Origin of the sequence: Paucihalobacter ruber (assembly GCF_006494535.1) — a bacterium.
GTDB classification, from domain to species: domain Bacteria; phylum Bacteroidota; class Bacteroidia; order Flavobacteriales; family Flavobacteriaceae; genus Paucihalobacter; species Paucihalobacter ruber.
This window is the reverse complement of the sequence record NZ_VHIQ01000004.1, coordinates 353283-446661: the sequence shown is the minus strand read 5'-3', so window position 1 is coordinate 446661 and position 93379 is coordinate 353283. Positions and strand designations below refer to the sequence as shown.

Sequence of the window (93379 nt, the reverse complement as noted above, 5' to 3'; positions counted from 1 at the left end):
TTTAGTAGTAAAAGAGCGGGGATTATCAATGTTGTCGAAGTTTAATACTTCACCGTGTATAGTAACCTTATTCCGCTCTTTTGTTCTTTCTGATTAAGTACTAAAATTAATGAATTGTAAACTTAAGACATGTATAATTTATGGCTAGTTATCGCCTACTTACGAAAATCCTAGCGGATTTTCTATCTAGTTTTTATTTGCTAAATCGGGTGCCGAGACACGCAACAAACCATAGCCAATCTCTTTAGGATCAATAAAATCATCAACAATGAAATATATTTTAACCATATCTATTCTACTTACCATTTTTAGTTGCAATCAAAAAAATGGTGATCAAGGCATTGATGACGCAGCGTTTTATATGCCGGCCGAATGGGAAACTCACGATGCTATTTGGCTAGGCTGGAGAGAAAGAAAAAACACACAATTTCATCAGGGGATTGCTGAGTTAATAAAGACGCTTACACCTACAGTAAAAGTTAAAATTGCTGTATCATCAGATAGCCTGTTACAGGTGGCAAAGAAATATCTGAGTCTTCAAAAGGTCGATAGTAGCAGACTAGAATTTCACGTTATACCAGGGGATCAATATTGGATTCGTGACTATGGTGCAGCATTTTTAGTCAATAAAAAAGGTGAATTAGGTGTTGCAGATTTTGGCTTTGATCAATATGGCCTTCCCGAATTTTTGCGATTAATGCATGCGGGTAATGTTGATAGCATTCGCAAATACTCAGCACTAAGAATTAACCCTAAAACAGCTATGGTTGACAGTCTAATGGCAAAAGTTGAAAATGCTGTTATAAAAAAAACGAGTATTGTACATGAGGGAGGCAATATCGAAGTGAATGGGAAAGGAACTCTCATTATATGTGAAAGTGCTGTATTCAATAGAAATCCCAATCGTACTAAAGAAGAAATTGAAAAGGAGTTTGAGAGGGTTCTTGGAGTCTCAAATATCATTTGGCTCAAACAAAGCTTAGCAGATGATCCAAATGGTTTTTATAGAAGGATTGTTGACAATTATGTCGGTGGAGGTGTGCAACATTCAGACGAATTTGTGCGATTTTCAGATCCCAGCACGATTCTATTGGCTTGGGTTGACGAAGATGAAAAGGATTTAAATCCTATAAATGCAATAAACTATGAAAGAATGAGTGAGAATCTTAGGATTCTTGAAAGTTCTACCGATCAGGATGGCAAGCCATTTACCATTGTAAAGGTCCCATTGCCAGAACTTATCACTGAGAAAATTATAGCTACAGAAAATATAGACTTTTCTGAGAATTCACTTGATTTAGCTCCTAGTTGGTTTATTCCGTCTGAAAGACCGCAAGAAGGAGACACATTATTGAGAATACCTGCAGCAAGTTATATGAACTATCTGGTCACTAATGGCTTGGTAATTCTACCAACATATACTAGAATGGGCACCTCTGAAAAAAGAGAGAAAGAGGTCGAACAGATTTTTAAAAAGCAATTCCCTAGTCGTAAAATCGTATTTCTTGACTTCATGCCTCAGAATTGGGACGGAGGTGGAATACATTGCTCTACGCAACAACAGCCAAAAACTGATGCTAACAAAAAATAAACGCCATTAAAACAGGCGTTTATTCAGACCGTTAGCACACATTTGAAAAACAAAATGATACACCTAATAGTTGGAAATACAGGTTCTGGAAAAACGACATACTCAACCGAATTGAAAAGAAAATCAAACGGAATTATTTTTTCAATTGACAAGTGGAATAAGACATTATTCCTTGCCGACAAAAAAGCTGATGACGGTTTGGAATGGTTTTTAGAAAGAATAGATCGGGCTGAAAAAATGATAATGGAACTAGTAACGCAGTTGGAAAATTCAAAAACTGACTCAATTCTGGACTTGGGATTATCAAAATTCGAGCATAGGGAAAAATTTAGAAAATTTGCCCATGAGAACGGATTTGAACTGAAAACTCATTTATTGGATATCTCAAAAGAAACCAGATTTCAAAGAGTAATGAAAAGGAATGATGAAAAAGGTGCTACTTTCGAATTTGAAGTAAGTAAAGAAAATTTTGATTTTATGGAAAATTGGTTCGAAAAACCAACTGAAAAAGAAATGATTAGCGGAATAATTATTACGGAATAAAAACGTTTTGCAACAAATAACTGAATTAAAAAGCAAACTTAAGATGTATAGCACCCTGCGGGATGCCACGTCACCATACAAGCACCCTTGACCAACTAATGACCGGCCATAAAATTCTATAGAAAAAAAAGTATTCTATCCAACAAAAATACGTTGCCTTCTAGGTTGGAATTGTTAACAATAGCTAACTTTAAAGCCTTTCTATTTACCGTGTCTTAACATTTTGGCAACGCTATATGATTGATTTCTTATGCTGCATTATTTATTTTTACCCAAAAGGTGTTGCCCTATGAAATATTTTAAATTTCTGCTGTTGTTACCCTTATTAATGGCTTTTCAATGCGGTGATGATTTAGAAATTATTGATGATAGTTTAAATGAAACCGGATTACTGGGTCGCTGGGAAATTAATAGTGAAGTGATGAATGGTAATATAATGGACTTGTTGCCAAAATGCTGCAAATTAATTGAATTTAGAACGGATGAGAACGAGGATGATCTAATAGGCATGTACGTCTATACAGAAGATACAAATAATGTTTATAGCGGTATTTTCACTGTAGATTTAAATTCAGACACCATTGTATTTGAACCATCCAATAACCAGATATTTACTTATGGTTTTTTGATGAATAATAACTTTACAGAACTCACTTTCAACTTCACCGATAATGGGGTGAGTTTTCAACAAACTTGGGTTAAAAGAGATTAAACTCATTGTTGTGAGCTAAAAGCAGACTAGCCTATGATGAGACCGTTTGTCGTTGTTTTATAACATTTTTGGCTTTTGTGTTATGTGGTGCTTTACAAGTTTGATAAGGTGGGTTATAACTTCAATATTTTTTTATTTAAAAATTTAAAGCAGGTAGAAGAGGTATTAATCCCTTGATTTATTTTGTAGATTTGTTATAATCAATTGTGCGATGGCTATTATAACTATTCTCAGAATCCAATTCCTTTTCTTTTAAAATGACAGCCATCAAAATAGCGCGCAATTCGGTTTCAAACTTTAACTTAATCAACTTTTTTTTAGCCTTTATCTGGTTTAGTCAGATTACAGGGCAGCCCATGCGTGACTATGATAAGGATATGCAACAAAAACATGCTGATCTCAAAGGATATGATCCACAATACAGGGTGAATTATTTTGAAAATATCATTATTAAAAGCTTTATTACAACCAACGAATCCAACTTTCAGTTTAGGTCTTTAACCAATAATGAGGTTATTGATTTGATACCTGCGGGTCAATATTTGTTAGGTCTGTCTCTTGATTATAAGTGGATTGCCATTGAAGCGTCTTTTTCGCCCGATTTTTTACAGAGTAATGTGGTACAAAACTCATCAGCTACATCGTACAGCGTTAGTTTAAACTTTTTTTATTCAGACCAATGGCGTCAGGAATTAAGACTGTTATACAATCAAGGTTTTGTCAACCGAAATCGTGACAGCAACAGCTTAATTATAGACCAAAATTTACTCAATAGTACTACTTTAACCATGCTACAAGGCAGTACGTTTTACATCGCTAACAACAATTTTTCATACAGAGCACATTATGCACAAACCGAGCGGCAACTTACAAGTGCCGGTAGTTTTATTCCCACTTTAAGATACGCTTACAGTGTTGTAAATCCGAATCTTCCGCCACAATCAACGGGCACTGCTACCGATTTTGAGAGCGTAGATATAACGGCACAACTGGGCTATTTACACACCTTTGTTACCTCACAAAAGTGGTATCTCACCTTAGGAGTATTTGCCGGTTTGGGATATAATCACGCGGCATACGAAATTACTAATGGAAATGATTTAACCTTTAACAATACCATTTTTGCTGTAGAACCGGAGTTTGGAATGGGGTATAACGATTACCGCTGGTTTTTTGGTATTTCGGGTAACTGGAGAAATTTTAACCATACCAACAACGAGGCCGGTCAGTTTAGTAGGCAACAAGCTTATTTTTTAATGCATTTGGGTTACAGATTTAATGATAACAAACCCATGAGGCAGTTTTTTGGATGGTTTGAGGAACATTTGGGGTTTTAGATTAAATATTGAACTGTTACCAAAGGAATTTACCAAACATATATTTTTAAGAATTTGCACTTAGCTTTAATAAGTTGTTTTATTATATTTGAAACTAATTCAGCATATTGAATATCAACGGACAAATGATTTTAGGCATCTCTTAGGTTGACGGTCTGGATTTGGTGTTTGAACGAACATAGTATTTTCATCAACCTACGAGCTATCTCTTTATTTTGACACCATTTAATAACAAAATATCACGACCTTTTCTATTATATTTCCCTTTTATAAAAAGTTTTTTAAAAATGAATTTAAAAAAACAATTTAAACGGCTGTTCTTTTTAAGTGTTTGTTTATTCTGCACAGATATCTCAGCTCAAAGCGATAGCACCTGGCAACAAAGACCCGGTATCAACATATCAGGTTTTACAGATATCTTTTATGTATACGACTTTAATCAACCACAAGGCACCAACAGACAAGACTTTTTATTTAACCATAATAGACATAACGAATTTAATGTTAATCTGGCTTTTGTAAAATTTGTTGTTGATCACTCAAAATACAGAGCCAATTTTGCCTTGCAAACGGGCACCTATGCCAATGATAATTATATTGCTGAACCGGGACTTTTAAAAAACATTTTTGAAGCTAATATTGGCATTTCATTGAATAAATCGAATAATTTATGGTTAGACGTAGGGGTATTGCCATCGCATATTGGCTTTGAAAGTGCTGTATCTATAGATAATTTAACTTTAACACGTTCGCTCTTAGCCGAAAACTCACCTTACTTTTTAACGGGTGCCAAACTAACTTATAATCCTAATAAGAAATGGGAAATAGCCTTACTACTGCTAAACGGATGGCAACGCATTCAACGTTTAGAAGGTAATTCGCACCTATCATTTGGGACTCAACTAACCTATAATGCAAACGATGAAATAACACTTAATTGGAGCACATTTTTTGGAACAGATGATCCTGATATTACTAGAAGACTACGTTACTTTAACAATTTATATGGACAATTTGAACTGTCTGATAGATGGCAATTAATTGCCGGTTTTGATATTGGAGCCCAACAAAGTTCAAAAGGAAGCTCAGATTATGATCTGTGGTTAAGTCCGGTTCTAATAACACAGTACAGCATTAACCAAAACTGGAAAACCGCAGTAAGAGCAGAATACTACCGAGATCAAACAGGAGTTATTATTCCAACAAGTACACCAAACGGTTTTCAAACAACAGGAGTTTCTTTTAATTTAGATTATGTACCCCATCAAAACATTATTTGTAGACTGGAAGGACGATGGTTAAACAGTAAGGACCCAATTTTTGAAACTTCAGGTACTAACACTCATAACAATTTTATTATTGGTTCTTCTATTGCCATTAGATTTTCGGAACAAATTGGTAAACATTAATCTTTAAGCGATTATTTTGAAAGCACTTCACAAAAAAACTATTTTTGTTAAATGAATCACCGCTTAAAAATTTTATACAAAATTGCATTTTGGGCAAGTTTAATAGGTGTTCTTGCCTTTATTTTTGACTTTGGGTTTTCAAAAGCCACTTTGGTTCAGCAAGTTGTAGATGGTTTTTATTTTATTGTGATTGCCTTAGGTTTGGCGTCTACTTTTGCAAGGTATTTTGAAAATATAACATTATTTAAGAGAAAAGTAGCAGTATTTGATATGCTTTCGGTTGCCTATACGCTTTACATTTTTTATATGTATCTATTTGTAGGAGAGGCGTTTAAAACCGATTTAATTTTAGAAAATCCGCTTTGGGTTATTTTAGCCGTAGTATTGACATTTGTTAGAGAATTTTCAGTACAAAAGCTCAACTTAAACAGGACCTACTTTAATCCGGCGCAAATATTTATACTCAGTTTTTTAACCATTATATTTTTGGGTTCATTATTATTGTTGTTACCAAAAGCAACTCATGATGGCATTAGTTATATAGACGCTTTATTTACATCAACCAGTGCTGTATGTGTTACAGGCTTAATTGTGGTTGATACCGGCACTTATTTTACAACATTTGGCCAATCTATCATCTTATTTTTAATACAAATTGGCGGATTGGGAATTTTAACTTTTGCCAGTTATTTTAGTTATTTTTTTAAAGGTGGCAGCACTTACGAAAATCAGTTAACCTTAAGCGAAATGACTAATTCGCAAAAATTAGGTGATGTATTTAGTACCCTAAAAAACATTATCGTTATTACTGCTATGGTTGAACTTACCGCAGCAGTATTTATTTATTTTTCGCTTGATAAATCCTTAATCAGCAATTTTACAGATAAGTTATACTTCTCGGTATTTCATGCCATATCTGCCTTTTGTAACGCAGGTTTTTCAACGCTAAGCAATAGTATTTACGAAACAGGATTTAGATTTAATTATGCCTTACAACTCACTATAATTGCCACGTTCATCATTGGTGGTTTGGGATTTCCAATTGTGGTGAATTTAATCAACTATATTAAACATAAAATCACTAATATTTTTCGTTTTAATTCAAAAGTAAGAATCCATAAACCCTGGGTACTAAACATTAACAGTCGTATTACGTTGGTAACTACTTTAAGCCTTACAGCAGTTGCTTTTGTTTTGTTTTTAGTGTTTGAATACAACAACACTTTAGCCGAACATTCGTTTTTCGGGAAGCTGGTAAACGCTTTATTTGGTGCCGCAACACCAAGAACGGCAGGTTTTAACTCGGTTGATATGAACGCACTTGCCTTTCCAACCATTATGTTTACCTTTTTGTTAATGTGGATTGGCGCCTCGCCGGCATCAACCGGTGGCGGTATTAAAACCAGCACTTTTGCCATAGCTACGCTTAACATTTTAAGTTTGGCAAAAGGCAAACAGCGAATTGAAGTTTTTAGAAGAGAAATTGCCGATATTTCGGTAAAAAGAGCTTTTGCTACCATATCTTTATCACTTATAGTGATTGGAACCGGTATTGTTCTCATCACTATTTCAGATCCGGAAAAAGGTTTGTTAAATATTGCTTTTGAATGTTTTTCGGCTTACAGTACGGTAGGATTAAGTTTAGGTATTACAGGCGACTTAAGCGACATGGGTAAATTAATTGTTACGGCTGTTATGTTTATTGGCAGAGTAAGTATGCTGTCGATTATTGTAGCCGTTTTTAGAAAGGTAAAACATATAAATTATCGCTATCCAAGCGAAGAAATCACTATCAACTAACTATCAACAGATGCAACATCCATTATTAATTTTAATCTCACAACATAATGATTTAAAGTGTGTTGCATATGATATCAAATAACAAAAAATAAAACGGTATGAAATACATTATTATAGGTTTGGGTAATTTTGGCGCTTCTTTAGCCGAAAAACTAACATCACAGGGTAATGAGGTTATTGGAATTGACAATAGAATGATTAAGGTAGATGCGTTTAAAGAAAAAATTTCGCATACCATTTGTATGGATGCTACCGACGAATTTACCGTCTCAGGACTGCCGTTAAAAGAAACCGATGTGGTAATTATTGCCATAGGTGAAGATCAGGGCGCTAACATCATGACCACAGCTATCTTTAAAAATTTAGAAGTAAAACGATTGATTAGTCGCGCCATAGATCCACTACACGAAAAGGTACTAAAAGCTATAGGGGTTGATGAAATAGTGCATCCTGAAGAAGAAACTGCCGAACGCTGGGCTAAAAAACTTTGTTTAACTCATGTTGTTGATTCGTTTGAAATAAGCGATGATTTTAGTATTCTTGAAATCAACATTCCCGATAAATATGCGGGTAAAACCATAAGAGAGCTACAGCTAAGAAGAAAATTCAACGTTTTAGCGCTCACTACTATTAGAAAAGAAGAAGTGAACAGTATTGTAGGCAAAACCAGAAACGAAAATAAAGTACAAGGTGTAGCATCACCCGATACCATTTTAGAAAAGGATGATATTCTAGTAATTTATGGTTCTAATAAAGATTTGAGAAACTTTACTAATCATTAAACTGTAAAAGATAATATTAACGGCATGAAGAAATCATTTTCATATCTTATCAATGCCACTCCTAACTAATCGTGAAATTTTGATTTTTAAAGTGATTTTAAATTTAATTACTGATATTAAAATTAGAAGTGGAAATCTCAATTATCGATAAATCTCAATGACTAGTATGCTGCCGATCATACAAATGAATATTAAATATTATCAGTATTAAATAATCGTTAAGCCGCGCAACCTTTTGCGTTTGTTGATATCTTTAAAGAAAATACAACTCATGAAAAAATGCATCATTCAATTAATATTACTGTCACCTTTTTTAATGGCCTTTCAGTGCGACGAAGAAGAAGAAAGTCAATTGTTTTTCAGTTCTTACAAAGCAACAATAAGCGCACAGTCTAATTTTTCGACCGGTGAAACCATATGGATAGAAGGCAGAATTTCAGCCCAGGCTTTTGATACCGCCGTTAACGATTCGGTTTTTGCTGAGCAACCTGAGCCCGATGAGTTCTCTGTATACAAATTGATGACTCCAAATGCACTTTCCAATGCCAAGGATGCTGTTGGTGAATTTGAAATTATTACAGAACGCGGTGAGTTTTTGATGGCACTACCGTGCGAGAATGCTTTATTAAGAATTTGGCCAGAATTGGATGAAGATAACCAATTTTATAGTTACCGAATTGGATTAAAAACAAATGAACCCGGCGATTATGTGTTGAGCTGGCGTAAAGGTTTTATTCAGAACACCAACCGACATACATTTATTATCGACAATTACCCCATAGAAAATCATCCCAATCAAATAGGATTTAATACTTGTGGCAGTGTATCCTGGCGATTTTTAAACGACTCCGAAAGAGAATATTATTTTACCGTTGAATAACTAAGGTTTATTTTATAGATTTATGGAAGTTTTGCGTTAAATTATACATTTAATATGCAATCATCCATAAAAACACTACAAATCATTCATTTAGCACTTGTTGCAGGTGTTACTATGGCTTATATTATTGTAGGCAGGCTACATACCTTAAATTTTTTAAAATTACCTGAGATGAACAATACCGCTTTGTTGCTAATGCTGGGTGCAGCGGCAGCGGTATTACTTTCGCATGTATTGTACAAGCAGCAACTAAGGCAAATCTCTAAAACTGCTTCATTTCAAGAACAATTCAACGTTTATCAAACAGCCACAATCATGCGTCTATCTGTTCTTGAAGGCGTAGCATTTTTAATCTTGTTTCTGCAAAAAGACCTTTTGATTGTTGGACTAATACTCATTGTATATATGTTATTGTTAAGACCTTCGGAAGTACGCATGAAAAACGATTTAGAGAACAATCGTTTTATTTAATACTATATCGGTCACAATTAGTTTATTTCTTTGTAGTTTTCGTTTACAACCAAACAACTCATTAAATTGGGTCAACCTTTCTTATATAGTATTTAATAAATAGCATTTACCTTCAAAACCTAGTTCTTTTTATTGCCTGAATAGGATATAAGATGGTTATATAGTTGGTTTTATGATAAGAATCAGTACCATAGTTGTAAAAAAATAGTATTTTTAAGGAGCTGTTTATGACAATGCGATAGATTTTTTGCTTTAAAACAGCATTATATTATGGTTTTAAGCCCCGAAACATCATAGAAATAAAGTAGTTTCATTTAAAAATTAAATCACATGTCGGCTGAAATTGTATTATTACTGGTTGGAGTAGTGCTACTACTGGTGGCTATAGGGGATAGTATCAAAATTAATGGTGCGAACCTTGGTCTTATGAATTTTAAATTCAGAATTATACTCGGTGTTATTGGTGTAATGTTAGTGATTTTTGGTGGATACTACTTTGGGTTGGTAAATCTGCAATCTCAAATTGAGCAAGTTTCTAAGGGAAACATTAAAGAAATTAAAGGTGAGGTTGAAACCGTTGAAATTATTTCGCCACTTGCCAACGACGCAGTAAAATGTCGAATTTTAACCATGGGTGTTTATCCTGAAGGACATGATAAAGATATTTGGGTGGTTTTAAAACCATCAGACGGGAAGTATTATCCGCAATCAGATGACACCAATACCTCTTATAAAAGAAACGGTGAGTGGCAGGTTATTACAAGATTTGGAGGCGATAAAGACGAAGCATACGACATTATTGTATACGAAACTGATACCCAAGCTTCTCAATATTTTTCTACAACTATTGAAATCTGGAAGAAGGCCCTCAACTTTCCCGGTCTAGAAATAGAAGAACTGCCCAGCGGTGCTATTGAAGTAGATAGAATTACCGTATCATTGGCAGATAATTGCAGAGGTGTTTTTTAAATTTTAATTCTTGGATGTTTGTTGGTTTTGGTTATTGAAATCCGGTTATTAACTGGATTATCTTAACCTAAAATTTTGTATCTTAGTTCTATCAACCAAACTTTTAACTAATGAATGCCAAGCGTACAGTTTTTATAACCGGTATTACCGGTAATCAGGGTGGTGCCGTTGCTCAGCAACTTTTAGAAAAGGGTTATCGAATAATAGGTTTAACCCGGAACACCAAATCAGATAAAGCCAAAACATTACAAAAGCATGGTATAACGTTAATAGAAGGCGATTTAACCACGCCAAAAACCTATCAAGGAGCTATTGCACAAACAGACACTGTTTTCTTTGTGCAAGCCTTAAAAGACAAACCAACCGAAGTTAAGGAAGCCATTCAATTTTTAAACACTTTAAAAGACACCGGTATTGAACATTTAGTTTATTCGTCGGTTCTTGGTGCCAATCTCAATACCGGTATTCCGCATTTTGAAAGTAAAAATGAAATAGAGCAACATATTAAAGCTGCCGGAATTGAATATACTATTTTGAGACCTGCTTCTTTTTATGAAAATTATCTCTATCCTCAAGTTTACAATGGTATTAAAAAGGGAAAATTTGTATCGCCACTCAACAAACATTGTAAGCAACAAATGATAGGTGTGGCCCATATTGGTAGTATTGGCTCTCAAGTAATTGATAACCATCAGAAATATCAAAATAAAACAATAGAAATTGCAACAGATGAATACGATATGTTAGCCTTGGCTGAAGTTTTTTCTGAAGTATTACAAAAACCCGTAAAGTATCAAAAACTTCCCGGATTGTTTACGCAACTATTTATGGGTAGCCAACTATACAAAATGTTTAAATACATGAACCAACATGAGTTTTGCGAGGTTAAAAATATTCAAGGCGTTAGAGAAGAGTTTAATATTCAATCAAATTTTCATGATTGGGTAGTAAAATATTTTAAAGATTGAATTTGAGAAAACGTCGTTAGTTACTCTAGTTCATAAATCTCATTCAGCTTTGGAATAACCACCTCGTAACTAAAGGTGCTTTCAATCTTAACTCTAAAAGCTTCAAGTGCTGACGATTCGCCATGAATAAGGAACACTTTCTTTGGTTTATTTTCGAGTTGGCTCATCCATTGCAGTAATTCCTTTTGGTCGGCATGTGCCGAAAGACTATCAATATGGGCAATTTTTGCCTTTACAGGGATGTATTTGCCAAATATTTTTAACTCGTGAGTGCCTTCCAGTAAAGCGCGACCGCGTGTACCTTCAGCCTGATACCCCACAAGTAAAACGGTGGTATTATCCATATCTAATTTTTGTTGCAAATAGGTGAGTACACGACCGCCGGTTACCATTCCGCTACCGGCAATGACTACCTTGGGCTGCGGATTATCAATAGTTTTCCATGTGTCGCGATAAGAGGTGATGATATTAAAGTGATTGCACATGGCTTTAAAGGTGGCTTCGTCTATATTATGCCAGTTGGGATACTGCTTAAATAGTTTAAGCACATCGTGCCCCATAGGACTATCGATAAATATTGGAATATCGGGTATTTCGTTGCGTTTAAATAACTGCCAGAACAAATACATTAAAGACTGTAAACGTTCAACAGCAAAGCTGGGAATAATTAAAATGCCACGATTATAAATGGTTTGATTGACGTGGTGTTTCAAAATTTCTTTTAAATCTTCTTTAGGATGTAATTTGTTTCCGTAGGTACTTTCAATGAATAGATAATCTGCTTTTTCAGGCTGTTGCGGATTAGACAAGAGTAAATCGTCTTTTCTACCAATATCACCTGAAAACACCAGGGTTTTATCGGCAACCATAATTTCAACAAAAGTGGCACCTAAAATGTGTCCGTTGTATTGCATTCTAAAGCTCATATTATTGTTGAGCTCATTCCACTCGTTAACCGCAACATGTTTAAAGTATTTTATAGTATTTTCGGCATCTTTTATTGTGTAAAGTGGTAAGGCAGGATGGTGCTTGCTGTACTGTTCTTTGTTGGCTTTTTCAGCCTCTTCTTCATGAATTTTAGCACTGTCTAGCAAAATAATTTCGGCAATAGACAAAGTGGGCAGCGAACCTATAATATTACCGGTAAAACCTTGTTTAACCAGTCTCGGTAAATAACCAACGTGGTCTAAATGGCCATGGGTAAGAATCACATTTTGAATTTTGTTGACGTTAACGGGCAAGTCTTGCCAGTTGAGCAATCTTAATTCTTTTAATCCTTGAAACATGCCACAGTCAATCATAACCTGATCTTCACCATAACTCAATAAAAATTTAGAGCCTGTAACTTCGCCGGCGGCACCAAAAAATTGAACTGAAAGTTTAGGTTTACTTAACATGACACAGTGCTTTAATTTCGTTAAGAATTTTTGTTTTGCGCACTTCAGACACTCCTAAATGATCCAAATAAAATTTGTCTCCGAGTAATTGCTTACAGAGCACCATATTTCGGCTTAACAAAAATTGTTTTTCCCTTTGGGTAAGTAGTGTTGAAACAGTTATGGGATATAGGTCCATTTGATCTATCAGGTCTTTTAAAGCTTGTCCGGCAGGAAAATCCCAACTCATCAAATTTAAACCTTCGCATTTGGCGTAAGCTTCAGCATCTTTGGTAAAACGGGCATTGGTAACAATTAAGGCCGGTTGTAAATCGCCTTCATCTGTATTCCATTTAAAATTAACGTCTTGGTAACGCGATTGAATGTAAAGCGGAATTTTAACATCACAACTACCTCCTTGCTCGCTTTTAAACTTGCATTCAATAAGCGTTGTTTTGTTGTTTTTTTTGGCTACAACATCAATTTCATGTGTTACACATTTCCCATCAATAAACTTGCTGACTTCACAGGTGTAGCCACTGTGCTTTAAAATTTCACTAACATATTGTTCAAACGGAAAACCGGTAGGACCCAATTCAAAAATGGCCTTTTTAAGTTTGTATTTTGAGGCAAAATGGCTTTTTTTCTTTTTTAGTAAAGCAAAAGCACGGTTGTAAATCTCTTTGGTGGTAATACCTTCGTATAATTCGGATGCTACTAAGGTTGCTACGTTTTCTATGGTTGTTTCATCAGCCCCCGAACGGCGTAAAGAAGCTTTTAAATGATCTTTTGAAAATAATTCCCTCTCACCCGAGTACTTTGTGATATTGATGTGCTTTTTGCTCATTATTTAGATTATTCGTGTAAAACCAAAACAGGTACACGCGTGTAAAATGTAATTTGTTTGATTAATGGTCTGCTTAAAATACTACCAAAAAAAGCGTGTTTTTTATTTAAAAATGTGACCATATCGCTCTCTCTGCTTTCAATAAAACAATTAATTCCGCTTAAAACATCTAAATTGTGAAGCGCCTTAAAACTGAACAATTGCTGAGGCAAGAGTCTTTTTAACCGGTTTAAAACTTCATTTTGCGCATTGCTTAAAACATAGGTTGTATTTTTAAAAACATGTAAAATCTTAAGGTGTGATTGGTGGGTTAAAACAATTTCGTTTAAAACCTTGAGGTTTGTTTCAGTGAAATTAGAACTAAGTTTTGTTGGGAAAACAATTTCCTTTGGCGGCACTAAAAGCGTGCTTTGCGGCACCACCATAACAGGACAGTGCCTAACCTTTTCCATTACATTCACTGCCACACTGCCAAATGCCGCTTTACCGGTATCTGAAATGCCTTGTGTGCCCATTACAATTAATTCTATTTGATTGGTTTGACTGTAATCCTGAATAACTTCTATGGGTTCTCCACAAATAGCGGCTATTTGAATTTTATGAGGTTTAAAACCCTGCAATCTGATGGTAATTTTATCGGCCAATTTGCTAAGCTCTTGCTCAGATTCCAGTTTAGCGTTCTCATAATCTTCATCTCCGGGTTCAGGATACATCAGCACACTTAAACCATCTGCAATACTAAAGGCATTGAGCAGATGAATTTCGCAATGACTGTGCCTATAAATTTCTAAGGCATAACACAGCGCATGCCAGGCATTTCTTGAAAAATCGGTTGGTATCAATATTTTAGTTACCATTTCTGTGGGTTTTATTATTTGGCGTAAGACGGAATTACCATTAAAGGTATTTCGAGATGTAATCCCATTTTGTTAACAAACGGTCTAAAAAACAGATTTTCGAAAAACGATTTTTTATTGTTGATTAACACCAATAAATCTATATGTTGTTCTTTAATAAATTTATTGATGGCATTCTCAAGACTGTCGTCACTTACATCGTGAAACTTAAAATTGGTATCTCCTAAAAGCGTTTCTAATTTGTTTTTATTTTGAAGGTTTTTGTAACTTAATTCATACCCATGAGAGACATGTAAAACGTTCAAATTTGAATTATTAGGTTTTACTACATCAACAATTGGTTGAATGTGCTTTTCTTCAAAATTAATATAGAAATCTGAAGGGAATAGCACATTTTTAGGGCTTTCAGCCTTATATTTTTCTGATACGGCGATTAACGGACATTTAATATGGTTCAACACATGAACGGTGTTGGTACCAAACAAAACTTCGGTTGCGCCGGTTGCACCTTTTGTGCCCATTACAATGTAGTCTATTTTTAGTTTCTCCATCTGGTCCTTAATTTCACTAATTAAGGTATTAAAAGAGACAATGGTTTCAACCTCGTGTTGACTGTTTGGATAATTTTCTACCAGCTTTTTGCGGGTTTCTTCCATATCCTTTTCGGCTGTTTCTCTTACAATATTGCTAATTTCAATATCGTTGGGATTGAGCATTACAAACTCTGTGTGATATATAATGGGTGTGTAAGTATGCAACAAATAAAATGTGCAGGTCTCATTTTTAAACAACTGGGCGGCATATGAAATGGCATTCCAGGCGTTTTTTGAAAAATCGGTGGGTAAAAGTATACGTTTCATTGTGATGAGCTTTTAAGTTAAACATTAATCTCTGCGAATATTTTGTAAAGTTAAAAGTGGTATTTTACTTTGAAGTGCCACGGCATCGACGGTTGAGTTAAATAGTATTTCTTCAAGATAGGTGTCACGACTGTTCACCATTACCAGCATATCGGCTTCGGTTTTATCGCAATAATCTTTGATACCTCCATGAATATTTGTTGACACAACATGCTTAAAATGAATGGTGTTTTTGCAAAGGGCATCCTCCATGAACTGTCTGTTTACCTCTTGTCTTAATGATAGTGTTGGAGTTTTGGCTACGTATATCATATCAATATTGGCGCGATAGGGAACCGCCAGATCACAAAGTAATTTTAGCTCTCTTCGTTTATAAGGAATAAGATAATTGGTAGCAAATACTATTTGTTTGGGTTGAATGTATTCAAAACCATCAGGAATTGCCAAAACAGGAGCAGCAACATAACGCATCACCTTTAAGGTATTACTGCCTAGTATGGCACTTTTACTGTCGGTTTTGCCCTTGGTTCCCATAACAATAATATCTGCATTAATAGTATCGGTGAGAATATCAATAGCGTCAACAATACTATGCTGACTGGCAACCGGATGGTAAGAATGACGTGGATTGGGCCAAATATCATAAACTTCTTTTATGAGATTATCCAACGACTGTATGGTGCGTTTTCTGATATTTTCGCTAACATCAGAAAGGTCGTCTGAGCGTTGATCTTCGGCATCTTTATAAATTTCATCTTCAAAAGCATGTAAAAAATAAACTTCGGCCTTATCGTATTTAAACAGCTCAAGCGCATATTTAATAGCATTCAAGGCGTTATCTGAAAAATCGGTAGGAATGATAATCTTTCTCATAATGATGTTTTTTAACTATTAAACAGGAACTATAATATATGCCATATTCAGCAGGAATAAACCTGTCAAAAACAATAACATATAAACAAGTTGCACAAATTTGATATTGAGTCTTATAAGTGTATCAACAGCTTGTTTTGGCAGAATAAACAATGCCAAGCCAATAAAAAGCGCTATCCAGCCAAAAGCCGTAATGATATACGTCCAGTTAGCAACCCATTCATTATACAACAAAATATTGATCAAACCAATTATAATGGCCAAAAACGACACGATAAATCTGAAGCGTTCGTTCTTTAAATCGTTAAAAATTTGCTTAATTCTGGCAGGTCTTAAAGTGAGAATTAAGAAAAATATGATAAGGTACCAACCCCAAAATTTTGTTAGAATAGTAATGGCTTCCATGGTTTGTGTTTTTAAGTTTAATTTACTGCTATGAAATTACTATTAATGCATTGCAATTACTATGATTCTCCTCATATTTTAAGGTGTAAATACTGACTAAAATCATACCAGTTTCATAATGATTTTACTACTTTTATAAAGATAAACAATTAAAAATTAAAACATTTAAGTCATGACCGCACATCAATCATTAAGTACCCAGGCTTATCAACACATTGGATATTTGTTTTATGCTGTTGCAGCTGTGGATAAAACAATTGACGATAAGGAAGTTAAAACCTTAAAAGGATTAGTTAAAGAACATTGGGTAAATATTGATAGTACCAGCGACGTTTTTGGCAGTGATGCAGCATACCAAATTGAAATTGTTTTTGATTGGCTGGAAGAAGCCGATTGGAAAAGTGATACCTGCTTCTCTAAATTTGAAGGCTATTATAAAAATCATTCATCTTTATTCACAGAAGACATAAAATCTCTCATTATAAAAACGGCGTTGGCCATTGCCGAAAGTTACGCCGGTAAAAATAAATCTGAGCTAATAATTTTGGCTAAAATTGAAGCTTTGCTAAAAACAAAATAAAAACATACGCCTTTTGGTTTGTTTGATTGCATTAGGCTGTTTACCTTTGGGTTTCATCAAACAACCTAAATAATTATGCCTACAGGATTGGTACTATCGGGTGGTGGCATGCGTGGTGCCGCCCACATAGGTGTTATTAAAGCCCTTGAGGAACATGATATAAAAATCAACGAGGTATCCGGTGTAAGTGCCGGTGCCATTGTTGGCTCCTTATTTGCCGGCGGTATGAAGTGGAAAGATATTCTCAGGTTTTTTAAATCGGTTAATGTTACAGATTATAAAAAATTTGCCTTTGGAAAACCGGGATTTATAAACACTGATAAATATTTTAAAACTCTTCAAGGTATTTTTCCTGATGACGATTTTGGCGCTCTTAAAATTCCGCTTTACATCAATGCCACCAATATTATATCGGGCGAAAATAAAACATTTAGCAGTGGCAAGCTTATTAAGCCAATTCTTGCATCGGCCGCATTTCCAGGGGTTTACACGCCTGTTGAGATAGACGGCAATCACTATGTTGATGGTGGTGTTTTAAACAATTTTCCCGTTGAAGTATTAAAAGAAAATAACGACAAAATTATTGGAGTTTATGTGAACCCATTTGGAGACTTAGACATAAAAAAACTCAAATACTCCTACAGTGTTCTAGAGCGAGCTTACAGAATTAAATCGGCCAAAGAAGATATTGCCAAATTTCAAGATTGCGACCTTGTGGTATGTCCCGACCAGTTAAATAATTTTGGAATTTTCGATAGTAGCAAGGTCGATAAAATCTTTGAATTTGGTTATGCAAAAGCACAAGAATTACTTACCAAAGACCTACTTAAACAACTAAAAAGTTAATGATTATAATGACATCTATTCGATGATTTTTTAAATTGAAATCAGGCTTCAAACCTCGATTAATATTATTATTTTTACCGTAGAATAAAATACCTTAAAACCTAAATGTTTCACGAAAGTCAGTCGGTATTCCAAACCTTATTTGAATCTGTATCTGAAGGTGTAATTGTAGTAGATACCTCACAAAAAATTGTAGCCACTAACCAATCTGCGAATGTTATGTTTGGTTATATTACAGGTGAATTAATCGGCAGCGCTTTATCAGTTTTAATTCCGCAGGAATACCACAGTTCACACCGCGCCCATGTAGAAGATTTTTTAGATAAAGATGAAAAGCGAAGAATGGGTGTTGGGCGTGATATTTTTGGATTACATAAAAATGGTTCTAAATTTCCTGTTGAAGCAGGGCTTAATCCGTTTAACTTTGACGGTGAACATTACGTCATGGCCATAGTCATTGATATTACCCTTAGGAAAGAACAAGAAGAAAAAATACTGGAACTCAATGTCCATTTAGAAGAAAAAGTACAACAAAGAACACAGGCATTAAGTGCTTCGGTGTCTCAATTAAAAGAACTCAATCACGCTTTAGAGGAAGAAAACATTAAGCGCATTAAAGCCGAAAACAAAACCAAGGCGGCACTTAAAAAAGAGAAAGAACTCAACGAACTTAAAACACGTTTTTTATCTCTAGTGTCACATGAATTTAAAACGCCATTAAGCGGTATTTTGACCAGCACCATGCTTTTGGCTAAATACAAATTGACCGAGCAACAGGAAAAGCGCGACAAACATTTAAAAACAATTACTAATAAAGTGCACTATTTGAATAATATTTTAAACGATTTTCTATCCATCGAAAAATTCGAAACCGGCAACATTCAATATAAATGCAGCGACTTTTTAATCAGCAAAGTAGTTAATGAGGTGGTCTATAATGCCAATATGCTTTTGAAAGAAGGTCAGGTAATAAACTATCCCGAAGATATTGAAGATCTTACCTTGTATCAAGACGAAAAAATTATTGAGCTGGCTCTGTCGAATCTTATCAATAATGCCATTAAATACTCAGGAGAAAATCAATCAATTGATATCGTTATAAAACAAGACAAATCAATAACATCATTTACAATCATTGACCACGGTATTGGAATTCCGGAATCTGAACAAAAAAATATTTTTAACCGCTATTTTAGAGCCGAGAATGCCTTGAATGTTCAAGGTACCGGAATTGGGTTGAACATCGTAAAAAGTCATATAGAAAATTTAGGAGGTACAATAGCCTTTGAAAGTGTAGAAGAAATAGGTTCGACCTTTACTTTTACAGTGCCTAACGAATTTAAAAATTTAAACTAAATTTGTAACTACCACTACTAACTTAAAAACTTGTTTAAAATTGAAAACCATACTTTTAATAGAAGACGATCCTGTTTTAAGAGAAAATACGGCCGAGCTCATTGAACTTTCGGGTTATCATACCATCACCGCATCTAATGGCAAAATAGGAGTAGAGCAAGCATTAAAAACACATCCGGATTTAATTGTATGCGACATTATGATGCCCGAAATGGACGGTTATACGGTGATTGAAACATTATCAAAAAATCCCTCTACCAAAGGCATTCCGTTTATATTTTTATCAGCCAAAACCGAAAGACAAGACATTAGAAAAGGCATGAATTTGGGTGCCGACGATTATATTACCAAACCCTTTACCGAAGACGAGTTATTAAGTGCCATAGAAAGCCGATTGGCTAAAATTGCGATTATATCTGAAGGAAGTTCTCGCTTTATAAGTTCTAACGGCAAAGAAGAAAGTAAGTTGAGGGATTTGAATGATTTGAAGAACTTTTTTGATGATAATGGTGAAGAATTTAAATTCAAAAAAGGTGATATTATCTTTGAGGAAGGTCAAAATTCAAATTACATATACTTGATTAGAAGCGGCACAGTTAAGGCACACAGTTTAGACGAGCATGGCAAGGAGCTCATCACTTCCATATACCGCGAAGACGACCTATTTGGTTATACCACCTTTAACAGTAATATGCCCTATCAAAATTTTGCAACGGCTCTTGACGATTCTGAATTGGTTGGTATTACCAGAAATGAGCTTACAAAAATTTTAAATGACAACCACGATGTAGCCATGGACATGCTCGATTTACTTTCGGCAGATTTATCGGGAGCCAGGGCGCAATTATTAGAGATGGCCTATAGTTCGGTTAACAAAAAGACCGCTGCTACTATTTTAAAATTTGCTGAAAAACTCAATAAAAAAACCAGTGAGGCAATCAAAATTTCCCGTAACGATTTGGCAAGTGTAGCCGGAATTGCAACCGAGACACTTATTAGGACTTTATCGGGTTTTAAGAAGGACGGTATCATTGAAATTGAGGGTAGAAACATCAAAATACTTGATTTAGAGCGCTTACAAAGTATTGAATAAAAAATTCTCTTTCTGATATATATCATTTTTTGAAGCTGTAACTCTCTATATTTTTGTTTTTAATAAAGATATAGATGAAGACAATTCTGCTTCCCACCGATTTCTCAAATAACTCTTGGAATGCCATTAGGTATGCCATCGAGTTTTTTAAGGACACCGAATGTACCTTTTATTTGTTACATGTAAATCGTGTGAGTGATTTGGTAGCAATTGACAGACCTTACATTATCGACCAAAATGTTATTGAAGAAACCTTTACAAAACCTGCTATTGTAAGATTAAAAAAATTAATTTCAAAAATTAACACACTACCAATTAATAAAAAACATAAATTCTTTACCATTACAGATCATAACTTGTTCATTGAATCTATCAGGCAAAATATTACCGAACTCAATGCCGATTTTATAGTGATGGGCACAAAAGGTGCGGAAGGCTTTAAAAAAATAATTGTAGGTAGTAACACGGCCGATGTGATTACTAAAGTTAAATGTACAACCCTGGCGGTTCCGGAAAATGCCAATTATAAAAAACCCCGTGAGATTGCATTTCCAACAGATTTCTCAATGTCGCATCCTGATGAAACCTTAGGTGTTTTAAAGGATGTATTAAAGAATCATAATGCAGCCATAAGGTTTTTACACATCAGTAAACGAAAAGAAGCTAACCTAAACGAAGAGCAAGAAAGAAATAAGAATGCTTTAGAAAATTACTTCAAAGAATTTGAGCATAGTTTTCACTTCTTAAAAAGTGACAGAATTGAAGATGCCGTGCAGTGTTTTGCCGATAGTAGAGACGTGGACTTAATTGTAATGGTTGCCAAAAACCAAAACTACTTTCAAAGAATCATTTTCAGACCTAAAGTTGAAACCATCAGTTACCACACCGATATACCGTTTTTAGTAATACACGAGTAGCGTAGTATTATATCAAATCTTTCACTAAATCGTACTTTAAATCCAGTAAGTTATTTACCACCAAATCTGCTAAGCTGTAGTCTTGATTTTTTGAATGTTTACTATTGTAGCCTGCGCAGTAAATTCCGGCTTTTTTAGCAGCTATAATACCGTTGGTAGAATCTTCAATCACCATGCATTGCTCAATGCCATAACCCGATGAAGCGGCAGCATTGATAAATATTTCAGGATGTGGTTTAGAAGATTTCAATTCGGCACCACTGTGTTTAGCAATAAAAAACTTGTCTAATTTAAATCGGTTAAAAACACGGTCAATAGTACTTCTTGAGGCTGAAGAGGCTAAAACCATAGTGATATCGTGGTGGTAATAGTCTTCAATAATCTCAAAAACACCATCCAGTAACTTCAGACTCGGATCGTGATCAAACAAATAGTTAAAATGATCCCTTTTACTCAATTCCAATTTAACAGGATCTTCGTTTAAATTAAAATGATCAATAATTCTGGTGCAAATATTTTTGGTAGATTGTCCTGTAAAAGATTCGTATAATTCATCTGAAACGTCTAATCCAAATTCATCAAACATTAAATGATAGGCTTTATAATGCAGCGGCTCGGTATCCACAATAACACCATCCATATCAAATAAAACTGCTTTTAACATAGTATTTTTTTTCAGGTGCAAAGATTGTAAATAAATATTACGAATACACGAATTACTAAATAGATATTAAATATTAGATATTAGAAGTAAAAAATACGATGTTTGGCTTTTCTGCCAAAATTAAAATCTGTGTAAATCGGTGTTATCTGTGAGAAAATAGAATAGCTTTTAATGTCTTTCCTGACTCAATTTTTCACATATCAACACCACTTTCTTATTATCAAAAATGGTAGTAAAAAACAGATAGCGCTCACCACCATCTTCAATTTTAAATTTTTCCCTAAGGCTTTTAACATCAATTGGAAAATTTCGAGTGGTAATATTGGCTTTGTTGATATGAAGCGATTTGAGTGTAGATTTAGAAAATGGTACTACTTGATTTATTTTGAAAACACGCCCCGGAAATTCAACCAAATTATTTGAGGTATACAAATGCGTATGTTGATCAAGTTTTTCAACACCCAATTTAACGGCTATACTTTTAAAAGCACCAGATTTCATAATGGCGGCATTAGGCTCATATAAATAGGTGAGTGGCTCAGAGTAAGATAGCTCTAACTGATTTTCGTCGTGTAGATTAAACTCAAAATATTCGGTATAATTAGATTTGATGTTTGCGGTTATAACTTTAACGATGTTATTGTTATTTTTGGATATTAACCAAAGTAATTCTTTAACTTCATTATCAACTGCAACCGCATGAATTTGCATCACATGCTTTAATTCTTTTAGAGCTAAATTAATATCTAACAGCGGTGAAGTTTTTATAAGAATTGTAGGAGCGTAATTCAATAAAATGTCTAAATTTTCAGGTATATCAGGTTCGCAATCTTTGAGCATAAAAACTTTTCCCTTTAGGTTGTGACGTCGAGAAGGATCGGCATAAATACAATCAAAGTTTTTATCCTGAGATTTTATGTATTTAATGCCATCACTACAAATAGTCTTAATATTGGTTTTATTGAGTACATTAAAATTGTGTGCTGCTATTTCGTGTAAATCCTGATTGATTTCGCAATGCGCTACAGATTTGAAATTATTGGAGAAATAATAGCTATCAACTCCAAAACCACCGGTAATATCAATTAAACTATCACCCGAAACCAGTTGAGCTTTATAGTTTGCGGTGATTTCAGAAGATGTTTGTTCAATATTTAATTTATTGGGGTAGTAAATGTTTTCTGTTTGAAACCAAGTTGGCAATTTCTGCTGTGCCTTGCTTTTAGAAACTATTTGTTCTAATAATTGCGCTATCGGAACTTCAGGAAAAGGCGAACCTTTTAATGCCACTTCCGCATGGTTTTTTGCTAAATTTTTATAGATATAATCTTGTACGGCCGTATTTAAAATTAAACGGTTCAAACTCACTCTACGTTTCTGGTAAGTTTTTGAACAACAGTATAATCAGATAGAAACTCTTTAAGCACAACTTTAAGTGCAGTATAAGAAGGTACAGCAATAATCATCCCTAAAATCCCAAACAATAATCCGCCAATAATAATAATTAAAAATATTTCTAATGGGTGAGACTTTACACTCTTCGAAAAGATAAACGGTTGACTGAAAAAATTATCTACCAATTGGGCAATGATAAAACCAATAAATACTTTAATGGTAGTAGGTAAAATAACTTCCTGAAAGTTTTCACCTAAATTACTGCTCATGCTGAGTAACACAAGAAGTATGGCACTTATTATTGGTCCTACATAAGGAATAAGATTTAGTAAGGCGCATAAAAAGGCAATCACCACCGCGTTGTTGATACCAAAAATTAGTAGGACAACCGTATAAATAATGAACAAGATGGTAATTTGAAGCAACAAACCATTAAAATAACGTGATAATAAACCTTTAATTTTAAGAATTGAGGTTCTTGTACCAATCGTCTTCGAATCAGGCACAAAGGTTAGTAAGCCATTTTCAAACAACTTACTGTCTTTCAAAAAGAAAAATGAAATAAACAAGACCGAAAACAAACCAACACTAAAACTGCCCAAACCCGAAATAAATCCGTTTAACAATTCTGGGATAACGGCAATATTAACCTTAGACAGTAACCCTGATTCTTTAAAAGATTCACTTAAATCTATGTTTCGCAGATTAAAATAATTGAGTGCTTCGTTATAAAGGGTAGATACGTTTTGCTCAAGTTTGTTGATATCTAATAGCGCCAGATTTTCGCTTTGTTTTATAACTAACGGAATAAACAAACTCACCAATCCTAATACAAAACCTAATAAAATAGCCATTGTAAGCACAGCAGCGATTGTTTTTTTAAACTTTAGCCTTTGTTCAAGAAATATCACAATGGGTCTGCCAATTAAGGAAACAACTGCTGCTATTAAAATATAAGCAATAACAGATCTTATTAAGTACAACGCATATAATGCCAATACAATTGCCAGAATAATAGCAACAGCTTTTACAATCCCTTTGGCTATGGTGTTAGAATTCATGGCATAAATATATCATTCTTTTAGCAATGCAAAAACTAGTCTTAATAATTTTACCGTTTTTCAGATAATTGATTGGTGATTTCGTATAGAGCTACTGTTGCCGCCTGTACCACACTCATACTGCTGTTGTGTCCATACATATCAATATGCAAAATATTATCAGACCACTCTAAAACCGCATCGCTAACACCAAAATTTTCAGAGCCGATTACAATAGCAATAGGCTTTTCAATCGATAACTTTAAATCTTTTAACGGTTTACTACTTTTGGTGATTTCAATACTAATAATCTGAAAATTGTTGGCTTTTAAAGATTTTACAACATCTAATGCATTTGGTTGTACTTGAAAATCCACATACCTCTCGGTGGAACGCGATGTCTTAGTTATACGTTTTCCTAATGGAACACACTCGCCACATAAAATAAGCTTTTCTACCCCAAATGCATCTGACAGTCTTAGCAAACTGCCAATATTGGGTGCTTTAATAACCCCATCACAAACCAAAACTATTGGAAAAGTTTGTTTTTTAAATTTAGATTGCTGGTGTGTAAGCTGCATAATTAACTTCCAAACACATATTCAATAATATTGGCGCCTATTTTTAGAGCTTTTTCGCGTACATCGGGCGGATCGTTGTGTACTTCTGGGTCTTCCCAGCCGTCACCTAAATCGGCTTCTGTAGTAAATAACAATATTAGTCTGCCTTCATGAAAAACACCCATTGCCTTTGGTGGTAAACCATCGTGCTCATGTATTTTTGGGAGTCCATTAGGAAAGCTAAAAGTTTGATTATAAACAGGGTGATTTACAGGGAGCTCAACAAGCTGGTTATTAGGGAATAATTTGTCCAGTTCTTTTAAAACATAGGGCGCCATGCCGTAGTTATCGTCGATGTGCAGAAATCCGCCTGAGATTAAATAATTTCTAAGATTTTCAAGATCATCATCATTAAAAAACACGTTGCCGTGACCGGTCATGTGAATAAATGGGTATTGAAATATATCAATACTATTGGGTTCAACAACTTCAACTTTTGTTTCGAGCGCTGTATTGATATTTTGATTGCAAAACTTAACCAAATTAGGTAAAGCAGTAGGATTGCTATACCAATCGCCACCGCCTCTGTATTTTAAAACAGCAATTTGCTGGGCATTTAACTCTGAATGTAGCGCAATTAGAAATATTACAACGCAAAAATATTTCAAGATTTTATCTGATATCACCATGTTAATCGTCATTCATTAAAACCAGTGTGTGGCATGCAACCACTGCCGCAGTTTCTGTTCTCAATCGGGTTGACCCCAAAGATATTGGTATATAATCGTTATTTAAAGCCATTTCAATTTCTTTAACAGAAAAATCGCCTTCCGGACCAATTAAAACGGTGGCATCTTTGCCAACATTATAAACAGATTTTAATGACTGTTTTTGGGTCGGCTCACAGTGTGCAATAAACTGCTGGTGTGAACTACTATTAGTGAGAAAATCTGATAATTGACAAACAGGATTTAAAACCGGCAAATGAAACTGCAGTGATTGCTTCATGGCAGCGATTAATATTTTTTCAAATCTTTCGGTTTTTACAATGCGTCGTTCGCTATTATCACAAATAACAGGTGTGATGCTGCTAACGCCAATTTCGGTGGCCTTTTCTAAAAACCACTCAAATCTATCGTTCATTTTTGTAGGCGCTACCGCCAAATGTATGCTGTATGATTTTGGCTCGAAATATTCAGCAGATACAATTATAGCCGTACTATTTTTGCTGTGATTATTTGTTATTTCGGCCTGAAATAACCACCCAAGTCCATTGGTGATTTGAATAATATCTCCGGATTTTTTACGTAACACTTTTGAAAGGTGTAAACTTTCTTCTTTCGAAAAACTAAAGTTTTTAGTGTTGTTATTAATTTCCGAATTGTAAAATAATTGCATTATCTAACAGATTGCGTGTGTTTTAAAACTTTTATTTCTTCTATAAGTTTTGGTTGGTGGGTTTGTAAAATTACGTAATACCAATTGCGCTCGGGGATGTCGACGCTATAAATGTCGTTTGTTTGATTATCGATTAATACTTTTTCCTCAAATTCCTTCGTCAAATCGCCATGTGTTACCCATCCCAAATCACCACCGCGTTTGGCATTTTGGTCCATAGAATATTGCCCGGCCAAATCTGCAAAAGGTATACCGGCTTTATATTGTGCTATAATCATACGGCGTTTGTTGTCTATTTCAGGCTTTGAAAGCGATGTGCCGTCTAAAAAAATGTAACTCAACCTGTAGTAAGGAATTTTATAACGGTCAATTATTTTATAGGTGGTTTTTTCAATATTGTTCTCATAAACTTTCTTACCAAATAACGGCCTGTCAAATAATTCTCTTGACAGTGAAGTATTGTGTTTTTCTTTGTTGAAGGTAACAATGGCAGCGTTGCCGTAAGTTTTAGTAAAACTTTCTGCCCGATCCAAGGAGTTTATTGAATCAATTTCAGTTTCAACATTATCTTGTGAGTAGGTTACAAGGTTGAAAGCAAAAATGAAGATTAAAAGGTATTTCATTTGGTTTTAGTTTTGGGTTCAGGTACAAAACAACAAAAATATTACGGTAAAAATTATCAAAAATTGAAGGTGTTATTAACAAGGCAATTAACAAACAATATTACAATTTAAGTCGGGCAGAAGCTGTAATTTCTTGATTTGTAAAGTCGTTATTTAAATACTTTAAATAGCCCACAATACCAATCATAGCGGCATTATCGGTGGTATATTCAAATTTTGGCAAGTAGGTTATCCAACCATACTTTTTTTCTGAATTAAGCAAAGCGGTTCTTATCCCTGAATTGGCCGAAACACCACCGCCAATCGCAATTTGGGTGATGCCGGTTTGTTTAACGGCGAGTTTTAACTTATCTAATAAAATTTCAACAATAGTATGTTGTATGGAAGCACAGATATCGTTGAGATGCTGCTCTATAAAATTTGGATTGTTTTTGGTTTCTTTTTGAATAAAATATAAAATGGCTGTTTTTAGTCCGGAGAAACTAAAATTAAGTCCTTCCACTTTTGGTTTGCTAAACTTAAAAGCCTTGGGATTTCCCAGTTTAGCCAATTGATCAATTTGCGGTCCGGCCGGATAACCCAAGCCTAATATCTTTCCGCTTTTATCAAACGCTTCACCTACGGCATCGTCAATGGTTTCACCTAATATTTGTAAATCAAAATAAGAATTAACCTGCACAATTTGGGTATGACCACCAGAAATAGTCAAAGCTAAAAACGGAAATACAGGCTTTTTGGCAGAAGCATCTTCTATAAAATGCGCTAAAATATGCGCTTGCATGTGGTTGACTTCAATAAGCGGAATTTTAAGCCCTATTGAAAGACTTTTAGCAAATGAGGTGCCCACTAACAAAGATCCCATCAATCCGGGTCCGCGTGTAAAAGCAATGGCGTTTAAATCTTTTTTAGAAATCCCTGCTTTTTTAATGGCTTGATCTACAACCGGAACTATGTTTTGCTGGTGTGCCCGAGAAGCAAGTTCGGGTACTACACCACCATATTGCGCATGAACTTCTTGACCGGCAATAATATTGCTTAAAACATTGTTGTTACAAAGCACGGCAGCGGCGGTATCATCGCAAGAAGACTCTATTGCCAGTATGTAAATATTTTCTGTTGTCATTAATGTTGATTGGGCATAATAATTGTTACTTTTGAATTTAGATGAAAATCAAGTACCAACGCTTAAAACGCTTGCAAAGTTACACATTCAAAATAACTAATAAATAGCTAATCATCATTAAAAAAGCATTTAAAATATTATATAAGCTGGTGGCAATTATTTTGCTGATGTTTATTATTTTAATGCTTATACTAGCAATACCGGCAGTTCAAAATAGTTTGGGTAGCTATGCCACCAAAAAGCTTAACGAAGAGTTTGGCACCAATATAAACATCGAAAAAATTGGTTTGCGTTACAATGGTGATGTAAGGTTAAAGCAGATTTACATTGAAGATTTTAAACAAGACACCCTTATATATATCAAAGACTTAAAGACATCGATTGTAAGTTTTAAAAATTTATATAACGGAAAACTAAACTTTGGAGATATTGAGGTAGAAGAACTTCAATTTAACGTAGTTACTTACCTTAACGAAACAGATACTAATTTAGATGTTTTTGTAGCCTCGTTTGATACCGATGAGCCCAAAACTGAGCCCAGCAATTTTTTAATGTCGTCCAGTGATATATCCATCAATAAAAGCAGCTTTAAGCTTTTAGATTACAATAAAGAAACGGTTGATATTTTAAATCTTAATAACTTAAATATTAACGCCACCAATTTTTTAATCTCAGGGCCCGATGTCAAAACACGCATAAACCAGCTGAGTTTTGACAGCAAACGGGGTGTATCGGTTAATCAAATGTCTACCAATTTTGAATATGGTTTAGACCATATGGATTTTAAAGATTTAAAGATTAGGTCTAACAATTCCAATATAAACGGGCAGTTGCGCTTTGACTACGAGCGGGAAGATTTGCAATATTTTGAAGACAAGGTGTTAATTACTGCAAAATTCCAAAATTCCAGTATTAGGTTAGATGAATTAAATAAGTTTTACAACGAATTTGGAACCGGTCATCAAGCCGAGATAGCAATGGATTTATCAGGCACACTTAATAAACTCAAAATTGACAACCTTAATTATGCTTCCAGCTCCAATACAGTTATTGATGGCGACCTCATGCTTACCAACTTGTTTACAGATAACAGCAATGATTTTTCGTTAGATGCTTATTTTAGAACCCTATCTTCTAATTACAAGGATTTAACAACCATATTCCCGGAGCTTTTAGGCAAAACTATTCCAACTTTATTTAATAAATTAGGAAGGTTTTCAATTACAGGACCGGCTTTTATAACTGCTAATACTATTGAAACCAACAATACTATTGTAACAGATATTGGGAACATAAAATCTCGGCTTAAACTAACCCGAGTTGACGATATAGATAACGCTCAATATAAGGGTAATTTACAATTCGAAAATTTTGATTTGGGTGTTTTATTTGACGATAAAAATTTTGGAACGACCTCTTTTAATTTAGATCTTGAAGGTAAGAGTTTTAAGATGGACAAACTTCAAACTAACCTAACCGGATTTGTTTATAATCTTAATTATAATGACTATAATTATAAAGACATTTTCATATCGGGAGCTCTTAAGAATAAAATATACAATGGTATTTTAAAAATAAACGACGATAATATTAAGTTTCACTTCGATGGGCTAGCCGATGTGTCAAGTGAAATAAAATCTTTCGACTTTAATGCCGATGTAAGTTATGCCAATCTAAAGGCATTGAACTTTGTAAAACAAGACTCTATCGGTATTTTTAAAGGTAAAGTGATGGTAAGTGCCAGTGGTTCATCGGTTGATGACGCCCGAGGAACCATCAGTGTTTTTGAAACAAACTATATTAATGAAAACGACCAGTTCTATTTTGATGATTTTTCTATTACATCAGTTTTCGAACAAAATCAGAGAACAGTCACCGTAAATTCGCCCGATATCATTGAAGGTACCATGATTGGAGATTTTAAATTTGCCGATATTCCTAAGCTAACCCAAAATGCCTTAGGCTCTATTTTTACCAACTATAAACCTTACAAAATAGAAAACGAACAGTATATTGATTTTGATTTTATTATTCACAATAAAATCATCAATGTATTTTTAAACGACTTAAGATTTAGCGAAAAGACCAATATTAAAGGGCGAATTGAAACTGATGCCACCCAATTTAAACTGCTATTTAAAGCGCCGTTTATAGGTTATACAAAAGATTTTAACGCTGAGAATATTTCACTTAACATCAACAATTCCAATCCGGTATACAACACCTATATTAAAATGGATTCGTTGAGCACTAAATTTTATAACGTTTCAGATTTTAATCTTATCAATGTAACGTCTAAGGATACCTTATACATCAGATCAGAGTTTAAAGGTGGTGTTAACAACGCCGACGAATACACTATGAATTTATACTACACGATAGATGAAGACAATAATTTTGTTGTTGGCTTTAAAAAATCTGATGTGAGGTTTAAAAATTTCGATTGGCAAATCAACGTTAATAACGAACCATCAAACAAAGTGATTTTTGATAAAAAACTTAAAAATTTTCATATCAATCAGCTTATTGTTAATCACGAAAATGAACAAATGTCTCTTTACGGTCGATTGCGGGATTCAACCTATAAAGATTTATCGCTCAGCTTTAACGAAATAAGTCTAAACAAAATAACACCAAGTATTGATAGTCTATCTTTAAGCGGTGATGTTAATGGATACCTGCGATTATTGCAGCAAGATGGTGTTTATCTACCAACCTCAGATTTGCTAATTAGCAATCTTGAAGTTAACGATTTAAGATTGGGCAATTTAGGCGCTTTAATCACAGGAGATGATTCTTTAACCAAATATACCGTTGACGTTTTATTACAAAACGACAATGTTAAATCTTTAGAAGCCATTGGTGAAATTAACTTTGGTAAAAACAATAAAAACATAGACTTAGATGTAAGTTTTGATGAGTTTTTGATTGATCCGCTTAACCCTTTGGGCGAAGGTATTTTAAACGATATAAGGGGTTTGGTATCAGGAGAGGTCAAAGTGAGTGGTAGCCTTGAAAAACCTGATTTAAACGGTGAGTTGTATATGGATAGAACCGGACTTAGAATTCCTTACCTTAACGTTGATTACGGCTTCGATTTTGATTCAAAAGTTATTCTTGAAGGTCAGGATTTTATTTTTGACAATGTTGCCTTGACTGATACAAAATTCTTTTCAAGAGGCAGATTAAATGGTGTTATTAGTCATGACAATTTTTCTGATTGGAAACTGAATTTACAAATTGATGCCGACAGGCTATTGGTGCTCGACACGCAGGAAACAGAGGAATCTCTTTATTACGGCACAGCGTATATGACTGGTAATGCTTCCATTTCAGGCCCAACAGACGAGTTGGTAATATCTGTAAATGGCAAAACGGCTAGAGGTACGGTATTTAACATTCCACTTAACGATATCAATTCATTTGGAGACAACACTTACATCAAGTTTTTAACAAAAGAAGAGAAAAACGCCAGAATTTTAGGAGAAGTAAAAGAAGACGTTTTAGTAAAAGGACTAGAACTTAAATTTGATTTGGATGTAGATGAAAATGCCTTGATAGAAATTGTTATAGATAAGGAATCTGGCAGTACCATTAAAGGTAGAGGATCAGGAAACTTACTTTTTGAAATTAATACTACCGGTAAATTTAAAATGTTTGGTGACTTTTCTGTATATCAGGGAATATACAATTTTAGATACGGCGCCGTTGTTCAAAAAGAATTTACGGTACAGCCCGGTGGTACCATTCTTTGGGACGGCGAACCTCTGGATGCCAGAATAGACTTAAAAGCCATTTATAAAACCGATACCAATCCATCTATTTTATTGGATAATCCTACCAGTCAGAGTATTCCCGTAAATTTGGAAATTAATCTGTCAGGGCGACTTGAACAACCCGAGCCGGAATTTGATTTTTCGTTTCCAAACGCCAGTTCTATATTAAAATCAGAATTGGAATACAGATTATCATCAAAAGAAGAACGCGATAAACAGGCGTTATACCTTTTAGCAACCGGAGGGTTTGCCCAAGGTGTTAACGACTTTAATTTTACCGGTACCATTGCCGAAAGATTAAATGGTATTATTAGCTCATTGTTAGGAAATCAAGACGGTACATTTAATATAGGATTGAACTATCAAATGGGAGCAGATCGACCCGATTTTCAAACAGACGACAGATTTGGTGTAACGCTTCAAACAAAAATATCAGATAAAATTTACCTCGACGGACAGTTAGGTGTGCCAATTGGAGGCGCTTCAGAAACGGTGATTGCCGGAGATGTTCAAATTGATTTTTTACTCAATGATGATGGCACATTAAAAGCTCGAGTTTTTAATCGTCAGAACGAAATTAGAAACTTTGGAGAAGACATAGGTTATACTCAGGGAATAGGTATTTCGTATAACGTAGAATTCAATACTTTTAAAGAATTAATTCAACGTATTTTGAAAGGAGAGTTTAACAGTCAAAAATCTCAAAACGAACCTCAAACCTCAAAGAAAAAAGCTGAGAATTTACCTGATTTTATAAATCTCAAAAAGGCTGAAACCGCCAAAAAAGGTAAATAAGTATAGAATTCTCTATCAATATCATTAATAGTTATTAACGAAAACGATTGAATAATTTATTCAACCGAAATAAATGATTAAAGTCAACATTTTCTAATCATTGTTTATTAATTTTACTAAGTTTTAAAGAAAATCAATGACAAAAAATATAAAAAAAATAGGGGTAATGACCTCCGGTGGAGATTCTCCGGGTATGAATGCCGCTGTAAGAGCAGTAGTAAGAGCATGTGTGTATCACAATGTTGAATGTTACGGTATTTATAGAGGTTTTCAAGGAATGATAGAAGGTGAGTTTGAGCTAATGAGTGCTCGCAGCGTCAAGGGTATTATCAATAAAGGTGGTACCATTTTAAAATCTGCCCGATCAAAAGAATTCATGACTTATGAAGGTAGAAAAAAGGCATACGAAGAACTTAAAAAGAATGACATAGATGCTATAGTTGTAATTGGTGGAGATGGTAGTTTTACCGGTGCTATGATATTCAGCGATGAGTTTAACTTTCCGGTTATGGGAATTCCGGGCACTATTGATAACGATATTTTCGGCACATCGCATACTTTAGGCTATGATACTGCTTGTAATACAGTTGTTGAAGTAATCGACAAGATTAGAGATACGGCTAGTTCTCATGACAGACTATTCTTTATTGAGGTGATGGGTCGTGATGCGGGTCATATTGCGCTAAATGTTGGTGTTGGTGCCGGTGCCGAGGAAATATTAATACCAGAAGAAGATTTAGGTCTTGACAGATTGTTAGAGTCGCTCAGAAGAAGTAAGCGCTCCGGAAAAACTTCCAGTATTGTTATTGTAGCCGAAGGTGATAAAATTGGTAAGAATGTTTTTGAACTTAAAGATTACGTAGAAGAAAATCTCGGTGAATACGAAGTACGCGTTTCTGTTTTAGGACATATGCAGCGTGGCGGTTCACCTTCTTGCTTCGATAGAGTTTTGGCCAGTAGAATGGGTGTAAAAGCCGTTGAAAGTTTACTGGAAGGCAAAAACAAATTCATGGTTGGCCTCCTTAGCGACCAGATGGCACTTACGCCTTTGGAAAAAGCAATAAAGGGTCAATCAAAAATAGATTTAGAATTATTGAGAGTATCAGATATTCTCACAGTATAAAGTTGAATTATTAATTAAAATTAGAAATATGTCAAATTTAAAATTAGGAATAAACGGTTTCGGTAGAATAGGTAGACTCGTTTTTAGAGTAGCTATGGAACGTAATGATGTTGAAATTGTTGGAGTTAACGATTTATTAGATCCAGATCATTTAGCTTATTTGTTAAAGTATGATTCTGTTCATGGGAAATTTAATGGTACTGTTGAAGTAAAAGATGGTCATTTAGTTGTAAATGGAAAAACCATTAGAGTTACTGCCGAGCGTGACCCGAAAAATTTAAAATGGAACGAAGTTGGTGCCGATGTAGTAGCTGAATGTACCGGTATTTTTACTACACTCGAAACAGCTCAATACCATATTGATGCAGGTGCAAAAAAAGTAGTAATTTCTGCTCCAAGTAAAGATGCACCTATGTTTGTAATGGGCGTTAACCATAAAGAAGCTAAAGCATCTCAAACAATTGTTTCAAACGCCTCTTGTACTACCAACTGCTTAGCGCCTGTTGCTAAAGTACTTAATGATAACTTTGGTATAGAAGAAGCGTTAATGACAACTGTACATGCTACAACGGCTACACAATTAACAGTTGATGGTCCGTCAAGAAAAGATTTTAGAGGCGGTAGAAGTGCCTTGTTAAATATTATTCCTGCTTCAACCGGTGCTGCAAAAGCAGTTGGAAAAGTAATTCCCAGTCTTAATGGAAAATTAACTGGCATGGCGTTTAGAGTGCCTACAGCCAACGTTTCTGTGGTTGATTTAACAGTTCGCTTACAAAAAGACACCAGTTTAGACGAAATTAAAAATGCTTTTAAAGTTGCTTCTGAAGGCGAAATGAAAGGTGTTTTAGGCTATACAGACGAACTTGTGGTATCTCAGGATTTTATGAGCGACCCAAGAACCAGTATTTTTGATGCTGATGCAGCCATCGAGTTAAATTCGAAGTTCTTTAAAGTGGTTTCTTGGTACGACAATGAGTTTGGTTTCTCTAATAAAATGGTAGACTTAGCTCAACACATCAATTCACTATAATCATTAATTTATATCTTACAATTCCGTAACGCCTCTAAGCGTTACGGAATTTTATTAACAACGCTATGATTTTAATTACAGATAGCGGTTCTACCAAGTGCGATTGGATTGCAATGGATTTACACGGCAAACAAACACTTGAGAAAATTAGAACCAAAGGATTAAATCCCGCCATTTTAAGCGAAAAAAAATTACATAAAATTATTTCTTCAAGTGATGAGCTTTTGGAAGTTGCCAATCAGGTAACACATGTGTATTTCTACGGTGCCGGATGTGGTACTGAAAAACCAAGACTTTCTTTAAAAGGCGTACTTGAAAATATTTTTCCAAATGCGTTAGTAGATGTGCAAGAAGATACTATGGCAGCCGTAAGAGCTTGTCAAAACTCGCCCGATGAAGCAGCGGTTGTTTGTATTATGGGTACCGGTAGTAACTGCAGCTATTTTGACGGTAACAAACTTCATCAACGAGTTGTAAGCTTAGGCTACACATTAATGGACGAAGCCAGCGGTAATTATTATGGCAAACAATTGATAAGAGACTATTACTTCAATAAAATGCCTGAGTCTATTAAAATTTCCTTTGAGCATAAATACAATTTAGAGGCCGATTTTATTAAGTATAACTTGTACAAACAGCCAAATCCAAATGCATACCTTGCCAGTTTTGCAGAATTTATGTTTTTAAATAAAGATTCGCATTACATCAGCAACCTTATCAAATCGGGATTTAGATTATTTACAGAGCATATGATACTTCAATTTAAAGAAGAATTGAAATCTTGTCCGGTTCATTTTGCCGGCTCTATTGCTTATTTTTCGCAAGATGAAATTAAAGAAGTTGCTAAAGAATACAACTTTAAAGTAGGGAATTTTATTAGAAGACCTATTGAAGGTTTGGTGCGGTATCATAGCAGTCAATTAACATAATGGAAATTGCTCTAATAGCCCACGACGGTAAAAAGGCAGAAATGGTTCAGTTTCTAAATGAACACCGCCAAATTCTGGAACAAAAGCGCATTACCCTTATTGCCACAGGTACTACCGGTCAAAAAGTAAAAGCTGCCGGTTATGACGTATTGTCTTTATTATCAGGACCCAGAGGTGGTGATGCTCAAATAGCAGCCAGAGTAGCCGAGGGCATTTGTAATATGGTGTTATTCTTTAGAGATCCTTTAGATAGGCATCCTCATGAACCCGATATTTTGATGTTAATGAGATTATGCGATGTGCACAATGTGCCTTTAGCAACCAATCCGGCAAGTGCTGCTTTATTGATTAAAGCTATTTAGCTAAAAATGTTATTCTCTTGTTCTGCTACTCTAATAAAAGTGGTTCGTTTGGTGAGTTCTTTTAGTCTTAAGGCACCAACATATGTGCAGGTACTTCTTAATCCGCCTAAAATATCTTGTATGGTCCTATCTATGGGCCCTTTGTACGGAACATCTACAGTTTTACCTTCGCTTGCGCGATAGTTGGCAACTCCTCCGGCATGTTTTTCCATAGCTGTTGCCGAGCTCATTCCGTAGAATTGTTTAAATTTTTCACCGTTCTTTTCAATTAAATTGCCACCGCTTTCGTCATGTCCAGCCAACATTCCGCCTAACATTACAAAATCTGCACCTGCACCAAAAGCCTTGGCTACATCTCCCGGTGAAGCACAGCCGCCATCACTTATGATTTGTCCGCCCAAACCATGAGCGGCATCGGCGCATTCAATAATTGCTGAAAGTTGCGGATAACCAACACCTGTTTTAACGCGTGTGGTACAAACACTTCCCGGACCAATTCCAACTTTCACAATATCGGCTCCAGACAAGATCAGCTCTTCGGTCATTTCGCCTGTAACCACATTGCCTGCAATAATTGTTTTATCTGGAAAATTTTTCCTGATTTTTCTAACGAAATCCACAAAATGCTGGGAGTAACCATTAGCGACATCAATGCATATAAATTTTAAATTTTCATTTAAAGACATGATGCTCTTTAGATGTTTGATGTCATTTTTACCCGTGCCGGTACTCACAGCAATAAAGTCAGTAATATTATCAGGAGCTGTTTTCAAAAACTGCTGCCATTGCTCAATACTGTAATGTTTGTGAATTGCTGTAAAAAGTTGCTGTTGACTCAGCGCCATTGCCATTTCAAAAGTTCCTACGGTATCCATGTTGGCTGCCATTACTGGAATACCAGTCCATTTATGCTTACTATTAAAAAAACTAAATGTTCTTTCGAGATTTACCTGAGACCTACTTTTAAGGGTAGAGCGTTTTGGACGAATCATTACGTCTTTAAAACCTAATTTCAAGTCGTTTTCTATACGCATCTCTTGATCAGTAATTTAAAATTTAATAGCTATCGCACTTATTTCAACGTTTACATACTTAGGAAGATTGGCCACTTGCACTGTTTCTCTTGCGGGTGCCGTAGTTTCATTAAAATATTGGCCATATACTTGATTTATGTTTGAAAACATTTCCATATCACTTATAAAAATACTCACTTTAACAACATTTTCAAAATTCATATCAGCGGCAGCTAAAACAGCTTTTAAATTTTCCATAACTTGTTTTGTTTCAGCCTCAATAGTTTGTGTTACCAAATCACCGGTTTCCGGATTAATGGCAATTTGACCGGAAGTATAAAGTGTATTGTTAACTAATACTGCTTGATTGTAAGGTCCAATTGGAGCAGGTGCCTGTTTGGTATTAATAATTTGTTTCATATTTTTAATAATTATTAGAATCTAACGTCCGGCTGTCTTCGCTGGTCGTATTTTAAATCTTTTAGGATGTTGGATTTGATACCTATAAAGAAATTCCAAGAAGTTCTGGTACCAATAGGAATCCAAGAGAAATTCATTCGCCAACTTAATAAATCTCTTTCAAATCGAACTTGTGTAAATGTAAATCCTTCATTTAAAAAGTCATAACCGGATGATAAACCAACGGTCCAACGTGGTGTTAAATCAATATCACCCGAAAACATTAAAGAATGTGAGGCAATTTGGTCTTCTCGTCGGTTGTTGTTATAATTAACAGCATACGCCAGTCTTAAAGACCAGGGCATGGCATAATTATAAAATTCGTTTTTCTCTTTTTCACCTTCGTTGTCCTCGTTGTTAAGCCTTCTATCCGCAAAATCCTGTGGTAATCCAAAAAGATCGTCATCTCGTCCGCCACTTCTTAAGTTTTCTTCAATAGCTCTTTCATCTTCAGGTTTTTCAATCCCGGTAAAATCTTTACTCGATAGCGTGTAACTCATGTTTATATTGGCCGAGGTTAATCTAAACAAGCTACCACCGTTGTTAACATTAAAAGTATTGATGCGCACATTATTTTTATCTAAGGCGTAAGGATCCAAAACCATCCCAAAGTTAATATTCATTTTCTTCTTTAGAACCTGCAAACCACCGGTAAGTCTAACGGGCGCTAAATTGAGCGAATCGGCTGCTAAATCGTAAGATGTATTGATGTTTAGGTTATTTATAAGAATAATTTTCTTTGGTTCTGTTTTGGTTGAATCTCTGTCTTTTACTTTTGCTTCGAAGTTATTACCTAAATTAAATCCAACCGAACTTGAAAAACGGTTACTTGGTGCTCCAAATAAAGAACCTTCAAATCGGCTAAATTCTGTAGTGGTTAAACCATCGGCACTAATTACAATTTCTTCGTAATACTGATCGAAAGCCGGATTAACATTAAAGGTCAATTCAGGACGCATAACATGTCTAATTGCTTGTATTTTAGCGTCTTTATTATTCTTTGTGAAATCGAATAATCCGTATAATGTGGTTCCAACACCGGCACCAAAATTATAGGTTCTAAAACTATCAAAACCACTCACATCTTGGGTGACTACTTGATTATTTGTAGCATCAAAAAACCGATTGATGGTGTTAAGCGTCCAGGTTTCTTCAAAAGTACCACTGGCACTAACACTAAAATGGTTAAACAGCTTAAAATTAGTAGCAACCGGAATGGTATGTCTCATTCCAACGCGTGCGCCATCAAACATCTCGGGTTTAAAAAATAGCGAATCTGTTGTTTGAATTCGATTTTCACCTCGAACGTTATATTGTAGGTTAATGTTTTGAATGACACCTTTTTTAGCGCCTTCTTTTGGTGCAAAAGGAAACATTCTGGTAACGCTGGCCTGCATGGTTGGCAAGGTCATATCGATGCGCTCTGTATTGGTGTTTTGTGAGTGAGTTGCAGTAACACTTAAATTAACCTGTGGCTCACCTTGAAAAGTTTTTGAGTACGAAACAGAAGAAGCAAGCGTATTATTTTGGAAATTAGAATTGTTGAGCTGATTGATAGATTGCCTATAAAACTGGCTGCTACCCAAGTTAACCGATGCCGAAAATCTGGAATTTGGATTGGCTTTGGCATCCTGATTATGAGACCATCTAATATTATAAATGGTATTTTGAGCAAAATCGGGAAAACCGCGTTCGCTATTGAGTAAATTTTCGTACCTAAAACTTAAATTACCTCTAAACTTATAACGCAAGGCGTAATTGCTTTCCATTCGTAAACCATAACTGCCATTGGTATAATAATCACCCAAAACTGCCAAATCAACAAAATCACTAATGGCAAAATAATAACCGCCATTTTGTAAAAAGTAGCCTCTGTCATTTCCGGTATCCTGACCAAAAGAAGGGAAAATCACTCCCGAAGTTTTTTTCTGGGTCATCGGGAAAAACGCAAATGGCAAACCTATTGGCGTAGGCACATCATAAATAAACATATTGGTCAAGCCCGTAACAACCTTTTTATTGGGCACCATTTTGGCTTTTCGCATTAAAAAATAGTACTCCGGATCGTCCAAATTCTCAGAGGTTGTAAACTTGCCATTTTTTACAAAGTAAACCGAATCGTTTTCTTTTTTTGTAACTTCAGAAAGAATGGTACTACCCATTTGTTCTGTTTTAGAATTATAAACTACTGCTCTTTGTGTTTTTGTGTTAAATATAATAGAGTCAGGCTCAATTACATTGGTGCCTTGCTTAAAAACAGGTGCTTGAGAGTAGCCGGTTGAATCTTTAATACGCCCGGCATAAACCGTGTTTTTTGCGTAGTCAATCACAATAATACCCGACTTTATTTCCATATCCTGATAGTAAACTTCGGCTTCGTTATACAGGTATATTTTTTGAGCTCTTTGATTGATTGATACGTAATCTGTTGCCTTATATTTTACAATATCTTCTAAGAAACCTTTCTTTTTAGGTATGCTATCTGAAATAACCGAATCTGTTTCTTTCACATTAACAGGGGTTTTCAAAAGAGAATCAATGGCTACGTTTATACTGTCTGAGATACTTACGGGTTTTATAACTTTCGCGGTTTTAGGTAGTTCCTGAGAGAAGCTCAAAGTGTTGATAAACACTGTAAAACTTGCGTAAAAAAATATTTGAAAGCTCTTAAATCGCAACGTTAAAGATGTATTTTTGTGTAAGCTTGGCTTGATTTTTGAAAAGCCAAAATTACATATATTTTTTTGTGTGAAATAGAATTCAGCAATTATTATATAAATTAAATAAACAAAGCATTTTAACGTTAAAACAATATGAAATCCCCATAAACCAACTTCGGTAAACCAACCGATAATGAAGATGGGGATTACATCTGACCTTTAATAAACAATTAAAATTTATACAGATGAAAACGTTGACAAGATATCTGTTATTACCATTACTATTATTATTTACCTATATTTTAACAGATTTTAATCTTTATTCCCAAAACAACAACGCATCTTTTGTGGTGGTACTTGATGCTGGCCATGGTGGTCATGACCCGGGAAACCTTGGTAACGGTTACAGAGAAAAAGACATCGCCCTAAATGTTACTTTAATGGTTGGTAAGGCTTTGGAAAAAAACAAGAACATCAAAGTAATTTACACCAGAAAAACCGATGTGTTTGTTGAATTACGCGAGCGAGCTAATATTGCAAATAAAGCAAAAGCAGATTTGTTTGTTTCCATTCACTGTAATGCCCATAACTCGGGTGCACACGGCACAGAAACTTTTGTTCTGGGAGTTGCCAATAACGACCGAAATTTTGAGGTAGCCAAAAAAGAGAACCAGGTAATTTTCCTGGAAGATGATTACGAAAGCCATTACGACGGCTTCAATCCCAATAATCCCGAATCTACCATTGGTCTCGCCATCATACAAGAAGAATATGTTGATCAAAGTATTTTATTGGCAAGATTGGTTGAAGATAATTTTTCTAAAAAATTAAAAAGAAACAGTCGCGGTATCAAACAAGCGAGTTTGTGGGTCATGCATAATACCTATATGCCTAGTGTTTTAATCGAGCTTGGATTTTTAACCGCAAAATCTGAAGGCGCTTACCTCAATTCATCAAATGGACAAACTGAAATGTCTAAGGCTATTGAAAACGCTATTCTAGATTACAAAGCTGCACTCGAGCAAAATGTTGGTGTTGCCATATCTAAACCGGTTACAACAACCGACAATATTGCTGAAACCAAAACATTAATTGATAAAAACATTATTTTCAAAGTACAAATCGCAGCAAGTTCAAAAAGTTTAGATACCAAACCATATAATTTTAAAGGATTGCAAAATATTTCAAAAGAAAAATCAGGTAGTTTATATAAATATTATTACAGTGAGAGTTCAGATTATAATCAAATTTTAAAAGATAAAGAAATGGCCCATTCAAAAGGTTATAGAAGTGCGTTTATCGTAGCTTTTAAGGACAATGTTCAAATAACTGTTGAAGATGCTTTAAAATCAAGCGCAAATTAAAAGGCTCTTAATTATTTTATTTCTAATTTTGTTTCCAACCTAAAAATAAAGCAAATTGAAAATTTCAAGAGAAATTAAAACCGCCGTATTGGTGATAGCAGGTATACTGCTGTTTATTTATTTGTTTAAATTTTTACAAGGCGAAAATCTTTTTAAACCAACAAATACTTATTTTACGGAATTTGATTACAACGCCTTAAGCACCTCTTCTGTTGTGACTATAAAAGGCAATGCCGTTGGTAAAATTAGTAATATCAAATACGATTTTAAAACCGGTAAAACACGCGTGGCTTTTACGGTAGATCCACAATTGAAATTTTCAAAAAACAGTGTGATCAGACTATACGAAACCGGTTTAATGGGTGGTAATGCTTTAGCTGTAATAGCAGCTAATGATACAGATTATGCCAAACCGGGCGATATGCTCAAATCAGAAATACAACCAGGATTAATTACTTCATTACGAGATAATTTTACCGGTTTAAGCAGCGATTTAGACCAAACAATTCGCTCTGCCGATACCTTAATGGTTAACTTAAATAAATTAGTTGCTGATGAGTCTGAAGAAGGCATCAAACAAACTATAGCACAGTTAAACAGCACTTTAAAATCATTTAAAACCTTATCAGAGTCCATCGATGCCATGGTCAACCAAAACGACCAAAAAGTTGCCATGCTTTTGGATAACTTTGGTGAAACCAGCGAAAACCTGAAACAATTATCTTACGATTTAAAAGATCTTGAATTGGAAAGAACCGTTAATAATCTCGATAGCACTTTAGTAACATTCAAAAATATCATGGCTTCTATTGAAAAAGGTGAAGGTTCTGCAGGAAAATTGTTGAATGACGATCAACTATACAACAATCTGGAAGGTGCCACTTTACAATTAGAAAAACTATTAGAAGACTTTAGAATTAATCCCAAACGATACGTGCACTTTTCTATCTTCGGAAAAAAGGCACAACCGTATTTTGTAGAAGAACCAGAAACTGACGAAAAAGATAACTAACTACCATGCAGTTCATCCCAAATATTTTATTTGCCATTGCTCTTATTTTGGGAGTTGGCTATTTTAGCAGAAACGTTAAAAAACTGATTCGTAACATCAAACTTGGTCACGATGTTGATGTTAGTGATGAAAAAGGCAAGCGCTTCAACAATATGTTGCGCATAGCCTTTGGTCAAAGCAAAATGGTGGTAAGGCCCGTAGCAGGTATTATGCACTTTATTGTTTACATTGGTTTTGTGATTATTAATTTAGAGGTGTTAGAAATTATAATCGATGGGTTATTTGGTACACATCGCATATTTTCAAGTGTTTTAAGCTCTTCAGTTTATGGCTTTTTAATAGGTTCTTTTGAAATATTGGCCGTTTTGGTTCTAATAGCAGTTGTTGTATTTTGGTTAAGACGTAATACCATTAAATTAAAACGTTTTTTGAATCCCGAAATGAAAGGCTGGCCAAAAAATGACGCCAATTACATTCTTTATTTTGAGGTAGTCCTGATGTGCTTGTTTTTAACCATGAATGCTACCGACGCGCCGTTTCAAGAAATGAATTCAGGAAATGTGATTAGCGGATTTATGGCACCTTGGTTTAGCGGATTTTCAGAAGGTACTTTGCATATCATTGAGCGCTCTGCCTGGTGGTTGCATATTATAGGGATATTAGTGTTTTTAAACTATCTCTATTTTTCAAAACACCTTCATATTCTACTGGCGTTTCCTAATACTTACTTTGGAAGTGTACATCCAAAAGGAGAACTCGATAATTTAGAATCGGTTACCAATGAGGTTAAATTGATGATGGACCCCAATGCCGACCCATTTGCGGCGCCTGCTAATCCCGATGCGGTTCCTGCAAAATTTGGTGCCAGTGATGTAACAGACCTTAGTTGGTTGCAGTTACTCAACGCCTATACTTGTACGGAATGTGGCCGCTGCACAAGTGAATGCCCGGCCAATCAAACAGGTAAAAAATTATCGCCAAGAAAAATAATGATGGATACACGCGATAGGTTAGAAGAAGTTGGTAAAAACATAGATGCTAATGGTGGGGAGTTTAAAGATGACGGTAAACAATTATTAAACGATTATATTACTGCCGAAGAACTTTGGGCCTGCACCAGTTGCAATGCCTGCGTAGAGGCTTGTCCGGTAAGCATCAATCCTCTGACAATTATTATTGATATGCGCCGTTACCTGGTGATGGAACAAAGTGCAGCACCAATGGAGTTGAATAATATGATGAGTAATGTTGAAAATAACGGCGCACCATGGCCTTACAACCAAATGGACCGATTAAATTGGGCATCAGAATCTTAAATTAAATCACAATATACAATTACATGAAACGAGTCAAATTGAAAATTTCAATGTATGAAAAGTTGATTTTAGACGAGTTCCATGTGACCGATAAAAAACAATTAAAACAAGCACATGAAAAGAGAAGAAGCAGACAAGTTGTTACATGAAAAAGTTGAAAAAGGAGAAAAAATTAGTCCGGTCTTACCAAAAGGTATTAAAAATTACTTGATCGATATAGACGGTACCATTTGCGACGACATTCCAAATGAAGAGCCCGAACGCATGCTTACTGCCGAACTCTATCCCGATGCCTTGGAAACCTGCAATAAGTGGTATGAAGAAGGCCACATGATTTGTTTCTTCACTTCGAGAACAGAAGATCACAGAGCTTACACAGAAACCTGGTTGTCAAAACACGGTTTTAAATATCATAGTTTATTGATGGGTAAACCACGTGGTGGTAATTATCACTGGATTGATAACCATTTGGTGAAAGCAACAAGATATAAAGGAAAATTTACAGATTTAGTAGATAAAAAAGTGACCATTCAAGTATTTGACGATGGTCATCACGATTAAAAATAAAACATTGTTATGAGCGAAACCTTGATAGTACCTACAATGGCCCAGATGATGGCCGAAGGCAAACAACCAGAAGTCTTGTTTTGGGTTGGTTGCGCCGGAAGTTTTGATGACAGAGCCAAGAAAATAACCAAAGCTTTTGTTAGAATTCTTAACAAAGCTAAGGTTAGTTTTGCTGTATTGGGAACAGAGGAAAGCTGTACCGGTGATCCGGCCAAACGTGCGGGTAACGAGTTTTTATTTCAAATGCAAGCAGTTACCAATATTGAGGTTTTAAATGCCTACGAGGTAAAAACCATTGTAACGACATGCCCACATTGCTTTAACACACTTAAAAATGAGTATCCTTCGTTGGGTGGTAATTATACAGTAATGCACCACACACAATTTCTTAGAAATTTATTAGACGAAGGCAAACTAACTATTGAGGGCGGCCAATTTAAAGGCAAGCGCATTACCTTTCATGACCCTTGTTATTTGGGTCGAGCTAATAATGTATATGAAGCACCACGCGATTTAATTAGAAAATTAGACGCCGAATTGGTGGAAATGAAATCCTGTAAAAGTCGCGGATTGTGTTGCGGTGCCGGTGGCGCTCAAATGTTTAAAGAAGCCGAACCCGGCAATAAAGAAGTCAACATAGAACGCACCGAACAAGCCTTAGAAATCCAGCCAGATATTATTGCTGCCGGTTGTCCGTTTTGTAACACCATGATGACCGACGGTGTTAAAAACAAAGAAAAAGAAGGGCAGATTAAGGTAATGGATGTGGCTGAATTAATTGCTAATGCTCAGGATTTGTAATCTGTTTGAAGAACTCAAAACATCATCAAAAGTTGTTTTCTTTAGAATATTATTGGGCTTTCATCAACCTACATTACAAAATTCATGGATGTAGTTAATTGAAATAACAAGAGTAAAACAATGGAAAAAGTAAAATGCCCTAAATGCGAGGAATACAACTCATCAAATTCAAAATACTGTTCTTTTTGCGGTTTTGAACTTCCAAAAATTAAAGCACAATCCATCAATATCAAGGAATCTTCAACTCAAAATACGAAAACAAATTATAAAAAAATCATTGGGATTGTAGTAGGCGTCATAACCTTTTTAATTGCCTATAATTTAACCCAGCAATTTTTCACGCCTTCACTCGATAAGCAATTAGTACAAGTTGCGAACGAATTGAATAAAAATTGTCCGATGATGGTTGACCAATTCACGCGTTTAGATAACTCACACGTGCTGCCTAACAAAACTTTACAATACAATTATACCCTTGTTGAAATTGAAAAATCTGAGTTTAACTTAGACACGGTGAGAAAGTATGTTGAGCCGAATATCATAAATAATGTTAAAACAAATCCTGATATGAAGGATTTAAGAGACAATAACGTTAAGTTTAATTATAGCTATAGAGATAAGAACGGGGAATTTGTTTGGAAACTCGAAATTACACCCGATATGTATGAAGACTGATGGGATGCATCAATAAAGCCAATTGTGCTTTTTTAAAATTAAAAAATTATGCTAAACAATCTTCAAATAGATTTAGAACAGCTGCCAAAGCTTGAAAACCTTTCTCTTAAAAAAATTGAGAGAAGTTATATTTACATTCTGTTTTTTAATATTTCAATTGGGTTTATCATGCCATTGATAGCTTTAATTGTGAGTGGAATATTGTCGAATTTTGAAGGTTGGTGGTCTTATTTTATAATGATTGTAACCGCAATTATCGTAGTTTATGCACTTACGCTTTTTTATACATTTTTAAGTTTTCCAAAGCGCCAATACGCCATAAGAGAAAATGACATGGTTTACAGTGAAGGACTACTGTTTAACAAAATAACTACAGTGCCTTTAGTTCGCATTCAGCATACCGAAATTTCGCGATCATTTTTAGAGAGAAAATTAAATTTATCTACATTAAAAATATACACGGCAGGAGCCACCGGCAGCGACCTTAAAATAGGAGGATTAACTAAAGACGAGGCCGAAAAAATCAATTCGTTTTTAACAGCACAAATCAATGAGTAATCATGATTTTTCTATTCCGCAACGTCAGTCGGTTAAAGGAATTATTATCATTTTTGGCTTTCAATTATTTAAATTTTTAAGACAAAGTTTTGCGCTTATTTTTTTGGCTATTTTTAGCTTTGTTAGAAAGGGTGATGTTTTTGGAATGTCATTTACCCAGATTATTTTAATAACTATTCTTGTACTTGTTATTTTCTTAATTACCTCGGTTGTTAGATATTTGTATTTTAAATTCTACATTTCGGGCGAAGGCTTTCACTTAGATACAGGTTTAATTAACAAGGAACGCACAGTTATTCCACGCTCTAAAATTCAAAACATTCACATCAAACAAAATGTTTTACAGCAACTTATTAATGTGGTGGCGTTTTCTATTGAAACCGCAGGCGACAACAAGTCTGAAATTGAAATTAAAGCCTTAGACCGCGCTACCGCTTTGGCTATGAAAAAGTCGTTGCTGTCGCAAAAAATTTCGGATGAAACAGTATCCGAAAAAGAAGATGAAATCTATTTTAAAGTTTCCTTTAAAAAATTATTGCTCGAAGGTGTTGGTCAGAATCATTTAAAGAGTATGGCCATTATTTTGGCTTTTATTTCTGGTATTTATTTTCAAATAAAAGATATTATTGAAGGTGCGTCGTTAGAAGACCAATTGCTCAACGATGTCACAGGTAATGTAGATTATAGTTCGTTCTTTTCGGTGATTCTATTCAATACCATTATTCTTGTTGGATTTTTAGTATTGGCATTTTTGTTTTCGCTTGTAAAAACCATTATAGTTAATTATAACCTTCAGGTTATTGAACACAACCAAACCATTGAAATATCTAAAGGTTTGCTCAATAAAATTTCGGTTAATTTAAATCCAAGTCGAATTCAAAACATTATTATCACTCACAATCGTATCAAACGCTATTTTGGACTATACACTTTAGAGGCGAAGCAGGCCATGACCGATCAAAAAAAAGCGCAAAACCTGTCTATTATTGCACTGAGTAAAGAACAAATTAATTATCTTACCCAAAAGCTTTATCAGGAATTTGTAGTTATTGATGAAAAATTCAAGCCTAGCTTTTATTTCATTCGCATTAAAATAATTCAAAGTGTTCTCATATTGATAGGTCTTAATATTGGGATGTTTTTTTCAGAATTAATAAATCTTTGGGTTTTGAACATTTTATTGATTCCTGTGTTGTATTTTTTTGTTATTACTACGTATCGCAAGGCAAATTATGGAGTGAATGATGACTTTTTAATGGTTGAAAGTGGTTTTATCGAAACCAAAACACAAATTGTTCAGCATCACAAAATTCAATCAGTTGAAATGTACCAAAGCTATTTCATGAAAAGGCGTGGCGTTGCCAGTCTTTATATTTACAATGCTTCGGGGAATGTAACGTTAAAATATATTCAAGAATCAATAGCCAGACAAGTGCACAACTTTTTGCTTTACAAGGTAGAAACTACCGATAAAAACTGGATGTAAATTATTTAGTTTTCATCTGTTTATTTTTATTGTTTTTAAGTGGTCAGACCTGCCTTGCCGGCAGGCAGATGGAACGCGCTACGATAATCATGCACCTGTGTGCAGAAAATTTGTACATGCGCGTTTCATCCCACTTAAATTTTAAATAACTTAGCACGACTTTTGATATTCTTAAAATAAAAAGACATAAATGATAGTAGATTTTAATACACTTCCCGATAATGCCCGAATATGGATTTATCAAAGTAACCGACCTTTTAACGAAGCTGAAAAAACCGAAATTTCATCCAAATTAAGTCAGTTTTTATCACAGTGGACGGCCCACGGCAGCGATTTACAAGCCGGGTTTACAATTGAATATAATCGCTTTATTGTTATTGGTTTAAACCAGGATAGCAGTTACGCAACAGGTTGTTCTATTGATGCTTCGGTACATTTTATTCAGCAACTGGAACAAGCCTATAATGTTGACTTACTCGATAAAATGAATGTTACCTACAAACAAGGCGAGCATATTGCCTATAAAGCTTTAATAGATTTTAAAAAAATGGCCAAAGAAAAAGCTGTAAGCGCTAATACCATTGTTTTCAATAATTTAGTGAATAACATAGGGGAGTTTAAAGAATTTTGGGAAGTTCCGGCACATGAGAGCTGGCATAACCGCTTTTTTTAGCTTTTTGTTAATGAAGTTCTTTATAAATTAATGTTAGAGTAGTTGGTTAAAATACCGCTATCAATTAATTTCATCAAATTATTAATCCATTATTAATTTTCACCTCCAAATGTACCCCAAAACCATATTATATTTTTTAATACTGTTATTTGTTACAGGCTCTTTAGCGCAAGAAAATCCGTTGAAGTCAAAAGATGTTGAGGCCCAGAAAATTTGGGTTGACAGTATTTATAATAACATGACTTTAGAAGAGAAAATAGGCCAATTATTTATGGTTCAGGTATTTTCAGATAAAGGCGTTGCACATAAAAATGAAATTTTACAACTCGTAAAAGAGCAGCACATTGGTGGTGTTATTTTTTCAAAAGGTGGTCCGGTTCGTCAGGCTAAATTGAACAACGAGTTACAAAAGGCATCAAAAATTCCGTTATTGGTTGGTATGGATGCCGAATGGGGTTTGAGTATGCGATTGGATTCTACTTACGCTTTTCCGTGGAATATGACCTTAGGAGCCATTAAAAATGACGCCTTAATTGAGCAAACCGGAAAACACATAGGAGAACATTGTAAGCGATTGGGCGTGCATTTTAATTTTGCACCGGTAGTTGATATTAATACCAATCCCATCAATCCGATTATCGGGAATCGTTCGTTTGGTGAAGACAGAGATCGCATCACCAGACAATCGCTCGCTTTTATGAAGGGTATGCAAGGTGCCGGCGTATTGGCCAATGCTAAGCATTTTCCGGGGCATGGCGATACCGATAGCGATTCGCATAAAACCTTACCAACCATTAGTTTTTCGGCACAACGTATTGATTCGGTTGAGTTATATCCATATAGAGAACTTATTAAAAAAGGCTTAAGTAGCGTGATGGTCGCGCACCTAAATGTTCCTGCTTTGGAATCTCGTGCCGGTTATCCGTCTTCTATTTCAAAACATATTGTCACCAATATTTTAAAAGACAGTTTATGTTTTGAAGGCTTGATATTTACCGATGCCTTAAACATGAAGGGCGCTTCAAATTTTAGTACGCCGGGAGATATAGATTTGGCTGCTTTTTTGGCAGGAAATGATGTTTTGCTTATTTCAGAAAACGTCAAACTGGCGGTTGCTAAAATTTCGCAAGCTTTAAACAATGGTTTATTTGATGAAATACGATTAGAACATTCCGTAAAGAAAATTTTAATGGCCAAATATAAACTTGGCTTACATAGTTATCAACCTGTAAAAATTGAAAATCTTATCAAAGATTTAAATAGGTTAGAAGACGATTTACTCTACGAAAAACTGACTGAAAACGCCATTACAGTCGTAAAAAATGCCCAGCAAATCCTTCCGATAAAACAACTGGAAACAAAAAAAATAGCTTATGTAAAAATGGGTAATGCCGATGGATCTTACTTTTTAAATCAGCTAAAAAAATACGCGAAAGTAGACGAGGTAAAAGCCGATAAATTAGATGAGTTACTTAATAAATTGAAAAATTATAACACGGTAGTTGTGGGACTTCATAAATCGAGTGACAATCCTTGGCGTAGTTATAAGTTCTCAGATAGAGAATTGGTTTGGCTCTATGAAATTGCCAGAACCAATAATGTTATACTCAATATTTTTGCAAATCCCTATAGCTTACTAGATTTAAAAACACACGAAAATATTGAAAGTATTGTTGTGAGTTATCAAAATGGAAAGGTTGAGCAGGAAAAATCGGCACAATTAATCTTTGGAGCCATTGATGCGAAAGGTACATTGCCGGTTTCGGCAGGTAGTTATTTTAACGCAGGAAATGGTATTCAGCTAAAAGCTCTCAATAATTTAAGCTATGGCTTACCCGAAAGTGTTGGTATGAATTCTCAACTATTGGCAAAAATAGATGCTACAGCTCAACGTGCTGTTGATCAAAAAATGACGCCCGGTATTCAATTGGTGATTGCCAGAAAAGGCAAGGTATTCTACAACAAAACCTTCGGTTATCATACCTATGATAAAAAAAGACCCGTAAAAGACACCGATTTATTCGACATAGCTTCTATTACAAAAATTGTAGCTACCACACCTTTAATCATGGAGTTACACGAACAAGGTGTCATTAATTTAGATACCAAATTACAAGAAATTTTACCCGAATATAAAGGCAGCAATAAAGCTAATATTACACTTAAAAATATGTTGTCGCATTTCGCGCAATTAAAACCATGGATTCCTTTTTACACTGCAACCTTGGACGCAAATAAAAAACCATCTTCTAAATACTACAGAAAAATTAAAGATGAGAATTTTAATGTATTTGTAGCACCAGATTTATACATGAGGAGTGATTACTTAGATAGTATCAATAATACCATTAAAGACAGTGATTTATTGGGAAGATTGCAGTATAGATACAGTGATTTACCCTATTTTATTCTAAAAAAGTATTTAGAATATCACTACAATCAATCGTTAGCTGAATTGGTTCAAAATCATTTTTATCAACCTTTGGGTGCCAATTACACGACCTATCATCCACTTGAGAAATTTGATTTAACCGAAATTCTACCAACCGAAGAAGACGATTATTTCAGGTACCAAACCGTACATGGCCATGTACATGACATGGCTGCTGCAATGCAAAACGGTGTTGGTGGCCATGCAGGAGTTTTTAGCAACGCCAATGATATTGCCAAAATCATGCAAATGTTTTTGCAAAAAGGCAGTTACGGCGATAGGCAGTATTTTAATGAATATACATTTGAAGAATTTAATAAATGTCATTTTTGTATCAACAACAATAGAAGAGGTGTTGGTTTTGATAAGCCTCAGTTGGGCGATGTAGGTCCAACCTGTGGCTGTTTATCAATGACAAGCTTTGGCCACTCAGGTTTTACAGGAACATACGCCTGGGCAGATCCCGAAGAAGATATCGTTTATGTGTTTTTGGCTAACAGAACCTATCCAAAGGCCACCACCAACTTATTGTTAAAAGAAAGCATTAGAACAGATATTCAGCAGTATATTTACGATGCTATTATAAAAGATTAAAGAAAGTAGAGATTATGAGAATAGGAATAGTTTGTTATCCAACCTTCGGCGGCAGTGGTGTTGTAGCAACAGAACTCGGAATGGAATTAGCCAAAAAAGGTCACGAAATACATTTTATCACCTATAATCAGCCGGTTAGATTAGACTCCTTAAGTAAAAATGTACATTATCACGAGGTTCACGTACCGGAATATCCATTGTTTTTATATCAGCCTTACGAGTTGGCTTTGTCCAGCAAAATTGTTGATATGGCAAGGTTACATCAAATTGAATTACTTCATGTACATTACGCTATACCACATGCCTATGCAGCATATATGGCCAAACAAATATTAAAAGAAGAAGGTATTCATATTCCGGTTGTTACTACCTTACACGGTACCGATATCACCTTGGTAGGCAGTCATCCTGTTTACAAACCGGCTGTTACCTTTAGTATCAATAAATCTGATGCCGTCACCGCAGTTTCCGAAGATTTAAAAGCACAAACACAACGTATTTTTAAAGTAAAAAAAGAGATTCATGTCGTGCCTAATTTCATTGATTTAGATCGGCATCAACCCAATTTCACCGACTGTCAGCGTACCTTGATGGCCAAAGATCATGAACGTATTATTACACATATCAGTAACTTTAGAAAGGTGAAGCAAATTCCTGATGTTATTCAAATTTTTAATAATATTCAAAAAGAAATTCCGGCTAAATTAATGATGGTTGGAGACGGGCCGGAACGCGAACCTGCCGAATTACTATGTAAAAAATTAGGCATCGAAAACAAGGTTGTCTTTTTTGGAAACAGCAATGAAATCGATAAAATATTATGTTTTTCAGATTTGTTTTTATTGCCATCTATTAGCGAAAGTTTTGGCTTGGCAGCCCTTGAGGCTATGGCTTTTGGCGTACCGGTAATCTCAACCAACGCCGGAGGTATTCCTGAGGTTAACAAGCAAGGTTATTCAGGATTTTTAAGCAATGTTAATGATATAGAAGATATGTCTAAAAACGCCCTTAAAATTTTAAAACGCCCAGAAGATCTAAAACAATTTAAGTTAAATGCTAAAAACCAGGCTTCAATATACAACATCCATAAAATTGTTCCAAAATATGAAGCGATTTACAAACAGGCATTAAAAGATATTGCTGCCTTGATATAAAAAAGTCCGTTGCATTACAACGGACCTTAGTATTCGATTCTTATTCAGTTAAAACTGGTATCTAATACCAAGTGCTATATCAAAATTTAAATCGTTATTAATGTTTCCAAAACCCAGCTCTGGTCTAAAATCTAATGACAACATTAACGGTATATCAAAACTGTATTCAATACCAATGTTACCGGCGGCCACTGCAAAGGCTTCACTATCTGAATTTCCATTGTCATAAGAGTAAGAGCCTAAACCACCACCAACGCCTGCATACCAGTTAAAATCACCGTCTAACAACCAAACCCATTGATACAATCCAATAAGTTTAAAACCATCAAAGTTATCACCGCTTCTCCAACCTAAATCAACTTCTAAACGATTGTTACCGCCCAAAAATCTTTGATAGGAAACCTCAGTTCCAAATCCGTCGCCGCCACCTAATCTCAATCCAATGGCATTATCGGCAATATCTTGCGCTTCAGCTGTAAATGACAACCCAATACATGCAATAAATACTAATATTATTTTTTTCATAAAATGATAATTTAAAAGGTTAAGTATTTTATAAAGATAACACAAAAATAGCCAAATCTATTATGATTTAGGGTTTATTATCTATTTCTAATTAATATCTTTAGGCCATACAATTACTTGTTTTGATTAGTAAATGAATTCAAACCTTGATAAATTAAAATCATTGTTCAACGGAGAACTCCTCGTTGATGATTTAAGCAAAATTATTTACGCTACCGATGCCTCGGTTTACAGGTCATTACCTCTGGCTGTGGCTTATCCGAAGAATATAGAAGACATTAAAACACTTATCGAGTTTGCTAAAACAAATAAAACGTCATTAATTCCCAGAACTGCCGGAACATCCCTTGCAGGGCAATGCGTTGGAGATGGTATCGTGGTTGATGTTTCAAAATATTTTAATAAAATTATCTCGGTTGATATCAAGAGTAAAACGGTAACTGTACAACCCGGTGTGGTTAGAGATGTACTTAATAATTACCTCAAGCCTTATGGTTTGTTTTTTGGTCCGAATACTTCAACCTCTAACCGCTGCATGATTGGTGGAATGGTTGGGAATAATTCATCGGGAACTACCTCTATAAAATACGGTGTTACCAGAGATAAAGTCATAGAACTGAAAACTGTGTTAAGCGATGGTTCTGAGGTTTTATTTTCACAAATACCAAAAAACACCTTTAATAAAAAACGTCAAGAGCATACACTGGAAGGTAAAATATACGAAACCATATACCAATCGCTTTGTTCGGAAAAGATTCAGAAGCAGATAAAAAATGGCTTTCCTAAAGCCAAAATTCACAGAAGAAACAACGGTTATGCCATAGACGAATTGATAGATTCTGAAGTTTTTAACATTGAATCGAACAAACCGTTTAACATGTGTAAATTGCTTAGTGGTAGTGAAGGAACGCTGGCATTTACCACGCAAATCACTCTGCAATTAGACGATTTACCTCCAAATTCACAAGCAATAGTAGCCCTTCATTTTAATAGTATAGATGCTTGCATGGATGCCGTTGCACCAATTATGAAGCACAATTTATACAGTTGTGAAATGATGGATGATACTATTTTAAACCTCACCAAACACAATAAAACACAACAACAAAACAGAAGCTTTATCGAAGGCAATCCGAAAGCTATTTTACTTTGTGAACTCAGAGCTTCTTCCGAAGAAGATTTAAACAAACAAATCAATGATTTTGTTGAACTCGTTCAAATTTTGAACTTGAGTTATGCGTATCCTGTTTTAAGAGATGACGATATTGATAAATCAATTGAATTGCGTAAAGCAGGTCTCGGGCTGCTCGGCAATATCATTGGCGATAATAAAACGGTGGCTTGCATTGAAGATACTGCCGTAGCTATTGAAGATTTGGCAAGTTACATTAGGGAATTTACACGGTTAATGACTTCCTACAATCAGGAAGCTGTTTATTATGCCCATGCCGGCGCCGGTGAATTGCATTTGCGACCTATTTTAAATTTAAAACAAAAGGAAGACGTCATTCTTTTTAGAAAAATCACCACCGATGTTGCGCGTTTAGTAAAAAAATATAATGGTTCAATGAGTGGTGAGCACGGCGATGGAATTGTGCGCTCAGAGTTTATACCTATGGTGATAGGCGAGGATAATTATGCAATTCTCAAACAAATTAAGAATGTTTTTGATCCGCATAACATCTTCAATCCGGGAAAAATTATAGACCCGAAACCTATGGATACCAATTTACGGTATTCATCAAAAATTAAACATCCTGAAATTGATACAATTTTAAATTTTGAAAGCTCACAAGGAATTCTTCGAGAGGCCGAAAAGTGCAACGGATCGGGTGATTGCAGAAAATTGCCCGAGTTTGGTGGCACTATGTGCCCAAGTTACCGCGCTACATTAAACGAAAAAGATACCACCCGCGCCAGAGCTAATGCTTTGAGAGAATTTTTAACCCAATCTACTCAGCCTAATAAATTTAACCATCAAGAACTAAAAGAAGTATTTGATTTATGTTTAAGTTGTAAGGCCTGTGCCACCGAATGCCCTAGTAGTGTAGATGTAGCTGCACTCAAAGCAGAGTTTCAATACCAATATCAAAAGATAAATGGTGTGCCGTTTAAAAGCAAGTTGTTTGCATACAATAACCGAGTTAATCAGATATTAAGTGTAACTCCTAAATTGTCGAATTTCTTTTTAAGTAATTCAATCTCTTCTAACATTATCAAAAAAACTGGTGGAATTGCCGGGGAACGGAGTTTACCAAAAATATCAACTATAACTTTAGATAAATACTTTAAAAAACTTTATAGTCAACTAGATAAAAATTTTATAAAAACTGTTTATTTCTTTAATGACGAGTTTACAAATCACTTAGACAGTCAAATAGGAATAGATGCATTAGAACTACTTGCAAAGCTTAATTATAGAGTCATTATTTTAAATAATGTTGAATCTGGCAGGGCTATGATTTCAAAAGGTTTGCTGGAACAAGCTAAAATATACACCAACAAAAACATCGAATTGTTTAAATCTCTTGTCACCTCAGAAACGCCGCTTATTGGACTTGAACCTTCGGCAATATTGAGTTTTAGAGACGATTATTTAAGATTGGCTGATGATCTGGATTCGGCCAAAGAACTGTCTAAAAATGTATTTTTAATTGAAGAGTTTTTAGCAGCTGAAATTGAAATAGGTAACATCAAAAAAGAGCAATTTACCTCTGAGGCGAAAATTATCAAAATTCATACCCATTGTTATCAAAAAGCCTTGGGAAAATCGTCTGATACTTTTAAAATCCTCAATCTTCCGGATAATTTCAAAGTAACCCTTATACCCAGTGGTTGCTGTGGCATGGCAGGCAGTTTTGGATATGAAAAGGAGCACTTCAAAATTAGCATGCAAATTGGCGAACAAACTTTGTTTCCGGCAGTAAGAAAAGCAACACCCAATACTATTATAGCTGCAAATGGTACCAGCTGCAGACATCAAATTTTAGATGGTACCGAAAAACAGGCACTGCATCCGGTTAGTATTTTAAAAAACGCCTTAGTCTAATGATTTCGTTTCAGAAGGATTAAAAATAGTGATGGCAGCCACCAAATCTTTAATCTCCATTTCTTTAATATCTTCGTCAGCAAAAAACGGTGAAAGTTTATCGCTATTGTAATTATATATTTTCCAGCGTTTAAACTGGTATTCAAGTGCTGTAAAATTTTCAACCCAGTCGCCCGAATTTAAATACGTAGTTTTACCGTGTTTGTTTTCTTTAACCTCTATTTTTGGCTGGTGAATATGGCCGCAAATCACGTAATCATAACCTTTATCTATGGCCAAATCGGCTGCTACTTGTTCAAAATCATTTACATACTTAACGGCAGATTTAACGCTGTTTTTAATTTTCTTAGAAAGAGAATAGCGTTCTTTTCCTAATCGTTCCAAAATCCAATTCACTATACCATTCAATAAAATGAGCAAATCGTAACCATAGCCGCCCAATTTAGCTAACCACTTAGCGTTTTGAATAGAAATATCAAATACATCACCGTGAAAAATCCAGGCTTTCTTTTTGTTGTCTAATTCTAGTACCACTTTGTCAACAATAGAAATATTTCCAATACTTGTATCACTGAACTTTCTCAGCATTTCGTCATGGTTGCCTGTAATATAAATCACTTCGGTACCATCGGCTGCCATATCTATAATTTTTTTGATGACTCTGAGATGAGATTTTGGAAAGTATCGTTTGCTAAACTGCCAGATATCTACAATATCGCCGTTTAAAACCAATTTCTTTGGTTCGATGCTGTTTAAATAGGTGAGCAAATGTTTTGCTTTACATCCGTAGGTACCAAGATGAACATCTGAGATAACAGCAATTTCTACTTTTCGTTTTAGATTGAAGGACAAGGTTGTAAGTTTCTTGCAAAATAAAGTCAGTATGTTGAACCTTTTCATTTTTTTCAATTAACATATTGTGAGGTATTTGTTAAGTTTGTGTAACTAAAAATTTGATTTTGCTAATCGAGTTTATTCATTTCAATTTTTGTTTCTCTTATAATACAATTACTTTAGCATAAATTTTTTTTAATGGCTGGAAATTCCTTTGGAACATTATTTAAACTCACCACATTTGGTGAATCGCACGGCAAGGCAATAGGCGGCATTATCGACGGTTGCCCGGCCGGAATAGAATTAGACTTCGATTTTATTCAAAATGAATTAAATAGAAGAAAGCCCGGGCAATCTAAAATTGTAACGCAACGTAAAGAACCTGACACCGTTGAGTTTTTGTCAGGAATCTTTGAAAACAAAACAACCGGTACACCAATTGCCTTTGTTATTTACAACACCGACCAAAAATCGAAAGATTATTCTCATATAAAAGATGTCTACAGACCAAGTCATGCCGATTATACATATGATCAAAAATATGGCATTAGAGATTACCGTGGTGGCGGTCGCAGTTCGGCTCGTGAAACAGCCAGCAGGGTAGTGGCAGGTGCTGTAGCAAAAATTGTTTTAAAAGATATTAAAATCACGGCTTATACGTCGGCTGTTGGTAACATTCAGCTGGAAGAAGATTACAATCTATACGATTTTAATCAAATTGAACATAATGATGTTCGATGTGCCAGCCCTGAAAAAGCGGCTGAAATGATCAACTTAATAAAGGCTGTTAGAAAGCAGGGCGATACCATTGGTGGTGTCATCACATGTGTGATTAAAAATGTACCCGTAGGTTTAGGTGAACCGGTTTTTGATAAGTTACATGCGCAATTGGGAAAGGCCATGCTGTCAATCAACGCAGTAAAAGGATTTGAATACGGCAGTGGTTTCGAGGGCACCAAACTTAAAGGTAGTGAGCACAACGATTTATTTAACGCTGATGGTAGTACCAAAACCAACAGATCAGGTGGTGTTCAGGGCGGTATAAGCAATGGCATGGATATTTATTTTAAAGTAGCCTTTAAACCGGTTGCCACACTTATACAAAATCAGGAAGCATTAGATAATAAAGGAAATTTAGTTGAGATGCAGGGTAAAGGCAGACACGATCCATGTGTGGTTCCAAGAGCAGTACCAATTGTTGAAGCCATGGCAGCCTTGGTATTGGCCGATTTTATACTGCTGCGCAGACAAGAATCTAAGGAATGGTAATTTGACACTTTGGGTTAGGTCAAATAACATAAATAAATTTAAAATTAATTAGGAGATTTCTGCTTTCGCAGGAATATGGCTTATGAAATGCCCGTTAATCCAGATAATTATCAGGACAAAACAACCACATAGAATTAATAGGGCATTCCATCGTTCCGATGAAAAACAAATATTTAAATAGATGAAAAAACTAGCATTACATTGGAAAATAATTATCGGGATGGTTCTTGGAATTATCTGGGCATTAGTTTCCAGTAGCCTGGGTTGGAGTTCGTTTACTATAGATTGGATTGATCCTTTTGGAACCATCTTTATAAATTTATTGAAACTTATTGCCGTTCCGTTGGTATTGTTTTCAATTATAAGTGGTGTGGCCAATATTGGAGACCCTAAGAGCTTGGGGAGAATGGGAGGCAAAACATTGGGCGTTTATTTATTAACTACTGTGTTTGCAATAGGTTTAGGACTTACATTGGTGAACATTATAAAACCCGGAAAGTTAATAGACGAGCAAAGTAGAATAGATAACAGAATTAGTTACGAAATTTGGGCATCTGAACAAGGCTATCAGGTAAAAGACGGTATTAACTATTTACAAGACCCCAATTTTTTTGAACGAGCACAAGAAATTTCAAAACTTACCAAATCCGAATTAAAGGACGCTGCTGTATCAGATAAATTACAAACTGCCGAAACAAGAAAAAAAGTGTCTCCTTTGCAGCCTTTGGTGGATATTGTTCCAGATAACTTCTTCTATTCTTTGTCTAATAATGGTTTAATGCTGCAAATAATATTCTTTGCAGTATTCTTCGGCGTTTGTTTACTTTTTATACCAGACCAAAAATCCCAACCGGTACTCACCTTGGTTGATGGCATAAACGAAGTTTTTTTAAAAATGGTGGATCTCGTTATGCAAGCTGCGCCGTTTTTCGTTTTTGCGCTTTTGGCTGGTGTGGTAAGCAAAATGGCAGGAGATGATGTTGGTAAAGTTATTGAAATTTTTAAAGGCTTAAGCTGGTATTCATTAACCGTTTTAGGCGGATTGTTAATGATGATTTTTGTGGTTTATCCGCTAATTTTAAAAACATTCGTAAAGAAAATTCCTTATTCCGGGTTTTTCAAATCAATGAGTCCTGCGCAAACTCTGGCGTTTTCAACATCCAGCAGTGCGGCAACATTACCTGTAACCATGGAATGTGTAGAGCACAATCTTGGTGTTGACAAGAAAATAAGCAGTTTTGTATTACCCATTGGCGCCACTGTTAATATGGATGGTACAAGCTTATACCAAGCCATTGCAGTAGTATTTTTAGCCCAAATGCATATGATAGACCTAACTGTTGGCCAGCAATTAATAGTGGTTTTAACAGCCACTTTGGCCTCAATAGGTTCGGCAGCCGTGCCCAGTGCCGGTTTGGTTATGTTAATTATAGTATTAGACTCAGTTGGATTGAATCCGGCATGGATAGCTATTATTTTTCCAGTAGACAGAATTTTAGATATGTTTAGAACCGTTGTAAACGTTACCGGTGACGCAACAGTTTGCTCTATTATTGCCGACGGTGAAAACATGTTAAACTATCAAGAACCAGACGATCCAACGAAAACCTTCGATTTAGATTCTTAAATACCTTAATTTAACTATAATTATTTTATATTTAAATTCTGAAAATTTAGAAGATGAATATTTGTTTTATCATGTATCCCTGGGAACAGATAGACCCGGAAAATGATACCACCTTAGCTCTAATTAGAGAATGTGTAAAACGCAACCACGGCGTCGCTACCTGCACACCAGCCAACCTTACCATTAGAAATAGTGTTACCAACGCCTTTTGTACGGTGGTGAACAGAATGGATAAAGTACCGGGAACTTTAAAAGGGTTTTACAAAAAAGTAACTTTACGTGACGAAATGCTGCCGCTTGCAGGATTTGATGCTATTTTCTTTAGGGCCAATCCGCCGTTAGACCCAATTATGCTTAATTTTTTAGACAGCGTAAAAGACGATGTGTTTATCATCAATTCTTTGGAAGGTATGCGCGAAGCTAACAATAAATTATATACAGCTGCTTTTGGTGATGCGCACAACAACATTATTCCAAACACACATGTTTCAAAAAACAAAAAATATCTCATCAAACAGATAAAAGAGTCTAAATCTGATAAAATGATTCTTAAACCGCTCAACGGATTTGGTGGTTCAGGAGTTATTTTAATAGAGCGCAGTGCCATGAGCAATATCAATTCGCTGTTAGATTTTTATATTTCAAATGCCGATGGTACTTCAAACTATGTGATTTTACAGGATTATATTCCCGGAGCAGATCAAGGAGATGTTAGAATTTTATTACTCAATGGTGAACCCGTTGGTGCCATGCGCAGAATTCCGGGTAGTGATGATCACCGTTCAAATGTTTCGGCAGGTGGTAGTGTCGCCAAACATACTCTATCTAAAGCAGAAAAAGATTTATGCAAGCAAATAGGTCCGAAGTTAGTTAAAGATGGCTTGTATTTTGTTGGAATTGATGTAATTGGTGGAAAATTAGTTGAAGTCAACGTGATGTCGCCGGGTGGTATTACTTATATCAATAAAGTTTATAAACCTAAAGTAAAGGTGGAAGAACGCGTTATTGACTTTGTAGAAGGTAAAGTACTAGAAAAATTACAACAATTTGATCGAAGAGTTAGACTTCGTAAAACCGTTGAAGACGCCTAAAATCAAGCTATATGAATTGGAGTAAAGAGGAATTTATTGCCTATATTTTGTTGTTTGCGGCAAATTCAGATTTTAAAGAATCTAATGAAGAAAAAAACATCATCATCTCTAAAGTCGATATGAAGACTTTTCAGAAAATCTACAGCGAATTTGAACAAGATAACGACTATCAGGTTATTCAAAAAATAGAACAGGGTTTAGAACATCATAATTTTACAGCATCACAAATCGACGATTTGCTTCTGGAAATTAAACTACTTCTCAATGCAGACCATGAATACAATATTCTGGAGCGCAACATGATGTTATTTCTAAAAAAGATTTTAAAATAGTTCATGGAAAAACTTTCGGTTGAGGCAATCATTGCCAAAATTAATCGCGCTGAAACTTTTTCGGCGGTGGCAGAGGATTACAGTTTCACCTTAAAAATTGAAACTTATGTGCCATTTATGTGCGCAGCCATTCACGACGGTCATCAATTTAGACGTGAGTTATGGGATAATTGCCTTCATACAGAATACGATAGATGGTATGAAGAAGACCCCGAAACCAAATACATGATTAATACCCAACCTATTGTTTTGGCCGGTTTGGACTCTCGTTTTGAATACGATCTAAACAGACCACCCGAAGAAGCTGTGTTTGAAACAGCTTGGGGAAAGCAACTTTGGAGAAATTCGTTACAGATAGACATGAAACAGCGAAGTCTTGATAAGCACAACAATTTTTATAAAGTTGTTGATGCAGTCATTGCGCAGCTGGAGTTGCAATTTACTAACTGCATTGTTTACGATATGCATAGCTATAACTGGCAGCGATGGGATAGGGAAGTGCCAACATGGAATTTGGGGACAACTAACATTGATAACGACCGATTCGGCAAAATGGTAGAAGTTTGGAGAAAGAGCCTATCTGAAATTAAGTTGCCAAACAACATCAAATCTACTGCCAAGATCAATGATACCTTTTTTGGAAATGGCTATTTTTTAAAACACATTACCTCCAATTTCAAAAACACTTTGGTGTTAGCCACCGAAATTGCAAAAGTTTATTGTGACGAATACAAGCAAGTTATTTATCCTCAAGTAGTTGAATCGGTTAGAAAAGCGCTTCAAATAAAAATTCCTGAGCATGCTGAATCGTTTAATAAAACCTTCAACCATTAAACAGAAATGCTAATTAGAACAACTGACGAGTTTCAAAGTTTATTCGAAATTGATGCCAATATTAATCGTTTGGTAAAAAATATCGAGTTACTTAATTATATCAATCCGCTTAATATTGAAAGTGAAAAAAAGCAGTTTTTTAATGCAAAGTTTAATTACGAACCTCAATTTAAATACCCAAAAATAAAATTTAACGGGTATAAACTGCATCGCTTATTTTTCTCACAAAGGTTAGAGCGAATTGAAGATGAAGATATCCGGCAATTATACGAAGATACCATTTATGAATATTCCGGTTTAATTGAGTGCATACAAACCATTGGTTCTGGCCGAAAGTTTTATTACAACAGCTTAAAAAGTTTTGGTTCACCAACCGAAAAGAGTATTGACAATGCCAATTTTATATTGCGTTTTGACAACTCCGATTTTCAGGAAGACATGCTACCCATGTACAACGCAAACGAAGCCAAAGCTTATTTTGAAGAGTTTGCGCAACGGTATAATTTTGAGTTTACTATTAAACTTTCTAATAACTTATCGGCTGCGGCGATGGTTTTGAGTAATTCTAAAACTTTGGTCTTACGCAAAAATCATAAATTCAGTAAAAACCAGCTCATCGTTTTGGCAAATCATGAAATTGGCGTGCATCTGGTAACCACCTTTAATGCCTTTGAACAACCTCTAAGAATCTTCGCTAACGGATTACCAAATAACGTTGAAACCCAAGAAGGCCTGGCCGTATATTCAGAATTTATGAGTGGTTGCCTCACTATTGAAAGACTTAAAGAATTGTCATACCGCGTCATCGCAGTTGATAGCCTAAACAAAGGATATAAATTTGCCGATACCTTCGACCTCCTTTATAATCAGCACAAGTTAAATAAAGAAAAGGCATTTTCAATTACCTTAAGAGTTCATCGTGGTGGCGGATTTACAAAAGATCATTTATACCTTTCAGGTTTGACCACCATTTATAATTTCGCAAAAAATGAAGGGGATTTAAGTTTACTACTTACCGGTAAAAGTTCTATTGAATATTTGAAAACAATTCAAAAATTACAGGAATTAAATCTGGCAATTCCACCAAAACATTTTACTGATGCTTATCTTACTAACGATAATTCTAATACCAATCTCGAATTTATTTTAAAAAGTTTAAAATAAACTTTTTGAAGAAACTATAGCTTGTGCCAATTTAACTAATACCGTGCATTTTATAGAAGATTTTTGCATTCTCCATTTATTCATCAAGTTTTTAAGGTTTTACATCGAAATAAATAGGAATCAAATATTATCTCGATGTACATTTGAAACATCAAAATAATGTGCTATTAATCAACATATTCCCTCAATAATTTTTATAAATATTATTTTGAGAGGTTAAATTAGTTTTTAAATTAGTTGTTAAATTAGAAAAAGTCCTTTTGCCGAAGGACTTTTTTTATGGCATAAACTTTTCTTGAAGTTCTTTAGTGGGAATCATACATTGATCTTTTTTGCCAAACCATTTGTAGCGATATTTGGCAATAAGATCGTAGATCCAGTTTCTAATAAAGGTAGGAATAATCATAAAGACTACCGCAATATTAACCGGAAAACCTAATTTAGAAGCAATTTTTAAAGCAGCTGTAGATTTAAAGTACACTCCTTTATTGGGTTGATAAAGTATTATAGAATCTATTTCTTGGGTATTAATTTTATAATGCTCAAGGATTTGTTTGGCTGTTTCGCCCTGCAAAGGCGTAAAAAGAAAAATATTTTCCTTATCGCGTTTAATTATGAATTGTACGCTACTATTACAAAGGTTACAAACGCCATCAAATAATATTAGGTTTTTATATTCTGGGATAAGATTTTTCATTTTTTAGCCTCTACCAATTCTAATAAATCTACACTTACATTAGTGGTAAACATACCATAATTAACGACTGCTTTATTTTTTTCTAAGTTATCAATACTACCAACAGCCTTTCCGTCGTGCATTCTCACGCGATCACCAATTTTAAATACGGGTTTAGGTTTTTCAATTTTAACAACTTTTTGTTTATCGGCTTTTTTCTTCTGTCTGATGACTTCAACCTTTTTTTCAGCTTCCTGTTGTACTTGTTTTTCCTTAACTTTTTGGGCTTGACGTTGCTTGACAGAAACCTTTTTACGTTTTGAATTTTCGAGCTGAACCAGCTTAAATAATTCGCCCATTAACTCTCTCTTTTTATTGTTTTCAAAAAACTTTTCGGCAATATCGTTAAATTTCTGACCGAGATAAATTAAGCGTTGGTTACTGTCGTATAACTCCTGATAGCTTTCTAATTTTCTTTGAATCTTAGTGTTTGTTTCTTCTAATTTATCGGCTTCAATCTGTTTTTTCCGTTCATTCTCTTTAAGCGATTGCTCCGTTTTCTCCAACTTGCTGCGTTCTTTTTGAAGTTTTGCAATAGTGGCATCAAACCTGACCTTTCCGCGCTCAATTTTCTTTTTAGCTCTGTTGATTAAACCAAAAGGAATGCCATTTTTTTGAGCAACTTCAAAAGTAAATGAGCTTCCGGCCTGGCCGAGTGCCAATTTATAGATAGGCTCAAGACTTTTTTCGTCGAACATCATATTGGCATTTAACATGGCGGGCAACTCGTTTGCTAAAACCTTTAGGTTAGAGTAGTGGGTTGTTATAATGCCATAGGCGTCTCTGTGGTAAAATTCTTCTAAAAATGTTTCGGCTAGTGCGCCACCAAGTTCAGGGTCGCTACCGGTACCAAATTCATCTATTAAAAAAAGTGTGTTTTGATTACACTTCTTCAGAAAATAATTCATTTGTTTTAAACGGTAGCTATAAGTACTTAAATGATTTTCAATAGATTGATTATCGCCTATATCAGTTAAAATTCTATCGAAAAAAAATACAGAACTTCGCTCGTGAACCGGTATCAACAAACCACTTTGCAACATCACCTGCAACAAACCCACGGTTTTAAGAGTAATACTTTTTCCACCGGCATTAGGTCCGGATATCACAATAATTCTGCTTTCCTGATTTAACTGAATGGTTTGAGGATATGTTTTGGCGTTCTTTTTTCTATTTTCGATTAATAATAATGGATGGTAAGCATCCTTTAAAAACAGATTTTTATCTTCGTTAAATTCAGGCAACACAGCATTGATATTAGCGGCATATTTCGCCTTGCTGTAAATTACATCAATAGCTGTTAAATATTCCTGATACAATGAAAGTAAAGAAGTATAAGGTCTCAAAAAATCTGTTAGTTGTTTTAAAATTCGCTCTATTTCTTCTTTGATATCATACTCTAGATTTTGTACCTCACGAGCGTATTTAAAAGTAGTTTCGGGTTCTATATAGACAATGCTTCCTGTTTTACTGTTACCTAAAATGGCTCCTTTTACTTTACGTCTATACATGGCTTTTACCGCCAAAACACGTCTGTTCTCAACTACACTTTCCTTAATGTCATCTAAATAGTCGTTGGCAATACACTGATTTAAAGCTACATTAAAGCTCTGGTTTACTTTGCCTTTAACAGCATTAAGCGATCGACGCAGTTGCAACAACTCATTTGAGGCACGGTCTTTTACATCGCCATATTTATCAATAATATTGTCAATTTCGTTGATAATATCCTTTGTAACTTTTATTTGTAATGAAAAACTGTATAAGTTAGGATAGTAGTCTTTAAACTTATCAAAAAACTTAACCAATGTATTAGAAGTGTCTGAAATGGCTGCAACTTTTCTAAAACTCTGTGTTTCCAGAAAAGAATTTTCAATATGCAACATTTTCAATTCATGATTTATAGGTTCAAAACCATGATTAGGAATACGGTTATCGTTGTCGAAAGACGATAGGTATTCGTTGGTTAGCAAAAGAGCGTTAAGCACCAAATCCTTATCAGAAAAAGGTTTGATAGAAAGCACTTCGCTCTTGCCCAGAGCAGTGATACAGTATTCTGATACTTGATTTAACACCGAAAAGAATTCGATATCTTCAAGAGTTTTAATATGTATAGACGGCATAGTTGTTTTCAACTCCAATTTGTTACAAATTTAAGGATTAAGGCCAATACTTATCCTTATAATTGTGTTTGAATTAACAGTGTGGTAAATTTGACCTTTAGACTTTTAAATATGAATGTAACTATCAACGATTCCTGGAAATCACATCTGGCAACCGAATTTAATCAACCTTATTTTTTATCCCTTGCCGAATTTGTAAAGACAGAATATAAAACACATCAATGTTTCCCACCCGGAAAAGAAATATTTGCAGCCTTTGATTACTGCAGTTTTAACGATTTAAAAGTGGTAATTATTGGACAAGACCCATATCACGGCGTCGGGCAGGCAAACGGGCTGTGTTTTTCGGTGCATGATGGTATTTCTCATCCACCATCGTTAATAAACATTTTTAAAGAATTAGAAAAAGATTTAGGAATACCTTATCCCAAATCTGGTAATTTATCAAAATGGGCCAAACAAGGTGTTTTATTGTTAAATGCTACCTTAACCGTAAGAAACTCGCAAGCCGGCAGTCATCAAAATAGAGGCTGGGAACAATTTACTGATACAGTTATATCAATTATCAGTAAAGAAAAAGAAAAGGTGGTATTTTTACTATGGGGAAATTACGCAAAACAAAAAAATAAATTAATTGACATTACTAAACACCATGTGCTAACGGCCGGACATCCATCGCCTTTAAGTGCCAATCGCGGATTATGGTTTGGAAACAAACATTTTAGTAAAACTAACTTCCTGTTGGAGCAAGACGGCCTTCTACAGATTGACTGGTCTTTATAACTTGACTTTTAGGCTCCTTAATTCTTGGTGATTCGCTAACAGATTTCTTACTTGTTTTGTTGCAGCTAAAAAATAATAAGAAAAAATTGAGTCCAACAAGTAGTATTAAAATAAGGGAAATCGTTAATAGCATAAATTACAATTTTTTCAATATTAGAACATTGGGTTAAAGCAAATTTAATAAAATTGTTGAAAGGTGAACTATAGAAGGCTAAAAAGTTAATTAAAACTTAAAGATATTTTAGATTTTGAACTGTTTTGGCAAGATTTTAATCGAACTTCTAAGATATTTAAATGCGTATTTTATCTTTTAATTTCAAATACATATTTTATGATATGGAAGTTCCTCAGAAATCAAATTCAGCGATTTTAATTTTTGCTGAACTTCTTGAACCTGTTTGTTCGTAATATTTTTTTGTGACCATTCGGTTAAGCTAATCCATTCTCTTACATCTTCCAACTTTTGATCATATCTATTTGATATAGTCATATCAATTCCGGGAATATTTTTAAAATCAGTTGTTGTTTTATTAATGATATTGAGAATTGTTTTTAATTCATCGCTTCGATGTTCAATAAATTGATTTGTTGCTGCAATTACAAAACATGGCCAAGGTGTAGGACAGCTACCTATATAATTAAACGTTCCATTATCCACCAATGGTTTGGTGGTGAATTTTTCCCACATAAAATAATCGGCTTTACCGTTTAATAATCCTTCAACAGCTCCATTGAGATTTTTTATGACCTCAAAATTTAAGTCGGTTTCTACGTTCCAGCCTTGATTTTCAGCATTAACATAAGCCATTAAATGCGAGCCCGAACCAAACCTGCTAATGGCAGCTCTACTACCTTTTAAATCGTTCACGGTTTTAAATTTAGAGTCGTGCGCTGTGTGAATCCCCCAAATTAATGGCGATTTAACAAATACCTGAACAATTTTACTTGGGTTACCTTCAATGATATCCTTAATAATACCTTCGGTTAGGATAACGGCTAAATCTATCTTACCTGATCGTAAATCTTTAATCATATCTCCGGTACCGCCATAATAATCTTGCCACCTAAGGTTAATGCCTTGTTTTTTATAGTCGCCATTCTTTAAGGTTAGATACCACGGATAATTGAAATGTTCCGGTACGCCACCTATGTTTACTAAATTCATTTAAAATAACTTAAAGCTCAATGATTCTATTTAATGCAAATTCAATTAATCTGTCCACAGTTTGTTTTGGGTTTTCACTAAAAGTACCATTAGCTCTGTTAGCTATAATTGCATTTAGCGAAATCGCATTGTGTCCTAAAAGTTTAGATAAACCATAAATAACAGAGGTCTCCATCTCAAAGTTGGTAATTCTATAGCCCTTATAACTAAAGTTATCTAATTTGTTATTTAGATCAGGATCTTGAAGAGGTAAGCGCAATATTCGACCTTGTGGACCGTAAAAACCTCCTGCAGTTCCGGTCATACCAACGTGAATGTTTTCGTCTTCAAAAACAGTTTGCAATTCTCTGCTGTTTTCTATAATAATCGGTCTGGCCTTAAAAGGACTCCAATTTGTATGCTTTATAAAAGCGTCTTCCACCTCTGGATTCGAAATACTGTCTATTTGATAAAAGTGAAGCATGCCATTAATATCCAAACCATGCGAACTCAACACAAACGCATCAACAGGTATATCGGCTTGTAGCGAGCCGGACGTTCCTATCCTTATAATATTAAGGCTTTTTAGTTCTTTTTTAGGGGTTCTTGTTTCAAGGTCAATATTAACCAAAGCGTCTAATTCATTGAGCACAATATCAATGTTGTCGGGTCCAATTCCCGTAGAAATTACCGTTAAGCGCTTGCCCTTGTAAAGGCCGGTATGCGTTTTAAATTCTCTTTTTTGAATGGCGTATTCAATACTGTCGAAGTGATTTGAGATACGTTCTACACGATCCTGATCTCCAACAAAAATGACGTTATCGGCTATGTGTTTTGGTAATAAATTGAGATGATAGATACTACCATCGGGGTTGAGAATTAACTCAGAAGATTTAATTGACATTTAATTATATTTATATTTAACCACCAACGCGTTTTACTTTAAAACCTTTTTCTTTCAACATTTCCATTATCTGATTTCTGTAATCGCCTTGAATGATGATTTCATCATTTTTAAAACTACCGCCAACACTCAAACGGGTTTTTAGTTCTTTGGCAAGTTTCTTGAAATCTTCGTCTGCTCCGGTATATCCGGCTATAATGGTGGTTGGTTTTCCTTTTCTTTTTTCGTATTTACACAATAAGGGTTCATCTTGAAGCCAGATACCATTATTATTATCTTCTTCATTTTGATTTATTTCCGGTTGGTGTTCAGGAAATAGCTTTTTTAGCTGGTCTTGTAAATCCATACGAGTTTAAAATTTCAAAATACAAATTCCAAATTCCAATGCCCGTAGTTTTAAATTGGAATTTGGAATTTAAGAATTGGTATTTACACTTTATTTTTTAATAAGACCCAGTTCAACCAATCGTTCGTTTAAAAATTCACCGGCCGTGATGTCTTCAAAGTGTTTAGGATTGTTTTCATCAACACATTTCTCCAAAACATCCAGTTTCATTTCACTGATGGGATGCATAAAAAACGGAATAGAGTAGCGGCTGGTTCCCCATAATTCTCTGGGCGGATTAATCACTCTATGAATGGTAGATTTCAATTTATTATTGGTGTGTCTGGACAACATATCACCCACATTTATCATTAATTCATCAGGTTCTGCAATGGCATCAATCCATTCACCTTTATGGTTTTGAACCTGTAGCCCTTTACCTTGTGCGCCCATTAACAAGGTAATTAAATTGATATCGCCATGAGCAGCTGCTCTTACAGCATCTTTAGGTTCCTGGGTTATTGGCGGATAATGAATTGGTCTTAAAATGGAGTTGCCGTTATGAATGTACTTATCAAAATATGTCTCTTCTAAACCAAGATGCAAAGCCAGTGCACGTAATACATATTTAGCGGTTTTCTCAAGCATTCTGTAAGTTTTTTTTCCTACTTTATTAAACTCATGCAGTTCTTCAACTTCAACATTGTCGGGATAATCTTTGGCTAGTATTGGATTGTCCTCCACATATTGACCAAAGTGCCAAAACTCTTTCAAATCGCCTTCTTTTTTGCCTTTAGCACTTTCTTTTCCAAAGGAAACGTAACCGCGTTGACCACCAATACCCGGAATTTCGTATTTCTGTTTAATTTCAAGTGGCAAATCAAAAAATTTCTTAACCTCACCGTAAAGATTTTTAACCAATGTATCATCTAAAAAATGCCCTTTAAGAGCGACGAAACCAATTTCTTCGTAAGCTTTACCAATCTCATCTATAAACTTTTGCTTTCTTATAGGATCTTCGGAAAGAAAATCGCTTAAATCTACACTTGGTATCACATTCATAACTGTTAGTATTAAATTGAACAAATACAAAAGTAATTAAATATACTTATATCTGCTGATTTTTACCATTGCTCTGAAATTAAGATTTGCCCTAAGTTTTTGTGCAATTTTTACTTACTTTTACCATCGTAATCTATTTTAACCTCCGAAAATATGCAGACTACTGCAAAAAGTTACATCAAATACGATAAACGGAATTTTTCTGATAAACTCTTATTATCTATTTACAAGAACATGCTGAAGCCGAGATTAATTGAAGAAAAAATGCTCATTCTCTTGCGTCAGGGAAAAATTTCAAAATGGTTTTCAGGAATTGGGCAGGAAGCTATTTCGGTTGGGGTAACTATGGCGTTAGAAGATGATGAATACATCTTACCAATGCACCGAAATTTGGGTGTGTTTACCACCAGAAATATTCCTTTAAGCCGCTTGTTCAGTCAGTGGCAAGGTAAGGCAAACGGTTTTACGAATGGCAGAGATCGTTCATTCCACTTTGGCACGCAAGAGTATAAAATTGTAGGTATGATTTCTCATTTAGGACCGCAATTAGGCGTCGCCGATGGCATAGCTTTGGCGGGTTTATTAAAAAACGAAGCTAAAGTAACTGCTGTTTTTACGGGTGAAGGTGGTACCAGTGAAGGCGATTTCCACGAAGCTTTAAACGTGGCAGCCGTTTGGGAATTACCTGTATTATTCTGTATTGAAAATAACGGTTATGGCTTGTCAACACCAACAAACGAACAATATAGATGTAAGGATTTGGCTGATAAAGGAAAGGGTTACGGTATTGATGCCTTCGTAATTGACGGCAACAATATTCTTGAAGTTTACTATAAAACCAAAAAATTGGTTGAAAGTATTAGAAAACGTCCAAGACCAATTTTAATAGAATTTAAAACCTTTAGACGTCGCGGTCACGAAGAAGCTAGCGGTACCAAATACGTTCCCGATGCCTTGATGAAAGAATGGGAACAAAAAGACCCCATAGATAACTACCGAAATTTCTTAATTCAGGAAGGTGTACTCACCGAACAATTAAATGAGCAAATTTCCAACGAAATCAAACAGGAAATAGACGAGCATTTAAAGTTGGCAGACAATGAACCTAAAATAATACCCGTTTTAAGTAAAGAATTAAATGATGTTTACAAACCATTTGAATTTAAAGAAACTACATCAAGTTCAAAAACTAGCGAGTTGAGACTTATTGATGCCATTTCAGACGGTTTAAGATTGAGCATGAAGCGTCATAAAGATTTGGTTATCATGGGTCAGGACATTGCTGAATATGGTGGCGTTTTTAAAATAACCGAAGGTTTTGTCGAGCAGTTTGGCAAAAATCGTGTAAGAAATACACCTATTTGCGAATCGGCCATTATTGAAACCGCCATGGGTTTAAGCATCAAAGGTATTAAGAGTGTTGTTGAAATGCAGTTTGCCGATTTTGTAAGTTCAGGATTTAATCCCTTAGTTAATTATTTAGCCAAGTCTTATTATCGCTGGGGTCAAAATGCCGATGTGGTTGTAAGAATGCCTTGTGGCGCAGGTGTGTCTGCGGGTCCGTTTCACTCACAAACCAACGAAGCATGGTTTACAAAAACGCCCGGTTTGAAAGTTGTTTATCCGGCATTTCCGTTAGACGCTAAAGGATTACTGGCAACTGCTATAGAAGACCCAAATCCCGTTTTGTTTTTTGAACATAAAGCCTTGTATCGCAGCGTTCGACAAGAAGTACCTATGGATTATTACACCATACCTTTTGGAAAGGCGAGTGTTATAAAAGATGGAAAAGATATCAGTATCATTACTTACGGTGCCGGTGTTCATTGGGCATTGGAAACACTAGAAAAGCACACCGAAATAAGTGCACAATTATTAGATCTGAGAACACTTCAACCATTAGATATTGAAGCTATTTTTAATTCGGTAAAGCAAACGGGTAAAGTTATCATTCTGCAAGAAGACAGCTTATTTGGCGGTATTGCCAGCGACATTTCAGCTTTAATCAACGAAAATTGTTTTGAGTACTTAGACGCCCCAGTAGTTAGAGTTGGAAGTTTGGAAACACCAATACCATTTAACAGTGACTTAGAGCAGCAATATTTGGCAAAATCAAGATTTGAAGAAGCACTAATAACATTAAACCAATACTAACCCGCCGCTTGAATACTTTTAGCCACGGACTCAACCTCATCTAAGACTCTCAAAAGGTTTTCGCTCCATAGCTTCGCTATTTCGGCTTCGGTGTAGCCACGTTTTACCAATTCTAAAGTCACGTTAAAAGTTTCTGATGCATCACGCCAACCGTCAACGCCGCCGCCACCATCAAAGTCGCTACTAATACCTACGTGATTGATGCCCATTTTGGTTACCAAATAGTCTATATGGTCTACAAAGTCTTCAACATTCACAGCAGATGGAATTTCAGGATTACCATCCGACTTTTTATCGGCTAAGGTGATAATTTGGTTTCTGTATGCTCTAAAAATTTCTTTCTCATCTTCGCTTAATTCTCCAAATTCGTTTCTGTTATACCATTTTAAACCTAATGAATCGGCTACTTCATTTCTTAGTTTGGTTAAAGCTTCATTTCTGGCATTGTTCTTTTCAGAATTAATATAAGCCTGAAAAGCTACTGTTTGAACAACACCTCCATTTTCTTTTAACCACATTAATTGTTGATCATCTAAATTTCTACTGTGATCACAAAGTGCACGTGCAGACGAATGCGAGGCGATAATTGGCGCTTTCGACAATTCAATCATTTGACGCATCGATTCTTTTGATGGATGAGATATGTCGATCATCATACCCAAACGATTCATTTCGGCAACCACCTGTCTTCCCAAATCGCTTAAACCATTATGCAGCCAGATGTCATCGGCCTCACCGGTATTACTATCGCATAACTGACTGTGGCCGTTATGAGACAAAGACATATATCTGGCGCCAAGGTTATAAAATTTTTCAACATTGCCGATGTCGTTTCCAACGGGATAGCCATTTTCAATACCAATCATCGCCACTTTTTTACCAGATGCTACAATACGCTTTACATCGGCAGAAGTAGTAGCCAGTTCAATTTGATCGGGCGCAAATTTTTCAACCAAATTATGAATGGCCTCAAATTTAGACATGGCGTTTTCGTAGGCGTTGGCATAACCTTCATCCGAAAGCGTGTCTTGCCCGGTATAAACTATTAACCAAACCACATCTAAATCACCTTCGTCCATTTTAGGCAGGTTGACTTGAGTGTCTAATCTTTGCGTGTAATTTATAGAATCGGTAAAATTTTTAACGTTGATATCGCAATGGGTGTCTAAGGTAATTACATTTTTATGGATGTTTTTAGCAAGATCAATTAATGCTAGGGAATCCTTCTCTGATTTTGAATCTTCGGTCATTTTATCAGTGTTGTTTTTGCATGAAGTTAGCATGGTTAGTAAGCAAATAATGGAGAGAAGTTGTTTCATTGGATTAAATTTTGAGAAGGTGAAAATACAATAAAACCAGTAATTTTTAAACTTGATAAACTTTTATGTAAATTAGATTCATGAAAAATATGTTAATTTTATTTTTGGTATTGGGCTTATTGCAATCCTGTAATAAAAATTCTGAAAATGATTTTGACGAATCAAAGTACCAATGGTACGAAATCGAAGTTACCGCTACAGCCTATAATTCATTTAAAAATCAAACCAATTCTAATCCAAATATTACGGCCTTTGGAGATAGTTTATATCCCGGATTGCCATATATAGCGGTTTCACGGGATTTATACAGAAAGGGATTAAGACGTGATACACCTATTAAAATTAATGGTTTTGACAGTATTTATTGGGTGAAAGACCGCATGCATAGCCGATGGCAAAACCGAATTGATATTTACATGGGTGTAGATTTAAAAGCAGCGCGAGAATGGGGTAGAAGGCGTGTTAAAATTCAGTACGGGATTATTATACCAGATAGCACAAAAAAAACCGACAAGTGATGAGCTTGTCGGTTTTTAGTTTTGATGCACGTTTCAATCTTATTTAGTGGTGTCCCAATCTTCATTTAAATGATTGTCGGCATCGATAATTTTTGAAAGTGCTTTCATGACTGTAAGGTTTTTGATTGATTAAATTGATTTAAAATTACGCTCTATAACGTCTTTTATTGTTCCAAACATACGCTTTGGTATTAGGCGTGGTACTACTTATTTGGTTGTTGTTTAAAGTTCTCATGATATATATTATTTAAAGGTTTACAGTATTAAGACGACAATGTTTCAATTTTGTTACAGTACTATGCATAACAAAGTAATGATTTAACAAATTATTTTGAAATATCAGGTAAAATGATATCTATAAATGCCATTTTGTCGCTGAATATGTAAAAATGACATGTATAAAACATAAATTTTGGTTTGGTATTTATTTTGAAATGTAGAACGTGAAGTTTAATTATAAAATTAAAAGTTATGAACACACTAATAAAAACACCAAAAAACGGAAATGTTGTTTTAAGAGATAAAAATTTAAACACCTTACCGGGAATTTCATCTTGGCTTAATGACATATTCGACAATAATTTCGAAACAGAATTGATGCCTAGTTTTAATAAAGGCGTATCGCTTCCTGCGGTAAACATTAAAGAAACTAATAATGAGTTTATGTTGAAATTAGCCGCACCAGGCATGAAAAAATCTGATTTTAATATTGAAGTCGATAACAAAATGTTGAGTATTTCAAGTGAAGTTTCAGAAAAAAATGAAACAGAAGCAGGTAATTACACCAGAAGAGAGTTTGGCTACGCCTCATTTAAAAGAACCTTTAATTTACCCGAAACTGTTGATGCCTCAAAAGTTAGCGCAAGCTACACCGATGGAATTTTGACCGTTAATTTACCTAAGCGTGAAGAAGCCATTCCAAAACCTCCAAAACGCATTGAGATTAAATAATTAGTTAAATAGTTGTTTTGTTAAAGAGAGAAATCGCACTAGTGGTTTCTCTCTTTTTTTTTTAAATCTTTTTAACAAAGTCTTTTTAAACCCTTATTATGTGGTAAATTTGTTGGATTAATTTTTAAGCATGCCCAATACTAACACCTTAAACACCACCGATAAAACCAAAAAGCGTTTATACGATTATCAGTTGGCCGATTTACATCGCATTTTTGATGTGTTGGAATCCTCACCACCCGACTTTAATCTGTTGTACCAATTGCCAACCGGTGGTGGAAAAACGGTAGTATTTTCCGAAATTGTTAGGCGCTATATTAAATACTACAATAAAAAAGTGGTTGTACTAACCCACAGGGTAGAGTTATGTGCGCAAACTTCGTCTGTTCTTGAAGGTTTTGGGGTTCACAATAAAATTATTAACAGTCAGGTCAAATACTTACCCGATCAAGACGAATACACTTGTTTTGTAGCTATGGTTGAAACGCTCAATAACAGATTGAACGATAATGATCTTGAGCTTAAAAACATAGGTCTGGTTATAATTGACGAAGCTCATTACAACTCGTTTAGAAAGTTATTTAAGTTTTTTAAAGATTGTTTTATACTGGGAGTCACAGCAACACCATTAAGTTCAAATATTAAATTACCAATGAAAGATCACTACAAAAAATTAATTGTAGGAGACGATATTGGTACACTCATTAAAAATGGTTATTTAGCCAAAGGCGAAATATTTACCTATGATGTTGCTTTGAACACCCTTAAAGTAGGAATTAATGGTGACTATACGGTAAAATCATCTGAAGCCCTATATTCAAACAGCTTAATGCTGAACAAATTAATTTACGCCTACGAAGAAGTAGCACAAGGACAAAAAACCCTTATTTTCAATAACGGTATCAACACCTCAAAAGACGTTTACCATAGTTTTAAGCGTGCCGGTTATAATATTAAACATTTAGATAACACCTGTAACAAGCAGGAGCGAAGTGAGATTCTCGATTGGTTTAAACACACCCCAAATGGCATTTTAACTTCGGTTAGTATTTTAACTACGGGGTTTGATGAACCAACTGTAGAAACCGTTATCTTAAACAGAGCTACCCGCTCATTGACCTTGTATTTTCAAATGATTGGTCGTGGATCAAGAATTCTAGACGACAAAAAATCTTTTCAAATTATAGATTTAGGAAACAACTGCGCGCGTTTTGGTCCGTGGGATCAATTGGTAGACTGGCAACAAATATTTAAATATCCCGATTATTATTTAGAAAACATTAGAGATGACGAAGCTATTGAACGGGATTTTGTTTATGAAATGCCCGAGGTGCTAAAAAAGAAGTTTAAAAATTCAGCAACGTTAGATTTTAATATTAAAGAAGTTTATAAACAAGCCATATCAGAGGGAAAAAAATCTTTTGACGCTATCGAGCAGTCAATTGCTCAGCACTCCCAAATTTGTATTGAAAACAGCGAAGATATTTTTGAAGCCAGGGCCTTGGCTAAATTACTTTCAGACGAAATACAATATCGTGTTAAACAATACTGTTATTGTATGATGGATAGCACTCAAAATTATAAAGACTGGCTCTTTGAAGAATACCAAAGGCGACTGCGTTTAAGTTTTAATGGTAAATTTTAACGATTTATTTGTTATTGACTTAAATATAAGTTATAATTTTATTTAGGTATGATTTTTGAACGGTATTAATAAAACTTTCAGGTGAATAGATTTATTTACATAACCACAATATTTTTTTTCTTCGGAATGGTTGCTGCAATTGCTCAAGTTGATAGCAGAAATAAGTCTATTAAAATTCCCGCTGTTAAAACCGAAGAGAAAAGAGATTCCACCAAACTGAATATTAAGGCCGAAACCAAAGTAAAAGAAGGTGAAATCGATGCCCCTAAAAACAAAATAAGCGGTACCAACAAACCTGAGAACGACGTTGATCTGAACACACCTAAAAAGCCTTTCTCAATGCTTAGTGATAACACATTAAGGCATCCCGGAGAATTGTTTGAAGAGCGCTGGCGAAAAAAGGCCGAAGACGAAGGTATCAAGCCCAAGTCTATGGACGACCAGTTTTTAGGAGAATATCGCATCTATACCAAGCACGTCAATATTATGTGTAGAGACCACAAATTTCCTGATGGTGATCGAGTGAGAATTTTATTAAACGACGAAGTAATAGCGCCTAATGTCTTATTAACAGGAAGTTATAAAATTATTCCTGTCAATCTTTCTGATGGCATCAACAAAATAGATTTTCAAGCACTCAACCAAGGAGATTCAGGTCCAAATACAGCCGAATTAATTATACACGACGACAAAGGAAATTTAATTTCTTCAAAAGAATGGAATTTACTTACCGGCGTAAAGGCAACCATTGTATTTGTTAACGAAAAACCATTAGGATACAAAGAACCTGAGGAAGAAAAAGAAGCTAAAAAAGACAACAACTAATTATAAATTTGTTGGATTGGTCGCTAAGCTATTAAACAATTTTGCCTTAGTTTCGAAAAATTTATTCTGCACTTCAATAGATTTGAGCTCTGCGTTGATGAGATTCAATTCCCTTGTATTAATTAAAAACAGTGAACTTTCTCCAAAACTAAATTTACGTTCCTCGGCATTTAGCAATACTCTATTGTCCTGAACAATTGTTGAAATAAGAACATTTTGACGCTTAAAAGACTCTAAGGCGTTAAAAACAGCTATCACTTTATTCTGAATGGTAAGCTCTTCATTTTTCAAATCGAATTGAGCGTCTTGAACTTTAAATTTTGCCAACCTTAAATCACCGCGTTCTTTCCGTAAAAATAAGGGTAGCTCAAAATTTATTCCACCTTTGTAGTTAAAAGTATTTAAACTTTGGGCAATTTCGGGGGTTTCGGTTAAAAAATTATAATTAGCATCTAATCTGGGAAGCAATTTATTAGCTTTTAATCGTCTGTCAACATCTAAGGCTTCTATTTTAAGATTTAACGACCTTAGCTTAGGATGATTTTCTAAAGTAAATTGATCGAGTGTTAAACCCATAGTCTCAAAAGAAGAGTCAATATCTAATGCCGGATTTGTATCGGGAATTACTTCTTCTTGCAATTCAACCGGAACATCGTTAATCCAGAGAAAATTTGATACTTCCAGCCGCTTTTTAAACAATTCTAAATTGGCTTGTTCTAGGCTTAATTTCCTGTTTTCAACTGCAATTTTTGCCTCAATGGTATCAATGGCGGCAATATCTCCTGCGAGCGCACTTTGTCTGATGCCTTGAAATCTAATCTGAGCGTTTTCTAAAAAGTTATTGTATATTTCAGCTTCCTGATACGCTTTTAACCAGTTAAAATAGGCAATGGCCGCATCAAACAATATCTGGTTGACTAAAATATCTCTGTCGGCTTTGGTTTGTTCCCTAAAGAATTTAGCAGTTTTTAAATCTGCCATACGTTCATTCATTAACAAACCTCTTAATAATGAAGCCGAAATTCCGGCACTGTATAGACCATCATCCGGTAAAAAACCTTCAGGGTTTAAGAAGTCACCACTATTTTGTTCAAAATTTGCCTTAAGTTCAATTCCATACCAGGTTGGAATTTTAAAGGTTGTATTAAGCTGATCGAAATATTCAGTATCCTTAAATTCTTTTCGGTTGTAATCTACATTTATTTTAGGGTCGAAAGCGCCTCTTGAACGCAATAAATTAGCCTCACCAACACTTACGGTTAACTCTGCCTGCTTGGCAATAGGGTGAAAGCGTTTAACATAGCCTAAATATTCCTTGAAAGTAAGCAAAAGATCATTAGACGGCGTTTGAGCCACCGAAAATATACTGAAAAGCAGAAAAAAGACGATAAGGTTTCTTTTCATCTATTTTGAATCGAGTTTGGTTAGGTTTTCGGGTTTGTAATAATTTGGCGGAAACCCGTTCAATTTACGCCATAATTCAAACCAAATTGGCACATCTTCAAGCAGCGCCATTGTAAAAGCACCCGAACCAACACGCACATCACTTGGCCAGGTTTCTGCTTCAGGATCGGGAGAAATCAACACACGATATTTACCGTTATCGCTTATAAAATTTTCAATGGCTACTATTTTTCCACCGTAGGTACCGTAAGACACATTTGGCCAACCGCTAAATACAATAGCAGGCCAGCCGTCAAACTGAATTCTCACTTTGGCACCTATATACATTAAAGGTAAATCTATGGGTTCTACAAAGGTTTCAACAGCCATATCGTATCCGTCGGGCATAATACCCACCAAACGCTCTCCTTCTTTAAAAGTTTCCCCAATACCTCCGCGTATGGCCTTGTTAATAATACCGCTTTGTGGAGCCCGAATGAAATACATATCGTTACGCATTTCGTAATTGGTACGTTCGTTTTCCAGTTTGGTTACCTGTGCCGATGTATCAAATTGTCCCGATTGAGCCGTGTATAAATCGCTTTGAGCCTTCGAAATTTTGTCGGTATACTCGGCCTGAACACGATTAATCTCTATTTCTGCATTGATAACTTCGTTGATGGAAGATAATAATTTATTTTCCTGCGAAATTAACTTGGCCTCAGTTTCTTGAAGTTTAAGTTTATTTTCTTCTAAATCTCTTAAGGAATAAAGACCCTCTCCTTCTAAGCTTTCAATACGATCGTATCGTCTTTTAGCAATTTCTATATTGGTTTTAGCTGCTTCAAAATCAATACTGTCGCTTTGAACTTTTAACCTAGCCTGAATTAACTTATTACTGGCCATATTGAGCTTAAGTCTACGTTCTGTTACAAGAGCTTCAATTTGATTATTAAGAGCTTTCACCTTTTCCTCATAAGATTTAACCGACATAGACTTGGCTTCAATTTGTTGCCCTGTTCGTTCAACCAATTGCGGATCGAAATATTCGTTTTTGATTTCAGAAATGTGAAGAATGGTATCACCTTTATTTACAAATTCACCTTCTTTTACATACCATTTTTCAATACGACCGGGAATAGGTGATTGTATGGTTTGCGGACGTTGATCTGGTGTTAAGGTTGTTACTTGTCCGTTACCTGAAACAATCTGTGTCCATGGTAAGAATAAAATAATTAAAAGTATGATTCCAAAAACTATAAGGAATCTATCAATAGTCATAAAATGTTTTCTATGAAAAACAACCTGACTATGGGTATACTCAGACAAATCTACTTTTCCGTGTAGCGGACTTCTTGAAATATTAAGCATTGCGAATATCTGATTTAATTTTACCTCGTTCTAATTCAATTATGTGATTACAAGATTTGCGCCATCTTTCGTGTGAACCTACAACTACAAGTGTCCAGGGATGATCGTCGTCTAGCAAATAATCAATTATTCTATTAGCCTCAATGTCGTCAAACTGATCTAATGGGTCTTCTAAGATTAAAAGAGAGCAGGTTTTTGCCAAAGCCCGGGCCAATAATATTTTTCTTGAGATGGTTTCTGAAATTTGCTTTCCTTCGGGATAAATAATTGTTTTTATTCCGAATGGTTGGAATTTTACAAATTCTCTTAAACCAACAACATCGATAATTTTATTGATTCTTTGCTCGGTTATGGATTTATCTCCAAATGTGATATTTTCATAAATTGTTCCTTCGAAGGGAGTTTCTCCAGCCAAAATATGGCCAACTTGTGCCCGGTAATGGTTGGGATAAATACCTTTTAGCGACACATCATTTACATAAATATCGCCTTTAGAAGGCTCTGCAATACCCGCTATAACCCTTAATAAAGTAGATTTACCTGAGCCATTTGGGCCGTCGATTAGCACTGTGGACCGCGGTTCGATTGAAAAAGAAATATTTTCTAAGATTGGATAATCTCTATCTTTTGTTGTGAAATATACTTTATCTAATTTAATTTCAAAAGTTTCACTATCGGCAAATGGTATTTCGCCTGTTTGTGACTCTAATTCTTTATCAACAACCTGACCTATTTTTTCGAGAGATGTTAATACGTCGTACATGGTTTCTAAACTTAAAATCAACTTTTCAACCGAGTTAACCACTAATAATATAATGATTTCAGCGGCAACAAACTGACCAATATTCATTTGTTGATTTAAAACCAGTAAGCCTCCAATTATTAATAATCCGCCTGTTACCAACACCTTAAAGCCAATCATCTGGCTAAATTGTAAGATTAAAATTTGAAAGTGATTTTCTCTGGCTTCCAGATATTTCTTTAAAATAGAATCGTTTTTCTCAAGTGCTAAAGATGTTTTTCCCGAAAGTTTAAAACTCACGATAGAACGTGCAATTTCCTGTATCCAATGCGCAACATGATATTTATACTTCGATTCTAACAAACTGGTTTGCAAACCTCGTTGAATGGTAAATTTAAAAACAATGTAAATTAGAACTAATAATAAGATACCATAAATGATGAAAAAGGGATGGTAAAATGATAAAAGCAAAAGACCAAAAATAATTTGTAACAGGGCAGCAGGCATATCTAATAATAATTTTGCTACACCTTTTTGAACTGTAATGGTATCAAAAAATCGATTGGCCAGTTCAGGAGGATAAAAATTATGTAATTCGCTCATTTTTATTTTTGGAAACCTGTAAGCAAACTCAATTGAAGATCTTGTAAAAATCTTTTGTTGTAAATTTTCTACTATTCGCAATTGCATGAGCTGTAAAAGGCCTGTAAAAAGCACACTAAGGGTTACCAATACCACCAAAACAATCCATGATGAACTCACTTGAGCACCTTGAATTAGGTTAATAATTGCCTGAATACCTAATGGCAAAATCAAAGCAACCAAACCTGCGAAAATAGCGTAATACAATATCTGTAAAACATCTTTACGTTCAAGTTTTAGTAAGTTTACCAGTCTTTGCCAAGACGTTAATAATTGCTCACGCATAATTATTTATTTAAATTGTTAAAGACAAGATCTATCACAAAATCTCTTGGATGCGTAGTCTTATTACAGTCTGTTATGCTTAAAAAATGATTTCTTAAAAAATTTTGATGTAAAACAGATTCAACAGCGGTACTAGCCAAACTAGCCGGGTATATATAGTTAGGATTAACCTCTTTTATCATTTCACTAATTCTGCGAACTACACGTTTATAAACCAAAAAATAACCCTCTTTATTCTCTGCATCAACTTCTTTGGTTAAATATGATTTTGATGATTCATTAATAATAATTTGCTGTAAATAGCACTCATTAATATGTTCAAATCCATTGTCTTCTACTATATCATCTGAAATAATATTAAGAGCCGTTCTCAATTTATGTTTAGGGTCTGAAATACTCACAGTAGCCAAAAGTAGTCTGTATTCCATCCAACCCCAATACCAAGATGTTAAATAAATTAAAAGTTTGTGTTTGTTGTCAAAATATCGGTAGACAGAACTTTCGTTAGAACCAATACGTTCACCTAATTTTTTAAAAGTAAAGCTATCAAAACCAAGATCGTTTATTAATTCAATACTGTTCGACAATATTTTTTTACCAAGTTCAGAAGACTCAGGGTCTTTATTAAACAACTTTTTGTTGACACTAATTTTAATATTAGTAAGAATAGAATCCATCTTTCAAAATTTATCATCGCGAATTTAATAGTAATACTATTATATAAAAATTGTTTAACATTTCTTTATTAAAAATTGAAAGTCTTTTCCTAAAAGAAAAAATCTATATCAATACCTGATAAAGATTGAATAAAGTTATTAGAGTAGGTTTCCAGAGAATAGCTCCCGACACGAACCCTAACGAGTCTAAGAGTTGGAAATCCGACTTTAGAGGTCATTTTTCGTATTTGTCTAAACTTACCTTCACAAATAGTAATAGACATCCAGCTGGTAACACCGTGTTTGTCGTCTCTTACCTTGCGTTCCGGAATATTATTGGGCGTTGAAATTGGCAACACTTTACATGGTAATGTTTTATAAATACCGTCATTGGTAGTAATCTCAATGCCATTAGCCAAAATGTTACACGCCTCAGATGTGATCTGACCATCTACCATCACCCAATATTCTTTTTCGACTTTTTTAGATCTTATTTGTTCGCTTATTTGTCCATCGGTAGTGATAATCAATAAACCTTCAGATTTTTCATCTAATCGCCCAACAGCCATACTGCCTTCGGGAAACGAGAATAAACTTCCCAGTAATTTTTTATTCTTACGCTTGGTTTGGTTATTAACAAACTGACTCAAATACCCGTAAGGCTTGTAAATTATGTAATGCTCGTGAATCATTGCCACCAAGTAACAAAATATTTTTTTATCACTCCGGTTGGCTGTTTTACCCAAACCAATGGAGAAAATTGTTTATTAATTAAATCGAGAATGCTGGTATTTGCCTTGTCGAAGGTGAGCCAATCAACATTTACATGAGGTATTACCAACCAATTATGCTTGGTGGGTATATACATTTTACAATCCTGAAATTTTACTAATTCATCACAATGAATAAATCTTCCTGCCACACAGTCCTTATTAAGACCATCAAAGTTAGTTAATTCAAAATCTTCAGGTAAATACAGTTGCGCTTTAAACAGAACCTTTTGTTCAATAGCAGCGACGTCAATATTATTTTCAACCAATACATCTACTGTTTCAGGTTGATAGAGTAGTGGCAACTGGTGATTTTTAAGTCTGTTTAACTTCTCAATAAGTGAATCTTTTCTATTGGGCCCAATCCACGCCTTTAAACCTTCGCCAAAATTGTTGTCGAACAAATAGAACTTGTAAACAATTTCTAAATGAACAGGTTGATTATTAATCATTAAAAGAGCATCAATTTCACCTAAAGTAATCTTGTTGCGTTGAATCTGAATATTATTCGCAATAACCTCTATTTGTGATTGTTGAGAAAGGTTACTTAAAGCAAAATATTCAACTCTTTTTCCCAGTCTTAAACCGTTTGGAATATCATCTTCAAATTTTGTTTCAATGGTATTAGTTAAATCAATTGATGTTAATCCGTAATATAAAGCGCCTTCCCAAAGTATTGGTGTTTGTTGATAGCCTTGGTTTTGAAGTTGTAAATTAATGGTTTTTGATTTAGTTATACTTGAGATTAGTAAATTCAATGAAAGTAATATAAATATAACATTGCCCGACTCAAATTTCGGAATAAATAACATTTTACAAAAGGTCTTTTAATTACTCACATCGAAATTATTCATGAAGGTATCTTCTAATCATTTTTCACTGCTTTTTTGTATAATAAACAAATCCCTATTCATTGGATAAGACTTTCAATTTTTCCAGATTATTTTTTCTATATATATCCCAGCCAATTTTTATAGGTATTCAGTGTAATTCTAAAACTACCGTGCTAGATTAAGAGTTCTATAGCTAATATACGGCACTTATTCGAAATGGTAGGGATCCTAAAAAGCATAATAAAGATAACGACACATTCAACCCAATTTTGAAATAAAGCTTTTCATAAATCTCGCAATTACAATACCTATATTGAAATGCTTTAGTCTAAAATTTTTGATTAAACAACTTTTAAATTTTCCTTTGATTCAAAAATGACGTATATTATAGATTCAAAAATTTTTACAATGAAAAAGTTTAAAAGCCTTATTCTTCTCCTTTCTGGTTTTCTTGGACATGCACAGCGACCAACTCACGCTCCAAGCTCACAAAACAATTATCCCATAGACCTGAACAGTTGGTTTGATGTTCTGGTTTTTATCATTTTACCACTTATAATAATTGTTTTGTATTTTATGTGGCGCAGACAAGTTAAAATTGACAAAAAGAAGGATAAAGACATATCAAAATAAAAAGATAACCTTTCGATTGGCTTTTATTAATAGGGTAATACTAATTATTAAATCAGCTATAAGCATCTTTTTTACTTTTGGTAATTTTATAAGTTTTGGATTCTTAAATTCAAACGCCACCAAAATACTGCAAAAATCATCATTCTAAAACAATCGTGGCTGTTGACAGCACTGGTTTTGGGATTAAAATATTAATGATTTTCGAATTAGTTAAATTTAAATTCTATCAATAGAATGTATCAATTATAATAATCTCCTTACCCAACAAAAATTTCGCAATCAAGAATATTTTAAAAATTCTTTTTCTCGAAGTTCTCGTCAAAATTATTCGTGAAGGTTTCTTCTAATCAATTTTTACTCTTTTCCCATTTTTTGTAAAACTCCTCTATTAACTGCATAGTGCTGTATATTTTCCTACAAATTTTTTTCAAAATGTTACATATGTGATAGCATTTGTTACATATGTGATAGCCCTTTTTTTCATGCTAAGATAATTTTACGGTTTGTTAGACATCTAGGAGATTGAATAGATTTCAATCTCTTCTCTTATAACAGCAGTTTATAATTTTTTAAGTATATAAAAACCAATTTCTTAAAAACCCAACCAAAATGAAACCAATTTTACATTTAAATCTCAGCCAAAAAACCAAGAAAACCTATTTGTTTTCAAGTCAAGAAAAATTATTGCTTTCGGGGATAAAGTCATTCTTGGTTGTAATTATGCTTTTCTTTCAAGTAATCGCCTTTGGGCAAGCACCTACCGCACCATCCACCAACCTTTCTATCTCCAATATCGATGGAAACCAGTTTTATGTAAGTTTTACTAAGCAGACTGGAAGTGGAGATAAAAGAATTATTGTTGCCAGTACAAGTCCCATAACTGCCGAACCTGTTAACGGGGCTGATTATTTAGCCGGTAATTTCGGATTAGGAAATGAATTAGCTCCCGGGCAATTTGTTGTTTATAATGGGACAGCATCGGGCACTTGGATAAATGGCTTGAATCATTCTACCACTTATTATTTTAGGATATACGAATACAATGGTACAAGTTTTAGCACTGAATATCTTATTACAGAGTTTTTAGAGGGAAGCGCCACTACACGAACAGCTCCAACAATTCAAGCGAGCTCACTTACTTTTAGTAACGTCACCGGAAATGCAATGACCGTCGGCTGGGCCAGAGGGAATGGTGCCGGAGTTATCTTAATCGCAAGAGCAGACAACCCGGTTGAAGCAGAACCACAGGATTTAACAAACTACAATCCATGGACTGGTGCTTTTGGAAGCACTTGGACCGGTTATAACATCGGGACCTCAGAACATAAAGTGCTGTATATGGGTGCTGGAACAAGCGCATCTATTACTAATTTAGATCCCAACAGAACCTATCACTTTGCTATCTTTGAATATAATGGCAGTAGTGGCAAAGTTTATTTGAGACCAGGCACAAAAGCTAGCCAAAAAACAGCATCGGCCCCCACAATAGCAGCGTCTAATTTTAATGTTAACATTGCCAATGTCGACGGCAATCAATTTTATTATTCCTTTACAAGCGGAAATGGCGCCAGAAGGGTTGTCATTGCAAAAGAGGGAAGTGCAGTAACAGCGGTACCTGAGGACGGGATTCAATATTCGCACAACATAACTTTTGGTTCAGGAACCCAAATTGCTCCGGACGAATTCGTAGTTTATGACGGAACATCAAATCAAAGCTGGTTATATGGCTTAAAGCCTGGTACGACGTATCATCTTGCTGTATATGAATATAATGGCACGGGGACAGGTACTTTTTATTTAACCAATCCCTATTTGGCGGGGAGTAGAGCTACTCTTTTCCCGCCTACGGTTCAAGCCAGCTCTCTTACTTTTGACAATATTACGGGGTCTGGAATGAGAGTCAATTGGGTTAATGGAAACGGAAGTGGTCGTATCCTGATTGCCAGAGCGGACAATCCGGTAGAAGTGGAACCGCAAGATCTAACAAATTACAATTCCTGGGGCGGAGCCTTTGGAACTACCAGCACTGCCTATAATATAGGGACCTCAGAACACAAAGTGCTTTATGTAGGTGGCGGAACCAACGCATCTATCACTAATTTAGATCCCAACAGAACCTATCACTTTGCCATATTTGAATACACAGGGAGTAGTGGAAAACAATATCTAAGACCAGGTACACTAGCTAGTCAGAAAACAGTATCGGCCCCCACAATAGCAGCGTCTAATTTTAATGTTAACATTGCCAATGTCGACGGCAATCAATTTTATTATTCCTTTACAAGCGGAAATGGCGCCAGAAGGGTTGTCATTGCAAAAGAGGGAAGTGCAGTAACAGCGGTACCTGAGGACGGGATTCAATATTCGCACAACATAACTTTTGGTTCAGGAACCCAAATTGCTCCGGACGAATTCGTAGTTTATGACGGAACATCAAATCAAAGCTGGTTATATGGCTTAAAGCCTGGTACGACGTATCATCTTGCTGTATATGAATATAATGGCACGGGGACAGGTACTTTTTATTTAACCAATCCCTATTTGGCGGGGAGTAGAGCTACTCTTAGCCATCCCACAGTGCAATCGAGTAATGCCTTTACTAGTAGTAGAAGTAATACCTCCATTAATATCTCCTGGACCAGAGGGAATGGAACTCAAAGAATTCTTATAGGGCGTAAAGATGGCCCGGTAAATGTAGAGCCTCAAGATTTAACAACTTATAGTACCTCTGCCACCTTTGGAACTAGCTGGACTCAAATTGGTACAGGTAATTATGGATTGTATGTGGGGACCGGAAATAACGTGAATATTACCAATCTAGAACCCGGTACCAATTACTATTTTGCCCTATTTGAATATAATGGAAACAGTGCTAAATTATACCTGAGACCTGGATATCAGTTTGCTTTGGAAACATTTGGAGAAAGACCCACTGTGCAGGTTTCAAATGCGACCTATTCCAATATTGATTTTAATTCTTTTGATGTTAACTTCATTAAAGGTGATGGAAGCCGAAGATTAGTCTTAGCTAGAGTGGGTAGTCCGGTAAATGCCGGACCGGCTGATTTTACCTCCTACATCGCTAACAATACTTTTGGTCAAGGCGATCAGATTGGTTCTGGTAATTATGTGGTTTATAATGATTTTGGAGAAAACTTTTCCCTGCAAGGTCTTGACCCCGCGGTGACCTATTATTTCGCATTTTTTGAATACTCCTTGTCATTAGATGGAGAGCTTTACCTTTCACCTGCTTATACTTCTACCCAATCATCAAAAACCATTGTAGATCTCGGAGTTTCTCAAATTATTTCTCCTGTTTCTAGTTGTGAATTAAGTACTCAGGAAACAGTTACTGTGGAAATAAGTAATTATAGTGCCTTTCCAGTTGATGGTTTTCAGGTGGCATATTCAATAAATGACGGTGAACCAATAATTGAAAATATAACTGGTACTAATACTATTACAGGAAATGGCAAATTGACTTATAGCTTCCAAGCAAAAATTGATTTATCAATAGATGGAATCTATCAATTGAAAGCATATACTATAGTAGGAGAAGACATTGACTTGAGTAATGACAGTTTAACTGTGTCAGTGGAAAATTTCCCGGAAATGACTACTACTATCTCACCCGATGCAACTATTTGCAAAGGAGAATCCATTTTACTTGAAGCTACTGGAGGAGTCGCTTATTCTTGGAGTAATGGATTCGTGAACCCCTCTATTTCGGTAAGTCCGAATGAAACTACTACTTATACTGTAGTAATAACAGATGCGAATGGTTGTACAGAGGAGCAATCCGTGACAATAACAGTGATTGACACTATAGAATTGGAATTTTTAGGCACTGAAAATTATACTAGTAGCTATGTTTATCCAGAAGTTGGAACAATTGATTCAACTTTCACTTTCAAAGTAAATTATAAGGATGCACTGGGCTATTTACCTGCAGATGGCTATCCAAAAGTGATTTTGAGTAGTTTTTCGAATACTTATGAACTTACGATGACTGAGGTAGATCCTTTGGATCAGAATGTTGCGGATGGTAAAGTCTTTGAAGCCTCCATTACAGGCCTTTCTGCCGATGAAACTTGGAGCACCCGGTTAAAAGCTTTTAACACAAATGGCTGCCTTGAGGAAACAATAAATCAAACAGGGGTACCACTTGTTTCTAAGCGAGTTTTAGACATGAGTATTTTTGCGGATGATATTCTATTTAGCAAGGAAAAACCAGGGATTGGAGAAATATTTACCATTACAGCCAGATTAAATAATAATTCAGATTTTCCGGCCGGTAATTTCAACGTTAATATCTACCATAATTTAGAGTTAGTAACCACTATACCTGTCAATGGTGTTGAAGCTAGAAGCATAGAGTCTATTGCTTATGATTACAGCTTTGATTTTCCCGGTAGACACGAAGTGAAAGTATTTATCGATGAGGAAAGAGTACTAGAGGAACAAAATCCATTGAATAATTTTGCTATTCGGTTATACTCACTTCCTGAGGGAATTACAGCTTCAGCATATCTCAATAAAAATACTTATAAAATAGGAGAGACTATGTATCTCTCGGGATCTGTTAAATTTTTAGGCTCCGATGTTGCCAATAATGCCGTATCAGGTGCAAAAGTAGATATCACGTTAAGTGATGGTCGCACTTTTACTACTTTTACCAATAGTAATGGTGTATTTTCTTTTGCTTTCATAACGCCAGATACTCTGGGAGATTTTTGGATTACGGGAATTGCTGATGAAGGAAGATTCACAGCAACATTCGAAATTGGAGATTCTTCAGGAGGAAGTATTGGATTTACCGTGATTGAAGCAGATGAGCCAATATTGTTTTCGGATTTGAAGACGAATATTTCAATTAATTATCCAGAGGGCAGATCGTATTTTTTAAAAGGAGAAGAAATTACGGGTGTATTTAAACTTGAAAATATTGGTGATGCCATTGCATCTGATTTTATTTTCAAATACGGTAATTGTCAAGGTCTAGATATTTCAGAATTTATTCAGTCTATTCAACCAGGTCAAATTATTGAGTTCCCATTTACGGATATCGCTACTACTATTAATAGCTGTTCTGGATTAGGATGTAAATTTGAATCGGTGGTTGATGAGCTTGATAGTGTCAAGGAAATAAATGAAAGAAATAACAAGTCAACCAAATATGTTAAAATTTTAGCAAACCTACCAGATCTGCGACCTAGATTTTTTTCTTTAAATTATGATGAATTTGATGAAACTTATTATTATACACCTGATGACGGTATAACTTTTAATGCTCGAGCTACAAATGATGGCGGTAAAGATATAGTTGATCCATTTAACTTTAGGGTGTATGTAGATGGTCAGGTATTAAAGGATACAATAATAAATAATTTGAAGGTTTGTGGTACTGTATTCATGAAAGATCTTAAACTGTCATTCAACGACGGAGAAGATCATACAATTTTAATTACCGTAGATGAGCCTATAGGCAGTGGAAATATTCAAGAATATAGAGAGGATAATAATAAATTAACTACAATTATAAGATTAAAACAGGTGAAACCGGATTTAAGAACCGAGATGTATAATCTTTCAGTATCCCCAAAAATGCCACTTCCTGGTGAAGAGTTCAATATTATTGGCGGATATAGAAACCAAGGTGAAACATCAGTTCAAGATTCGTACTTAAATAGATTTACAGTTTCTGAGAGCGGTATAATTCGAGAGCAAGTAGTAAATGGAATATCCCCACTTGAAATTAATACGTCGGTCCAATCGCAAATAACTACGAGTATAGCGAACTATGGAAATCACTATGTTGTTTTTGATTTGGATATTGATAATACCATAGAAGAACAAAGGGAATTTAATAATTCAGCCCAAATGCCACTATGTGTTGATCTTGTTCCCAGTAGAGATCCTGAGGCATTTTATAGTTATAGTGTTTGGGATGGTGGTTTTCAAGTTTTCACGCAGCAATATTTGACGGCCTACATCGGTAATAGAGGACTATTTATTCCTTCAAATGTTAAAGTACAATTTTATCTTGATGAGGAATTAATAGCAGAAACTACTATGGATGAGGTACCTACTTCCTACACAGGAAGGGGAACGTATTTAAGGATTCCTTATATATTTACTGAATCAGGGACCTTTAATTTAAAAGTGGTAGTTGATCCGGACAATGAATATATTGAATGTAATGACGATGATAACGTATATAGTAATTTAATTACTATAAAAACTCCGGGGCCAGACTTGGTAGTACTACCTAAATACATAAGTCCAACACGTTTGAATCCCGATATAGACGAACCAATCAATGTTTTTGTCTCATTTGATAATATTGGCACAGTGCCCGCGGGACCATTTAAGATCAGATTGACGGTTGACGATGAGCCTTTAGGTGAAGATGTACAAGTAGCAGGCCTTGATGCAGGTTTAAGTAGCACCGTGGCTATACCGGAGGCCTACAGCAGCAGTATCGGAGGTTTCAAAACTTTAAAAGCATATGTTGATGTTAATAATGATCTTGACGATGGTAATCTTAGAAATAATGTAGCCGACAGGCAAATATTTGTAGGAGACGCACCAAATTTAACATTTAGTTCCGCTGAACTTTTAAATGAGTGTCCTGAAAATAATACTGCTAACACCGCCACCTTTAATATTATAAATGAAGGAGATGTAGATGTTGAAGCCGAAGTTTCCTTTTATCATAAGATTGGCGAAGACCTGTTGGATATAAAAACCGAGTTGATTCTAGTTAACGCCAGAGACACCTCGTCCATTGTCCTTGATTACCAAGTATTAAGTAATACGTATGAATTATTTGCTCAAATAGCAAATGCCTCTCCGTTTGAATACAACGAACTAGACAATACGATTTCCCTTTCTTACTGCGATAATCAGGAGGAATATTTTACAATTCTAACAGATGTCATCGGACAAGGAACAATCATTAAAAGTTCTGATAATAATAAATTTATCTCTGGTTCAACCATTTCTCTTAATGCTATTTCAGCTGAGGGATGGAGTTTTACTAAATGGTCTGGCGATATTATAGGAACACAAAACCCATATGAATTGACAATCGATGGCAACAAAAATGTGATTGCTGAATTCACCGAGAATTTTCGAATTAAACTAAATAAAACCAATGAATCCTGCTTTGAAGCGGCAGATGGAAGAATAGAGGTAGATATTTTTGCAGGAGTAGCGCCTTATACAGTTGAATGGTATAAGAACGATGCCTTGCTTCCGGAAACAGGAACTATTATAAATAATCTTTCAGCAGGACTCTATGAAGTTCGGGTGACTGATTCCAATAATGTAATGCTTTCAGATGATGTGAATATAATTGTTGGTGACTTCCAGTATCCTATCGTAGTCATTTCTACTGAATACAATGTTTATCTAGATGAGAATGGTATTGGGTCTTTGTCCATTGCAGAAATTAATGATGATTCCTTCGATAACTGTGGTATCAAGTCCAAATTTTTTAACGATGGCCTATCTACCATTTCATTTGACTGCACAAATATTGGAGAATCCCGAACGGTAGACTTTAAAGTAGAAGACACCAATGGAAATGTATCAGTGAAGTCCTTTAATGTGATTGTTCAGGATGCCGTTAAACCTATAATCTCCACCAACGGCGATCAAAACGTCAATGCCGAAGCAGGACTTTGCTCTGCAGCGGTAACAGTGAGTGCCACCGCTACCGACAACTGCTCTGTCGGCGATCCTGTAGGGGTGAGAAGTGACGGTGCATTGTTGACCGATCCATATCCTGTGGGT

General features: G+C 35.1%; 79 protein-coding genes. 47 read left to right on the top strand and 32 right to left on the bottom strand.

All coding sequences use genetic code 11. From position 1 onward, the window contains the following. The first annotated feature begins 268 nt into the window (after positions 1-268). The 11 genes from FJ651_RS10520 (at position 269) to FJ651_RS10470 (ending at position 11462) form a co-directional block, all read left to right on the top strand. Positions 269-1591, top strand: a complete 1323-nt coding sequence (locus FJ651_RS10520; protein WP_140990470.1) for an agmatine deiminase family protein — start codon at positions 269-271, stop codon at positions 1589-1591. A 54-nt stretch (positions 1592-1645) separates the two neighbouring features. Then, complete coding sequence (locus FJ651_RS10515) at positions 1646-2134, top strand: AAA family ATPase (RefSeq protein ID WP_140990469.1); 489 nt, start codon at positions 1646-1648, stop codon at positions 2132-2134. 289 nt (positions 2135-2423) lie between these two features. Beyond that, a complete protein-coding gene (locus tag FJ651_RS10510; RefSeq protein WP_140990468.1) occupies positions 2424-2846 on the top strand; it encodes a hypothetical protein in 423 nt (140 codons plus the stop codon). Positions 2847-3103: 257 nt separating this feature from the next. Continuing rightward, positions 3104-4183 (top strand): DUF4421 family protein, encoded by a 1080-nt coding sequence (locus FJ651_RS10505; RefSeq protein WP_140990467.1) that lies wholly within the window; start codon positions 3104-3106, stop codon positions 4181-4183. A 287-nt stretch (positions 4184-4470) separates the two neighbouring features. Beyond that, entirely contained in the window at positions 4471-5592 is a 1122-nt protein-coding gene (locus FJ651_RS10500; RefSeq protein WP_140990466.1) for a porin, read from the top strand. Positions 5593-5643: 51 nt separating this feature from the next. Further along, positions 5644-7392, top strand: a complete 1749-nt coding sequence (locus tag FJ651_RS10495; RefSeq protein ID WP_140990465.1) for a TrkH family potassium uptake protein — start codon at positions 5644-5646, stop codon at positions 7390-7392. Between the two features lie 98 nt (positions 7393-7490). Next, positions 7491-8174 (top strand): potassium channel family protein, encoded by a 684-nt coding sequence (locus FJ651_RS10490; RefSeq protein WP_140990464.1) that lies wholly within the window; start codon positions 7491-7493, stop codon positions 8172-8174. A gap of 271 nt (positions 8175-8445) precedes the next feature. Further along, positions 8446-9054: a hypothetical protein gene (locus tag FJ651_RS10485; RefSeq protein WP_140990463.1), complete on the top strand. Its 609-nt coding sequence runs from the start codon at positions 8446-8448 to the stop codon at positions 9052-9054. Positions 9055-9108: 54 nt separating this feature from the next. Next, entirely contained in the window at positions 9109-9525 is a 417-nt protein-coding gene (locus tag FJ651_RS10480) for an MFS transporter (RefSeq protein ID WP_140990462.1), read from the top strand. Positions 9526-9855: 330 nt separating this feature from the next. Then, the gene (locus FJ651_RS10475) at positions 9856-10494 is read left to right on the top strand and encodes a hypothetical protein (RefSeq protein ID WP_140990461.1); all 639 of its coding nucleotides are present in this window, start codon (positions 9856-9858) and stop codon (positions 10492-10494) included. A gap of 110 nt (positions 10495-10604) precedes the next feature. After that, positions 10605-11462, top strand: a complete 858-nt coding sequence (locus FJ651_RS10470; RefSeq protein ID WP_140990460.1) for an NmrA/HSCARG family protein — start codon at positions 10605-10607, stop codon at positions 11460-11462. A 20-nt stretch (positions 11463-11482) separates the two neighbouring features. Here FJ651_RS10470 and FJ651_RS10465 read toward each other — a convergent pair whose 3' ends face one another. From FJ651_RS10465 to FJ651_RS10440, 6 genes are read right to left on the bottom strand one after another with little or no spacing between them, the layout of a single operon-like run. Next, positions 11483-12859 carry an MBL fold metallo-hydrolase RNA specificity domain-containing protein gene (locus tag FJ651_RS10465; protein WP_140990459.1) on the bottom strand — a complete coding sequence of 459 codons (1377 nt, stop codon included), beginning with the start codon at positions 12857-12859 and terminating at the stop codon, positions 11483-11485. Continuing rightward, complete coding sequence (locus tag FJ651_RS10460; RefSeq protein ID WP_140990458.1) at positions 12849-13685, bottom strand: restriction endonuclease; 837 nt, start codon at positions 13683-13685, stop codon at positions 12849-12851. Before FJ651_RS10460 ends, FJ651_RS10465 begins: the two co-directional genes overlap by 11 nt. An 8-nt stretch (positions 13686-13693) precedes the next feature. After that, complete coding sequence (locus tag FJ651_RS10455; RefSeq protein WP_140990457.1) at positions 13694-14542, bottom strand: universal stress protein; 849 nt, start codon at positions 14540-14542, stop codon at positions 13694-13696. A gap of 14 nt (positions 14543-14556) precedes the next feature. Then, a complete protein-coding gene (locus tag FJ651_RS10450) occupies positions 14557-15402 on the bottom strand; it encodes a universal stress protein (protein ID WP_140990456.1) in 846 nt (281 codons plus the stop codon). A gap of 24 nt (positions 15403-15426) precedes the next feature. Then, positions 15427-16275, bottom strand: coding sequence for a universal stress protein (locus FJ651_RS10445; protein WP_140990455.1), 849 nt, complete (start codon positions 16273-16275; stop codon positions 15427-15429). An 18-nt stretch (positions 16276-16293) separates the two neighbouring features. After that, positions 16294-16680 (bottom strand): hypothetical protein, encoded by a 387-nt coding sequence (locus FJ651_RS10440; protein WP_140990454.1) that lies wholly within the window; start codon positions 16678-16680, stop codon positions 16294-16296. Between the two features lie 172 nt (positions 16681-16852). Here FJ651_RS10440 and FJ651_RS10435 point away from each other — a divergent pair, with 172 nt between their 5' ends. The 5 genes from FJ651_RS10435 to FJ651_RS10415 all read left to right on the top strand — a co-directional run bounded on the left by FJ651_RS10435 (position 16853) and on the right by FJ651_RS10415 (position 21472). Next, entirely contained in the window at positions 16853-17260 is a 408-nt protein-coding gene (locus FJ651_RS10435; protein WP_140990453.1) for a hypothetical protein, read from the top strand. Positions 17261-17335: 75 nt separating this feature from the next. Next, positions 17336-18106, top strand: coding sequence for a patatin-like phospholipase family protein (locus tag FJ651_RS10430; protein ID WP_140990452.1), 771 nt, complete (start codon positions 17336-17338; stop codon positions 18104-18106). A gap of 105 nt (positions 18107-18211) precedes the next feature. Further along, positions 18212-19462: a PAS domain-containing sensor histidine kinase gene (locus FJ651_RS10425; RefSeq protein ID WP_140990451.1), complete on the top strand. Its 1251-nt coding sequence runs from the start codon at positions 18212-18214 to the stop codon at positions 19460-19462. Between the two features lie 40 nt (positions 19463-19502). Continuing rightward, positions 19503-20555, top strand: a complete 1053-nt coding sequence (locus tag FJ651_RS10420; protein WP_140990450.1) for a response regulator — start codon at positions 19503-19505, stop codon at positions 20553-20555. A 74-nt stretch (positions 20556-20629) separates the two neighbouring features. After that, positions 20630-21472: a universal stress protein gene (locus tag FJ651_RS10415; protein ID WP_140990449.1), complete on the top strand. Its 843-nt coding sequence runs from the start codon at positions 20630-20632 to the stop codon at positions 21470-21472. Positions 21473-21479: 7 nt separating this feature from the next. Here the strand turns inward: FJ651_RS10415 and FJ651_RS10410 are convergent, their stop codons facing one another. From FJ651_RS10410 to tsaD, 8 genes are all read right to left on the bottom strand, one after another. Beyond that, positions 21480-22136, bottom strand: coding sequence for an HAD family hydrolase (locus tag FJ651_RS10410; RefSeq protein ID WP_140990448.1), 657 nt, complete (start codon positions 22134-22136; stop codon positions 21480-21482). Positions 22137-22304: 168 nt separating this feature from the next. Then, on the bottom strand, positions 22305-23498 hold the full coding sequence (locus FJ651_RS10405; RefSeq protein WP_140990447.1) for a THUMP-like domain-containing protein: 1194 nt from the start codon (positions 23496-23498) through the stop codon (positions 22305-22307). A gap of 2 nt (positions 23499-23500) precedes the next feature. Beyond that, complete coding sequence (locus FJ651_RS10400) at positions 23501-24592, bottom strand: AI-2E family transporter (RefSeq protein ID WP_140990446.1); 1092 nt, start codon at positions 24590-24592, stop codon at positions 23501-23503. Between the two features lie 50 nt (positions 24593-24642). Continuing rightward, the gene (locus tag FJ651_RS10395) at positions 24643-25152 is read right to left on the bottom strand and encodes a TrmH family RNA methyltransferase (RefSeq protein ID WP_140990445.1); all 510 of its coding nucleotides are present in this window, start codon (positions 25150-25152) and stop codon (positions 24643-24645) included. Between the two features lie 2 nt (positions 25153-25154). Further along, complete coding sequence (locus tag FJ651_RS10390) at positions 25155-25820, bottom strand: DUF4159 domain-containing protein (RefSeq protein ID WP_140990488.1); 666 nt, start codon at positions 25818-25820, stop codon at positions 25155-25157. A 1-nt stretch (position 25821) separates the two neighbouring features. After that, positions 25822-26529, bottom strand: a complete 708-nt coding sequence (locus FJ651_RS10385) for a 16S rRNA (uracil(1498)-N(3))-methyltransferase (RefSeq protein ID WP_140990444.1) — start codon at positions 26527-26529, stop codon at positions 25822-25824. After that, positions 26529-27152, bottom strand: a complete 624-nt coding sequence (locus FJ651_RS10380; protein WP_140990443.1) for a peptidylprolyl isomerase — start codon at positions 27150-27152, stop codon at positions 26529-26531. The genes FJ651_RS10385 and FJ651_RS10380 overlap by 1 nt, the downstream gene beginning before the upstream one ends. Before the next feature lie 100 nt (positions 27153-27252). Then, a complete protein-coding gene (tsaD, locus tag FJ651_RS10375; protein ID WP_140990442.1) occupies positions 27253-28275 on the bottom strand; it encodes a tRNA (adenosine(37)-N6)-threonylcarbamoyltransferase complex transferase subunit TsaD in 1023 nt (340 codons plus the stop codon). A 182-nt stretch (positions 28276-28457) separates the two neighbouring features. Between tsaD and FJ651_RS10370 the strand changes: the two genes are divergently transcribed. The 5 genes from FJ651_RS10370 to FJ651_RS10350 all read left to right on the top strand — a co-directional run bounded on the left by FJ651_RS10370 (position 28458) and on the right by FJ651_RS10350 (position 36290). Next, a complete protein-coding gene (locus tag FJ651_RS10370) occupies positions 28458-32846 on the top strand; it encodes a translocation/assembly module TamB domain-containing protein (protein ID WP_140990441.1) in 4389 nt (1462 codons plus the stop codon). Between the two features lie 136 nt (positions 32847-32982). Continuing rightward, positions 32983-33969 carry a 6-phosphofructokinase gene (pfkA, locus tag FJ651_RS10365; RefSeq protein WP_140990440.1) on the top strand — a complete coding sequence of 329 codons (987 nt, stop codon included), beginning with the start codon at positions 32983-32985 and terminating at the stop codon, positions 33967-33969. A gap of 28 nt (positions 33970-33997) precedes the next feature. Next, the gene (gene gap / locus FJ651_RS10360; protein ID WP_140990439.1) at positions 33998-34999 is read left to right on the top strand and encodes a type I glyceraldehyde-3-phosphate dehydrogenase; all 1002 of its coding nucleotides are present in this window, start codon (positions 33998-34000) and stop codon (positions 34997-34999) included. Between the two features lie 65 nt (positions 35000-35064). Continuing rightward, positions 35065-35928, top strand: coding sequence for an N-acetylglucosamine kinase (locus FJ651_RS10355; RefSeq protein ID WP_140990438.1), 864 nt, complete (start codon positions 35065-35067; stop codon positions 35926-35928). Further along, a complete protein-coding gene (locus FJ651_RS10350; protein WP_140990437.1) occupies positions 35928-36290 on the top strand; it encodes a methylglyoxal synthase in 363 nt (120 codons plus the stop codon). The genes FJ651_RS10355 and FJ651_RS10350 overlap by 1 nt, the downstream gene beginning before the upstream one ends. Here the strand turns inward: FJ651_RS10350 and FJ651_RS10345 are convergent. Genes FJ651_RS10345 through FJ651_RS10335 form a run of 3 tightly spaced genes read right to left on the bottom strand, consistent with a single transcriptional unit; the run spans position 36287 to position 40272 of the window. Continuing rightward, positions 36287-37324, bottom strand: a complete 1038-nt coding sequence (locus tag FJ651_RS10345) for a GMP reductase (RefSeq protein ID WP_140990436.1) — start codon at positions 37322-37324, stop codon at positions 36287-36289. The genes FJ651_RS10350 and FJ651_RS10345 overlap by 4 nt on opposite strands. A 15-nt stretch (positions 37325-37339) precedes the next feature. Next, positions 37340-37723, bottom strand: coding sequence for a Rid family detoxifying hydrolase (locus tag FJ651_RS10340; protein ID WP_140990435.1), 384 nt, complete (start codon positions 37721-37723; stop codon positions 37340-37342). A gap of 14 nt (positions 37724-37737) precedes the next feature. Next, a complete protein-coding gene (locus tag FJ651_RS10335) occupies positions 37738-40272 on the bottom strand; it encodes a putative LPS assembly protein LptD (protein WP_317130886.1) in 2535 nt (844 codons plus the stop codon). 395 nt (positions 40273-40667) lie between these two features. Here FJ651_RS10335 and FJ651_RS10330 point away from each other — a divergent pair, with 395 nt between their 5' ends. The 11 genes from FJ651_RS10330 to bshA all read left to right on the top strand — a co-directional run bounded on the left by FJ651_RS10330 (position 40668) and on the right by bshA (position 53053). Continuing rightward, positions 40668-41786, top strand: coding sequence for an N-acetylmuramoyl-L-alanine amidase family protein (locus FJ651_RS10330; protein WP_140990434.1), 1119 nt, complete (start codon positions 40668-40670; stop codon positions 41784-41786). 55 nt (positions 41787-41841) lie between these two features. Then, positions 41842-42798, top strand: coding sequence for an MlaD family protein (locus FJ651_RS10325; RefSeq protein WP_246085349.1), 957 nt, complete (start codon positions 41842-41844; stop codon positions 42796-42798). Between the two features lie 5 nt (positions 42799-42803). Continuing rightward, complete coding sequence (locus FJ651_RS10320; protein WP_140990433.1) at positions 42804-44114, top strand: (Fe-S)-binding protein; 1311 nt, start codon at positions 42804-42806, stop codon at positions 44112-44114. 114 nt (positions 44115-44228) lie between these two features. After that, complete coding sequence (locus tag FJ651_RS10315) at positions 44229-44675, top strand: LNS2 domain-containing protein (protein ID WP_140990432.1); 447 nt, start codon at positions 44229-44231, stop codon at positions 44673-44675. Positions 44676-44690: 15 nt separating this feature from the next. Further along, positions 44691-45482, top strand: a complete 792-nt coding sequence (locus FJ651_RS10310) for a (Fe-S)-binding protein (protein WP_140990431.1) — start codon at positions 44691-44693, stop codon at positions 45480-45482. A 120-nt stretch (positions 45483-45602) separates the two neighbouring features. Then, positions 45603-46157, top strand: a complete 555-nt coding sequence (locus tag FJ651_RS10305; protein WP_140990430.1) for a zinc ribbon domain-containing protein — start codon at positions 45603-45605, stop codon at positions 46155-46157. Positions 46158-46205: 48 nt separating this feature from the next. Next, entirely contained in the window at positions 46206-46715 is a 510-nt protein-coding gene (locus FJ651_RS10300) for a PH domain-containing protein (RefSeq protein WP_140990429.1), read from the top strand. Further along, positions 46708-48201, top strand: a complete 1494-nt coding sequence (locus FJ651_RS10295) for a PH domain-containing protein (RefSeq protein WP_140990428.1) — start codon at positions 46708-46710, stop codon at positions 48199-48201. The genes FJ651_RS10300 and FJ651_RS10295 overlap by 8 nt, the downstream gene beginning before the upstream one ends. A 190-nt stretch (positions 48202-48391) precedes the next feature. Beyond that, on the top strand, positions 48392-48874 hold the full coding sequence (locus FJ651_RS10290) for an ABC transporter ATPase (RefSeq protein ID WP_140990427.1): 483 nt from the start codon (positions 48392-48394) through the stop codon (positions 48872-48874). A 109-nt stretch (positions 48875-48983) separates the two neighbouring features. Further along, the gene (locus FJ651_RS10285; protein WP_140990426.1) at positions 48984-51899 is read left to right on the top strand and encodes a glycoside hydrolase family 3 N-terminal domain-containing protein; all 2916 of its coding nucleotides are present in this window, start codon (positions 48984-48986) and stop codon (positions 51897-51899) included. A 14-nt stretch (positions 51900-51913) separates the two neighbouring features. Then, positions 51914-53053, top strand: a complete 1140-nt coding sequence (gene bshA / locus FJ651_RS10280; protein ID WP_140990425.1) for an N-acetyl-alpha-D-glucosaminyl L-malate synthase BshA — start codon at positions 51914-51916, stop codon at positions 53051-53053. A gap of 48 nt (positions 53054-53101) precedes the next feature. Here the strand turns inward: bshA and FJ651_RS10275 are convergent, their stop codons facing one another. Beyond that, positions 53102-53578, bottom strand: a complete 477-nt coding sequence (locus FJ651_RS10275) for a hypothetical protein (protein ID WP_140990424.1) — start codon at positions 53576-53578, stop codon at positions 53102-53104. Positions 53579-53711: 133 nt separating this feature from the next. Here FJ651_RS10275 and FJ651_RS10270 point away from each other — a divergent pair, with 133 nt between their 5' ends. Continuing rightward, positions 53712-56627 (top strand): FAD-binding and (Fe-S)-binding domain-containing protein, encoded by a 2916-nt coding sequence (locus tag FJ651_RS10270; RefSeq protein WP_140990423.1) that lies wholly within the window; start codon positions 53712-53714, stop codon positions 56625-56627. Here FJ651_RS10270 and FJ651_RS10265 read toward each other — a convergent pair. Continuing rightward, on the bottom strand, positions 56619-57527 hold the full coding sequence (locus tag FJ651_RS10265) for a UDP-2,3-diacylglucosamine diphosphatase (RefSeq protein ID WP_140990422.1): 909 nt from the start codon (positions 57525-57527) through the stop codon (positions 56619-56621). The genes FJ651_RS10270 and FJ651_RS10265 overlap by 9 nt on opposite strands. Before the next feature lie 132 nt (positions 57528-57659). Between FJ651_RS10265 and aroC the strand changes: the two genes are divergently transcribed. The 6 genes from aroC (at position 57660) to FJ651_RS10235 (ending at position 63778) form a co-directional block, all read left to right on the top strand. Beyond that, a complete protein-coding gene (aroC, locus tag FJ651_RS10260; protein WP_140990421.1) occupies positions 57660-58730 on the top strand; it encodes a chorismate synthase in 1071 nt (356 codons plus the stop codon). Between the two features lie 181 nt (positions 58731-58911). Then, positions 58912-60357, top strand: a complete 1446-nt coding sequence (locus FJ651_RS10255) for a dicarboxylate/amino acid:cation symporter (protein ID WP_140990420.1) — start codon at positions 58912-58914, stop codon at positions 60355-60357. Between the two features lie 53 nt (positions 60358-60410). After that, positions 60411-61448 carry a glutathione synthase gene (gene gshB / locus FJ651_RS10250; RefSeq protein WP_140990419.1) on the top strand — a complete coding sequence of 346 codons (1038 nt, stop codon included), beginning with the start codon at positions 60411-60413 and terminating at the stop codon, positions 61446-61448. Between the two features lie 11 nt (positions 61449-61459). Next, positions 61460-61780, top strand: a complete 321-nt coding sequence (locus tag FJ651_RS10245; RefSeq protein WP_140990418.1) for a hypothetical protein — start codon at positions 61460-61462, stop codon at positions 61778-61780. A gap of 3 nt (positions 61781-61783) precedes the next feature. Further along, positions 61784-62614: an N-formylglutamate amidohydrolase gene (locus tag FJ651_RS10240; RefSeq protein WP_140990417.1), complete on the top strand. Its 831-nt coding sequence runs from the start codon at positions 61784-61786 to the stop codon at positions 62612-62614. A 6-nt stretch (positions 62615-62620) separates the two neighbouring features. Continuing rightward, positions 62621-63778, top strand: a complete 1158-nt coding sequence (locus tag FJ651_RS10235; RefSeq protein ID WP_140990416.1) for a flavohemoglobin expression-modulating QEGLA motif protein — start codon at positions 62621-62623, stop codon at positions 63776-63778. Positions 63779-64055: 277 nt separating this feature from the next. Here the strand turns inward: FJ651_RS10235 and FJ651_RS10230 are convergent, their stop codons facing one another. Beyond that, positions 64056-64475, bottom strand: coding sequence for a thiol-disulfide oxidoreductase DCC family protein (locus FJ651_RS10230; protein WP_140990415.1), 420 nt, complete (start codon positions 64473-64475; stop codon positions 64056-64058). Beyond that, the gene (locus FJ651_RS10225) at positions 64472-66637 is read right to left on the bottom strand and encodes an endonuclease MutS2 (RefSeq protein ID WP_140990414.1); all 2166 of its coding nucleotides are present in this window, start codon (positions 66635-66637) and stop codon (positions 64472-64474) included. Before FJ651_RS10225 ends, FJ651_RS10230 begins: the two co-directional genes overlap by 4 nt. A gap of 111 nt (positions 66638-66748) precedes the next feature. Between FJ651_RS10225 and ung the strand changes: the two genes are divergently transcribed. Beyond that, positions 66749-67420 carry a uracil-DNA glycosylase gene (gene ung / locus FJ651_RS10220; protein WP_140990413.1) on the top strand — a complete coding sequence of 224 codons (672 nt, stop codon included), beginning with the start codon at positions 66749-66751 and terminating at the stop codon, positions 67418-67420. Between the two features lie 316 nt (positions 67421-67736). On the opposite strand, the gene FJ651_RS10215 is transcribed toward ung, so the two are convergent. The 4 genes from FJ651_RS10215 to FJ651_RS10200 form a co-directional block, all read right to left on the bottom strand. Further along, entirely contained in the window at positions 67737-68585 is an 849-nt protein-coding gene (locus FJ651_RS10215) for a substrate-binding domain-containing protein (RefSeq protein ID WP_140990412.1), read from the bottom strand. 10 nt (positions 68586-68595) lie between these two features. After that, the gene (locus FJ651_RS10210; protein WP_140990411.1) at positions 68596-69468 is read right to left on the bottom strand and encodes a nucleoside phosphorylase; all 873 of its coding nucleotides are present in this window, start codon (positions 69466-69468) and stop codon (positions 68596-68598) included. A 16-nt stretch (positions 69469-69484) separates the two neighbouring features. Then, positions 69485-69814, bottom strand: a complete 330-nt coding sequence (locus tag FJ651_RS10205) for a translation initiation factor (protein WP_140990410.1) — start codon at positions 69812-69814, stop codon at positions 69485-69487. Between the two features lie 90 nt (positions 69815-69904). Then, positions 69905-70855: an isopenicillin N synthase family dioxygenase gene (locus tag FJ651_RS10200; RefSeq protein ID WP_140990409.1), complete on the bottom strand. Its 951-nt coding sequence runs from the start codon at positions 70853-70855 to the stop codon at positions 69905-69907. A gap of 153 nt (positions 70856-71008) precedes the next feature. On the opposite strand from FJ651_RS10200, the gene FJ651_RS10195 reads away from it, so the two are divergent. Next, positions 71009-73009, top strand: a complete 2001-nt coding sequence (locus FJ651_RS10195) for an alpha-ketoacid dehydrogenase subunit alpha/beta (protein ID WP_140990408.1) — start codon at positions 71009-71011, stop codon at positions 73007-73009. Here FJ651_RS10195 and FJ651_RS10190 read toward each other — a convergent pair. Beyond that, complete coding sequence (locus FJ651_RS10190) at positions 73006-74328, bottom strand: dipeptidase (RefSeq protein WP_140990407.1); 1323 nt, start codon at positions 74326-74328, stop codon at positions 73006-73008. The genes FJ651_RS10195 and FJ651_RS10190 overlap by 4 nt on opposite strands. Before the next feature lie 80 nt (positions 74329-74408). On the opposite strand from FJ651_RS10190, the gene FJ651_RS10185 reads away from it, so the two are divergent. The 4 genes from FJ651_RS10185 (at position 74409) to FJ651_RS10170 (ending at position 78267) form a co-directional block, all read left to right on the top strand. After that, positions 74409-74846, top strand: a complete 438-nt coding sequence (locus tag FJ651_RS10185; RefSeq protein ID WP_246085348.1) for a 3D domain-containing protein — start codon at positions 74409-74411, stop codon at positions 74844-74846. A gap of 471 nt (positions 74847-75317) precedes the next feature. Continuing rightward, positions 75318-75797 (top strand): Hsp20/alpha crystallin family protein, encoded by a 480-nt coding sequence (locus tag FJ651_RS10180; RefSeq protein WP_140990406.1) that lies wholly within the window; start codon positions 75318-75320, stop codon positions 75795-75797. 130 nt (positions 75798-75927) lie between these two features. After that, on the top strand, positions 75928-77442 hold the full coding sequence (locus FJ651_RS10175; protein WP_140990405.1) for a DEAD/DEAH box helicase: 1515 nt from the start codon (positions 75928-75930) through the stop codon (positions 77440-77442). 81 nt (positions 77443-77523) lie between these two features. Next, the gene (locus tag FJ651_RS10170; protein ID WP_140990404.1) at positions 77524-78267 is read left to right on the top strand and encodes a hypothetical protein; all 744 of its coding nucleotides are present in this window, start codon (positions 77524-77526) and stop codon (positions 78265-78267) included. On the opposite strand, the gene FJ651_RS10165 is transcribed toward FJ651_RS10170, so the two are convergent. The 6 genes from FJ651_RS10165 to FJ651_RS10140 form a co-directional block, all read right to left on the bottom strand. Continuing rightward, complete coding sequence (locus tag FJ651_RS10165; RefSeq protein ID WP_140990403.1) at positions 78268-79671, bottom strand: TolC family protein; 1404 nt, start codon at positions 79669-79671, stop codon at positions 78268-78270. Further along, complete coding sequence (locus tag FJ651_RS10160) at positions 79672-81021, bottom strand: HlyD family secretion protein (RefSeq protein ID WP_140990402.1); 1350 nt, start codon at positions 81019-81021, stop codon at positions 79672-79674. It lies immediately after the preceding gene. Then, positions 81014-82690, bottom strand: a complete 1677-nt coding sequence (locus tag FJ651_RS10155; protein ID WP_140990401.1) for a peptidase domain-containing ABC transporter — start codon at positions 82688-82690, stop codon at positions 81014-81016. Before FJ651_RS10155 ends, FJ651_RS10160 begins: the two co-directional genes overlap by 8 nt. Before the next feature lie 2 nt (positions 82691-82692). Then, a complete protein-coding gene (locus tag FJ651_RS10150) occupies positions 82693-83367 on the bottom strand; it encodes a TetR/AcrR family transcriptional regulator (protein WP_140990400.1) in 675 nt (224 codons plus the stop codon). An 89-nt stretch (positions 83368-83456) separates the two neighbouring features. Further along, a complete protein-coding gene (locus FJ651_RS10145) occupies positions 83457-84038 on the bottom strand; it encodes a pseudouridine synthase (RefSeq protein ID WP_140990399.1) in 582 nt (193 codons plus the stop codon). Further along, positions 84035-84874: a DUF1853 family protein gene (locus tag FJ651_RS10140; RefSeq protein WP_216746125.1), complete on the bottom strand. Its 840-nt coding sequence runs from the start codon at positions 84872-84874 to the stop codon at positions 84035-84037. Before FJ651_RS10140 ends, FJ651_RS10145 begins: the two co-directional genes overlap by 4 nt. Before the next feature lie 483 nt (positions 84875-85357). Between FJ651_RS10140 and FJ651_RS10135 the strand changes: the two genes are divergently transcribed. Together FJ651_RS10135 and FJ651_RS10130 are read left to right on the top strand one after the other, a co-directional pair. Beyond that, the gene (locus tag FJ651_RS10135) at positions 85358-85582 is read left to right on the top strand and encodes a hypothetical protein (protein WP_140990397.1); all 225 of its coding nucleotides are present in this window, start codon (positions 85358-85360) and stop codon (positions 85580-85582) included. Between the two features lie 609 nt (positions 85583-86191). After that, a partial coding sequence (locus tag FJ651_RS10130) for a CARDB domain-containing protein (RefSeq protein WP_317130885.1) occupies positions 86192-93379 on the top strand: 7188 nt, incomplete at its 3' end.

Bases quoted from the DNA above. Each gene is read 5' to 3' on its own strand.
- FJ651_RS10180 (WP_140990406.1), top strand. From the start codon at position 75,318: ATGAACACACTAATAAAAACACCAAAAAACGGAAATGTTGTTTTAAGA.
- FJ651_RS10300 (WP_140990429.1), top strand. From the start codon at position 46,206: ATGCTAAACAATCTTCAAATAGATTTAGAACAGCTGCCAAAGCTTGAA.
- FJ651_RS10225 (WP_140990414.1), bottom strand. From the start codon at position 66,637: ATGCCGTCTATACATATTAAAACTCTTGAAGATATCGAATTCTTTTCG.
- FJ651_RS10390 (WP_140990488.1), bottom strand. From the start codon at position 25,820: ATGGTGATATCAGATAAAATCTTGAAATATTTTTGCGTTGTAATATTT.
- FJ651_RS10440 (WP_140990454.1), bottom strand. From the start codon at position 16,680: ATGGAAGCCATTACTATTCTAACAAAATTTTGGGGTTGGTACCTTATC.
- FJ651_RS10510 (WP_140990468.1), top strand. From the start codon at position 2,424: ATGAAATATTTTAAATTTCTGCTGTTGTTACCCTTATTAATGGCTTTT.
- FJ651_RS10310 (WP_140990431.1), top strand. From the start codon at position 44,691: ATGAGCGAAACCTTGATAGTACCTACAATGGCCCAGATGATGGCCGAA.
- gap (WP_140990439.1), top strand. From the start codon at position 33,998: ATGTCAAATTTAAAATTAGGAATAAACGGTTTCGGTAGAATAGGTAGA.
- FJ651_RS10385 (WP_140990444.1), bottom strand. From the start codon at position 26,529: ATGCAATTATTTTACAATTCGGAAATTAATAACAACACTAAAAACTTT.
- FJ651_RS10480 (WP_140990462.1), top strand. From the start codon at position 9,109: ATGCAATCATCCATAAAAACACTACAAATCATTCATTTAGCACTTGTT.
- FJ651_RS10425 (WP_140990451.1), top strand. From the start codon at position 18,212: ATGTTTCACGAAAGTCAGTCGGTATTCCAAACCTTATTTGAATCTGTA.
- FJ651_RS10235 (WP_140990416.1), top strand. From the start codon at position 62,621: ATGCTAATTAGAACAACTGACGAGTTTCAAAGTTTATTCGAAATTGAT.
- FJ651_RS10450 (WP_140990456.1), bottom strand. From the start codon at position 15,402: ATGAAACGTATACTTTTACCCACCGATTTTTCAAAAAACGCCTGGAAT.
- FJ651_RS10330 (WP_140990434.1), top strand. From the start codon at position 40,668: ATGAAAACGTTGACAAGATATCTGTTATTACCATTACTATTATTATTT.
- FJ651_RS10160 (WP_140990402.1), bottom strand. From the start codon at position 81,021: ATGCTTAATATTTCAAGAAGTCCGCTACACGGAAAAGTAGATTTGTCT.
- FJ651_RS10465 (WP_140990459.1), bottom strand. From the start codon at position 12,859: ATGTTAAGTAAACCTAAACTTTCAGTTCAATTTTTTGGTGCCGCCGGC.
- FJ651_RS10400 (WP_140990446.1), bottom strand. From the start codon at position 24,592: ATGAATTCTAACACCATAGCCAAAGGGATTGTAAAAGCTGTTGCTATT.
- FJ651_RS10460 (WP_140990458.1), bottom strand. From the start codon at position 13,685: ATGAGCAAAAAGCACATCAATATCACAAAGTACTCGGGTGAGAGGGAA.
- ung (WP_140990413.1), top strand. From the start codon at position 66,749: ATGAATGTAACTATCAACGATTCCTGGAAATCACATCTGGCAACCGAA.
- FJ651_RS10445 (WP_140990455.1), bottom strand. From the start codon at position 16,275: ATGAGAAAGATTATCATTCCTACCGATTTTTCAGATAACGCCTTGAAT.
- FJ651_RS10490 (WP_140990464.1), top strand. From the start codon at position 7,491: ATGAAATACATTATTATAGGTTTGGGTAATTTTGGCGCTTCTTTAGCC.
- aroC (WP_140990421.1), top strand. From the start codon at position 57,660: ATGGCTGGAAATTCCTTTGGAACATTATTTAAACTCACCACATTTGGT.
- FJ651_RS10245 (WP_140990418.1), top strand. From the start codon at position 61,460: ATGAATTGGAGTAAAGAGGAATTTATTGCCTATATTTTGTTGTTTGCG.
- FJ651_RS10500 (WP_140990466.1), top strand. From the start codon at position 4,471: ATGAATTTAAAAAAACAATTTAAACGGCTGTTCTTTTTAAGTGTTTGT.
- FJ651_RS10415 (WP_140990449.1), top strand. From the start codon at position 20,630: ATGAAGACAATTCTGCTTCCCACCGATTTCTCAAATAACTCTTGGAAT.
- FJ651_RS10430 (WP_140990452.1), top strand. From the start codon at position 17,336: ATGCCTACAGGATTGGTACTATCGGGTGGTGGCATGCGTGGTGCCGCC.
- FJ651_RS10355 (WP_140990438.1), top strand. From the start codon at position 35,065: ATGATTTTAATTACAGATAGCGGTTCTACCAAGTGCGATTGGATTGCA.
- FJ651_RS10145 (WP_140990399.1), bottom strand. From the start codon at position 84,038: ATGATTCACGAGCATTACATAATTTACAAGCCTTACGGGTATTTGAGT.
- FJ651_RS10345 (WP_140990436.1), bottom strand. From the start codon at position 37,324: ATGCGTATAGAAAACGACTTGAAATTAGGTTTTAAAGACGTAATGATT.
- FJ651_RS10370 (WP_140990441.1), top strand. From the start codon at position 28,458: ATGCTTATACTAGCAATACCGGCAGTTCAAAATAGTTTGGGTAGCTAT.
- FJ651_RS10435 (WP_140990453.1), top strand. From the start codon at position 16,853: ATGACCGCACATCAATCATTAAGTACCCAGGCTTATCAACACATTGGA.
- FJ651_RS10475 (WP_140990461.1), top strand. From the start codon at position 9,856: ATGTCGGCTGAAATTGTATTATTACTGGTTGGAGTAGTGCTACTACTG.
- FJ651_RS10175 (WP_140990405.1), top strand. From the start codon at position 75,928: ATGCCCAATACTAACACCTTAAACACCACCGATAAAACCAAAAAGCGT.
- FJ651_RS10285 (WP_140990426.1), top strand. From the start codon at position 48,984: ATGTACCCCAAAACCATATTATATTTTTTAATACTGTTATTTGTTACA.
- FJ651_RS10185 (WP_246085348.1), top strand. From the start codon at position 74,409: ATGAAAAATATGTTAATTTTATTTTTGGTATTGGGCTTATTGCAATCC.
- FJ651_RS10255 (WP_140990420.1), top strand. From the start codon at position 58,912: ATGAAAAAACTAGCATTACATTGGAAAATAATTATCGGGATGGTTCTT.
- FJ651_RS10265 (WP_140990422.1), bottom strand. From the start codon at position 57,527: ATGAAAAGGTTCAACATACTGACTTTATTTTGCAAGAAACTTACAACC.
- FJ651_RS10410 (WP_140990448.1), bottom strand. From the start codon at position 22,136: ATGTTAAAAGCAGTTTTATTTGATATGGATGGTGTTATTGTGGATACC.
- bshA (WP_140990425.1), top strand. From the start codon at position 51,914: ATGAGAATAGGAATAGTTTGTTATCCAACCTTCGGCGGCAGTGGTGTT.
- FJ651_RS10455 (WP_140990457.1), bottom strand. From the start codon at position 14,542: ATGGTAACTAAAATATTGATACCAACCGATTTTTCAAGAAATGCCTGG.
- FJ651_RS10205 (WP_140990410.1), bottom strand. From the start codon at position 69,814: ATGGATTTACAAGACCAGCTAAAAAAGCTATTTCCTGAACACCAACCG.
- FJ651_RS10150 (WP_140990400.1), bottom strand. From the start codon at position 83,367: ATGGATTCTATTCTTACTAATATTAAAATTAGTGTCAACAAAAAGTTG.
- FJ651_RS10230 (WP_140990415.1), bottom strand. From the start codon at position 64,475: ATGAAAAATCTTATCCCAGAATATAAAAACCTAATATTATTTGATGGC.
- tsaD (WP_140990442.1), bottom strand. From the start codon at position 28,275: ATGACAACAGAAAATATTTACATACTGGCAATAGAGTCTTCTTGCGAT.
- FJ651_RS10505 (WP_140990467.1), top strand. From the start codon at position 3,104: ATGACAGCCATCAAAATAGCGCGCAATTCGGTTTCAAACTTTAACTTA.
- FJ651_RS10395 (WP_140990445.1), bottom strand. From the start codon at position 25,152: ATGCAGCTTACACACCAGCAATCTAAATTTAAAAAACAAACTTTTCCA.
- FJ651_RS10520 (WP_140990470.1), top strand. From the start codon at position 269: ATGAAATATATTTTAACCATATCTATTCTACTTACCATTTTTAGTTGC.
- pfkA (WP_140990440.1), top strand. From the start codon at position 32,983: ATGACAAAAAATATAAAAAAAATAGGGGTAATGACCTCCGGTGGAGAT.
- FJ651_RS10320 (WP_140990433.1), top strand. From the start codon at position 42,804: ATGCAGTTCATCCCAAATATTTTATTTGCCATTGCTCTTATTTTGGGA.
- FJ651_RS10315 (WP_140990432.1), top strand. From the start codon at position 44,229: ATGAAAAGAGAAGAAGCAGACAAGTTGTTACATGAAAAAGTTGAAAAA.
- FJ651_RS10305 (WP_140990430.1), top strand. From the start codon at position 45,603: ATGGAAAAAGTAAAATGCCCTAAATGCGAGGAATACAACTCATCAAAT.
- FJ651_RS10215 (WP_140990412.1), bottom strand. From the start codon at position 68,585: ATGAATTTAGTAAACATAGGTGGCGTACCGGAACATTTCAATTATCCG.
- FJ651_RS10165 (WP_140990403.1), bottom strand. From the start codon at position 79,671: ATGAAAAGAAACCTTATCGTCTTTTTTCTGCTTTTCAGTATATTTTCG.
- FJ651_RS10470 (WP_140990460.1), top strand. From the start codon at position 10,605: ATGAATGCCAAGCGTACAGTTTTTATAACCGGTATTACCGGTAATCAG.
- FJ651_RS10495 (WP_140990465.1), top strand. From the start codon at position 5,644: ATGAATCACCGCTTAAAAATTTTATACAAAATTGCATTTTGGGCAAGT.
- FJ651_RS10240 (WP_140990417.1), top strand. From the start codon at position 61,784: ATGGAAAAACTTTCGGTTGAGGCAATCATTGCCAAAATTAATCGCGCT.
- FJ651_RS10295 (WP_140990428.1), top strand. From the start codon at position 46,708: ATGAGTAATCATGATTTTTCTATTCCGCAACGTCAGTCGGTTAAAGGA.
- FJ651_RS10515 (WP_140990469.1), top strand. From the start codon at position 1,646: ATGATACACCTAATAGTTGGAAATACAGGTTCTGGAAAAACGACATAC.
- FJ651_RS10155 (WP_140990401.1), bottom strand. From the start codon at position 82,690: ATGCGTGAGCAATTATTAACGTCTTGGCAAAGACTGGTAAACTTACTA.
- FJ651_RS10210 (WP_140990411.1), bottom strand. From the start codon at position 69,468: ATGTCAATTAAATCTTCTGAGTTAATTCTCAACCCCGATGGTAGTATC.
- FJ651_RS10485 (WP_140990463.1), top strand. From the start codon at position 8,446: ATGAAAAAATGCATCATTCAATTAATATTACTGTCACCTTTTTTAATG.
- FJ651_RS10275 (WP_140990424.1), bottom strand. From the start codon at position 53,578: ATGAAAAAAATAATATTAGTATTTATTGCATGTATTGGGTTGTCATTT.
- FJ651_RS10290 (WP_140990427.1), top strand. From the start codon at position 48,392: ATGATAGTAGATTTTAATACACTTCCCGATAATGCCCGAATATGGATT.
- gshB (WP_140990419.1), top strand. From the start codon at position 60,411: ATGAATATTTGTTTTATCATGTATCCCTGGGAACAGATAGACCCGGAA.
- FJ651_RS10190 (WP_140990407.1), bottom strand. From the start codon at position 74,328: ATGAAACAACTTCTCTCCATTATTTGCTTACTAACCATGCTAACTTCA.
- FJ651_RS10340 (WP_140990435.1), bottom strand. From the start codon at position 37,723: ATGAAACAAATTATTAATACCAAACAGGCACCTGCTCCAATTGGACCT.
- FJ651_RS10200 (WP_140990409.1), bottom strand. From the start codon at position 70,855: ATGAATGTGATACCAAGTGTAGATTTAAGCGATTTTCTTTCCGAAGAT.
- FJ651_RS10270 (WP_140990423.1), top strand. From the start codon at position 53,712: ATGAATTCAAACCTTGATAAATTAAAATCATTGTTCAACGGAGAACTC.
- FJ651_RS10135 (WP_140990397.1), top strand. From the start codon at position 85,358: ATGAAAAAGTTTAAAAGCCTTATTCTTCTCCTTTCTGGTTTTCTTGGA.
- FJ651_RS10350 (WP_140990437.1), top strand. From the start codon at position 35,928: ATGGAAATTGCTCTAATAGCCCACGACGGTAAAAAGGCAGAAATGGTT.
- FJ651_RS10195 (WP_140990408.1), top strand. From the start codon at position 71,009: ATGCAGACTACTGCAAAAAGTTACATCAAATACGATAAACGGAATTTT.
- FJ651_RS10380 (WP_140990443.1), bottom strand. From the start codon at position 27,152: ATGAAATACCTTTTAATCTTCATTTTTGCTTTCAACCTTGTAACCTAC.